This is a genomic window from Alcaligenes endophyticus (assembly GCF_026344035.1).
GTDB classification, from domain to species: domain Bacteria; phylum Pseudomonadota; class Gammaproteobacteria; order Burkholderiales; family Burkholderiaceae_B; genus Alcaligenes; species Alcaligenes endophyticus.
The window spans coordinates 1-115,343 of record NZ_JAPKND010000001.1 but is presented as its reverse complement, the minus strand read 5'-3'; the positions used below and the strand labels follow the sequence as shown (position 1 = coordinate 115,343).

General features: G+C 50.1%; 100 protein-coding genes and 6 tRNA genes (1 of these 106 running past the window's edge). 48 read left to right on the top strand and 58 right to left on the bottom strand.

Going from position 1 to position 115,343, the window contains the following annotated elements; translation table 11 throughout:
• From minD to OSH01_RS00520, 3 genes are all read right to left on the bottom strand, one after another.
• A protein-coding gene (minD, locus tag OSH01_RS00530; protein WP_266122103.1) for a septum site-determining protein MinD crosses the window boundary here: on the bottom strand, positions 1 to 483 show its 5' portion. 333 nt of this gene lie to the left of the window's left edge; only the first 483 of its 816 coding nucleotides appear in the window; it begins with the start codon at positions 481 to 483; its stop codon lies off the left edge, out of view.
• A gap of 168 nt (positions 484 to 651) precedes the next feature.
• On the bottom strand, positions 652 to 1,446 hold the full coding sequence (minC, locus tag OSH01_RS00525; protein WP_266122102.1) for a septum site-determining protein MinC: 795 nt from the start codon (positions 1,444 to 1,446) through the stop codon (positions 652 to 654).
• A gap of 31 nt (positions 1,447 to 1,477) precedes the next feature.
• Complete coding sequence (locus OSH01_RS00520) at positions 1,478 to 3,235, bottom strand: glutamine--tRNA ligase/YqeY domain fusion protein (protein ID WP_266122101.1); 1,758 nt, start codon at positions 3,233 to 3,235, stop codon at positions 1,478 to 1,480.
• A gap of 111 nt (positions 3,236 to 3,346) precedes the next feature.
• Here OSH01_RS00520 and OSH01_RS00515 point away from each other — a divergent pair, with 111 nt between their 5' ends.
• The 5 genes from OSH01_RS00515 to recQ all read left to right on the top strand — a co-directional run bounded on the left by OSH01_RS00515 (position 3,347) and on the right by recQ (position 10,466).
• Positions 3,347 to 4,642: a cytochrome ubiquinol oxidase subunit I gene (locus OSH01_RS00515; protein ID WP_266122100.1), complete on the top strand. Its 1,296-nt coding sequence runs from the start codon at positions 3,347 to 3,349 to the stop codon at positions 4,640 to 4,642.
• Complete coding sequence (locus OSH01_RS00510; protein WP_266122099.1) at positions 4,639 to 5,688, top strand: cytochrome d ubiquinol oxidase subunit II; 1,050 nt, start codon at positions 4,639 to 4,641, stop codon at positions 5,686 to 5,688. Before OSH01_RS00515 ends, OSH01_RS00510 begins: the two co-directional genes overlap by 4 nt.
• Positions 5,689 to 5,720: 32 nt before the next feature.
• The gene (locus tag OSH01_RS00505; RefSeq protein WP_376918103.1) at positions 5,721 to 7,472 is read left to right on the top strand and encodes a ClcB-like voltage-gated chloride channel protein; all 1,752 of its coding nucleotides are present in this window, start codon (positions 5,721 to 5,723) and stop codon (positions 7,470 to 7,472) included.
• Between the two features lie 79 nt (positions 7,473 to 7,551).
• Positions 7,552 to 8,598: a hypothetical protein gene (locus tag OSH01_RS00500; protein WP_266122097.1), complete on the top strand. Its 1,047-nt coding sequence runs from the start codon at positions 7,552 to 7,554 to the stop codon at positions 8,596 to 8,598.
• An 8-nt stretch (positions 8,599 to 8,606) separates the two neighbouring features.
• A complete protein-coding gene (recQ, locus tag OSH01_RS00495) occupies positions 8,607 to 10,466 on the top strand; it encodes a DNA helicase RecQ (RefSeq protein WP_266122096.1) in 1,860 nt (619 codons plus the stop codon).
• Here recQ and ruvB read toward each other — a convergent pair.
• A complete protein-coding gene (gene ruvB, locus OSH01_RS00490) occupies positions 10,458 to 11,522 on the bottom strand; it encodes a Holliday junction branch migration DNA helicase RuvB (RefSeq protein WP_266122095.1) in 1,065 nt (354 codons plus the stop codon). The two genes, recQ and ruvB, sit on opposite strands and share 9 nt — an antisense overlap.
• A gap of 243 nt (positions 11,523 to 11,765) precedes the next feature.
• On the opposite strand from ruvB, the gene OSH01_RS00485 reads away from it, so the two are divergent.
• Positions 11,766 to 12,746 (top strand): threo-3-hydroxy-L-aspartate ammonia-lyase, encoded by a 981-nt coding sequence (locus OSH01_RS00485; protein WP_266122094.1) that lies wholly within the window; start codon positions 11,766 to 11,768, stop codon positions 12,744 to 12,746.
• Here OSH01_RS00485 and ruvA read toward each other — a convergent pair.
• From ruvA to OSH01_RS00455, 6 genes are read right to left on the bottom strand one after another with little or no spacing between them, the layout of a single operon-like run.
• Entirely contained in the window at positions 12,732 to 13,310 is a 579-nt protein-coding gene (gene ruvA / locus OSH01_RS00480) for a Holliday junction branch migration protein RuvA (RefSeq protein ID WP_266122093.1), read from the bottom strand. The genes OSH01_RS00485 and ruvA overlap by 15 nt on opposite strands.
• 18 nt (positions 13,311 to 13,328) lie before the next feature.
• A complete protein-coding gene (gene ruvC, locus OSH01_RS00475) occupies positions 13,329 to 13,868 on the bottom strand; it encodes a crossover junction endodeoxyribonuclease RuvC (RefSeq protein WP_266122092.1) in 540 nt (179 codons plus the stop codon).
• A gap of 1 nt (position 13,869) precedes the next feature.
• On the bottom strand, positions 13,870 to 15,462 hold the full coding sequence (purH, locus tag OSH01_RS00470; protein ID WP_266122091.1) for a bifunctional phosphoribosylaminoimidazolecarboxamide formyltransferase/IMP cyclohydrolase: 1,593 nt from the start codon (positions 15,460 to 15,462) through the stop codon (positions 13,870 to 13,872).
• Between the two features lie 22 nt (positions 15,463 to 15,484).
• Entirely contained in the window at positions 15,485 to 15,724 is a 240-nt protein-coding gene (locus OSH01_RS00465; RefSeq protein ID WP_266122090.1) for a helix-turn-helix domain-containing protein, read from the bottom strand.
• Between the two features lie 39 nt (positions 15,725 to 15,763).
• Positions 15,764 to 16,768, bottom strand: coding sequence for a tRNA dihydrouridine synthase DusB (gene dusB / locus OSH01_RS00460; protein ID WP_266122089.1), 1,005 nt, complete (start codon positions 16,766 to 16,768; stop codon positions 15,764 to 15,766).
• A gap of 54 nt (positions 16,769 to 16,822) precedes the next feature.
• Positions 16,823 to 17,977 (bottom strand): FAD-dependent monooxygenase, encoded by a 1,155-nt coding sequence (locus OSH01_RS00455; RefSeq protein ID WP_266122088.1) that lies wholly within the window; start codon positions 17,975 to 17,977, stop codon positions 16,823 to 16,825.
• Positions 17,978 to 18,847: 870 nt separating this feature from the next.
• Here OSH01_RS00455 and OSH01_RS00450 point away from each other — a divergent pair.
• From OSH01_RS00450 to OSH01_RS00440, 3 genes are read left to right on the top strand one after another with little or no spacing between them, the layout of a single operon-like run.
• Entirely contained in the window at positions 18,848 to 19,189 is a 342-nt protein-coding gene (locus tag OSH01_RS00450) for a hypothetical protein (RefSeq protein ID WP_266122087.1), read from the top strand.
• 31 nt (positions 19,190 to 19,220) lie between these two features.
• A complete protein-coding gene (locus OSH01_RS00445; protein ID WP_266122086.1) occupies positions 19,221 to 20,087 on the top strand; it encodes a cytochrome c oxidase assembly protein in 867 nt (288 codons plus the stop codon).
• Between the two features lie 10 nt (positions 20,088 to 20,097).
• Complete coding sequence (locus tag OSH01_RS00440) at positions 20,098 to 21,600, top strand: M48 family metalloprotease (protein ID WP_266122085.1); 1,503 nt, start codon at positions 20,098 to 20,100, stop codon at positions 21,598 to 21,600.
• On the opposite strand, the gene OSH01_RS00435 is transcribed toward OSH01_RS00440, so the two are convergent.
• Both OSH01_RS00435 and OSH01_RS00430 read right to left on the bottom strand, forming a co-directional pair.
• Positions 21,597 to 22,691, bottom strand: a complete 1,095-nt coding sequence (locus tag OSH01_RS00435) for a YheT family hydrolase (protein WP_266122084.1) — start codon at positions 22,689 to 22,691, stop codon at positions 21,597 to 21,599. The two genes, OSH01_RS00440 and OSH01_RS00435, sit on opposite strands and share 4 nt — an antisense overlap.
• A gap of 103 nt (positions 22,692 to 22,794) precedes the next feature.
• On the bottom strand, positions 22,795 to 23,007 hold the full coding sequence (locus tag OSH01_RS00430; RefSeq protein ID WP_266122083.1) for a zinc-finger domain-containing protein: 213 nt from the start codon (positions 23,005 to 23,007) through the stop codon (positions 22,795 to 22,797).
• A gap of 387 nt (positions 23,008 to 23,394) precedes the next feature.
• Between OSH01_RS00430 and OSH01_RS00425 the strand changes: the two genes are divergently transcribed.
• The 3 genes from OSH01_RS00425 (at position 23,395) to OSH01_RS00415 (ending at position 25,859) form a co-directional block, all read left to right on the top strand.
• Positions 23,395 to 24,054, top strand: a complete 660-nt coding sequence (locus OSH01_RS00425) for an AzlC family ABC transporter permease (protein WP_266122830.1) — start codon at positions 23,395 to 23,397, stop codon at positions 24,052 to 24,054.
• Entirely contained in the window at positions 24,051 to 24,383 is a 333-nt protein-coding gene (locus OSH01_RS00420) for an AzlD domain-containing protein (RefSeq protein WP_266122082.1), read from the top strand. The genes OSH01_RS00425 and OSH01_RS00420 overlap by 4 nt, the downstream gene beginning before the upstream one ends.
• 117 nt (positions 24,384 to 24,500) lie before the next feature.
• Positions 24,501 to 25,859 (top strand): DEAD/DEAH box helicase, encoded by a 1,359-nt coding sequence (locus tag OSH01_RS00415; protein ID WP_266122081.1) that lies wholly within the window; start codon positions 24,501 to 24,503, stop codon positions 25,857 to 25,859.
• Here the strand turns inward: OSH01_RS00415 and OSH01_RS00410 are convergent.
• The gene (locus OSH01_RS00410; protein ID WP_266122080.1) at positions 25,839 to 26,231 is read right to left on the bottom strand and encodes a thioredoxin family protein; all 393 of its coding nucleotides are present in this window, start codon (positions 26,229 to 26,231) and stop codon (positions 25,839 to 25,841) included. The genes OSH01_RS00415 and OSH01_RS00410 overlap by 21 nt on opposite strands.
• A 67-nt stretch (positions 26,232 to 26,298) precedes the next feature.
• Between OSH01_RS00410 and OSH01_RS00405 the strand changes: the two genes are divergently transcribed.
• From OSH01_RS00405 to OSH01_RS00390, 4 genes are all read left to right on the top strand, one after another.
• Positions 26,299 to 27,123: an EI24 domain-containing protein gene (locus OSH01_RS00405; protein WP_266122079.1), complete on the top strand. Its 825-nt coding sequence runs from the start codon at positions 26,299 to 26,301 to the stop codon at positions 27,121 to 27,123.
• A 112-nt stretch (positions 27,124 to 27,235) separates the two neighbouring features.
• On the top strand, positions 27,236 to 28,054 hold the full coding sequence (locus OSH01_RS00400) for a competence/damage-inducible protein A (protein WP_266122829.1): 819 nt from the start codon (positions 27,236 to 27,238) through the stop codon (positions 28,052 to 28,054).
• 66 nt (positions 28,055 to 28,120) lie between these two features.
• Positions 28,121 to 28,927, top strand: a complete 807-nt coding sequence (locus OSH01_RS00395) for an IclR family transcriptional regulator (protein WP_266122078.1) — start codon at positions 28,121 to 28,123, stop codon at positions 28,925 to 28,927.
• Between the two features lie 250 nt (positions 28,928 to 29,177).
• Positions 29,178 to 29,795 carry a phasin family protein gene (locus OSH01_RS00390; protein ID WP_266122077.1) on the top strand — a complete coding sequence of 206 codons (618 nt, stop codon included), beginning with the start codon at positions 29,178 to 29,180 and terminating at the stop codon, positions 29,793 to 29,795.
• Positions 29,796 to 29,847: 52 nt separating this feature from the next.
• Here the strand turns inward: OSH01_RS00390 and OSH01_RS00385 are convergent, their stop codons facing one another.
• The 5 genes from OSH01_RS00385 to OSH01_RS00365 are packed head-to-tail and all read right to left on the bottom strand — an operon-like array spanning position 29,848 to position 33,641.
• Complete coding sequence (locus OSH01_RS00385) at positions 29,848 to 30,882, bottom strand: quinone-dependent dihydroorotate dehydrogenase (protein WP_266122076.1); 1,035 nt, start codon at positions 30,880 to 30,882, stop codon at positions 29,848 to 29,850.
• 21 nt (positions 30,883 to 30,903) lie between these two features.
• Positions 30,904 to 31,626, bottom strand: coding sequence for an arginyltransferase (locus tag OSH01_RS00380; RefSeq protein ID WP_266122075.1), 723 nt, complete (start codon positions 31,624 to 31,626; stop codon positions 30,904 to 30,906).
• Between the two features lie 44 nt (positions 31,627 to 31,670).
• A complete protein-coding gene (gene aat / locus OSH01_RS00375; RefSeq protein ID WP_266122074.1) occupies positions 31,671 to 32,417 on the bottom strand; it encodes a leucyl/phenylalanyl-tRNA--protein transferase in 747 nt (248 codons plus the stop codon).
• A gap of 2 nt (positions 32,418 to 32,419) precedes the next feature.
• Positions 32,420 to 33,016 (bottom strand): NUDIX hydrolase, encoded by a 597-nt coding sequence (locus OSH01_RS00370; RefSeq protein ID WP_266122073.1) that lies wholly within the window; start codon positions 33,014 to 33,016, stop codon positions 32,420 to 32,422.
• Between the two features lie 19 nt (positions 33,017 to 33,035).
• Entirely contained in the window at positions 33,036 to 33,641 is a 606-nt protein-coding gene (locus OSH01_RS00365; RefSeq protein WP_266122072.1) for a DUF2946 family protein, read from the bottom strand.
• 627 nt (positions 33,642 to 34,268) lie between these two features.
• On the opposite strand from OSH01_RS00365, the gene aspA reads away from it, so the two are divergent.
• Complete coding sequence (gene aspA / locus OSH01_RS00360) at positions 34,269 to 35,684, top strand: aspartate ammonia-lyase (RefSeq protein ID WP_266122071.1); 1,416 nt, start codon at positions 34,269 to 34,271, stop codon at positions 35,682 to 35,684.
• 78 nt (positions 35,685 to 35,762) lie between these two features.
• On the opposite strand, the gene OSH01_RS00355 is transcribed toward aspA, so the two are convergent.
• Both OSH01_RS00355 and murI read right to left on the bottom strand, forming a co-directional pair.
• Positions 35,763 to 36,908: an HPP family protein gene (locus OSH01_RS00355; protein ID WP_266122070.1), complete on the bottom strand. Its 1,146-nt coding sequence runs from the start codon at positions 36,906 to 36,908 to the stop codon at positions 35,763 to 35,765.
• 5 nt (positions 36,909 to 36,913) lie between these two features.
• Positions 36,914 to 37,771 (bottom strand): glutamate racemase, encoded by an 858-nt coding sequence (gene murI / locus OSH01_RS00350; protein WP_266122069.1) that lies wholly within the window; start codon positions 37,769 to 37,771, stop codon positions 36,914 to 36,916.
• A 194-nt stretch (positions 37,772 to 37,965) separates the two neighbouring features.
• Here murI and OSH01_RS00345 point away from each other — a divergent pair, with 194 nt between their 5' ends.
• Complete coding sequence (locus OSH01_RS00345) at positions 37,966 to 38,862, top strand: GntR family transcriptional regulator (protein ID WP_266122068.1); 897 nt, start codon at positions 37,966 to 37,968, stop codon at positions 38,860 to 38,862.
• A 23-nt stretch (positions 38,863 to 38,885) separates the two neighbouring features.
• On the opposite strand, the gene OSH01_RS00340 is transcribed toward OSH01_RS00345, so the two are convergent.
• Together OSH01_RS00340 and acnA are read right to left on the bottom strand one after the other, a co-directional pair.
• Positions 38,886 to 39,623, bottom strand: coding sequence for an ABC transporter substrate-binding protein (locus OSH01_RS00340; RefSeq protein WP_266122067.1), 738 nt, complete (start codon positions 39,621 to 39,623; stop codon positions 38,886 to 38,888).
• A gap of 21 nt (positions 39,624 to 39,644) precedes the next feature.
• Positions 39,645 to 42,299: an aconitate hydratase AcnA gene (gene acnA / locus OSH01_RS00335; protein WP_266122066.1), complete on the bottom strand. Its 2,655-nt coding sequence runs from the start codon at positions 42,297 to 42,299 to the stop codon at positions 39,645 to 39,647.
• Positions 42,300 to 42,342: 43 nt separating this feature from the next.
• Here acnA and OSH01_RS00330 point away from each other — a divergent pair, with 43 nt between their 5' ends.
• Positions 42,343 to 43,326 carry a Bug family tripartite tricarboxylate transporter substrate binding protein gene (locus tag OSH01_RS00330; protein WP_266122065.1) on the top strand — a complete coding sequence of 328 codons (984 nt, stop codon included), beginning with the start codon at positions 42,343 to 42,345 and terminating at the stop codon, positions 43,324 to 43,326.
• Between the two features lie 11 nt (positions 43,327 to 43,337).
• On the top strand, positions 43,338 to 44,387 hold the full coding sequence (locus tag OSH01_RS00325) for a lactonase family protein (protein WP_266122064.1): 1,050 nt from the start codon (positions 43,338 to 43,340) through the stop codon (positions 44,385 to 44,387).
• A gap of 76 nt (positions 44,388 to 44,463) precedes the next feature.
• Here the strand turns inward: OSH01_RS00325 and OSH01_RS00320 are convergent, their stop codons facing one another.
• From OSH01_RS00320 to OSH01_RS00285, 8 genes are all read right to left on the bottom strand, one after another.
• Positions 44,464 to 45,309 carry a DUF7281 domain-containing protein gene (locus tag OSH01_RS00320; RefSeq protein WP_266122063.1) on the bottom strand — a complete coding sequence of 282 codons (846 nt, stop codon included), beginning with the start codon at positions 45,307 to 45,309 and terminating at the stop codon, positions 44,464 to 44,466.
• 15 nt (positions 45,310 to 45,324) lie between these two features.
• Entirely contained in the window at positions 45,325 to 46,614 is a 1,290-nt protein-coding gene (locus OSH01_RS00315) for a hypothetical protein (RefSeq protein WP_266122062.1), read from the bottom strand.
• Positions 46,611 to 47,270, bottom strand: coding sequence for a hypothetical protein (locus OSH01_RS00310; protein ID WP_266122061.1), 660 nt, complete (start codon positions 47,268 to 47,270; stop codon positions 46,611 to 46,613). Before OSH01_RS00310 ends, OSH01_RS00315 begins: the two co-directional genes overlap by 4 nt.
• A complete protein-coding gene (locus tag OSH01_RS00305; protein WP_266122060.1) occupies positions 47,267 to 50,989 on the bottom strand; it encodes an ATP-binding protein in 3,723 nt (1,240 codons plus the stop codon). Before OSH01_RS00305 ends, OSH01_RS00310 begins: the two co-directional genes overlap by 4 nt.
• A 168-nt stretch (positions 50,990 to 51,157) precedes the next feature.
• Positions 51,158 to 52,177 carry an ArsA family ATPase gene (locus OSH01_RS00300; RefSeq protein WP_266122059.1) on the bottom strand — a complete coding sequence of 340 codons (1,020 nt, stop codon included), beginning with the start codon at positions 52,175 to 52,177 and terminating at the stop codon, positions 51,158 to 51,160.
• 1 nt (position 52,178) lies between these two features.
• Positions 52,179 to 52,457, bottom strand: coding sequence for a cory-CC-star protein (locus tag OSH01_RS00295; protein WP_266122058.1), 279 nt, complete (start codon positions 52,455 to 52,457; stop codon positions 52,179 to 52,181).
• A gap of 56 nt (positions 52,458 to 52,513) precedes the next feature.
• Positions 52,514 to 54,190 (bottom strand): carbon starvation CstA family protein, encoded by a 1,677-nt coding sequence (locus OSH01_RS00290; RefSeq protein ID WP_266122057.1) that lies wholly within the window; start codon positions 54,188 to 54,190, stop codon positions 52,514 to 52,516.
• Between the two features lie 256 nt (positions 54,191 to 54,446).
• Positions 54,447 to 54,520 (bottom strand) — tRNA-Cys (locus OSH01_RS00285).
• Between the two features lie 153 nt (positions 54,521 to 54,673).
• Between OSH01_RS00285 and ptsJ the strand changes: the two genes are divergently transcribed.
• Entirely contained in the window at positions 54,674 to 55,984 is a 1,311-nt protein-coding gene (gene ptsJ / locus OSH01_RS00280) for a MocR-like B6 salvage transcription factor PtsJ (protein ID WP_266122056.1), read from the top strand.
• Positions 55,985 to 55,990: 6 nt separating this feature from the next.
• Here the strand turns inward: ptsJ and pdxK are convergent, their stop codons facing one another.
• From pdxK to OSH01_RS00260, 4 genes are all read right to left on the bottom strand, one after another.
• On the bottom strand, positions 55,991 to 56,818 hold the full coding sequence (pdxK, locus tag OSH01_RS00275) for a pyridoxine/pyridoxal/pyridoxamine kinase (RefSeq protein WP_266122055.1): 828 nt from the start codon (positions 56,816 to 56,818) through the stop codon (positions 55,991 to 55,993).
• A 9-nt stretch (positions 56,819 to 56,827) separates the two neighbouring features.
• Positions 56,828 to 57,628 carry a YggS family pyridoxal phosphate-dependent enzyme gene (locus OSH01_RS00270; protein WP_266122054.1) on the bottom strand — a complete coding sequence of 267 codons (801 nt, stop codon included), beginning with the start codon at positions 57,626 to 57,628 and terminating at the stop codon, positions 56,828 to 56,830.
• 207 nt (positions 57,629 to 57,835) lie between these two features.
• Positions 57,836 to 59,500 carry an acetolactate synthase large subunit gene (locus tag OSH01_RS00265; protein WP_266122053.1) on the bottom strand — a complete coding sequence of 555 codons (1,665 nt, stop codon included), beginning with the start codon at positions 59,498 to 59,500 and terminating at the stop codon, positions 57,836 to 57,838.
• A gap of 122 nt (positions 59,501 to 59,622) precedes the next feature.
• Positions 59,623 to 61,017 (bottom strand): hypothetical protein, encoded by a 1,395-nt coding sequence (locus OSH01_RS00260; RefSeq protein WP_266122052.1) that lies wholly within the window; start codon positions 61,015 to 61,017, stop codon positions 59,623 to 59,625.
• A gap of 208 nt (positions 61,018 to 61,225) precedes the next feature.
• Here OSH01_RS00260 and OSH01_RS00255 point away from each other — a divergent pair, with 208 nt between their 5' ends.
• Complete coding sequence (locus OSH01_RS00255; RefSeq protein WP_266122051.1) at positions 61,226 to 63,247, top strand: FAD-dependent oxidoreductase; 2,022 nt, start codon at positions 61,226 to 61,228, stop codon at positions 63,245 to 63,247.
• 83 nt (positions 63,248 to 63,330) lie between these two features.
• Here the strand turns inward: OSH01_RS00255 and OSH01_RS00250 are convergent, their stop codons facing one another.
• The 9 genes from OSH01_RS00250 to OSH01_RS00210 form a co-directional block, all read right to left on the bottom strand.
• Positions 63,331 to 63,657, bottom strand: a complete 327-nt coding sequence (locus tag OSH01_RS00250) for a heavy-metal-associated domain-containing protein (RefSeq protein ID WP_266122050.1) — start codon at positions 63,655 to 63,657, stop codon at positions 63,331 to 63,333.
• 28 nt (positions 63,658 to 63,685) lie between these two features.
• The gene (locus OSH01_RS00245; protein WP_266122049.1) at positions 63,686 to 64,057 is read right to left on the bottom strand and encodes a hypothetical protein; all 372 of its coding nucleotides are present in this window, start codon (positions 64,055 to 64,057) and stop codon (positions 63,686 to 63,688) included.
• On the bottom strand, positions 64,029 to 65,168 hold the full coding sequence (locus tag OSH01_RS00240; protein WP_266122048.1) for a transglutaminase domain-containing protein: 1,140 nt from the start codon (positions 65,166 to 65,168) through the stop codon (positions 64,029 to 64,031). Before OSH01_RS00240 ends, OSH01_RS00245 begins: the two co-directional genes overlap by 29 nt.
• Before the next feature lie 274 nt (positions 65,169 to 65,442).
• Positions 65,443 to 66,045, bottom strand: coding sequence for a hypothetical protein (locus tag OSH01_RS00235; RefSeq protein WP_266122828.1), 603 nt, complete (start codon positions 66,043 to 66,045; stop codon positions 65,443 to 65,445).
• A gap of 172 nt (positions 66,046 to 66,217) precedes the next feature.
• The gene (dbpA, locus tag OSH01_RS00230; protein ID WP_266122827.1) at positions 66,218 to 67,606 is read right to left on the bottom strand and encodes an ATP-dependent RNA helicase DbpA; all 1,389 of its coding nucleotides are present in this window, start codon (positions 67,604 to 67,606) and stop codon (positions 66,218 to 66,220) included.
• Between the two features lie 74 nt (positions 67,607 to 67,680).
• Entirely contained in the window at positions 67,681 to 68,013 is a 333-nt protein-coding gene (fdxA, locus tag OSH01_RS00225; RefSeq protein ID WP_266122047.1) for a ferredoxin FdxA, read from the bottom strand.
• Between the two features lie 153 nt (positions 68,014 to 68,166).
• A tRNA-Gly gene (locus OSH01_RS00220) sits at positions 68,167 to 68,242 on the bottom strand.
• Between the two features lie 40 nt (positions 68,243 to 68,282).
• Positions 68,283 to 68,356, bottom strand: a tRNA-Cys gene (locus OSH01_RS00215).
• 42 nt (positions 68,357 to 68,398) lie between these two features.
• Positions 68,399 to 68,474, bottom strand: a tRNA-Gly gene (locus tag OSH01_RS00210).
• A 278-nt stretch (positions 68,475 to 68,752) separates the two neighbouring features.
• Here OSH01_RS00210 and murB point away from each other — a divergent pair.
• Positions 68,753 to 69,757 carry a UDP-N-acetylmuramate dehydrogenase gene (murB, locus tag OSH01_RS00205; RefSeq protein WP_266122046.1) on the top strand — a complete coding sequence of 335 codons (1,005 nt, stop codon included), beginning with the start codon at positions 68,753 to 68,755 and terminating at the stop codon, positions 69,755 to 69,757.
• Between the two features lie 77 nt (positions 69,758 to 69,834).
• On the opposite strand, the gene dapB is transcribed toward murB, so the two are convergent.
• On the bottom strand, positions 69,835 to 70,626 hold the full coding sequence (gene dapB / locus OSH01_RS00200; protein ID WP_266122045.1) for a 4-hydroxy-tetrahydrodipicolinate reductase: 792 nt from the start codon (positions 70,624 to 70,626) through the stop codon (positions 69,835 to 69,837).
• A gap of 13 nt (positions 70,627 to 70,639) precedes the next feature.
• A complete protein-coding gene (locus OSH01_RS00195) occupies positions 70,640 to 71,104 on the bottom strand; it encodes an outer membrane protein assembly factor BamE (RefSeq protein ID WP_266122826.1) in 465 nt (154 codons plus the stop codon).
• Between the two features lie 178 nt (positions 71,105 to 71,282).
• Here OSH01_RS00195 and fur point away from each other — a divergent pair, with 178 nt between their 5' ends.
• Positions 71,283 to 71,738, top strand: a complete 456-nt coding sequence (gene fur / locus OSH01_RS00190; protein ID WP_266122044.1) for a ferric iron uptake transcriptional regulator — start codon at positions 71,283 to 71,285, stop codon at positions 71,736 to 71,738.
• 82 nt (positions 71,739 to 71,820) lie between these two features.
• On the opposite strand, the gene recN is transcribed toward fur, so the two are convergent.
• A complete protein-coding gene (gene recN, locus OSH01_RS00185) occupies positions 71,821 to 73,473 on the bottom strand; it encodes a DNA repair protein RecN (protein WP_266122043.1) in 1,653 nt (550 codons plus the stop codon).
• Between the two features lie 11 nt (positions 73,474 to 73,484).
• Positions 73,485 to 74,384, bottom strand: a complete 900-nt coding sequence (locus tag OSH01_RS00180; RefSeq protein ID WP_266122042.1) for an NAD kinase — start codon at positions 74,382 to 74,384, stop codon at positions 73,485 to 73,487.
• A gap of 133 nt (positions 74,385 to 74,517) precedes the next feature.
• Between OSH01_RS00180 and hrcA the strand changes: the two genes are divergently transcribed.
• The 5 genes from hrcA (at position 74,518) to dnaJ (ending at position 80,613) form a co-directional block, all read left to right on the top strand.
• A complete protein-coding gene (gene hrcA, locus OSH01_RS00175) occupies positions 74,518 to 75,525 on the top strand; it encodes a heat-inducible transcriptional repressor HrcA (protein ID WP_266122825.1) in 1,008 nt (335 codons plus the stop codon).
• 53 nt (positions 75,526 to 75,578) lie between these two features.
• A complete protein-coding gene (gene hemH, locus OSH01_RS00170) occupies positions 75,579 to 76,670 on the top strand; it encodes a ferrochelatase (RefSeq protein ID WP_266122041.1) in 1,092 nt (363 codons plus the stop codon).
• Between the two features lie 83 nt (positions 76,671 to 76,753).
• On the top strand, positions 76,754 to 77,326 hold the full coding sequence (gene grpE, locus OSH01_RS00165; protein WP_266122040.1) for a nucleotide exchange factor GrpE: 573 nt from the start codon (positions 76,754 to 76,756) through the stop codon (positions 77,324 to 77,326).
• Positions 77,327 to 77,460: 134 nt separating this feature from the next.
• Positions 77,461 to 79,386, top strand: a complete 1,926-nt coding sequence (dnaK, locus tag OSH01_RS00160; RefSeq protein WP_266122039.1) for a molecular chaperone DnaK — start codon at positions 77,461 to 77,463, stop codon at positions 79,384 to 79,386.
• Positions 79,387 to 79,485: 99 nt separating this feature from the next.
• Positions 79,486 to 80,613 (top strand): molecular chaperone DnaJ, encoded by a 1,128-nt coding sequence (dnaJ, locus tag OSH01_RS00155; protein WP_266122038.1) that lies wholly within the window; start codon positions 79,486 to 79,488, stop codon positions 80,611 to 80,613.
• Positions 80,614 to 80,904: 291 nt separating this feature from the next.
• Here dnaJ and OSH01_RS00150 read toward each other — a convergent pair.
• Positions 80,905 to 80,980: transfer RNA gene (locus OSH01_RS00150), tRNA-His, on the bottom strand.
• 182 nt (positions 80,981 to 81,162) lie between these two features.
• Here OSH01_RS00150 and OSH01_RS00145 point away from each other — a divergent pair.
• The 4 genes from OSH01_RS00145 to bamC all read left to right on the top strand — a co-directional run bounded on the left by OSH01_RS00145 (position 81,163) and on the right by bamC (position 84,672).
• Complete coding sequence (locus OSH01_RS00145) at positions 81,163 to 81,786, top strand: L-threonylcarbamoyladenylate synthase (RefSeq protein ID WP_266122037.1); 624 nt, start codon at positions 81,163 to 81,165, stop codon at positions 81,784 to 81,786.
• 123 nt (positions 81,787 to 81,909) lie between these two features.
• Entirely contained in the window at positions 81,910 to 82,560 is a 651-nt protein-coding gene (locus tag OSH01_RS00140) for a site-2 protease family protein (protein ID WP_266122036.1), read from the top strand.
• 79 nt (positions 82,561 to 82,639) lie between these two features.
• Positions 82,640 to 83,545 (top strand): 4-hydroxy-tetrahydrodipicolinate synthase, encoded by a 906-nt coding sequence (dapA, locus tag OSH01_RS00135; protein WP_266122035.1) that lies wholly within the window; start codon positions 82,640 to 82,642, stop codon positions 83,543 to 83,545.
• On the top strand, positions 83,542 to 84,672 hold the full coding sequence (gene bamC, locus OSH01_RS00130) for an outer membrane protein assembly factor BamC (protein WP_266122034.1): 1,131 nt from the start codon (positions 83,542 to 83,544) through the stop codon (positions 84,670 to 84,672). Before dapA ends, bamC begins: the two co-directional genes overlap by 4 nt.
• 58 nt (positions 84,673 to 84,730) lie before the next feature.
• Here the strand turns inward: bamC and OSH01_RS00125 are convergent, their stop codons facing one another.
• The gene (locus tag OSH01_RS00125; protein WP_266122033.1) at positions 84,731 to 85,189 is read right to left on the bottom strand and encodes an Lrp/AsnC family transcriptional regulator; all 459 of its coding nucleotides are present in this window, start codon (positions 85,187 to 85,189) and stop codon (positions 84,731 to 84,733) included.
• 143 nt (positions 85,190 to 85,332) lie between these two features.
• Here OSH01_RS00125 and metC point away from each other — a divergent pair, with 143 nt between their 5' ends.
• The 3 genes from metC (at position 85,333) to OSH01_RS00110 (ending at position 87,463) form a co-directional block, all read left to right on the top strand.
• On the top strand, positions 85,333 to 86,541 hold the full coding sequence (metC, locus tag OSH01_RS00120) for a cystathionine beta-lyase (RefSeq protein WP_266122032.1): 1,209 nt from the start codon (positions 85,333 to 85,335) through the stop codon (positions 86,539 to 86,541).
• Positions 86,542 to 86,649: 108 nt separating this feature from the next.
• On the top strand, positions 86,650 to 86,982 hold the full coding sequence (locus OSH01_RS00115) for an RNA polymerase sigma factor (RefSeq protein WP_266122031.1): 333 nt from the start codon (positions 86,650 to 86,652) through the stop codon (positions 86,980 to 86,982).
• Positions 86,972 to 87,463: a FecR/PupR family sigma factor regulator gene (locus OSH01_RS00110; RefSeq protein WP_266122030.1), complete on the top strand. Its 492-nt coding sequence runs from the start codon at positions 86,972 to 86,974 to the stop codon at positions 87,461 to 87,463. Before OSH01_RS00115 ends, OSH01_RS00110 begins: the two co-directional genes overlap by 11 nt.
• Positions 87,464 to 87,537: 74 nt before the next feature.
• On the opposite strand, the gene OSH01_RS00105 is transcribed toward OSH01_RS00110, so the two are convergent.
• On the bottom strand, positions 87,538 to 91,101 hold the full coding sequence (locus OSH01_RS00105) for an indolepyruvate ferredoxin oxidoreductase family protein (RefSeq protein ID WP_266122029.1): 3,564 nt from the start codon (positions 91,099 to 91,101) through the stop codon (positions 87,538 to 87,540).
• 126 nt (positions 91,102 to 91,227) lie between these two features.
• Between OSH01_RS00105 and OSH01_RS00100 the strand changes: the two genes are divergently transcribed.
• On the top strand, positions 91,228 to 92,175 hold the full coding sequence (locus tag OSH01_RS00100; RefSeq protein ID WP_266122028.1) for a LysR family transcriptional regulator: 948 nt from the start codon (positions 91,228 to 91,230) through the stop codon (positions 92,173 to 92,175).
• Here the strand turns inward: OSH01_RS00100 and OSH01_RS00095 are convergent.
• Complete coding sequence (locus OSH01_RS00095; protein ID WP_266122027.1) at positions 92,172 to 93,473, bottom strand: phospholipase A; 1,302 nt, start codon at positions 93,471 to 93,473, stop codon at positions 92,172 to 92,174. The two genes, OSH01_RS00100 and OSH01_RS00095, sit on opposite strands and share 4 nt — an antisense overlap.
• A gap of 184 nt (positions 93,474 to 93,657) precedes the next feature.
• Between OSH01_RS00095 and OSH01_RS00090 the strand changes: the two genes are divergently transcribed.
• The 10 genes from OSH01_RS00090 to OSH01_RS00045 all read left to right on the top strand — a co-directional run bounded on the left by OSH01_RS00090 (position 93,658) and on the right by OSH01_RS00045 (position 103,676).
• Positions 93,658 to 93,734 (top strand) — tRNA-Arg (locus OSH01_RS00090).
• Between the two features lie 478 nt (positions 93,735 to 94,212).
• Positions 94,213 to 94,707, top strand: coding sequence for a tripartite tricarboxylate transporter TctB family protein (locus tag OSH01_RS00085; RefSeq protein ID WP_266122026.1), 495 nt, complete (start codon positions 94,213 to 94,215; stop codon positions 94,705 to 94,707).
• Positions 94,708 to 94,710: 3 nt separating this feature from the next.
• Positions 94,711 to 96,216 carry a tripartite tricarboxylate transporter permease gene (locus OSH01_RS00080; protein ID WP_266122025.1) on the top strand — a complete coding sequence of 502 codons (1,506 nt, stop codon included), beginning with the start codon at positions 94,711 to 94,713 and terminating at the stop codon, positions 96,214 to 96,216.
• 172 nt (positions 96,217 to 96,388) lie between these two features.
• A complete protein-coding gene (locus OSH01_RS00075; protein WP_266122024.1) occupies positions 96,389 to 97,066 on the top strand; it encodes a GntR family transcriptional regulator in 678 nt (225 codons plus the stop codon).
• The gene (locus OSH01_RS00070) at positions 97,056 to 98,369 is read left to right on the top strand and encodes a malonyl-CoA decarboxylase domain-containing protein (protein ID WP_266122023.1); all 1,314 of its coding nucleotides are present in this window, start codon (positions 97,056 to 97,058) and stop codon (positions 98,367 to 98,369) included. Before OSH01_RS00075 ends, OSH01_RS00070 begins: the two co-directional genes overlap by 11 nt.
• Complete coding sequence (locus tag OSH01_RS00065; protein WP_266122022.1) at positions 98,366 to 99,160, top strand: enoyl-CoA hydratase/isomerase family protein; 795 nt, start codon at positions 98,366 to 98,368, stop codon at positions 99,158 to 99,160. The genes OSH01_RS00070 and OSH01_RS00065 overlap by 4 nt, the downstream gene beginning before the upstream one ends.
• 2 nt (positions 99,161 to 99,162) lie before the next feature.
• Positions 99,163 to 100,695, top strand: a complete 1,533-nt coding sequence (locus OSH01_RS00060) for a malonate--CoA ligase (RefSeq protein WP_266122021.1) — start codon at positions 99,163 to 99,165, stop codon at positions 100,693 to 100,695.
• A gap of 126 nt (positions 100,696 to 100,821) precedes the next feature.
• Positions 100,822 to 101,820: a TRAP transporter substrate-binding protein gene (locus tag OSH01_RS00055; RefSeq protein WP_266122020.1), complete on the top strand. Its 999-nt coding sequence runs from the start codon at positions 100,822 to 100,824 to the stop codon at positions 101,818 to 101,820.
• Between the two features lie 48 nt (positions 101,821 to 101,868).
• Positions 101,869 to 102,363, top strand: coding sequence for a TRAP transporter small permease subunit (locus OSH01_RS00050; protein ID WP_266122019.1), 495 nt, complete (start codon positions 101,869 to 101,871; stop codon positions 102,361 to 102,363).
• Positions 102,360 to 103,676, top strand: a complete 1,317-nt coding sequence (locus tag OSH01_RS00045) for a TRAP transporter large permease (protein WP_266122018.1) — start codon at positions 102,360 to 102,362, stop codon at positions 103,674 to 103,676. Before OSH01_RS00050 ends, OSH01_RS00045 begins: the two co-directional genes overlap by 4 nt.
• A 38-nt stretch (positions 103,677 to 103,714) precedes the next feature.
• On the opposite strand, the gene OSH01_RS00040 is transcribed toward OSH01_RS00045, so the two are convergent.
• Both OSH01_RS00040 and OSH01_RS00035 read right to left on the bottom strand, forming a co-directional pair.
• Positions 103,715 to 105,181, bottom strand: a complete 1,467-nt coding sequence (locus tag OSH01_RS00040) for a phospholipase D-like domain-containing protein (RefSeq protein ID WP_266122017.1) — start codon at positions 105,179 to 105,181, stop codon at positions 103,715 to 103,717.
• A gap of 22 nt (positions 105,182 to 105,203) precedes the next feature.
• The gene (locus OSH01_RS00035; protein WP_266122016.1) at positions 105,204 to 105,422 is read right to left on the bottom strand and encodes a hypothetical protein; all 219 of its coding nucleotides are present in this window, start codon (positions 105,420 to 105,422) and stop codon (positions 105,204 to 105,206) included.
• A gap of 155 nt (positions 105,423 to 105,577) precedes the next feature.
• On the opposite strand from OSH01_RS00035, the gene OSH01_RS00030 reads away from it, so the two are divergent.
• Complete coding sequence (locus OSH01_RS00030) at positions 105,578 to 106,675, top strand: filamentous haemagglutinin family protein (protein WP_266122015.1); 1,098 nt, start codon at positions 105,578 to 105,580, stop codon at positions 106,673 to 106,675.
• Between the two features lie 78 nt (positions 106,676 to 106,753).
• Here OSH01_RS00030 and OSH01_RS00025 read toward each other — a convergent pair whose 3' ends face one another.
• The 5 genes from OSH01_RS00025 to OSH01_RS00005 all read right to left on the bottom strand — a co-directional run bounded on the left by OSH01_RS00025 (position 106,754) and on the right by OSH01_RS00005 (position 114,942).
• A complete protein-coding gene (locus tag OSH01_RS00025) occupies positions 106,754 to 109,507 on the bottom strand; it encodes a M16 family metallopeptidase (protein WP_266122014.1) in 2,754 nt (917 codons plus the stop codon).
• 170 nt (positions 109,508 to 109,677) lie between these two features.
• A complete protein-coding gene (locus OSH01_RS00020) occupies positions 109,678 to 110,205 on the bottom strand; it encodes a MarR family winged helix-turn-helix transcriptional regulator (RefSeq protein ID WP_266122013.1) in 528 nt (175 codons plus the stop codon).
• A gap of 14 nt (positions 110,206 to 110,219) precedes the next feature.
• Positions 110,220 to 111,935: a collagen-like triple helix repeat-containing protein gene (locus OSH01_RS00015; RefSeq protein ID WP_266122012.1), complete on the bottom strand. Its 1,716-nt coding sequence runs from the start codon at positions 111,933 to 111,935 to the stop codon at positions 110,220 to 110,222.
• 327 nt (positions 111,936 to 112,262) lie between these two features.
• Positions 112,263 to 112,829 (bottom strand): MarR family transcriptional regulator, encoded by a 567-nt coding sequence (locus OSH01_RS00010; protein WP_266122011.1) that lies wholly within the window; start codon positions 112,827 to 112,829, stop codon positions 112,263 to 112,265.
• A gap of 340 nt (positions 112,830 to 113,169) precedes the next feature.
• Complete coding sequence (locus OSH01_RS00005) at positions 113,170 to 114,942, bottom strand: ShlB/FhaC/HecB family hemolysin secretion/activation protein (RefSeq protein WP_266122010.1); 1,773 nt, start codon at positions 114,940 to 114,942, stop codon at positions 113,170 to 113,172.
• Positions 114,943 to 115,343 lie beyond the last annotated feature (401 nt).

Here is a 115,343-nt window from a genome sequence, read left to right as displayed (position 1 = left end):
CGATAGTATGCCTAAAATGCGATCGGAGTCGCGTACCGAGGACACTTCGGGGTTAGTGACAATTAATGCGTCATCGGCAAAGTAGGCTGCCATTAACGCGCCTGTTTCAATCCCCGCAGGGGAGTCGCACACAATGTACTCAAAGCCCATGGTTTTCAGCTCTTCCAGTACTTTTTCTACGCCTTCTTTGGTGAGGGCGTCTTTATCGCGTGTCTGCGAAGCAGGCAGGATGAATAAGTTTTCTAGCTGTTTATCTCGGATCAGGGCTTGATTTAGCGAGGCCTCACCTTGTATGACGTTTACAAAGTCATACACAACTCGGCGCTCGCAACCCATGATCAAGTCTAGGTTACGTAGACCGACGTCAAAGTCAATAACGGCGGTCTTGTGACCGCGCATTGCCAAGCCCGAGGCAAAGCTCGCACTGGTGGTGGTTTTACCCACTCCGCCTTTTCCTGATGTCACCACAACAATACGCGCCATGACGATCAATTTCCTTTTATTTTCAAGTCACATTATCGTAAAGCATAACCGAGCTTATTTTTGTACTGCCTAGGTATTGAAACTATATGCTTAGCAACAAAAATTATCAAAAAGGTTTTTTTGTATCGGTTATGCCAATCTTGTTCACTACATCAAGCAATTTTCTGCTTAGCTGGTTAAGGGTTGAATTTCTAGCTTTTCATCATTCAGAGAAATGACCGCTGACTTATTACGTAAGCTAGGATCAAGTCGCGTTTCCATAATACGGTATACCCCAGCAATGGCAATTAGCTCGGGGTCAAGCTCGGTGGTGTAAATACGGGCATTCGCGTCCCCGCGCGCGCCGGCCATGGCTTTGCCGCGTAAAGGACCATAAACGTGGATATTACCATCAGCGATGACTTCGGCTCCTTGGCTTACAGCACCGACAATTATTAAGTCGGTGTTGCGCGCGTAGATGCGTTGGCCAGAGCGCAGTTGACGTGTAATGGTCATGGCGGCAGGCGCCGGCACTTCGACGGTGCGCGTCGTCGCCGCGCTGTCTTCAGTGCTCGGGTTTTCTAGACTGACAGCCGCCGTAATAACTGGCACCTCTTGCTCGGGAGCAGGTTCAGATAAGGGGCGGCTGGGAGGGTTAGAGAGCTCTACATTGGGTAAGCCGCTGGCTATAGCTTGGTCTAGGTGTTCCGCTTGTATACATACACCCACGGGATGCAACTGATGACTGCGTAACGCCGCAATTAAGCTTTCCCAGTCAATGCTTTGCTGTGTAGCGTCAAGTTGTGTTGCGTCGATGACGACGGGCTCGTCTTGAAAAAATGAGCCGGCGTCATGCATGCGTTGATGCAAAGCCTCGAGTAAGGCTTGTGTGTCAGACGTGCGCAGTACTACACGTACGGCATAGAGCGTTGCGCTTTTGAAGTCTAGGGCGATGGGCCCTTTAGGATGAGAGTTTGCGTTCACTTTATTGCGTTGTGATCGTAAGGTTAAGCCATTACACCCAGGTGTCCCTGAGTGTGGTGCTGCGGTTAATGACTGGGTTTTCTGGAGTGGAGTCTTCACGATCGGCGACAAAATAGCCTAACCGCTCAAACTGCCAATGTGTATCGGGGTGTGCCTCAATGCCAGGTTCCAACCAAGCTTGAATAGTCTTTAGCGAGTCTGGGTTGATTTGTTCTAAGAAATCCAAGTCGCCTGAGTCTGGCTGAGCGGTGCAAAATAGTCTGTCATAGAGGCGTACCTGGGCAGCAATGGCATGTTTAGCACTAACCCACGTAATGTTGCCTTTGACTTTGACCGTATCGGCACCGGGTGTGCCACTTTTGGTGTCGGGCAGATACTCGGCATGGACTTCGGTCACTTGGCCGTTCTCATCTTTGACAAAGCCCGTGCAGGTGACAACATACGCGTATTTTAGCCGTACGGTATTACCCGGGAAGAGACGGAAGTATTTTTTGGGCGCCACTTCCATGAAGTCATCGCGCTCGATGTAAAGTTCGCGCGTAAAGGGGAACTGACGGCGTGCCCCATCGGGCTGGTGGGGATTGCATGGCGCTGAGCAGGGCTCTTCGTGATCCTCGGGGAAGTTGGTAATAACCAGCTTAATGGGATCCAATACGGCCACTGCGCGGTTGGCAACGGGGTCTAGGTCGTCACGTAATGCTTGTTCAAGTACGCTGTACTCAATGTGTTGAGCTGCCTTTGACACTCCTAGACGTTCACAGAAAAGACGTATCGCCCCAGGGGTGTAACCACGGCGACGTAGCCCTGCTAACGTGGGCATGCGGGGGTCATCCCAGCCATGCACATGGTTCTCCTGTACCAATTGACGCAGTTTACGTTTACTGGTGACGACATACGAAAGGTTTAAACGAGAGAATTCGTACTGCTGTGGCAACGGCTCGCTAAGCTGGCCCAGCTCTACCAGACGCTCTAGTATCCAATTATAAAAAGGGCGTTGGTCTTCGAACTCTAGGGTACAAAAGCTGTGGCTGATGCGCTCTAGGGCATCTTCCACTGGGTGCGCCCAACTGTACATGGGGTAAATGCACCATTTGTTGCCGGTGCGGTGATGCTCGGCATGGCGGATACGGTACAGCACGGGGTCGCGCATGTTGATATTAGGTGAACCCATATCAACTTTGGCACGTAAGGCTAAGCTGCCATCGGGGTGTTTGCCGTCACGCATTTCGCGCAATAACTGTAAGGACTCTGCCGCTGGGCGATCGCGCCAGGGTGAGTTGGTGCCTTTTTCAGTTAGGGTGCCACGGGTGGCACGCATTTGCTCAGCGCTTTGCTCATCAACATAGGCATAACCCCCTTCTATCAGTGCTTCTGCAAACTGATACATATAATCGAAGTAGTCGCTGGCAAAATACAGGTTGTCTTCGTTCTGGTATTTCCAGTCAAAGCCTAACCATTTCACCATGTCTATGATGGCATCCACATATTCCTGTTCTTCTTTTTCAGGGTTGGTGTCGTCAAAACGTAGATGACAGGCTCCCTGGTAATCTTGAGCAATGCTAAAGTTGAGGAATATGCTTTTGGCGTGACCAATATGCAGATAGCCATTGGGTTCGGGGGGAAAGCGAGTGCGTACGCGTGCTGCATCAAGAGGGGCAGCAGCTTGCACCGACGCAGGTCCAGGTTGACCAGCCCAGGTTTTCTGGGAGTAACGGCCGGACGCTAAGTCCTGGTCAATGACTGTACGCAAAAAATTAGAGACAGGTGCGGGAGTGGAGGCTGATGTCATACACGTTTAAAAATAGAAGCAACAGGCGAATAGACCATTTTGCCACGTTCTTATTTTGTCTGCTTCTTTGTTAAGCATAAATAAGCAAGTGGCTCTAAACTACCCCACATTATGACGCATTACGCCCTTTATCTATCACAGACGCAGTTTTTCATCAGCCTAGCTTTTATGCTGTTGTTTATGGCATTGGAGCTAGGCCTGTCGTGGGTATTGTTTTATTTCCGGCTTAGAACCTTTGGTAAGGCCCACAATGCCTGGATGGGGGCCTATCGGTTTTGGGTAAGGATTTTTGCCCTCGCCTTCATTGTAAGCTTTGCGGCAGCCATGCCGGTACTGATACAGTTTGGTAGCTTATGGCCAGGGCTCATGGAAGTCATGGGAGAGGTGGCTGGGCCCTTATTAGCCGCCGCTATGCTCAGCCTGTTCATTTTTAAGTCTTGCTTTTTAGGCTTGATGTTATTCGGGCAACGCCGCTTATCTAGCTTCATGCACACTGTTGTAGTCTTAATGGTGGCTTTAGGAGTCAGCCTGACGGTATTGTGTTTGGTGACGTTATTAGCGTGGATGCATGTGCCTACAGGCGTAGAGTTGCTAGACGGGCGTTACCTGTTACTGGATTGGCATGAGGTGTTAGGTAATCCAGCCTTGCCTTGGTATGCAGGCTTATTCTTCACCAGTAGTTTTACGGTGGTGGCAGGATTTTTAGTGGGCGTGGTCACGATTCAAACCTTTCGCCGTCCTGTTACAGAAAGCGAGCGTTTAGCCCTCAAAACAGGGTGCGTGGTGGCTGTGCTAGCGCTTTGTGCGCAGTTGGCGCTAGTGCTCAATAGCCCCTATTTTCCGGTAGATATACCGCAGCCAAGTCAATTGCTAGAAAAAAAAACAGTGCCGACTAACCAGCAGGCTATCGAGTTTGTTGAAGACGATTTGGATGCGCTGACTGAGGCTGGCGACTTACCCGCCGAACCGCTAAGCTTGGACGAGGCCCTAGATGAGGCGGTTCCTGTCTTGATAGTGGCTACCTGGTCTTATCGCTTTGCGATGGTGTGTGGTGCGCTGCTGTTAGCATTGTGTGTCTGGTCCTTGTTCCGATTGGCTCGTTTTGGGTTCGACCCTCACTCCCTTTCGCATCGTACTCGGCAAGCGTTGGCTTTAGCCCCTGGCGCCGCGTGGGTGCTACTGCTGTCTGGCTCGGCTTTCGTATTGCTGGGCACCACACCTTATGTAATCGGAGACCAGATATTATTTGCCGAGGTCATGGGCAAACATGGGGTGTGGGCACTAAGCGTAGGAGCTTTATTGTTGTCGGCGGTCTATGTACTGTGTTTTTACGGTTTTTACCGTATGGTGCGTCACGTTGTGCGCTTTGGGGTAGTACCCGTTGCCCGTCATAGAGGTCGAGCATGATAGATTCCTTTGCTAACCTAGTTGGATTGGGGGCCACTGATCCGGCTTTTTGGATGCCCCTAGCATTCTTGCTTTTGTTTTTTTTGGTTATTTTAGCGGGTACCGTATTAGATGGTTTTGATATTGGAGTCGGGGTGCTGAGCCTGTTTGCCCCCGAGTACCTGCGGCCGCGCATGATGTCTTTATTAAGTCCTTGGCGCGATGCGAACGAGTTTTGGCTTTTTCTCGGGCTAGGTTTGTTTGTCTCCGCCTTTCCTAAAGCGTGGGGTAGCATCATGGGGGCGCTCTACCTGCCCCTGTGTGTATTGGCGGCAGGTGTTTTTTTACGGTCGGTCGCTTTTGAGTTTCGGTTGCGTGCGCCCAAAGAATATCAATTACATTGGCAGCGCTGTTTTGGCTTGGGTTCGGTGCTGACCGCTTTCTCCCACGGTTTTTTATTGGCACAAGTGGCTGTAGGTTTTCAAAGTGATGCAGGGTATGCCTGGTTTAGCTTTTTTATTGGTTTTTGTGCCGTAGCAGCGTATGTTTTATTGGGCTCAAGTTGGCTGATTATGCGTGAGGCCGGAGAGCTACGAGCACGTGCCGTGATTTGGGGGCGTCGATCTGTACGTTGGTTTGCCGCGGGAGCTGTGGCGGTCTCGGTGGTCTTGGCTTTTGTGAACGCAGGGGTGTTGCTCAAATGGAGCGATGGCCCCTACTGGGGCGCTGTATTATTTTTGTGGGCCGTCATACTGCTGGGTTTTGTGTCCATAGAAATGTGTTTGCAACGCATGATTAACAGTAGCTATCGCACCACGGCCTTGCCATTTTTACTCACGCTCCTGATTATGGTGGCTGTGCTATCTGGTTTAGCGTTTAGCTTTTTCCCTTTTTTGATTTTGGATGAACTGACCATCTGGGATGCCGCCGCCTCAGTCACGACGCTAAGCTTTATCCTTACAGCAAGTCTGATAGCATTACCCATTATTTTAATCTTCAATATTTGGGTTTATTGGCGCATGTTTGGCTTATCTAGGCCGCCCTTGCCGCCCAGTTTTAAGGGCTGAACGCCTTGAATGTGACACTCTCTGTTTTATCGATGCGCAAGCGGTTACAAGGCTTGCAGTGGTTGTCCGATACTCCGGCCATGCTTTGCTGGGCGGTGTTAGTAGGGGTTTTAGGCGCTCTTAGTACCATTGCTTTTCACGAAGGTATGGGGATAGTGCAGCGCTTGGTGGCAGGGCAGGACGGCGGCATAGTGCATGTCACCAAAAGCTTGCCATGGTACATGCGAATTGCTTTCCCCGTGCTGGGCGGCTTAGTGGCGGGTTGTTTATTAAGCTTTGCCGCGCGTTACTCTACCGGGGCCAAGTCAGACTACATGGAAGCCGTGGCGATTGGCGATGGGCGTTTATCGGTGCGTGAGGGTTTGCTGCGATCGCTTTCCTCCCTCTTTACCGTGGCCTCTGGAGGGTCAATAGGGCGAGAAGGGGCGATGGTGCATCTGTCCTCTCTATCAGCGTCTGCCATTGGCCGTTTTACTTTGTTTAGCCAAGAGCGTTTGCGCTTGTTAGTGGCTTGTGGCGCCGCTGCAGGCGTGGCCTCGGCGTATGGCGCGCCTATTGCTGCAGCAGTTTTTGTGGCTGAAATTGTGCTTGGTGTGATGAATATTGCCGTGTTGGGGCCATTGTTTATTGCAGCGGCCAGTGCTAATTTCACCATGCGCGCCTTAGGGCAGTATAAAGCGCCGTATCAAATGCTCTTACCTGAGCAAAGCTGGGGATGGAGTATTTTGCTGTTTGCGTTGCTAGGTGTAGTGATAGGTTTGGCGGCACCGGGTTTTTTGAAACTAATGAATTGGTTTCGCAGCCTGTTTAAAAAAACGGGCCTGTCTTTGCCTATACGTCTCAGTTTAGGCGGTTTAATGGTAGGTATAGTGTTAGTGTTTGTGCCCGATGCCGCTGGCAATGGATACAGCGTAGTGTCGTCTATGCTGCACCAGCATTGGACCTTATGGGCGGTGCTGGGCATGTTGTTTTTCAAATTATTAGCCACCGGTCTAACGGTGGGCTCTGGTGCAGTAGGGGGGGTGTTTACTCCCGCCATTTTTGTTGGGGCTGCGTTTGGCACGTTATTTGGTAAGGTGCTATATCTGATTTTGCCTGATATGCAGGTGCCTTTGTATTTCTTTACCCTGGCGGGCATGGGGGCGTTTTTAGGAGCAGCAGCAAATGCGCCCTTTATGGCGATACTGATGTTGTTTGAAATGACGCTTAGCTATCAGTTAGTGCTGCCGCTCATTGTGGCATGTGTCATGGCCTATTTTGTGGCCCATGCTGTGGCTGAAGTAGCCATGTACGAGGTCACGTTAGTGCGCGAGCGCGATGCACAGCTTAGGCATAGGCTGCGCCATACCAGCCTGAATGATTTAGTCCGCCCAGCGGACACTACCGTAACCACCGATGCATTAGTACAAGATGCGTTACAGATGTTTTTGGAGTATCCAGTAAAATATTTGTATGTGCTGGATGAACAGCATCAGTATCAAGGCGTTATTGCACAGCAAGATATTACGCGTTTACTGCTTAACGATGTCGATGCCCAGCAGCGTCAAGTGGGCGATATCCTTCGCATGGACTTTGTGAAGCCCTTGCATCCTGGTATGAGTCTGGACGAGGCTCAAGAGCAATTTGTACACTTCAGTGGCGAACGCCTACCCGTTATTTCTGCCGAGGGGGGCCGTCTGCTGGGGGTGGTATATAAATCTGCTGTGCTAGAGAAATACTCCGCCATAAAGCGCTCGTTGGATACCAGCGGTGAGGTGATGCTAGATTTGAAGGCTCGTCGTTAACTCTTGCTTTGGCAGGTAGGTTGCTATGTGTATGGGCTGTTATAAAACCGTGTTTTTTTGTTCGCTGCTGGTTTTCTGCTTGACCTCTGGCACGGGTGCAGCGGGTGGTCTGGAGCAATTGTCGGCGGTGCAATTGTACAAAGTAGAGAACAGTGAGGCGGCGATTGCCCAACCTTTGCCCGAGCCTAGTCCTTTTTTTGATAATTGGGATTCAACTCATAGTTCTGCGCCTTTGTCGCCAGCGTGGGCTCCTCCTGCAGAATTAGCCTGGAGCAGCCCTAGCAAGGGGAAATATCCCATGGGGCGTGCACGGCACAGGCAAGTGCAATGGCAGACTCGTAGCATGGAGGTTCCTCGCTATAGCGACTGGGAGCTAGGAACCAATAATTGGCGCTATCAGGATCCAGAAGGATTCAGTTTGACATTAGGTGGGAGCACGGCTAGCTCACCCAGTTGGGCCCGCGATGTACGCTTAAGTGGTGTAAGTGTGGCTCAGGACTATACCGAGCAAGAGAATTTGCCAGCGTGGTCGTATTCTGTGTCTGTGGGTGCCATGGCCTTGAACTCTGACATAGAACAAGGTGATTTACAGTATGGCGCTACGGCTGCCAGTATGTCGGCCAGTGTCAGCCCTCTTAGCAATGTAAGTGTTGATAGCTTGTTGCAAAGTAGTTCGGGTTTAGCGGTGATGGGCCTAGGAGGGCGCTACCATTCCGATTATTTTGGTGAATGGCAAGCCAGTGTGGCGCGGGCGAGTCATACTTATGGCCAAGGGTGGCGTTATCAAGCGGCATACGACCTTGAGGTCTGGGAGCAAACGCGGGTACGTTGGAATGTAGAGCAGTATGAATCTCGTTTTGCTGATTTAAGCCGTTATCAAAGCTTAGCGAGTCAGCGTGGAGGCGCCCGCCAAACGTGGGAGTTACGTACTGCACTACCACATGTGGGGCAGCTAGGTACGGCCTATGAGGTAGCGCGTAATGAGCTGGGTGTGAAAGATAGATATGTAGGCTTGTCACAACAGTTCTGGTACAGTCCCAACCTTAGGGTGCGTTTGCAGGCACGCAAACACCTAGATGGCGACAAATCGAATGTAGGCCTGTATTTTTCTTTACCTATTTTTTAAGCTTAGGCATGTCTCACACTGCGCTTGATGTATTACAGGACGTTTTTGGTTACGACAGCTTTCGTGGTAAGCAATACGACGTAATTCAAACTTTGCAGCAAGGCGGCGATGCCTTAGTTCTTATGCCCACCGGCGGTGGTAAATCCCTGTGTTACCAAATACCTGCTTTGCTACGACCAGGTACAGGCATTGTGGTGTCGCCGTTAATTGCCTTGATGCAAGATCAGGTAGATGCACTCACTGAACTAGGTGTGCAGGCCGCTTATTTAAACTCTACCCAAGATTGGCAGACCGTCCGTGAGGTAGAGCGTGAGTTTCTCACTGGGCAGCTTGATTTACTTTATGTGGCGCCAGAACGACTCTTAACCGACCGTTGCTTGAACATGTTGGCACGTGGTCAGATATCGCTGTTTGCCATTGATGAGGCGCATTGCGTATCACAGTGGGGGCATGACTTTCGTCCGGAATACTTAGGCCTGTCTTTGTTGGCGCAGCGCTGGCCTGAGGTGCCACGAGTAGCCTTGACAGCCACTGCCACGGCCCAAACACGGGCTGAAATAGCTCAGCGTTTACAACTTGAGCAGGCCGAGCACTATGTCTCCAGTTTTGATCGGCCAAATATTTTTTATCGCATCGTCGAGAAAAAAGAAGTAAGACGTCAGCTACTTGCCTTTATACAACAAGAACACGCGGGTGATGCTGGCATCGTGTATTGCTTGTCACGTAATCGTGTCGACGAAACCGCTGCATTTTTAGCTGAACAAGGAATTCACGCCCTACCGTACCACGCAGGCTTAGATGCCGCACAGCGGGCTCGGAATCAGACTAGATTTTTGCGCGAAGAGGGCGTGGTGATGGTGGCAACCATTGCGTTTGGAATGGGAGTCAACAAGCCAGACGTGCGTTTTGTCGCGCATATCGATCTACCAAAGTCGGTGGAGGGATACTATCAGGAAACAGGGCGAGCGGGGCGTGATGGAGAGCCTGCGAACGCTTGGTTGGCTTATGGCTTACAAGACGTGGTGCAATTACATCGCATGATCAGTGAGTCAGCAGGCGATGAGATGCATCGCAGAAATTTAGCTCAACAAGTCGATGCCATGCTGGCGCTGTGCGAAACCACCAGTTGCCGCCGTCAGGGGCTGCTGGCGTACTTTGGTCAGCAGATCGACGCTTGTGGTCACTGTGACACCTGTGTAGAGCCGCCCGAGTCGTGGGACGGTACGATCGCTGCACAAAAGTTATTGTCGGCGATATTTCGTTTATGGCGTGAACGTGGGCAACGTTTTGGAGCCGGGCATTTAATCGATATTTTGCAAGGCAAACGTACTGAACGAGTGCTGAGTAACCAGCACGAAACCTTAAGCGTATTTGGCGTAGGCTCAGACCTTAGCGATCAAATGTGGCGCAGTGTATTGCGCCAATTATTGGCACAAAACTTGATTGAAGTAGATAGCGAAGGCCACCGTACCCTAGTGCTTACCGAGACCAGTCGTGCTGTGCTAAAAGGGGAGCGCCGTTTATTGCTGCGGCGCGAAAGCAGTAGTGGCCCTGCTGCGCATAAAGTAAAAAGTCAACGTGCCCAAGAGCCCGCATTGGAAGGTGAAGATCTGCGTTGTTTTGAGGTATTGCGCAGTTGGCGTGCTCAGGTGGCGCGTGAGCAAGGGGTGGCAGCGTTTGTGATTTTTCAAAATGCAACCTTGCGTGCTATTGCTCAACAGCGTCCCGCTCAACTCAGTGATCTAGACGGCATCACTGGAATAGGAGCCCATAAGCGGGAAACCTATGGGCAGGCCTTATTAGACTGTGTAGCCGCTTTTCAGAAGCAAAATCAGGATCAGCTCATGCCCAGTGCAGCATTAGAATAAAGGGTCATTATTCCCTAGTTTGGGGGCCTCTAAGCCTAGATGTCGCCAGGTGTTTAAGGTTGCGCAGCGGCCTCTAGGGGTGCGTTGCAAAAAGCCATGCTGGATTAGGTAGGGCTCTATCACATCCTCAATGGTGTCGCGTTCCTCGCCAATGGCAGCGGCTAAGCTGTCTACGCCCACCGGGCCACCGTCGAACTTATGCACAATAGCCTCAAGCAGCTTTCTATCCATCAAGTCTAAGCCCTGAGGGTCGACCTCTAGCATGGAAAGAGCAGCGTGGGCCGATTCAGGGCTGATGATGCCTCCTGATTTGACCTCTGCGTAATCACGTACGCGACGCAAGAGGCGATTGGCTATACGAGGCGTGCCCCGTGAGCGACGAGCTATTTCAAAACAGCCTTCAGGGGTACTTTGTACTTTGAGTAATTGCGCGCTGCGTTGAACGATATGATGAAGGTCTTGGACGGAGTAAAACTCTAGCCGTGACACAATCCCAAAACGGTCACGTAAGGGGTTGGTTAACATACCAGCGCGTGTTGTGGCCCCTACTAAGGTAAAGGGCTGTAAGTCTAGTTTGACGCTACGGGCCGCGGGGCCTTCGCCGATCAGGATATCGATTTGAAAATCTTCCAGTGCGGGGTAGAGGATTTCTTCGACGACAGGCGATAAACGATGTATTTCGTCAATAAACAGTACATCGTTGGCTTCTAAGTTGGTGAGTAACGCAGCCAGATCACCGGGCCGTTCTAAAACAGGCCCCGAGGTTTGCCGCATATTAACCCCCATTTCATACGCAATAATATGAGCTAGGGTAGTTTTTCCTAGTCCGGGGGGGCCAAACAGTAGTACGTGATCTAAGGCCTCTTGGCGTTGGCGAGCGGCCGCAATGAAGATTTCAAGTTGTTCACGAGCGCGGGGCTGTCCGACATAATCGGGCAGGTTTTTCGGCCGCAGAGCCCTTTCTATGGATTCCTCTGTCGGTGATAGCGACGCGGGATTGACGACACGTGTGTCAGGGGCGGGTATGCTAGAGAGGGAATCTGAGTGTATAGCCATGGCTGTTGAGCTGATTGAATATACAGTATGGTACACCAAGCGCCTTTGTTTCAGCTACGTCTCTGGGGAAGGTGGTTTAACGGTGTTGCCCGCAGTCAGGCTGGGGCAATTTACGCTAGCCTGCGATAAGTCTGCACTTTACTTGTTTTGTCTCATGGACGCTTTGTCTGAGCTCTGCCATGATTTCAAGCACACTCCAGGTTTTTTTATTAAGTCTCTATTTTAGTTATTGCAAGGACAACTATGTCTACTTCAGATCAGGCTAGCTACGAAGATGTTTTGATGGCAGCGCACACTTTACGTAATGTGGTATTACGCACCCCAGTACTGAGTTCGCGCAGTTTGAACGAGCAGTATGACGCGCAGTTTTTTTTCAAATGCGAAAACTTCCAGCGTATTGGTGCTTTCAAGTTCCGGGGTGGCTTCAACGCCTTAGCGCAATTAAGCGATGAGCAACGTAAAGCTGGGGTACTGGCCTACTCCTCGGGTAATCATGCCCAAGCGGTGGCCTTGGCTGCTCGTTTATTGGGCGTGCAAGCCACCATAGTGATGAACAGTGATGCACCCGCGGCAAAGAAGCAGGCGACCTTAGCCTATGGGGCCGAGGTGGTGGAGTACGATCGTCTGCGGCAAGATCGAATGCAGATTGCCAATCAATTAGTTGCTGAGCGCGGCTTGACCTTAATACCGCCGTTTGGACACAAGCATGTGTTGGCAGGGCAGGGTACGGCAGCCAAAGAGCTCTTCGAAGAGGTGCCCGACTTAGATGAACTGTACGTGCCTTTGGGTGGCGGAGGCTTATTGTCGGGTTGTTTATTAGCGGCCAGTAGCTTACAGCCTGCGTGCAAGGTGTACGGGGTCGAGCCCGAAGCCGCTAACGATGCACAGCAGTCTTTACGTCAAGGGCATATTGTGCAAATTGCCCCGCCCAGTTCAATTGCTGATGGGGCGTTAACGGTCTCTTTGGCGCCCATAACGTTTGACATCATTCGTCAATATGTACACGCTATTTTGACCGTCAGTGATGAGCAACTATTAGAGCGGCAACGTTTTTTTCTTGAGCGCATGAAAATGTTGGTAGAGCCAACAGGTTGTCTAGGGGCGGCTGCCGCTATTGCCCAGCCCGAACGTAAAGGTAAACGTATTGGTGTGCTGATTAGTGGGGGTAATATAGATCTGCACACCTTAGCGTCTTACATAAGTGGTCCGTTAGGGGCGCGATAATAACTTAAGTGCCTGCCTGATGCCTTCGGATACATCCATGTCTTCAGGCAGGTCTTTCGTGGCGGCGCTGGCTTCTTTGCTGGAGTAGCCTAAGGCTTCCAGGGCATGCAGAATATCGTGTCGATTGGAATTTTTTGCGTGGGCGGCATGAGTGCCTAGGTCAGCCCCTAACTTGCCTTTGAGTTCCAGTAGTAAGCGCTCAGCCGTTTTTTTCCCTATGCCGGGCACTTTCATCAGTAATTGGCTTTCTTGGCGGGTGACGGCATCGGCCAGTTCCTCTACGCTCATGCCCGACAGTAACGATAGCGCAGTCCGAGCCCCAACGCCCGTCACTTTAATTAGGGTGCGAAAGCAACTGCGTTCGGCTGCACGAGCAAAGCCAAACAGAACATGGGCATCATCACGTATCGCAAGGTGGGTGTAAAGCTGTACTTCTGCACCTAGCTCAGGCATGTCATATAGGGTACTCATGGGCACATCAATTTCATAGCCCACGCCGTTTACGTCTATGCAAACGGTAGGAGGAAGCTTCTCGATGAGCTTGCCACGTATACGTCCAATCATAATTTTCCTCGAGTTGCTTTAACGAATAAGTCGGCCGCCACGGATGCGGCGCGCACCGGTTAGCTCGGCGTGTTGTTCTAATTGACGCAAGACCGGGGCAAATTGTGCATGGCTGATCGCACAGGCTAATGCATCGGCCGCGTCTGGAGCGGGCGTTCCATTCAGTTGCAGTAAGTGTTTTACCATTAACTGAATCTGTTCCTTGGCAGCATGCCCTTGACCGGTAACGGTTTTTTTTATTTGTAGCGCCGTGTACTCGTGCACAGGCAGGTCAGCCAGCGCGAGGGCGCATAAGGCGGCTCCGCGCGCTTGACCGAGCAGCAAGGTAGAGTGAGGATTAGCATTGACAAATACTTTCTCGATCGCTGCCACCTGAGGAGCGGTCGCTTGGATAACTTCACCTATGTTTTCCAAAATGACACGTAGGCGCTGTTCCAGGCCAAGCTCGGTGGGCACCTTGATGGTGCCACTACTAACATACTGTAAACGGGAACCCTGTACATCAATCACACCAAAGCCGGTGAGACGCAGGCCAGGGTCTATCCCGAGTATGCGCATATTAGTGACGGAAGTGGCGCGTGCCAGTAAGAACCATCACGACACCGCGTTCGTTGGCGGCTGCAATGACTTCGTCGTCACGCATGCTACCACCGGGCTGAATAACGCAAGTTGCTCCTGCTTCGGCAACGACATCCAGCCCGTCGCGGAAGGGGAAAAATGCGTCTGAGGCCACGGCTGAGCCATTTAGACTTAAGCCAGCGTTAGCCGCTTTAATCGAGGCAATGCGAGCGGAGTCGACACGACTCATTTGGCCGGCACCTACTCCTAGAGTTTTGCCCTCGCCGCAGAATACGATAGCGTTAGACTTCACATACTTGGCCACATTCCAGGCAAACAACATATCTTGCATCTGTTGTGCACTGGGCTGAGCTTGGCTGACGATCTTGAAATGGCTGCTGTCGTCGCGGAAGGTGTCGGGGGTTTGCACCAGCCAGCCACCGCCCACACGTTTGACATCAAAGGGGTTATGCGCATTGCCAGCTTCAACCTGAAGTACACGCACGTTCTTTTTTGCCGCAAATAAGGCTAAGGCAGCGTCAGTGTAAGAGGGGGCCAGCAAGACCTCGACAAACTGTTGACTGATGGCTTGTGCCGCTGCCTCATCCACTTCGCGGTTAAAAGCAATAATTCCACCAAAGGCGGAAGTGGGGTCCGTTGAGAAAGCTTTCTGATAGGCGATTGCAGCACTTTCGTCTAAGGCTACGCCACAAGGGTTAGCGTGCTTGACGATGACACAGGCACCCGCGTCAAAGCTGCGTACGCATTCCCATGCGGCATCGGCATCCGCGATGTTGTTGTAGGACAGCTCTTTGCCCTGCAACTGCTTATAGCGCCCTAGTAGGCCAGTACCTAGTTGCGCATCGGTGTAGAAGGCGGCAGATTGATGCGGATTCTCACCGTAGCGTAAGGCTTGATTTTGTGAGAATTGCACCGTTAGTACTTGCGGCCATTCTTGGCGTTCAGGTACGGCATCTAGAGCTGGCTCAGCCTGCGCTAGACTACTCAGGTAGGCAGCAATAGCGCCGTCGTAAGCAGCAGTGTGGGCATAAACTTTGGCAGCCAGTTCCAGACGCAAGGCATAAGAAGCTTGTTTGGTAGGGCCGTCTAAGTCAGCCAGTACACGCTGGTAGTCGGCTGGGTCAATCACCACACATACCCCTCCGTTGGGGCCACCATGGTTTTTGGCAGCGGCTCGCAGCATGGCGGGGCCTCCGATGTCGATATTTTCTACGGCATCGTTAAAGCTGCAGTCAGGGCGCGCAATGGTTTCACGGAAAGGGTAAAGATTAACCACCAGTAGATCAATACGATCAATTCCATGTTCTGCTAAGGTAGCCAGGTGCTCCTCACTGTCACGGCGTGCGAGCAGACCACCATGGATCCTAGGGTGCAGGGTTTTGACTCTGCCATCAAGAATTTCTGGTGAGCCGGTGTGTTCCGCCACTTCGGTAACGGTAAGACCTGCTTGTGCCAATAGTTTGGCTGTGCCGCCTGTAGACAAAATCCGGATGCCGCGTTTGGCCAAAGCTTGGGCAAAGTCGACGATACCTGTTTTGTCAGAGACAGAGAGTAGAGCTGTCTGGATGTTCATGGAAAGATAGTTACGGGTGAGTTCAGGGTTGTAGGTTGTGGGCGTTTAGTTTTTTACGCAAGGTGCTGCGGGTAATACCCAGCATTTCTGCGGCCTTAGATTGATTGCCAGCAGATTTCTCCAGGGCGACCTGTAAAACGGGCCGCTCTACGCAGGAAATCACCATGGACAGCATATCGCGTGGCTCGGAATCGCCGAGGTCAGCAAAGTAGCGTTCCAGGCGCTCGCGCACGGATTGCTCTAGTGGATTGATGGTTGACATTTGGTTTACGTAAAATCGTTACTAAAAAAAGAAATAGGGTCAGGTTTGCCCTTGTATATAGGGGGCGTCCGCGGGGCAAAGATCAAACCATTGCTCCAAGGCTTGTAGTTGTTCACGAGTACTGTTTATCTGGTTAATGTGCTTGAGCCAATGGTTGGCGTTGGGCATATCGGCCAGATACCAGCCTATGTGCTTGCGGGCTGTTCGTACTCCGGTGTATTCACCGTAGAACGAATAGTGATCCTCCAAGTGTTCTAGCATGCAGTGCCGTAGTTCGCCAAAGCTAGGCGGAGCGCGGTGGCTGCCGTGCTCAAGGTAATGCTGTATTTCACGAAAAATCCACGGGCGCCCTTGAGCAGCTCGTCCTACCATAATCGCATCCGCCTGAGTGTACTCTAGTACGAATTTGGCTTTTTCGGGACTATCGATATCCCCGTTGGCAATAAGCGGAATTGATATATGCTGTTTTACTTCGCGCAACGTGTCGTATTCTGCGTGACCTTGGTAAAAGTCGCAACGCGTGCGCCCATGCAGGGTTAGGGCAGCAATACCGATACTTTCGGCCAATTTGGCAACACGTACTGCATTACGTGACTCGGGGTCCCAGCCTGTGCGGGTTTTAAGTGTAACCGGAACCTGGTGCGGCGTACATGCCTTGACAACGCTTTCTAAGAGTCGAGCAATAAGATCTTCGTCTTTTAATAAAGCAGAGCCCGATAGTACATTACAAACTTTTTTTGCTGGGCAGCCCATATTGATATCAATGATGCGTGCCCCCTTTTGTATATTAAAGACTGCCGCTTCGGCCATCATGTCGGGGTCAGAACCGGCGATTTGCACCGCGATAGGATCGATTTCCCCTTCGTGGTTGAGCCGTCTGGACGTTTTGACACTGTCCCATAGACGTGGGTTGCTGGCGGCCATTTCGGACACGGCATAACCCGCACCCAGTGACTTGCACAGGCGACGATAAGGTCTGTCGGTGACTCCGGCCATGGGAGCAATGAAGACGGTGTTGGGGAGAGTCCAGGAACCGAGGCGCATTCGTATGATTTTACCCGCCGTAGCGGGCTTGTGGAAGAAGAGTTAGTATGTCGTTTACGCGCGCAAACCTAATAATAATTGGCGTGCGAAAGGCAGTCGGGCCAAGGGTAAGGTATCCATGGCCAGCAAGCCTAGGCCGCAGGCGTGCTGTATGAGTGGGTTGCGCGTGGCAAACAGACGCGGCAAAGTATCAGTGATGGCGGCAGTAAGCCAACGATCTGGACGCCGTGCTTTGGCAAAGTTTTGTAGGTAAGGCATGGGCGGCTGCTGTGTATCCGCTTGCCAAGGGGATAAGGCTTGTGCCAGTTGAGCAACATCTCGCAAGCCTAAGTTAAGCCCCTGCCCGGCCACAGGATGTAAGGTTTGTGCCGCGTTGCCGGCCGCGGCAATGCGTGCGGCCAACAACGAGGGCCCTGCATGTAAAGCAAGGGGAAACACATGGCGCCTCGAGTGCAACTGTAGTGTGCCTAAACGATGACCAAAGCTACTTTGTAAATGTTGTTCGAACTCTTGGGTGCTGGCCTGCTGCAAAAATTGGGTGCGAGCGGGAGGGTTACACCACACTAAAGCGTAGAGGTCATGACCGTCAGGATGAGGCAAGAGGGCTAAAGGGCCGTGCTCGGTGAAACGTTCATAGGCCCATTCCGCCTGCGGTTTACTGGCCCTTAGCGTGGCTAATAGAGCGTGCTGCTGGTAGTGACGGGTGGTGCCTTGAGGTTTTGTACCGTCGCATTGCACCGCCATGCGTGCGTGCACGTGAGCGTTTTGGTGCTGCACTAATACCGACTCTGCTTGACTCACTGCTTGGGCATGTTCAGTAGTGATGAAAGTGACGCCACTTTGCAGTAAGGCTTGATGCAGACTGCTGAGTAGATCGTCGTAATTGACCACAGCCCCCAGGTGGGGGACCTGCATTTCTTTGGCGCTGATTAGGCAGCGTCCTAGCCGACCTTGTTGTGACACATGAACCCATTGCATGGGGGCTTGTTTGGTGGGCCAGGCATGTAATTGCTGCAGCAATTGCTGACTGCCAAAGTTTAGGGCTAATGTTCTAGGGTCGCCGCGTTGTGCCGCGCTGCTGGTCTGATGAGCACGGCCTAACAGGGCGATACGCTCAGGGGCTTTGCTTTGTTTGGCTAGCAATAAGGCTAAGCTGGCGCCGACAGGGCCAGCACCACAAATAGCAATATCAAAACTAGGCTCGCTCATGACCGATCCTTACAGGCTGAAAATAACGGCGTAAATGAGTATTGTAAGGGATGCGGATAGTCCTTACACTGGAATCGTCACTGACTTGATTATAGGCAGGGCGCAGTGCGGCGCAAACCTCGACAGCAACTTGTGGCGGCTTTGTTGGCCTTATCCCTGGGCATTTTTGGTGCGCATGCATGGTATCTTCGGCGCCCCAGGGCATGGCTGTGGACAGCAATAAGTCTATGCTTGTTGTGTGCAGCTAGCACTGCACAAGTATGGTGGGACTCATTGTGGTTCTATTTGCTATGGGTGCCGGCAACAGCGGCGTGGCTTGAATGCCTGTTCCTTGCCTTGCAAGACCCTATAACATTTCATGCTCGATATAACCCGGGGCTGGCCAATGATTCAGCGCGGGGGTGGGCCAATGTTATGTTGGCGGTTATAGCTACCTTGTTAGGTGGTACGGTATTGCTTTATGGCTTGACGCATATCCTAATTGTTTGGAGCGATTATATGGGTTGGCTGGATACGAGCCATTATTAGTGGCCCACCTAGTGTGTTGTAAAGCAATGTTATTTTCATATTTTTAATGCGTAAGACATGGTCTTGTATAGTCTTTTAGGCTACAATGAATTCTCTTTTATTACATAGGAGCTGAGTGGTGGCGACAGACCCCGGCGATAGTCCCAGTCGAAGTTACTTCGACTCTATTTTGCTCAGGCCTCAGTCCAGCTGATTTCCATTCAGCCTCTGCGCGCCTGATTACTTTCTAATTGGGCGCGGCAGTTATGCAGCTTTCTGGCTGTTTTACTACCCGCATATTTCTCTTGTTTATTCCGGTATTTCGATGCTGCCTTATCGGCATGCATCAATATGGAGGGAATCATGCGTCTATTCGATCTCTTCTTACGCCGTGCTGGCGTATCCGCAGCCAAAGCTCGTTTGGTTGCCCCCCTTTCAGTGTCACGCCTTACTGTTATCTGCCCTCGTCATGAGCTCCCCCATGTGCGCAGACAAATTTACTCGGGCTTGAACGGTTCGGGCATACGCGTGGCAAACCTCGAAATTGACCACTCCGATTCTCATCACACTGCCCAGGCGTGCGTCACCATTACCTGCCCACCTGAGTTACGCAGTGAGCTGATGCAGCGAGCACGTCTAATTAGTGATGTTCCTGGGGTATTACAGGTAAAGTGGGCCGAACGCCAGCGGATTGCATTAAACTGATTGGTATTGCTGTTTTTGAACCAGCTCTACCATGATATTGCTTGACTGGCTTACGCCCTGGGAGTTTTCTCCCACACTAATAATAAGTTTTATCGCCGCCATTGTGTTGTATGTGCGGGGATGCAGGGTGCACAAACCTAATTACTTTAGGCAGTTTCTTTTTTGGTTTGGCATAGTGCTGCTCTACTTATCATTGCATACGCGGGTAGATTACTACGCCGAGCGTATGTTTTTTATCCATCGTCTACAGCACTTGGTGTTGCATCACCTAGGGCCGCTGCTCATTATGGGGGCGTACCCCGGACAGACTTTACGTGCAGGCATGCCTTTGTCATGGCGTCGGGCCTTAATGTTTGTGTTGCGCAGCCCATTTGGGCGAGCCCTAGAAAGCGTCTGCACCCATCGAATCTTCGTTCCTTTTCTGTTCGTCTTTCTGGTTCTCGTTTGGATGCTGCCGGTAGTTCAGTTTTACTCTATGCTGGACTGGCGTTTATACCGTGTCATGAACTGGTCGGTGGTTATTAGTGGTTTCATGTATTGGAACCTAATTCTAGATCGACGTCCTTCACCACCGGCGGCCTTGTCTGCCGGTGGACGGATTATTTCACCTATTATTACCACCGTACCGCAAATGATCGTTGGCGCTATTATTACTTTTAGTGACTACGATTTGTACCCTATATTTGATTTGTGCGGACGCGCCTTGCCTGGCTGGGATGCTGTGCAGGATCAAGTCGCTGGAGGCCTAATTATGTGGGTACTAGCAGGATTTATTGAGGTTTTTGGGGTGCTGTATGCGCTTGGCACGATGATGCGTTTATCGGCCAAAAATCGCCTGCCCGAGAAAAAGCGACGTGCTCCTGTGGCGACGACCGCTTCAGCCTCACTTCGACAGTAGTGGAGTAAGTATGCCGTTTCTGATGAAACCTACGCGACTAAAAAAATGTGCTTGGACGGTCATGTTAAGCCTGGCGGTATGTGCATCAAGTTTGCAAGCACAGCCAGTGGGCTTGCCTAGTATGGGTGCTGCTTCTGGGGTTGAGTTATCACCCACTTTGGAGCGCACCTTAGGCAATGCCATTATGGAACAGGGAAGACGTTCGCCCGAGTATATTTCCGATGCGGATGTTAATCAGTACCTCACTAATATGGGGCGCAAGCTGGCCCAGAACGCGCCTAACTTAGGGCAGCCTATTACTGTTTTTGCCATGCGGGATAGCAGCATTAATGCTTTTGCTTTGCCGGGCGGTTATATCGGTATTAATAGTGGCTTATTTACTTCATCAGGATCAGAGTCTGAGCTGGCATCGGTGATAGCGCACGAGATAGCTCACGTAGCCCAACGCCACGTGGCTCGTGGTATTACGCAAAGCGAACAAAGTTCTCACTTAATGATAGCGGCATTGGCAGGGGCTCTTTTGGGTGCCTTGGCAGGTAGTGCTGATTTGGCGATGGGGGCGGCAGCCTTTGGGCAAGCGGCTGCGGTCGACAAGCAGTTAGGTTTTTCCCGCCAAGCCGAACAAGAGGCCGACCGTGTGGGCTATGAAATGTTGCGCAAAGCTGGGTTTGATACGCGTGGCATGGTGCAGATGTTTCAGCGCCTAATGGCACACTCTCGCCTCAACGAGAGCGGTGCTAGTAATGAATACTCCAGTACTCACCCTTTAACCACACAGCGGCTTTCGGACGTGGAAAATAGGGTACAGTCACAAGGCACCCATAGTCACCAAAACAGCTTGTCTTATGTGTACTTGCGAACTAAGTTGTTGATCATGCAAGCTAATACTATGCAGGCTTTGCGTACGGTAGAACAGGGCTTGCACAGTCAAGCCAATAGTGCCACTACTGAACTAGAACGCTCTGCGGCTGATTACGGCCTAGCGTATCTGGCTTGGCAGCGTCAGGATTATCCGCAAGCAGCCAAGTATCTAAAGCAGGCCTATCAAGATAAGCGTTTTGATGCGGCTGAGCTTGATGTGTTGGCAATACAAATTAGTTTGCGTGAACAAAATTTAACCCAAGCTTTGCATTTGTCTGAACAGGCCTTACAGCGCTGGCCTGAGAGTCAAGCTGTAGCGTTGGCGTATGTGCAAGTCTTGCAGCAAAACAAACAAGATACCCAAGCGGTGCGCTATTTAGGTCAAGCCATTGAGCATTGGCCTGAGTTGCCACGCTTGTATCAGTTACAAGCCCAAAGTTACGATCGACTGGGCGATGGCGTCAAAGCACGCTTGGCTATGGCTGAGTATTATCAACTGATTGGTGCTTTGCCTACAGCCGTCGAGCAGTTGCAGCAAGCAAGAAATTTAACGTCAGACTTTTATGCGCAATCTGAGATTGATACTCAAATTACTCAGTTACGTCATAGGCTAGAAAGTGAGCGTGCTTTGTTGGAGCGTTTTAAGTCTTAGCTATTCGTATCGAAAAAACGCGCTAGGCGTGCTGGTAGCCAGCTAAAGTTGCCGGGGAAGCTACCTGTGGTAAAGCCCACGTGGCCTCCTTTGGCGGGTTGGTGCAGTAAAACTTGGTCCGATACATCGTCGCACGTAGGCAAAGATGCTAAGGGTACGAAAGGATCGTTCAGTGCATTTAAGATCAAGGTGCGCACGCGTATGTGGCGCAGTACGGGCTTGCTTGAGCAACGAGTCCAGTAGTCTAAGGCATTAGTAAAGCCATGCATGGGGGCGGTGTACATATCGTCGAAGTCGTAGATGGTACGTACCCTAGATAGCCTATGGGTGTCAATTAAGCCAGGAAACCGACTCGCCTTATCGTGTAGTTTTTGACGCATGGAACGTAAAAAATACGGTGAGTATAGGTACCGGCCAGCTTTGGACTCGGACAGATAACGTCCTCCTGCTTGCAAGTCGGTAGGGACGGAAATAGCGGCTGCCGCATGTAGGAAACCGCTTTGTTCTACGTGCTCGCCTAAGTGCTTAAGCAATGCGTTACCGCCCATAGAGGCACCTACAGCATGCCAACGGGCATGTGGCAGGCGCATGCGTACGGTGTTTAAGACAAAGTTGACCTCGTCGGAGTCACCTGAGAAGTAAGCCCTAGCCATCCGATTAGGGAAGCCGGAGCAGCCGCGAAAATGGGCAACCACCACTACCCAGCCTCGAGCCCTGAAATACTGGGCAATGGCTTGGATATAATGGCTGCAACTGCTGCCTTCTAAACCATGAAAGAGCACTAAGGCTTGAGTGTCGGCTGTTTGTGGCAAGGCGTGCCAGTCTTCTTCTTGTAACCAGCGCCTGGCCGAGGTGTTTTTTAGGTGGGCATCAGGCGGGGCTTGATGGCCGCTTTGTAGTTTATCGGCGAATAGGCCTGGTGCGGTCCAGTCAAAGTCGACAAAATCCCCGTCCGCAGTATCGGCGCGGTGGCGCACAAAAGCGATGCGGTGATGCCGTGTGAATAAGGCAGTATAAATGGTTTGCAGATGACCGCCAGGTAGCCAAAAGGGTACTGGGCAGGGGCTGTTATCAAGCTGTCTGCTTGCCATGCTGTCTTCCCGGGAACAATAATACGGCCTGAGGCCCGTGCCAAAACACGGCCAGACAGGTGGGGATAGGTGACCTATGTACCATCAGGAGGACAGTTGTGGCTTAGTGTTGGTGAGCATGCTCGCCATCTTTAAGGCTATAAATAGCGCCACAATAGGGGCAAGCGGCTGTGCCTGTTTTTGAAATGTCGATATAGACACGGGGATGCATGCTCCAGAGGGGAGCGTTGGGACCCGGACAGTACACGGGCAGATCTTGGGCGCTGACATCAATGGTTTCGTGCTCTGCCTTTTTTGGTACGATGGGGCTGCTCATAGGGATCCTGATCAATAAGTAATAAATAAGGGACTGGCTGACTAGCCTATATAACATTGCTAATTAGAAAATAGTAAAAAGCCATACATGCTCAGCCAACATTTATAGGGCTAATTGTAGCAAGTCAGCACGGATTTTACCCCCTTATGTAGCATGAATTGCGTGTCGAGTAATCGGCGTATACCATTAAGGCTTGTGCAAAAAACAAACCTACATAGAACTAACTAATAGCTAGCGGCTTAATTGGGGCTGGGGTGCCCCGGCAAGCTCGCGAACTCATTACCTCAAGGGGAAAATGTGTCATTCTTGAGTGCCAGCAAATCTTACTGGCCTGTTAAACAAGATCGGATTTATTTTAAATCCGGATTCGTCGATCTGTTGCCTGCCATGGTGGCAACGGCCGTCTGGGGGTTTGTGACTGGCGTGGCCATGATCAAATCTGGCTTAACAGCATTCGAAGCTAGCGCGATGACCTTGTTGGTCTACGCAGGCTCGGCCCAACTGACCGCTTTACCTTTAATTGAATCGCATGCACCTTTATGGTTGATATTCGTGGCAGGCTTTGTCGTGAATATTCGGTTTATTATATTTGGCGCTGCCTTGCAGCCTTTCTTTCGTTACTTAAGCTTGCCTAAGCGTTTTCTGTTAGGTTTTATGACGACAGACATGGCTTTTGTGCTGTTTATGTCTCGTTACGGAGATAGCTCTGAGCGTAACTCGCGTGAGCATCTGTGGTACACACTAGGGGTGGTGATCCCCGGCTGGATAAGTTGGCAATTTGCCTCGTTGTTGGGGGTGTACATGGGCGCTTATGTACCTACTTCGTGGTCCTTGGATTTTGCTGCTATTTTGGCATTAATGGCAGTGCTAATTCCTTTGGTCAGCACAGCTCCTATGTGGGCATGTTTATGCACCGCTGGGGCGATTGCATGGGTGGGGCAACTGTTGCCCTTGCGCCTAGGTTTAGTAGCTGCGGTCATAGGGGGAGTGGTGGCTGGCGTGGCAGCAGAACAACTGAAAGCGAAAAGAGCAAGGCGTCTATCATGAATTGGCAGTATGATGCGTATGTTCTTGGGGCTATTGCACTGTTAATTGTTTGTAGCGTTATTACTCGTACAGGTTATTTCGTACTGGGTGACTATCTACCCCTACCAGAATCCGTCAGACGGGCGTTACGTTATGCACCAGTCGCAGCCCTGATAGCGATTATCCTGCCTGAGCTTTTGCCTTGGGGGCCAGAAACTTCCCCTGTAATCAGTGCTAAGGCATTGGCGGCATTAGTAGCAGTACTTGCCTTCGTACGCACACGTAATCCTGTGTTGGTGATTGTCGTCGGTATGTTGGCCTTATGGCTATTCCGCGCTCTACTTGCTTGATGCGCTCATAGTTTCTATGTTTACGCCCTTAGTAGCCCAATGGCTTGCATTCTATGCGTTAAAATATGGGTTGTTACAAACGCTTGCGCTTGAGTCGCAGGTCTATATTCATCTTAAATGAACGATACTTCAAATCTGAACCCAGACACAGTAACCTTTTCGGAAATCGGTTTGCATCCTAGCATTTTGGCCTCAGTTACCGCGGCCGGCTATGATAAGCCTACTCCTATTCAGGCAGCCGCTATCCCCGTGGTGCTGGCCGGTAAAGACGTTATGGGTGCTGCACAAACCGGTACGGGTAAAACGGCTGCTTTTTCTTTGCCCATATTGCATCGCCTTATGGCGTCTGCCAACACCAGTGCATCGCCTGCACGGCATCCTGTTCGAGCGTTAATATTAACTCCAACGCGTGAGTTGGCTGATCAGGTCGCAGAGAGTGTGGCGTTGTACTGTAAAGGCACCCCCTTGCGTTCAACCGTGGTTTTTGGCGGCGTCGATATCGGCCCTCAGCGTGACGCTCTGCGTCGTGGCTGTGAAATATTAATCGCTACTCCAGGTCGTTTGCTGGATCACATCGAGCAGCGAAATGTTAGCTTAGCTCAAGTGTCCATGTTGGTGCTCGATGAAGCCGATCGCATGTTGGATATGGGTTTTTTACCTGATCTTGATCGCATTGTGAGTTTGTTGCCTAAGCAACGCCAAGGTTTATTATTCTCGGCGACCTTCAGCAAAGAAATTCGCAAGCTGGCACGTACCTACTTGCATGACCCTGTCGAAATCGAAGTTGCTGCACGTAACGCCACAGCGTCCACGGTGACGCAAATTGCTTATCCGGCAGCGGGTGATGAAAAACGCGTTGCAGTCGTGCATTTCTTGAAAACCAAGCAGTTAAAACAGGTCATCATTTTCACCAATACCAAAATCGGCGCTGGCCGTTTGGCCCGAGCCTTAGAGCGGGATGGCATCCGTGCCGAGTCTATTCATGGCAATAAAAGCCAGCTCGAGCGCATGAAAGTGTTAGAGGCTTTTAAAGCGGCTGAGGTGGATGTGCTAGTAGCCACTGATGTTGCTGCTCGAGGGCTGGATGTGGTGGGTTTGCCATGCGTTATCAACTATGACTTACCCTTTAACGCAGAAGACTACGTGCATCGTATCGGTCGTACAGGACGAGCTGGAGCAAGCGGTGAAGCCATAGCTTTGTACGCTCCAGAAGAAGAGCACTTGTTGCGCGATATTGAAAAACTTATTGGTAATCCCATACCAAGGGGGCAGTTAAATGTGCCACCCCCTGTGCGCCCAGCACGTAGTGAGCGTCGCCCTTATCGTGCTAACCCACCTATTGATGACTTTTTCTTGAAACCATATGAGCCCTCTGTACCTCTAGACGATACAGCAGCGGTTAAAAAAGCGGTTTCTACGAATGGCCACCAACGTAAACGTGACGTAGGCGTATTACTAGGTGGCGGTCGTTATTAATTGACGTAAATCTCCAGGGCCTGTACTGACGGGGGGTAGGTCCTGGTGTTGGAAATCACGCAGTAATCGGTCTAGGTGTTCACTGTGCGGTAACATAGCGCCAAAAAATACGGTGCCCTTGGTGGTTTGGATCTGTAAAGTAGGAAAGTCTTCTACATCCTCATCACCTAGCAGCTCTGGCAACTCCTCTACGTCTATCCAAATAAAAAAATGATCAGGCCATTGCTTGGCTAAGGCTTTGAAGTCTTTTTGGTATTGTTGGCAGGTTCGACACCACTGTGCACAAAAACAAATAATTAAGTGTGCTTCAGGTTCGTTTTCTAGGGCCTGCTTGAGTTCGTCAAGTTGCGTGTGGGCGGTAAAGTAAGTCATTTATACTATCAGTTAAAATCAAACGAATTGCGCTTATCATAACCGTGTCCCTTTGCCGAGTCTTGTTATGTCGCTACCTCACTCCTATTCTACGCCTATCAATACCACTCCTTGGTTTAGTGTATCGTCCGCCTTTGCAAGGGCAGTAGTCTCGCAGCTTCAGCCGCGTATGATTTTTGCCTTGCTCATGCCTTTTTTCTTTATGTTAGTAGGTTTTATTTTATTGAGCTGGTTGTTGTGGACACCGGTTCAAGGGTGGCTCACGCAAGTGCTAACGGAATGGAACCTCTTTGATAATGTTGACCAGTGGTTGGTGAGTATTGGGCTGTTCTCGCTGAAATTGTATTTGGCCCCCTTATTAGCCTTAGGCGTATTACTGCCGTTGGCGGGTGTCATAGGTTTGGTATTAGCGGCAGTATTGGTGATGCCTATGGTGTTGCGTCACGTCAGCAAAAAAGATTATCCCGAATTGCAGTTGCGAGGACGTCATGCCACGGCGATGAGCGTATGGAACGCTATCTGGGTGGGCACCATTTTTGTAGTGGGGTGGTTGGTGACGCTACCGTTGTGGTTGTTTCCACCTTTCGCTCTCATTTTGCCTGTATTTTGGTGGACCTTTGCATTTACGTTGTTGTTGCGTGTCGATGCCTTGGTAGAGCATGCCGATGCCTCGGAGCGTAAGTACCTGTGGCGTAGACTTAAGCTGTCCTATTGGACGATTGGTTTGGTGATTGCTTTATTAAATTTATTCCCACCCGCATGGCTTATTCTGCCGGTGTTTTCAGCCTTGGTATTCGCGCATTTTTCCTTGGAAAACCTACGCCGATTACGTGCAGTTGGATCATCTGTCCTGGGGAATGAGGATACGGTGATGGCGCTCAGGCATTCGTAATCGCGTACAAATTCGCCTCCTTGGCATGGCCAACTTGAGTGAGCTGCGCTATATTTCATCCATCAGTATCCACCACGCTGCCATGGCGCCGCGTATCTTTGGAAAGTCTATTATGTCGCATGCAGGTCATCAGGCTATACAAAAGATTCGTTTGATCATTGTCGGAGATGAAATTCTTTCAGGCCGACGGCAGGATAAGCACTTAAGCAAACTGATCGCCTTGCTTGGGGCGCGAGGCATGAGCTTGCAAGGGGCAGAAATTGTATCGGATCAGCGCGATGACATCGCTCAGGTGCTCAAGCGTAGCTTTGCTACACCAGACATTGTTTTTTGTTGTGGCGGTATTGGGGCAACGCCTGATGATCAAACGCGCCAAGCCGCAGCCGCGGCGCTAGGCATAGAGCTGGCTTTGCATCCCGAGGCTGAGCAACTTATTATTGAGCGTTGTCGCGATAATGAACGCAAAGGGCAGGGCAGTAGCGATATGAGTTTGCCCGAAAATCAGCAACGTTTGCAAATGGGTATGTTTCCCGTGGGTGCACAGATAGTGCCTAATCCCTACAATAAGATTCCTGGCTTTTTTATTAATAACCATACCTTTATGCCCGGTTTCCCCGTTATGGCTTGGCCCATGATGGAGTGGACCTTAGATACACGCTATAAAGCTCTGCAGCATCAATGCCCTTATATTGAGCATTCTTTTCTAGTGTTCAACTTACCAGAGTCACGCTTGGTGCCTACTTTGTTAGAGGTTGAGCGTCGCTGGCCTGACATTAAGGCCTTTAGTTTGCCTAGTGTAGGCGATCCTACAGGTCAGCCGCATATTGAGTTAGGCGTTAAAGGCAATCCCGAGCAAGCCGCTGCGGCCCTTGAGTATTTACGTACCGAGGTACAGACTTTAGGTGCAAGTTTGCAGCCTTTGGAGAAATAATGCTTGCTCCAGCGTGTATAATTCCATAATATGGGAATTGTTGCGGCGCATCAATAAAAGCATAAAATGAAAGTAATCAGCACGGTAAATAACGTTACTACTCCAACTAAATCCTTGAACGGACAGCAAATATCCATACAGGTTTTAGAGCGAGCGATGATTCTGCTTGATGAACTGGCTCGTCAGTCTGAGCCAGTAGCACTCAAAAACCTGGCCAAAGCCACAGGCTTACATACTTCTACCACTCATCGCATATTGAATGATTTAGTGGTGGGTCGCTACGTTGAGCGCGTCGATAGTGGTTTATACAGGTTGGGTATGCGGCTGCTGGAATTAGGCTCTTTGGTCAAAGGTCGATTAAACGTCCGTGCCGCCGCGATAGAGCCTATGCATGATCTGCATAAGTTAACCGGTCAAACGGTTAATCTGTCTTTGCAGCAAGGCGATGAAATTGTCTACGTAGAACGCTCATGGAGTGAAAGCTCTGGCATGCAAGTGGTTCGGGCTATTGGTGGCCATGCGCCATTGCATTTGACCTCTACAGGCAAACTATTTTTATCTGTCTGGGAGCCTCGTCAAGTAAGGGCATATGTTATGCGCACTGGTTTAGCCGGTGCAACGCGCAATAGCATTACGCAAATTGACGCTCTCGAGCGAGAACTGGCCTTGGTACGCCGCCATGGTTATGCCCGTGACAACGAAGAGCTAGAGCTAGGGGTACGCTGTTTGGCAGCAGGGATTTACGACGACACCGGAAAACTGTTAGCAGGTTTGTCTTTATCGGCGCCAGCTGAACGCATGCACGATGAATGGATTCCATTGCTCTTGAAAACAGCCGGAGAAATTTCCGCCACGCTAGGATACGGCGGCTAAATAGTTTGGCTTTGAAATAATAAAGTCATACGCCGCCCGTATACTGAAAGCGACAAATCATTGTTCTAATTTTACTTATATTGCTGCAATGCAATATTGACTTGACACGGCAAGTCAAAATGGTCTACATTGGAATTGTTGCGGTGCAACATAGAAGGTTTGCCTTGTTGTAGTCTGAAGCCTAGCCTTCTCTGACCGAAAGCCTATTAAAACCTAGCCCTATCCGGGCTCTTCTAGGAAAGGAAATACCATGAGTGCAATCCCCCAAAATATCTTAGATAACCAAAAAGCAGCGTTGAATAATCTTTTGGCCATACAAGGTCAGCTGTTTCAGGGTTTCGAAAAACTAGTGGACTTAAACGTCACAACGTTACGTAACTCTTTTCAACACGCAGCAGAGCGCTCGCAGCAAGTTGCCAGCGTGAAAGACGCTCGTGATGTGGTGGAGTTATCGCAAAATGTGGTGCAGCCTAGTGCCGAGCAAGCTCTGCAGTACGGTAAAAACGTGTACGACATTGTTTCTGAACTGCACGTTAATCTGTCTCGCATGGCAGAGTCACAGATTGCGCAAGGCCAGCAGCAAATCTCTGAAGCCATTGATCAATTAGCCAAAAATGCACCTACAGGTAGCGAAAGTGCTGTGGCACTGTTAAAGTCTTCTTTTGCTAGCGCTAGTAATGCAGCTGAAACTGTAGTGAAAGCAGCACGTCAAGCCGCTGACGTAGCAGAAAGCAATATGCAAGCCGCCGCTAACGCCGGTTTGAAAGCAGCCGCTCAGGCTACCGAGGCTCACAATCAAGTAGTTGAAGCAGCAACGGCACCCGTCGTTGAGGCAGCTGCTAAAGTTAGTCCTCGTCGTCCGGCCTAAGCCAGCACAACGTCTTGACAGTAAAAAGCCCAGCATATGCTGGGCTTTTTGCTTACAGTGCTTGAACGCACTCTTGCACTAAGGCGGGGCCTTTATAAATAAGGCCCGTGTAAAGTTGTATGGCGTTAGCACCTGCGGCAATTTTTTCTCGTGCCTGTTGTCCCGACTCTATACCCCCTACACCAATAATAGCGAAGTCGTGGCCTAGCTTAGCGCGTAGACGGCGAATGACGTGCAAAGATAGCTGATGTACCGGGGGGCCAGATAAGCCACCCTGTTCTTGGCTATGTTCAAGCCCTTGTACTGCTTCGCGTGACAAAGTGGTATTGGTCGCTATCACGCCATCTAGGCCGAAAGTGGGTAGGGTATCGGCGACAGCATCAATTTGTGCTTCAGTTAGATCAGGGGCAATTTTCAATACGATGGGTACGTGTTTGCCATGTTTGTCAGCAAGTGCTTGACGCTCTTTTTGGACAGCAGCCAACAACAGGCTTAGTTCATCTTGACCTTGTAAGCTGCGTAAGTTCTCCGTGTTTGGAGACGAAATATTTATAGTGACGTAATCAGCATGTGGGTACACTGCACGTAGACCAATTAAGTAGTCTTGGCTGGCGTGCTCTATAGGAGTAGCAGCATTTTTACCTATGTTAAGCCCCAATATTCCACCTTGCTGACGGAACTGACTTTGCTGCACATTTTGAATGAAAATGTCTAAACCGTCGTTATTAAAACCAAAGCGGTTAATCAGGCTATTGGCTTGTGGGAGACGAAACAAGCGCGGCTTGGGATTGCCGGGTTGCGCTTTGGGCGTGACGGTGCCAACCTCTACAAAGCCAAAGCCTAATGCTCCTAGGGCATCAATGTGGGCGCCGTTTTTATCTAAGCCAGCCGCTAACCCTACGGGGTTGCGTAGTGACATGCCCATCAGCTCTATTGGTTTTGATAAATTATTTTTTAGCAAAGAACCTAGTATGGGTATACCTTGGCTGCAGCCTAGGCTTTTGAGTGTAAGGTTATGAGCCTTTTCAGCATCGATGCTGAACAACAACTGACGCGCCAAGGGATACAAGCTAAATAAAGCGGACATGGGTAGATAAAGATGAGAGGGTTAAGCAGGCCACTCCCAGTGTCCGTTTCGGAGCAACTGGTAAGGACGATAGCCAATTTTATAAGCCATTTTACGACTTTCTGCGATCCAATACCCTAAATACAGCCAGGGCAGTTCATGCTGGCGACAGTAGTCGAGCTGCCATAGTATGGCATACACACCATAGCTGGCTTTGGGGTCTGTATCGAAAAACGTATAAACAGCTGAAAGGCCGTCTTCCAGAATATCGATAATAGAGACAATTTTCAGCACTCCCGTTGAGTCGCGAAACTCAAGCAAACGGGAATCGATATGGCTATGCAAAAGAAATTGAGCATATTGGGTTTGGTTGTCTTCATCCATACCAGCGCCCGCGTGCCTAGCCTTTTGATAGCGGTGATAAAGCTCGTAGTGTTCGGGGTTCCACTGTAGGGGCAGGATATTGGTTTGTAAGTGCTGGTGCTGTTTCCATACTTTACGTTGCGTGCGATTGGGCTCGTGTTGCGGAGCATGGCAACGGATGGGAATACAAGCTTGGCATTGATCACAATAAGGGCGGTAAGTGAAGGTGCCACTGCGCCGGAACCCTTTATGTACCAAGCCAGTATACAGAGACGGAGTAATGAGGTGGGCAGGGGTTGCCACCAATGAGCGCGCCTGCTTATTGGTCAAGTAACTGCAGGGGTAACTTGCCGTGCTGTAGAATTGCAGGTCCTGCAAAGGCGTTGGTTTGGTTAAGCTCATACTGACATACACAAAAATCAGGCCACATTTCAGTGTATCACCTGCTACAAGCTGGTTGCATTTCCTAAGCGGGTTTGTCCATAGCGTAAATACCCAGTAGGCCATTGCCGTTGGGGTTGATCGCGTAGCAGATAGAGCTGCTCAATAAACTGAGCGCGTGCAATGGGTTCTGCGCCTAAGCTGGCTAAGTGAGCAGTTTCTTGTTGGCAATCAATGATGGGTAGGCCAGCACGTTGCAAGATATCGACTAAATAAACAAGGCTGATTTTGCTAGCATCGGTTTTATAGGCAAACATAGACTCACCAAAAAATACTCCTCCGATGTTCATGCCGTAAAGTCCACCCGCCAGCTCGCCGTCTACCCAGGTTTCTATGCTGTGTGCAAAGCCTTGTTGGTGCATGGCGTGATAGACGTTGATGATGTCCTCACTAATCCACGTGCCTCCTGTTTCAGCTCGGCTACTGGCACAAGCTTCAATGACAGCTCGAAAGGCAAGGTTGCAACTGACTTGTATGACGGCGTTTTCCGTATGTTCTGCACGCTGTATTTGGCGGATTTTTTTTTGTAATGAGCGCGAAAGGTGCAATTTGTGAGTGTAGAGCACCATGCGTGGATCGGTAGACCACCATAAGACGGGGTCGCCGCTGTTATACCAAGGAAACAAGCCCTCTCTGTAGGCATCGTAAAGGCGCTGTGGGCTAAGATCTAACCCAGCAGCGACTAAGCCATACTCATTGGCCGATTGCGCCAATGGCAGTGATTCTTCAGGCTGTACCCATACCACACTCATGCTTACACGCTAGTTTGCGGGGCCATGTCGAACTCATGGATGCCAAATTGCCCATTTTTTTGGTCAGTTAGGTAGCGCTCTAAGGTGGCGCTGACGGTACGAAAGGCAAGCTGGTCCCAAGGGATTTCATCCAGCTCAAAGAAGCGTGCCTCTAGGGTTTCAGGACCAGGGTCGAGTGCAGGACTCAGCACTTTTGCAAGATAATAAACATGTACTTGCTCGGCGTAGGGGACGCTGATGACGGTAAATAGCTGCCCTAGTTCGACCAATGCGCCCGCCTCTTCATTCATTTCGCGCAAAGCCCCCTCGGATAGGGTTTCGTTGAGCTCCATAAAGCCGGCTGGTAAGGTCCACGTATTAAAGCGAGGCTCTATAGCGCGTCGGCAGAGCAATATCTTGTTTTCCCAAATAGGGACTATGCCCACCACGTTGCGAGGATTTTGATAGTGAACTGCGCCACAATGCGTACACACATCACGCATCCGATTGTCATCGTCGGGGATGAGGCGGCTTAACTTGCTGCCGCATTGGCTGCAATATGTTTGGCTGCGGGGCGCGGGAAAGTAAAAGGACGGGACGGGTGGCTGTGGTTGAGTCATGCAAATGATTCTACTGAATTTACGAGGCTTGTGGGCAAGCAATATACGCGAGCTTTTCTAGTAATACCGAATCATCAGTATAGAAAAAAAGAGGGGCGGCGTGAGTATAGTGCTGGGTAAAGATAGTTGGCCCTGCCTCAGGGTAGGGGGGGCCATTGAGCAAGTAGTCTTCTAACAGGCCGGTAGGAGTATGGAGTTGCGCCAGTAAGGCGGCAACGTCACGGCCTTGCACCAAGCCTGCACCTAGGTTGGTACTGGCATAGAGCCTACCCTTGGAGTCAACGTACCAAGCATGAATTTGCTCCACTAGTAACTGGTTATGGGTATATATGAGATGGGGCTCGGTGCCTGTACGTAAAATATAGGGTGCAGCATCAAGGCGCACATAGACCCGCTGAGGTCCATTCTGTATAAACCATTGCCCTTGTTCGTCAGCCATGTAGTGACGATTAAAAAAATGAACAATAGTGCTTTTTTCTATGGCTAAGCCAGCTTGATGAGGTAAGGACATGGCTTGGCCGTCAGGATGTAGCCGCCAGCAACCTTGCTCGCATAACGACACGTAGCCATAAACATGCGGTACGTTGGGCCATTTTTGTAAAGCTTGGGCAACACGATCATCCATAGCATGGGGCAGTAAAACGTAACTAATGTCTCATAGTATACGTGTTTAGTGGCTTGCTTAGCGTCTTCGCATCGAGCTCTATGCCGTAACATACCAAGATATGTTTTGCTTGTGGCCGGCATTTGCACGTGGGACAGCAGATGGTTTTTTGCTTTTTGCAAAGGTGAAATGATGCGTCTCAGCAACAATTTCTTAAGTTTATCTTATCGCTCTTGAACTACTGTAAAAAAGCGGGATGTGGCGGTTTTCGCCTTTTCCAGACTACTATAGAGGTGAGCGCTAAAAGAGTAGGTTCAGATCTGCAGCGGTTTTTACCGCTCATACGCAATAAACATGCGGGGCTTGGGGCTCGAGGTCGTACAATATGCGTACAGCTATGTATATGAACATGCGTCATTGCAAAAGGTATGCAAGCTCAGGTTTGCTTGCTAGAGGTTTTAGAAATGCTACCAGCACCCCATGGTATGCGCACAATACAGAAGCACCGATGCTATCCGCATTTGGGTTGGGCTTCTGCAGTGTAAAGCCCTGCATTGCTATTGAAGCGGCAGGGCTTTTATGCGTTAGAACCTGTACAGGAAAGTAGTCCCACAGAGATATTTTGCTATTTAAGGAAATTTTGGAATTATGAGTCAGTTCCGTACCGAACATGATTTGTTGGGTGACCGCGAGGTACCTAACGAGGCTTATTATGGTGTGCACACGCTACGTGCGAAAGAAAACTTCCACATCACAGGTACCCCAATTTCTACCTATCCGGAACTGATTAAAGCCTTGGCAATGGTGAAACAGGCAGCTGCCGAGGCGAATTATCAACTGGGTCATTTAAACGAAGCCAAGCGCAATGCTATCGTGACAGCATGTAAAGCAATTACCGATGGTGCTTTACATGAGCAATTCGTGGTTGACATGATTCAGGGCGGTGCAGGTACATCGACAAACATGAATGCTAACGAGGTGATTTGTAATTTAGCCTTGGAAAGCATGGGTCATAAGCGTGGTGAGTATCAGTACTTACACCCTAACGATGACATTAATATGGCGCAGAGCACGAATGACGTGTATCCCACTGCTTTGCATTTAGCTGTATATCGTTCTTTAGACCCCGTCTTTGATGCGATGACGATTTTGCGTGATGCGTTTTTAAACAAGGCGCAGGAATTTAACGACCACTTGAAACTGGGTCGTACGCAGCTACAAGACGCCGTTCCTATGACTTTAGGTCAAGAGTTCAAAGCTTTCGCTGTGAGCATTAACGAGGATATCGTGCGTTTGAAGCAATCGCGCGAGTTAATGTGTGATGTCAACTTAGGTGGTACAGCGATTGGTACAGGTATTTGTACTCATCCCGCTTACGCAGCCATAGCGGTACAAGAGTTGGCGAAAGTATCCGGTGTGCCGTTTGTGTCGGCCGAGGACCTGATCGAAGCGACACAAGACTGCGGTGGCTTTTTGCATGTTTCGGGTGTTTTGAAACGAGCCGCCGTGAAACTGTCGAAAATTTGTAATGACCTGCGTTTGTTGTCTAGCGGCCCACGCTCTGGCTTTTGCGAAATTAATCTACCTGCCGTACAAGCGGGCTCGTCTATTATGCCGGGCAAGGTCAACCCGGTAATCCCCGAGGTGGTGAACCAAGTTGCCTTTGAAATTGTTGGTGCAGATGCCACGGTAACCATGGCTGTCGAGGCGGGTCAATTGCAGTTGAACGCTTTTGAGCCTGTTATTGCACACTCCTTGTTACGCAGTATGAAGTTATTGGAAAATGCTTGCCATACTCTTACTGAGTTCTGTGTTACAGGAATTACGGCTAACCGTGATTGCTTGGAGCAGAACATTGAGCGTTCTATTGCATTGGTAGCGGCATTGAATCCTTATATTGGCTACAAGGCAGCAACAGCTGTGGCAACGGAGGCATTTAGCACTGATCGTAATATTCGTGACGTGGTGCTGCAGCGTGGCTTGATGAGCGAAGAGGAATTGAATGAGGCTTTGCGTGCTGATCAATTGATTCAGCCACGTGAGCTGTGCACAAAAACGCGCTAAGCATTTCTTGCGCGAGTGAAACCAACAGGCCGCTATAAGCGGCCTGTTGGTTTTTAGGTCGTATGGGCTCTGAATACTTTAGCCCTGGTCCTTATTTTCATCATAGGGAGCAGGGCGTAAAATACGATAGAGTTCTAGCATCAAGTCGGCCTGTGTGATCATGCCCTGCCAGCGTCCTTGTTCGTCGATGACGGGTAAATGGCGATGTTTATCGTGACTAAATAAAGGAATCAGCTCAGTGATAGACTGTTCACTGTAGGCGCATATTGCAGGGGTACTCATAATATCACCGACTATCGGTACGTTGCTTTGACCCCGCTTGCTTTGAATGAACTCGCGTAGACGTTGGCGTAGGCCTTGTTGGTCTTGTAGAGTTACGCGACGCAGGAAGTCAGCTTGAGTCAAGATTCCAATAACGCGTTGTTCTTGGTCTACTACCGCTAAAGCCTTGGTTTTATGCTCAGTGAGTAGAGCCCAAGCTTGCTCCAAAGATGTGTCCGCAGTGATGCAGGGGGCATTAGTCTGCATCAAGGCAGCGCAATGCCTAGTGCCTAAATTGCGTTGAAAAGCAATAGTGTGTACATAGGCTAAGAGCTTTTGCAGGTCTTCGCGGCTCACGTTAAGCGTTTGGTTATAGTGCTCAAGTGCCGCGTCGTAGTCTGCGTCTGTAAAGCGAGAAGCTTGTTGCGTTGGTTCGATGGCTTTTTCAGGCTTGTGCCAAGCAGGGTAACGAGTGCCTGTTAGGTTGTTATATAGCACTGCTATGAGCACTAAAATGCTAGAGTTAGTAAGCACAGGGAACAGCGCAAAGTGAAACTCATGGATACCGTTAAGTGCAGGAAAGACGGAGATGGCGACGCTGGGAGGGTGTACGCTACGACTAATCAGCATCATGCCAGTGCTGAGTCCTCCCGCTAAGGTTAAGGCTAGCACCGTATTCGGTATCCATCGAGCACAGCATATGCCTATTAGTACTGACACGCTATTGCCGACCAGAATATTCCATGGTTGTGTTAGTGGGCTGGTAGGAACTAAAAATAGTAATAAGGCACTGGCACCAAAAGATGCGACGAGCCAATGATGAGTACTAGCATAGTTAGCCAAGTGTAAGCTTACAAAAGCGGTACACAACAGCGCTAGCGATGCTCCCATAGTAGCGCGCAGCATCTCCTGTCGCGCAATGGGAAGGGAGTGAGGGCGCAGGCTGCGAGCCACTAGCTTCATTAGGGCTAGCATGGGCTGGGGGCGTGGACAGGAATAGCGGGAGGCAACAGGTGTGCCGGTAAGGTGTAAATGTGAGCCGTGGGCGTTTGTAGGTAGCGTTTGAGTATGGCTTTATTATCGGGGGCGCTCGTCCATACTTGTAACTGCGCAGCGGCTTGTGCGTGCGTATTGGTAGGCAGCAGCAAAAGTTTGCGCTGTACTTGTGCAGCAACGGCTTCAGAAGGCTCGATAATGTGCATGCTCGAACCTACTATGGCTTGGATTTGGGGGAGCAAAAAAGGATAGTGAGTACAACCCAATACCAATGTGTCAGCCCCCTGTTCAAGGGCGGGGCGTAACTTCACGCTTAAGTATTGCGGTAATTCATCATGATCCAGCTCGCCACTCTCTACTTGTTCAGCTAAGCCAGGGCAAGGGATAAGTATGACTTGTTTATCGGCAGCGTGTAGCTGGCAAAGCCTATGTATTTGGGGGCTGCTTATGGTGCGAGTGGTCGCCATTAGCGCAATCACTCCATTCTTGCTTTGTTGAGCAGCGGGTTTAATGGCTGGCTCAATGGCAATAATCGGCAGACTATAACGAGCACGTAAAAGCTTTGCCGCCACGACGCTAGCCGTATTGCAGGCAATCACGATGGCCTTACATTGTTGTGCAATGAGGAAATCAAGAATCTGCGTGCTGCGATCTTGAATCCATTCCGGCGACTTATCGCCATAGGGTGCAAAACCCGAGTCAGCCACGTAGATAAGAGGTTCGCGCGGTAGCGCAGTACGTATAGAGCGTAGCACTGACAGACCACCCACCCCAGAGTCGAACACACCAATAGCCCCAGGTAAATGGGGCAACGTGTTAGCGTCAAACATAAAGCAAGTAAATTCCCACAATCAACACATAGGCAGGTTGCTATTATCTGCTTTTTTAGACGCAGGTTCTAGACTCAGCATGATAGATAAACACTTATCAGTGGATTTGACGATTAAGCGGTGAGCAATAGCTCATTTTGGAGTTACCGTAAATAGCAGGTAGACTGCTATTTTTCTAGATAAACTTCTCCTGTATGAGTGCTGCTCATTTTCTCCTTCCTAAACTGGTGTCGTGGTTGAAAGCTCAAGGTTTGCCCCAGGGCAGCCATTTGGCGGCACAAACCATAGCGGATGCTTTCCAGATGTCACGCTCGCCAGTGAATGAGGCGTTGCAGCAGTTGGCCGAGCAAGGCGTGCTCGAGAGGCGTCCGCGTCGTGGTTATTTTTTATTGTTGAATGCCGATCAGCTTAGTGTGGAGTCTTTTGTCGCTGGCTCCTCGGTTGCGGATCCTGTGCAGCATGCTTATTTTGCGTTGGCTGATGACTTATTAACTCAGCAATTGCCGTTGCATTGCTCGGAGCAAGAACTGCGTCGTCGCTATCAGTTAAGTCAGACACAGTGTCAATTACTCATGCAGCGTATTGCCACGGAAGGGTGGGCAGAGCGCAGACCTGGCTATGGCTGGGTATTTTCCGATATGCTGCTTACGCCTAATAGTTTGCTGCAATCGTATCGCTTGCGGCTTGCCTTAGAGCCAGCGGCTTTGCTAGAGCCTAACTATACGATAACAGCAGCAACCATTGCCCAGTGCCGTGCCGCTGAGTTAGAGTTGCTCAATGGAGGCATAGAAACCGCCACGGCCGATCAACTCCATGCGCGTGGCGTTCGCTTTCACGAAGCCCTTGTGGAGGCGTCGGGAAATCCGTTTTTTATTGATGCGATTAAACGGGTCAATCAAGTACGCCGCTTGTTATCTTATCGTTCCATGCGTGATAGACAGCGTTATCGCGACCATTGTGCCCAGCATTTAACTATATTGAGTCTTTTAGAGCAGGGGCAGCAGGAACAAGCCGCACAGGCTTTGCGCGAACATTTACAGCATACGGTACACAATATGAGCCGGCTTAGCGAACTACTAAGTCAAGCGTAGTCAGCTAAGCGTACTGTGCCAGCCTAAACCTGTGCTGGTGCTACGGAAGCACCTTGTATGCCGTGCCTTGCCAGTGCCTCGGCGACAAAACCCGAACTTTTCATTTCTTCAATAAAAGTGCTTAGGTATTCACTAGCGGTAGCGCCACGCTCTTTGTGCATGCCCATGGCCTGTTGAATCACCATAAAGCGTCCTGGCAATAAGCGTAAGTTGCCATAGCGCTCGGCATCGGCTTGGAGTTGTTGTTTAACGCCAGCAGCAACTTCGTGGCCATGTTCTAAAAAGTGGCTGACTACCGCAGGCGAAGTGGGAGCACGCATTAATGTAGCATGTTGAATTTCACGGCTGAGATAAAGGTCATAGGCGCTACCTTTGCCGACAGTAATGCGATGCTCAGTTTGATCGACGTCGCTATTGTGGTGCACAGGAGAGTCCTCTTTGACCAAATAGGCGCCTTCAATAAGCACATATGCAGCGGTAAAATTAATGACTTGTCCGCGTTTGGGGTCAATGGCAAAGAAGCCTATATCGGCAAGGTGGTTTTCAACCGCCTCTACCGATTTGCCGGCAGACTCCCAGACGACGAGCTCTAAGGGAAGCGCCAAACGACGTGCAAGCTCCTGGGCTAAATCGACTGAAACACCAAAGACTTCGCCTGTTTCAGGATGTCGTCCAGCAAGGATGGGGTTACCGACATTTATGGAGGCGCGTAAGGTGCCCTGTGGGGCAAAAGCTTGTTGGAGGCTAGAATGCATAGTCATAGAGTAGGGGAGTAAACGGGGTTAATCGGTTGCGGCCTGTGCTTGTCGTAAAATGGCAGGTATAACACCACCACACTTTAACAGTTCTATTTCCATTTGCGTTTCGACCGCCGCGGTAGCGGTAAAAGTCATACGTTGTTCGTGGCCCTCGTACACGCTGACCGGAATAGCACCGCGCTGGCTGAGGTGGCGGGCGTCGATGTCAAACATCAGCCCTTCATGGAAGGCCGTGACATCCACATCAGCAGGTAAAACAAGCGGCAATATGCCCATGCCAATAAGGTTAGAGCGATGAATGCGCTCGACACTTTTCAGTAGCACGGCGCGTACCCCTAGCAGCCGTTGGCCTTTTGCTGCCCAGTCTCGCGAAGAGCCTGTGCCGTAGCGCTCACCTGCCACAATCACTAAGGGCTGCTGCTGATCTTGATAGGCTTGTGCGGCTTGCCATATGGGCATTACTGTTTGACTAGGGATATGTAAAGTGTGTGCTACCGGGGCTTTCGGAGCTAGATAGTTATGCAATGTTTTGCTATGAAAGGCAGCGCGTAACATGACCTCCCAATTGCCTCGTCGTGAGGCGAAAACATTGAGCTCTTCAGGCGCTACGCCTTGCTCATAAAGAAACTGCGCAACTTGGCTGCTGGGGGGAATAGCACTGGCGGGGGAAATATGATCTGTCGTAATGTCATCGCCCAGAATTAGCAAGGGGTAGGCTCGGTAATGCCCTAAAGGACTTGCTTGCGTAAAAGAGGCAAACGGTGGCCGCCGTAAAATAGTTGAGTCTGGGTTCCAAGGGAATTGATCCCCTATCGGTGCTTGTAATGCTTCCCAGTAGGGGTTGTGGTGAGCTTGTGTGAAACACTCTAAAAAGTCGGCGCTGTGTAGAGCAAGTTGCTGAGTCTGTGCAATCTCTTCTTGGCTCGGCCAGACATCGCTTAGGTAAACGGGTTGACCGTCGGGCGTAAAGCCTAAGGGGTCATGGCTCAAGTCGCACATGGCATCCCCTTTTAGGGCATAGGCGATGACCAATGCAGGGGATAGTAAAAAGGCCAGCTCTAAATCAGGATGGATACGGCCGGGAAAATTACGATTGCCTGATAAAATCGCCACGGGTTTGATGTGGCCTGCCTCGCTGGCGGCTTGTATGCGAGCAGGCAGAGGTCCAGAGTTTCCTATGCAGGTGGTACAGCCAAACCCCACAATATCAAAGCCCAATGCGGATAGGTCAGTGAGCAAGTCGGCTCTCTCTAGATAGGCTTGCGCTGCTGGGGACCCTGGCCCCAAGGACGTTTTTACCCACGGTGCAGCACGCAAGCCTAACCGGCGTGCTTTGCGGGCGAGCAAGCCAGCCGCAATCAGTTGGGCCGGATCGGAGGTATTGGTGCAACTGGTAATGGCTGCAATGGCCACCGGGAAAGCAGGCAATGTGCCCACTGAGGGGGGAGTGAAGTTGATTTTCCGCAGAGCCGCGGGAATATCGCCAAGATGCAGGTAGTCTTGTGGCCTGCGCGGGCCTGCTGCCGAGGCTTGCAAGGCATTGATGTCTAGGCTTAGCACTTGACTGTAGCGGGGGCGAGCGTGAGGGTCGAACCAAAGGCCGGTTGCTTGGCAATAGGCTCGTATGATCGCAAGATGTTCTAGGCTGCGCCCTGTTTGTGCCAAGTACTCTAGTGTGCGCTCATCCACGGGGAAAAAGGCAGTAGTTACACCATACTCGGGAGCCATATTTGCGATGACACAACGTTCCCCCGCGGTAAGTGTGCTGACCCCCGGGCCAAAAAACTCGACAAATTCACCCGCGACATTTAGCTTACGCAATTGCTGGGTAAGCAGTAGTGCCAGGTCGGTAGCGGTTGCCCCTGCTGGTAGGCTGCCTTTTAGCTCTACGCCTATTACATCAGGAAGGCGCAACATAACGGGTAGCTTAAACATCGCTGTTTGTGCCTCTAAGCCACCCACTCCCCAGGCCAAGACTCCGATGCCGTTAATCATGGGTGTGTGACTGTCTGTGCCAAGCATCATGTCTGGCGTGAGACTGTCGTATTGGTCTGTTCCTTCAGCAGGTAATCGGGCGACCACAGTGGCCAACTGTTCCAGGTTAATGGTGTGCATAATGCCCGTGCCGGGAGGATGTATGCGTACTCCTTCTAAGGCCTGCGCAGACCATTTTAAAAAGCGATAGCGTTCTTGATTAAGCTGTATTTCCAGTTCGATGTTTTGGGCTGATGCGTCTGGATTGGCATAGTGCTGTACAGCGAGAGAATGGTCTATCGAAACGTCAATAGGCAAGCTGGGGTTCAGTTGCGCCGGGTTTAGTCCCTTTTCATAAAGCTCATCGCGCATGGCAGCAATATCGACCAACGCCGGTGTGCTGGTGGTGTCATGCATTAAGAGTCGGCCAGCTTGAAAAGCGATTTCCGCGTTGCTATGCCCCTCTTGTAGCCAGTCCAAAATCGCTTGCCGTGATGTCTCCCGCTCTTCGTCTTGTTGGTGGCGCATACAGTTTTCTAACAGTAAACGTAAGACCACCGGCAGACGTTCAAAATCCTCTCCCGCAATCCCCGCTAGATCCGTAATGTGGAAAAGTTCATTGTTGATACATAGTTGTTTTGGTGCGTAGCGATCTTTAACCATCGTTGTTTTATATTGCATTTTTGGTGTATAAAATGCAATCATAATGAATGTTTACGACTTTGTGTTTTTTTCTTAGGAGTTGGGAGTGAGTAAGAGTATTAAAAAATGGCTAGTAGCGGCGTCGGTAGTAGGTGCCTTGCCCTGGCAACTGCATGCAGAAACGGGGTCCTATCCGAAGCAAGCTATCACTCTAGTGGTGCCGTTTTCTCCTGGGGGAGGCGTGGATGTGATGGGGCGCTTGTTGGCCGAGCGTCTGAGACAGACCTTAAATCAAAATATCATCGTAGAAAATCGTCCGGGAGCCAGCGGCATGTTGGGGGCAAGTCACGTGGTACGTGCCAAACCGGATGGGTATACCGTGTTATTGGGTTCAGCAGGCGAGACGGCGATTAATCCCTATGTGTATGGGGATCGCATGAGTTATCAGCTAGATAACTTACAACCAGTGGCCTTATTGTCGCGAGTGCCGAATGTGCTATTGGCAGGGCCGGCTATGGAGGCAGCGGATATGGCGTCGATGCTCGATTATGTACGAGCCAATCCAGGTCGTGTTAACTATGCGACAAGCGGTTTAGGCAATCCGCAGCATTTAAATGGGGCATTGCTTGAGCATCAAGCTCAGGTCTCTATGGTGCACATTCCCTATCGTGGTGCGGCAGGCCAATTAGCAGACGTAGCAGGAGGGAGTGTTGAGCTTACCTTTGTGAGTTATGCGGCCGCGGTGCCTTTTTTGCAGTCGGGTAAAGTACGTGCGTTAGCGGTAACCTCGGCTAATCGCACCGGTTTTGCACCGGACATTCCTGCTTTGTCTGAAACCCCCGGGTTAGAAAATTATGATTTGTCTAATTGGTTCGGTTTGTTTGTGCCAGCTGCTACCCCTGCCGAAATAGTACAAGCGTTAAACCAAGCGACCAACGAAGCGTTAGCGGACCCAGAATTAGCGGAAAAGCTGCAGGCTCAGGGAGCCGAACTGACGCCGCTGAGTGTGGCGGATTTTACGTCGTTTATTGCACAGGAAAGCAGTAAATACGAGCAGATAGTGCGCGAGGCCGGCATTGTGGCGGAATAAGGTAAAAGAGCATGTATGCATTGGTTGGTAGTCGTACTACGCGTGAACGTCATGCACGAGGACAGGGCATTAGCGTATATGCGGTATGCCCGCGGTCGGGGGCATTGGAGCTGGTGACAATTGAAACGGGATTAGTGAATCCCTCTTATCTACTCCTGTCCAAAAATGGACAACGGGTTTATACCGTGCACGGCGATCGTCAAGAGATTTCTGCTTTTTCGTTGAATCAGCAGACCGGCAGATTGAGCTTGTTGAATCAACAGTCTACTCAAGGCCTAAACCCGGTTCATTTATGCTTTACACCTGATCAGCGAGCGATCATGGTAGTGAATCATTTGGGGGCATCTATGGTTGTGTTGCCTATCGATGCGGACGGCGCATTGCTGCCTGTGACGCAACAGCACAGCTTTAGCGGTGACATAGGCCCGCATCGTGTGGAGCAGTCGCAAGCCAAGCCGCACGCTGTTGTCTATGACCCGTCGGGACGCTTTTTAGTGGTTCCAGACAAAGGCTTAGATGCGGTCTTTGGCTTTGTATGGGAGGACGGGCGTTTTTTACCTACAGCGCAAATAAAAGTTAGTAGTCGTGAAGGGGCTGGTCCTCGTCATGCTTGTTTTCACCCCCATATGCCTGTGATGTATTGTGTTAATGAGCTGGACTCTACCGTGGCTGTGTATGCATGGGATCAGCAACACGCAAGCTTGCATGCAGTACAAGTCTTGAGTACGTTAGCGCATAGCTTTACGGGTAATAGTCGCGCGGCAGCGATTGTGTTGTCTGCCTCGGCACGCCATTTGTATGTCTCCAACAGAGGGCAGGACAGCATTAGTATTTATGCTGTTGATAAGGAAACAGGATGCTTGTCGTGGCAAAGCAATGTCAGTTCTCAGGGGCGTACCCCTCGTTTTATGGACTTTAATCAGTCCGGCGATTACTTATATGTATTAAACGAGGATTCGGACAGCATTGTGCAGTTTGCCGTGGATGCTGACACAGGGGCGCTGAGTTATCTAGCTTCTTGGCCCTGTGGTAGCCCAGTATGTATGGTATTTAGCAAATAGACGGGACAATGCTCTGGTTAAACTCTTCTGCAAAGGGAGAGTTTAACCACATCGCAGCGTGAACCAGCACTAGCCTTCAAATGTCACGTAACGCTTCTTGGTTTAGGCCCCGCCATAGTGAGTGCATGAGTTGCCACGCGCGTTGTATATCTACGTGGCTGGAGTGTGTCAGGTGTTGTTCCCATTGGGCTACGCTGGCGTGGTAAAGATCGGTACGGTTATGGCGTAACAGCCGCTCTCTCATACCCTCCCACGGAAATAATAGCCCTGCAAAGCGGGGCATAGAAAGCGTCCAGCCTAAGCCAGCTGGATCAAAGTCGGGGAAGGCCCAGACAGGCTCACGTCGGAGGTGTAAAAATGCCAGTGCATGATTGGCTTTAAATAAATTGTCACCCCTAAACACAGCAAGACTCGCTTGTTGAACAGCGGGGTGATTCAGCAGCCAGTGATAGCGACGTAGTTGGACAAAGGTCTCAAAGTTTTCTACGACCACGATGTTTTTTGTTTGGATAGCATGACCGTCTTGTTCAGTTATCACCATGTACCCGGGTAAATGACTGGGCAAAGGCTGGCCTTGATATAGGCAACCCGAGCTGAGGGGCAAGATGGCGATCTCACCATGATGCGGGGCTAAGCTGGTGTGCTTTTCCGATCGGCCTGGAATGAAGGATGCCTGAGCGCGATCAAGTGGCGTTGAACTGGCTTGTAGAGGTAAGGCATGTGAACGTATCAAGGCTTGGGCTCGCGCTAAGTCATCCGCTCGATACTCAAAGCGCTTACCTATTTGTAGCCCTATACGATGATGTTGGCTAAAGGCTTCTGCCGTGCGTGACAACTGGCGTGTGAGGGGGAAGGCAGCCTTTGGATCTGCTTGAGCTTCTAGCAAGAGCTTTTGTAAAAAGGCTAATTCTTGTGTTTGCATAGCGAGTAGTAGGCGTTAGGCAGCGCTAGTCAAGCGTACGGTAACATCTTCTAGCCTGTCATTGTAATGTCCGCTTAAGGCTGGGCCAATGTGATATTCCAACTCTATGCGAGGATATAACAATAATTGAGAGGAGGCATACAATATCCAAATCTCATCCGCAATGGCCTCGGTGTGGCGTTGCTCGATTTGCCATTGAAGTAGGGATAAAGCACTGCTTTGGTGTTTTTGCAGGTGCTGCACGAGCTGAGCAATAAGTTGATCTGCCGGCAAGAGGGCCTCTTGCGCCACTTCATTGCTCACCGCATGTACGCGTTGAATGCCGTGGTCTTTTTCGACGCTTGTGCTAGCGGGTGCCGGTAGCCGACGTAAGGCGCGCTCTAGTGCTTCTTCTATATGGTAAGTGCGATCAGTAAAATCGATCTGTGGTCGTACCCGAATGCTCGTTGGCCGACATAAAGCATCCAGTGTGATAGCGGGGGTTTGGGCACTGGGCGCAAGATCAATGCCATCGGTGGTGGGGTTGCGCGACAACCAGAGTGCCGCTTGTGAGAGGGCGTATAGTTGTTGTTCTAGCTTACGGGCTAAAAACAGTTTGCGGCTAATTACCGCTTGTATGTCATTGAGTCGACTGACCCAGCCAGCGCGCCGTCCTGTTAGGCGGGCATTCACCATTTGTCGCGCGCGTAAAATGACTTCCCCTTTTTCATAGGGGTTTTCATTTATTCTGCCCAGTAGCGCTTCAACGGAAATCAGCTCTTTGAGTAGTTGTACAACTTGACGCCGGTAATGTTCATTTTGTCGAATTTTAGCGCGTAATGACGCTACGTTGCCGTACTCTGAGCTGACCATTGCAGTGAGCAACATTAAGTTGCGTTCGTTGCTATGAATTAAATTGGTAATGGTGTGGTCTAACGAGTCCTCCACTTGCTCAGCGTCTTCGTGTTCACCATGTTGCTGTAGATCGCAAAGCTCATGCCAGTGCAGTCTGGCCTGGGTGATCATGGGCGAAATGCGAGTTAAGCTTTCAAAGGCCTGATATAGGTTGAGATGATCCTTAAGGTAATGCCGTAAGTGCGGGTTTAAGTGGTAGCTTTCTTCGCCGTAGGGAAGTAAAGCATTAATAGATGCGAGCTCTTGAATCGCTGTGGTTCGTGCTTTGTCGTGGTTCTCTAGTGCGCCGTCTAGCGCATCGGCCAAAACATCAAAGTGTTTTTGTAGATATTGAAAAACTTGCCGAATCTGCCCTCGATTGTCGATGATCTTTTTGCGCCCGCGCGGGTCAGAGAAAACCATGTCGTTCATATGGATTCTGCCTCATCGTCTACATATAAAGCATCAAGCAGTTCACTTTGCTCGTGGGTTTCGTGCTCGTGGGTGCTATTGATAAGGCCTTGGCGCTCGGCCATATATTCCAGTGCTAGGGATAGTTGCTGAAGCTTTCCGGTACAGCGGTAGACATGTCGCTCTGGGTTGCTCAGAATTAAATAACCTTCTTTGCTTAAGTTGTCGAGCATACGCTTGAGTAGTTCGTGGTTCGAGTAGCGTTTGTGGGTGCCGCTGATCTCAAACGAGCGTAATTGACCCTCTAGGGTGGCACTGCCATTGACGCTTAGCACCAAGTCAGCCAGTTGCAGGTACTCACCAGGTTGAAACGAAAACTCTTCTTGGGCATTGCGTAACATATCCAACATATGCACCAATGGGCCGTAGACATCACGAAAACGAGCAAATTCATCACGGATACGGGCCAAATCGTGGGCTTGTATTTGCTGAGGAGCCATGAAAAAAGCGCCATCATCACCTAAGCGCGCCAGACGCATCTCAATTTCATTGAGCCATTGGTTCACCGCTGTGCGCTCAGACTCTTGCTCAGCCAAGCAAGCATATTCGTCAGGGTAACGGTAGGGGCAGAGGTATTTGCCATCTAATAAGGCAAGCCGAATACGAGCTTTCATCATACTAGGGCTCCCGGTGTCGTGATGGGACCAGTGGTGGAAATTGGCTCACTTGCAGCCTGGAAAACGGACACTCTACTGCCTGGTCGGAATATATAACGGTTCCGGAAATGGGGATACATTGCAGGGGTCAAGGCGGGGGAGGCCGTGACCACATCGATATGGTTGTCTCGTAGCGAAGCCATCAGGCTTTTGAAGTTTTTGGCATCAAAGCGACCCACCTCATCGGTTACCCAAGGGATATAGATTTTTTCTTCGCGCCGCACCACATTCAGCATACCCGAGAGTAAAGTGATCAAAGCAATAGCGGTAATACCCGTGGAGCTAAGTCGTTGCAGTTCACTTTCACGGTTAAAGGGCTTGATATTGCCGCCATCGTTAGCACTGCCTTTGAGCGTAATGTGCTGAGCTAGGTTGATCTCTAAGGAGTTATTGCTGAGCAAGGCTAAGATGTCGCGTAGTGCTTGCGCGGTAGAGGCGGGGGGCACAGTGTCTACGATGGTGTCGCTCATGCGCAAACGATGATCTAGGGTAATTGAGTGCAGTTGATCTAGTTTCTTTAAATAATCGAGCTTTTCGAAATCACACACAATGTGAATTTCGAGGTCGCGTAAACGCTCAGTGCGCAAAGAAACTTGGCTCAACCCGATTTGCAGGTCTTTATTAAAGTCATGCACACGGCTTTCAAAGCGTGCAATAGTCTTACGAAACTCACCAATGTTTTCTAATAACGGGCCTAGGCTGCTATTAATGGAGGCTATCACTAAATGACCCAGGTTACGGTAGATGTTTTGTAGCTCTTGGGCTTGCTCAATCACACTGCTATCAGTGTGCGTATGCGTTTCCATATGTTGCACAATGAGCTCTTTTACATCGCTGTCTTTATTGGTTAGCTCGTTATAAATTCTATCTTTGCTTTGTTGTAGCTGGCGCAATAGTTCCACGCCTTGTTGCCTGCATGTGTTTATCTGACCCTTTATAAAGGGTAACTCATGACCTTGCTCGATAGGGGGGACTGCTGGAGTTGCAACGTCAGCTAATTCGCTCATTAACTGCTGTGCTTGGTGTTGTTCGTACTCTATACGATGCTGTTCTTCTAGCCGCTCATTACGTGCTTTTGCATAAGCTTGGGCATCGGCTTGCGCTTGTTTGTTCTGTTGTTGAGTTTGTATGCTCAACTGCGTTTGAGCCTGTTTCAATTGAACTAATTCTTCTTGGAGCGCAGCCAGTTTTGCGGGCCCATCGTTTTGCACCCATTGTTGCCACTGCTGCACGACCGATTGCTTATTTTCCAGGGTTTGGATGTTCTGCCTTATCTCGGCAATATGTTGCCTTAGCTGATTAACGGCGGCCGGGTCGACCTCATCCTCAGTCAATCTGCGATCACGCTCTTTTTGTAATGCATCCAATAAGTTTTCGGCTTGCTCTTGTACGCTGTTTATCTGTTTCGCTAACGCAGATAACGCAGCATCTCGGCGATGTTTGTGCTTCTGAATTAAGTCAGCATGATGCGCCTTCACTTGACGGCTGCGCTCGCTATGCTGCTGTTGTAGTTGTTCGCGCTCTTGCTGCACCTGGCGTAATACACGCTGCGCGTCTTGCAAAGCCATCTGCGCCTGCTCTTTTGCTTGTTCTCGAGCTTGATCTCGGTATTGTTTTCGCACAGCTAATTCAGATTTTTTTTGTTCTGCGCGTTGTTCAGCCACCTGCCGCTGAGCCGTTTTTTCTACCCAGGCATCTTGAGTGCTCTGCCAGTGTCTGGCAGCGTTTTCCAGTGCCTGCAAACTATCTTTTACTCGAGTAACGGCTGCTTCTTTATGCTGTTGGCATTGGGTGAGCTCTTGCTGCAGCGCTTGGTCATCGCTCCAACTGGGTGAGGCGATAGCCTCTGTGTTTAAGGCCCAGCCATATAAACTTAGATCATGCGGCAGCTCGGTGGGCGGCTTAGGTGCTAAGTCTGTACGTTGTAATAAGGCGGGGTCTAGGACGCGCGCTAAGTGATGACTCCATTCATAGGCAGGGGTTTGCCTTAGGGTGGCTAATAGAGTCCCATCTTCGGGGTGTAGTGCTTGTTGTGCGAGCAGTAGCTTTTGCTCTGCCTGACTCAGGATAATCTTGGCATCCGTTACGTTGCGCTCGGCCTGTTGTTGCAGGTGGCTTGCTTGATCCTTTTGTGCCAAGGCATCCGCTTGAGCGTTAATAGCCTGTGCTAAATCAGTTTGCGCTTGGCTAAGGCTGGCCGCACTGGCGTCGAGATCATCCTGATAGTGTTCAGCAATGACGGGACGCTCAATCGCTGAGCTACAAAGTCCAACCTGATGATGGGCCTGGGCAATACGCTGTTCTTGCTCAAGTAAGCGTTCCTCAAGAACGGCTTGTAGCTCCTGCAGTTGCTCCTCTTGGCTTGCCAGAGTGTGATCTTTTGCCTGTTCATAGTCTTGGTGGGGGCGTGCTTTTTGGCTCTCTATTAAAGCCTTTTGTTGCGCAACTTCGGTACGTATTTCCGCACTGCGTTGATCTATTTTGCCCGTAATATGACGTACTTTTTCTTCTATCAACTCAAGTTGATCGGTGTTCTGTTTACGTTGTAAACGTAGCGTTTCTAACTCGGGCATGCGTTGTGCCCAATCTGATGCGGACTCGTTTTGATAGTGTCTGGCTTGAGTTTCTAGACTTAGCAAGGCTTCTTGCCGTGCGTTCAGTTGCAGGTGTATGGCTTCTTGTTGCTCTTGCGCCATGCGCCGCTGTGTATGTTCAGTTTGCTCTTGTTCTGCACGCGCTATGGCGGCATCGTCTAGCGCTTGCTTGATCTGCACATGTGCTTGTTCCAGACGAGCAGTGCAGTACAGCAACTCATGCTTAAGCAGCATTAATTGTTGACGGTTTTCACGGCTTTGCGTGATCGTGTGATGAAGCTGTTCAAGCTGTGGCTTGAGTTTGAGAGCACGTTCAGCTGCGTCACGATTATTGAGCCAAATTTGGATTTGATCTTGAGTTTGACGTAATCGTATGGGTTGCGGGCTAGGTGAGTTCGCTCCCCCTAAACCTCCCATAGACTCATAGACCATAGACAGCGCTAAAGTAATGAAGTCTTTGAAGTCGACATGCTCTTTGACAACGTTAGCAACGAGACGATCTAAGTGCTGTAAAGAGCGACGAGCAAAGCTGTAGTGTTGTGCGAGGCGCCGCAATTCGCTTTGGTCTCGCGCTTGCGTACGAATACGTAAAATAACAGCTCGATATTGTGAACCATCTAGTTTGCGTACGCGTGCGATGCCTAAGCGGTCCGCGGCACTTACTGTACCGGCATCGTTGTAAAAAGCCTGCCCACTGCCATCGGGCAGATCGTACACAAAAAGTTCGGGCCTGAAGGGCCCCTGAAAAAAACGGTATTCAGGAGCGTCTTGCCCTTCTTGGCGACGTATGGTTACTAGGCACGTGTCATCAGGGTTACCGCGTTGATACTCAAATACAATGGCGCTTTCAGGAGTGGGTAACACAAAGCGCAACATGGGTTGCATGCCACCGCCAGCCGTGACAATACGGCTGGGTGGGCAGCCGAAAAATAGCGGAAAAAGCTGTAGAGTGGTGGTTTTACCAACGCCATTTTCACCGGTAATGGCGGCGCCGTCGCGTGGATCAATTTCTGTGATCGTACCTGAAGGGTGTATGCCCGAGGTTTTAGCATTGACAAGCAGCATGCGGGTTAAACGGGATGACACTATGAAATAACCTTGCTTAAAAAGAGTAACGTAATACAAGCGCCTAAGCGAAGCACTATTGTAGTGGCAGTGCTCGCAAGCTAGGCTTCGCGCAGGAACTATCATGCCAGAAGCCGTAGGCCCTTAGTACTCTTTTGAAGTCACAGAATGTATAGGTGTAACGTAGTTTTAACCGCTTTGTTCCCGCAGGTGTTGCCCCATTTTGGTTAAGGCTTCTAAGCCGCTTACATCATCTGCTTGTAGGGTGACATGGCAATATGCTTGATGAGGAAGGCGATGCTGTAAGTCAAGCAGGTGCTTGTCTTGCTGTAGACGGCGGTTATGCCAAAAGGGATTGTCCTCAAGCGTGGGTAGGAGCCGATTCACAATCAGTCCTGCAATGGGGATCTTTTGCTCTTGTAGCGTTTTTACTGCCCGTTCGGTTTCAAGTATAGGTAAGCGTTCTGGCGTTAATACAAAAATAAAAGCGGTAGTGTTCGCGTCGCTCAAGCGCCGGCGAGTACGGTGGAAAAGGCTCTGACGGCGCGTCAAGGTATTTACAAGCTCTTTATCTTTATCGCTCAGTTCGGCAGTGTGATGCTCGGTAGGGTCACCCGTGAGGCTGTCTATACTCCGTGCGGGGGTTAAATGCTTAAGTACCGAGCCCAGGTGTTGCGAGCGTTTGTTGTGCCGCAGTAATCCGTCCGTCCAGGCAGCCATAACCTCAGGCAGGCTGAGTAAACGTAGCGTGTGGCCTGTGGGCGCGGTATCTATTATGACGAGATCGTAATTTTCTAAGCCAGACTCAATCACGTTGGATAAGCGCTCAAGCAATGCAGCCTCTTGGGCACCAGGCGATTGACGCGTCAGTTGTAGCTGGCGCTGTAACTCATTGATTTGATCCGGGCCTGCGTAGCGTCGCATTTGGGCTAGAACGCGCTCTAAATAGGCCTCAGCTTCGGCATCAGGATCTATTTCTAAACCCCATAAATTAGGGGCTAGCATGGTGGTATGCGCACCTATCTGGCGCGCAAAGGCATCGCTGAGGCTATGTGCCGGATCTGTAGAAACCAGCAACACTCGACGTCCTAGCGACGCGGCCAACACTGCTAATGACGAGGACATTGTCGTTTTGCCTACGCCGCCTTTACCACCGAGTAATAGTAGCTGCCGTTGTTGAAGAAGCTCAGTGATGGATAAAGAATTCATATTAACAACAGCGGAAATGGTCGAGAGGGGAGCGCTCCATACCCATACGAATGTGCCAATCGTGAAAGCGTTGGATAAGTAAGGGTTGTAGCTCTAAGGTATACCATGAGGCTGGATTAGGTACGCCCATCATTTCTGAAAACACCAAGAGCATGAACAGGTCGTCTTCTTCACGTTTGGCTCTAGCAATTGCAGCACGATAGGGTGAGTTGTAGTAGGTTTCGCCAGCGATACTGGCTTTTTTGCACCAATGACTAAAACGTGAGAAAGTGCCTTTCATGAGAGCGTCCAATAAAAAGTCCCCGTCGAACAGCAGACGGGGACTGTAGCAGCAGGTTACGAACTGACTAAGGCAGCCGCTCGTTTTTCTCGACGTAAGGCGGAGATGCACTCTAGTGTCACCAGAATGGCAGCGATGAGTACGATGATATCTAAGCCTAACAAGAACCAGTTCTGTTTAAGGTAAAACTCTTTTAGTTGGAGCAACAGAGCCGCCAGTGTCATGACCAACACAAAGGTCAGGGGAGCCGTGATGTAGATAGTGGGCGACTTCTGACGCACGAGCATGACAGCGATCACGAGCAGGGTTAAGCCGGCCAATAATTGATTCGTGGTACCAAAGAGTGGCCAGATGATCAGCCCACCTGAACCGCTTGCACCGCCGGCGCCAAAGGCTAAGATTAAACACGTGATAACGGATAGGGCAGTCGCTGGGAAGGCCTTGCCTAGCCATTTAACATCATAAATTTCACCCCACTCTTGGAAAATATACCGTTGTAGACGTAGACCTGTATCCATGGTGGTACCGGCAAAGAGGGCCGCCATCACGGTGAGCATAGTGGCCGAAATTTCAGTGCTAATACCTGTACCTGCATGCAAAATAGCGCCACCACCCTGAATGAACGCGTTCACGCCACCTTGTCCAAAAGAGTGATAAACCGTTTTCCATTCCGCTAAGCTTGCAAAACCGGCTGATGCCGCAATGATGGTGGCTAAGGCGAGTGCGCCTTCACCTATAGCGCCAAAGTATCCGACGAATCGTCCGTCGCGCTCTGTGTTGAGTTGTTTAGAGGTAGTGCCGGAAGATACTAAGCCATGGAAACCGGAAATGGCCCCGCAAGCAATGGTGACAAAGAGTAGGGGGATTAAAGAGGGGGTGCCGGCGGGAACATCGGTGTTATACATGGGGGCCACAATGGTGGGATTGCTGATCAACACCGAGACGTAAAGTAAAATCAGTCCAACGAATAGTTGTAAGCCGTTAATGTAATCCCGTGGTTGTAATAACATCCATACCGGAAGTAACGAGGCAATCGCAGCATAAGCGAATAGCAACAATATCCATACGGCATTAGGGGCTAGCCCTAAAACATCTGGGGGTAAGGATACCGGCACACTGGGGCCAATATAAATTAGGTAATACAGCGCCACAACACCCAGTAAAGAAACTAGGCCCAAATTTAGTTTAAAGCGGTAAATAGCCTGACCAATAATAAAGGCTACTACTATGGCACCCCAGACTGGCACGACAGAGCTTGGATTGTTGATGAGCAGTCCGGCAATCACCACGCCAAATACGGCGTTGACCATCAGTAGCACAAGAAAAATAACAATCATGAAAATAGCTCGGGCACGCTTACCCACCACGTCCCCTGTCAGTGCTCCCACCGATTTGGCGCGATTGCGTACACTGGCCCAGATGGCGCCGAAATCGTGTACGCCGGCGAAAAAAACGGTGCCTAAGGTGACCCATAAAAAGGCCGGGAGCCACCCCCAAATGACGGCAATCGCAGGGCCTACAATGGGAGCTGCCCCCGCGACGGAGGTGAAGTGGTGACCCCATAACACAAACTTATTCGTGGGGACAAAGTCGATGCCATCTTCCATGGTATGCGCAGGCGTGGGCCTGCTGTCATCGACTCTGTATATTTTTTCGGCAATAAAGCGTGAATAAAAATAATAGCCTAGAAACATAGTTCCTAGACCTAGCACTAGCAATATGATTGCACTCATTTGCTCCCCCTCCTAGGTTAGTACGTATATCTTTCTTATGCTGCTTCTTACTGACGTAATGAATGGCTTTAAATGTAATGCTTACATTTATGCGTTAATTGTTATAACTGTATTTGCTTGACTCATTAATACACAGAGAGGGGAACGATAATATCGGTATTTACCCTTTCTAAAAGACAAGGGTGAGTTGCGATAAATATAAAACAGGAGCTTAGGGCGCATAGGTAGAGGGCCTTAGAAAGCAATAGGAGCCGAGTGGAGGCGCGGGCTGGAATTGAACCAACCTTGACGGATTTGCAGTCCGTCGCATAACCGATCTGCCACCGCGCCATCTTTGTCCTATGTCAAAATTGTAATGGCTTGGGTATGGTAAATCAAGCGCTCTTTATATGAGAATGGTAGGCTTGCGTTTGTCCTATGGCAAAATAGACACTGATTACTGCTAGGCGCGTAGTGTCTTATCCAACTCGATACAGGTAGAAGATGAAGATACAGGGAAAAACAGCGGCTGAAATTGTCGAAAGTGTGCGTAGTCAAGTGCACAGACAGCAACTACCTGCAGACACCTTGTTGCCTCCTGTACGCGATCTGGCAGCCCAGTTAGGAGTTAATCGCAATACGGTAGCAGCGGCTTATAGGCGTTTGGTCACCATGGGAGTCGCGGTTGCGCAAGGGCGTTTGGGTACCCGCATTCGCTCGCAGCAACAACAGTTGGCACAAGAGGGGGCAGTGCCTAATACGCCGTTGACTGATTTGGCAAGTGGCAACCCCGCCGCCGCTTGCTTACCCGACATACAGTCCGTATTTTCCGCTCTTGCTTATACCCCACGTTTGTATGGTGAGCCTGTCTTGAATGCTGGATTGCAGCACTACTTGCAACACTGGTTCGCCTCCGACTGTTTGTCCGACTTTGAACTTAACCTTAGCCACGGGGCGGTCGATGCTTGCGAGCGCTTACTGAGTGCGTACCTAGTGGCTGGCGACAAAGTGGCTGTAGAGGACCCCTGTTTTTTAAGCAGTATCAATGCTTTACATTCTTTAGGCCTAGAGGCTTTAGGGCTGGCGATGGACGACGCGGGAGTTGTACCGAGTAGCCTACAAGAGGCTTTAGAACAAGGGGTGCAGGCGGTGATTTTAACTCCCCGAGCGCATAACCCTACAGGCAGTAGCTTTACGGCTGAACGAGCCGCTCAGCTAGAGCAGTTACTCGCTAAGTATCCGCATGTGTTACTTATACTAGATGACCATTTTGCCCTGTTAGCTCGCCATACGTATTATTCGGTCTTGGGACAGCGCCAAGGGCCCTGGGCTTTAGTACGTTCGTTTAGTAAAGCTTTTGGGCCTGATGTAAGGGTGGCAGCCGTGGCCAGCGATACCGAAACGTCTCAGCGCTTACGTTTACGTTTAACGGCTGGTACTAATTGGGTCAGCCATATTTTGCAGGATATTGTTCAGCATTTACTGTTGTCGCCGGACACGCAACGCTTATTAAGCCGTACCAAGCAACACTACCACGCGCAGCGCGAGCGGCTCGAACACGCTTTACGACAAACAGGGATAGAGGCGTATTGGGGGGGAGACGGGCTAAATATGTGGATCCCCTTGCATTGTGATGACCAAGTCATCGCTCAGTCTTTAGCGCATAAAGGTTGGCTAGTTCGTCCGGGTAGCGTGTTTTTATTAGCGCGCCAGCAAGCGGGTATACGCGTAACCTTTACGGCCATGAGCGTAGAACAAATGGATCGCTTTGCCCACGACTTACAACTAAGCCTGCTCGATTACGCGCAGGCTTAGCCCCAATTAAGTGCCCAGTAACATTTCACCGCTGCCAGCTTCATGGGTACGGCGTATCACCTTAACGACGGCGGCGCTTGCCAGCTCGGTGGCTTGCCTAAGCGTGTGGCCGGCCAGCAAATAAGCACTGAGTTCAGCCCCGAACATATCGCCCGTACCCTTAGGGTAGGAAGGGATACGAGGATGGCGAACGATATGGGCATCGTGGCGCGTTACCACGGCCAGTTGCAATTGGTCGTTGGGGCAGGACTGGGGAGCGGCACTGGTGGCAATGATCCACTCTAACTGATGTTTTAGTAAGCTGCGGGCGGCCTGAATCGCGTCATCAAGGGTGTAGATAGGCATGGTAGCCAATTGGGTGAGCTCAAAGTCATTGGGTATCAGGCCATGGGCTAAAGGGAGTAGATGCTCGTGATAAGCCTGTAGCATCCCTGGGGCTACGTATACGCCTACATCGTGATCGCCTATCACGGGGTCAATAATAATGCGTAGCTCGGGACGTAGCTCCTGTACTTGTCGCAGCCATTGCGCCAAAACTTGAATTTGCTCGGGGTTACCTAGGTAGCCCACTAACACCGTGCGTAGGTGATCTAAGGCCTGTCGCTCAAGTAAGTCTTGCAAATAGCCTTGAAACCAATCGGTAGCAATAGCACCGCCATGTATGCTGGGGTAATGAGGAGTATTGCTGAATAATACCGTGGGTACGCCTACGGCTTGTAAACCATGAGCACGTAAGCAAGGTAAGGCAACACTATTGCCCACATAGCCATACACCACTTGAGACTGCACGGACACGATGTCTATGGCTAGAGGAGATAGTTCGGTATAAGACATGGATAGGCGCTAGGGTAAGGGAGAGGTTTTTGTTGCCGCGGTGCCGTTCTGAGAGGGCCAATAGAAACTATCTGGGGTGGCACGAGCGCCAAAGATGGCTTGGCCCACTCGTACAAGCGTGGCGCCTTCTTCAATAGCTATTTCAAAGTCACCTGACATACCCATAGACAGCTCATCTAGCTGAATGCCTGCCGGGGCTGACTGCCTGAGTTGATCGCGCAAGTTACGCAGTAAAATAAAACATCGGCGCACTTGTTCCGCTTCAGCGGAAAACACGGCTAAGGTCATAAGGCCACGCACTCGCAGGGCAGAAAAGTTGGGTAGGGCCTGTAGAAAGTCGGCCACTTGTTCGGGGGGCAAACCATATTTGCTTTCCTCTCCCGAGGTGTTTACCTGTATATATACATCTAGCGAGCGGCCGTACTCTTGCAGGCGGCGCTCTAAGGCTTCGGCCACACGTAAGCTATCTAAAGCCTGAAATTCCGTGGCAAAGCGAGCCACCAGCTTGGCTTTATTTGTTTGTAAGTGCCCAATGACAGACCACTGTATATCCTCCAGGTCTTGCATGGACTCCCACTTTTGATAAGCTTCTTGCACTTTGTTTTCACCTAACTGGCGACACCCGGCGGCATAGGCTAGTCGCAGGCTTTGCTCTGGCTTGGTTTTACTAACGGGGAGTAGTTGCACGGTGGATGGGTCGCGCCCCACTCGTTGGCAAGCTGCCTGAATGCGCGCATGGACAGCCGCTAAATTATGACGAAAATCGTCTACCGAAGAGGCTTGGGGCCAGCGATCATGCATATCGTGCATGGGTTCAGTGCTAGTAGGAGAGGCAGTAGAGTAGGGGTTCAAGGCAGTGCTCGCAAGGCTGAAACGTAATAAAGTAGTGCTATTGTCCTATGACAAACTTTAGCACGAAATGCATCGACTGTGTACAGCAGTTTCTGGGCTGATGGGAATAACTGGGCCGTCTAGGGAGGCCGTACAGAATAGGATTTTCTGCACGGCTAGACAGGCTTAAAGACTAATGGTTAAGTCGCCTAACTTGCGCACCAATTGCATGTTATGGCGGTAGTCTACCGGGCAGGCAATAATCGATACCCCAGGTTCTGCCAAAGCCGTTTTTAAGGTAGGTAACAGTTCAGCGCTAGAGTTTACGTGATAGCCCTTTGCGCCAAAGCTTTCCGCATATTTGATAAAGTCAGGATTGCCGAAATCAACCGAATCATGCGCACCTTCTTCGATGTCCATTTTCCACTTAATCAGACCATAACTACCGTCTACCCAAACCAGTACTTTTAGGTCTATTTGTTCACGCACTGCGGTTTCGATTTCTTGCGAGTTCATCAAAAAACTACCATCACCCATTACCGCCAAGACCTTACGCTCTGGCTCGGCAAGGGCGGCACCAATGGCGCCAGGCAATGCAAATGACATGGTTGATAAGCCATTGGAAACCAGACAGGTGAGTGGGGCATAGCTTGGGTAGAGGCGCGCCATCCACATTTTGATGGCGCCTGTGTCGGCCAAGACGATGTCTTTTTCTGCCATGACTTCGCGAATGGCCGTTACCAAGCGTTGTGGGCTGGGCGGAAAACCGTTGTCTTGACGACCCTGGGCCAGCTCCTCTTGCAACAAAGCGCGAATTTTGCTTCGATTTTTAAGGCCAGAGAGTGCTTGCGAACCTAGCTCGTTGCGTAGAGCGTCTAGCGAGTAAGTGATATCCGCGACGACGTTTAGGGTGACGTTATAGTGTGCATCCACATCGGTATCGAAGGTGTTGATGTGGATAATTTTTTTATCGCCGTGCGGGTTAATACGTGCAGGCGCGAATTCCTGTAGCTCGTAGCCTACCGATAAAATAAGGTCAGCTTCGTCAAAGGCAAAGTTTTCATAATCGTGGCGCATGAAACCAATGACGCCCATAGCTAAGGGGCTGTCATCACTGATGCACCCCTTGGCCATAAAGCTCGTTGCTACTGGAATTTGATGCTGTTCGGCAAAGCGACGCAAGGCTTCTGAATGGCCACCGCGTACCACTCCGTGTCCAGCGAGCAGCACCGGTCGCTGTGCCGCACGGAGCAACTTCGCCGCTTGCTCTATGCTAGTGTGGTCAGGTACGGAGCGCCCTTTTGTCGACGTAGTCAAAGGCTGTAGATCCGCTGGCATCGTCGCCCCTTCGAGATCTTGAGGTATGGCTAAGTAGGTAGCCCCTGGTCGTTCAGTTTGCGCAAGGTGGAAGGCTTTGCGTACCATTTCGGGCACTGCTTGAGGAGTTAGTACGGTGTCGGCCCATTTGGTAACGGGGGCAAACATCGAGACCAGATCAACAATTTGATGAGACTCTTTGTAGATACGGTCTAGTCCTACTTGGGCGCTCAGCGCGACAAGCGGGGAGGAGTCGGTTTGGGCATCGGCGGTACCTAACAGCAAGTTAATCGCCCCTGGGCCTAACGTGGCGATGCACACACCAGCCTTACCGGTTAGACGGCCATAAATATCGGCCATAAACGAAGCCCCTTGCTCATGGCGCACCAAAATAAACCGTATTTTGTCCGACGCATGAATGGCACGCACTAGCTTAATATTTTCTTCTCCAGGTATGCCAAAGACATACTCAACGCCTTCGGCCTCTAAGCAAGAGACAATAAACTGAGCAACAGTCGTGGTTGCAGCATTCATGAATAGCTCCTTTTTTAAAAAGGTAAGGGTAAGGTGGTTAATCTTGCTGGTTGGGACAGTTGAACATGCTCCCGTGTGGCACGTTGAGGCCTGATCAATCGGGGGTGCCGCTGAGTGATTCGTTAGCGCGGAAGAAATGATAGCGCTGATAGAGACATAGTTTCTTGGATTGCTTGGGCCAAAGCCGTGGTAGTGACCAGCAGTTCTCCCACTTGTTGTTGATGTGCATATTGGTATAGTACGGCGCGCCACTGGGGGGAGTGGAGTAAGTCTTCCCAAACTGTTGTTAAGTCGTGAGGGTGTACGTCTGCACCTTGTTGGATGCGGTACGCATAGTTTAGTGAAGCGGGGGCGCACAGTAACTGCATGCGGCTAGCAGCGTGTAGGGCAGAACTAGGCCTGTGTAAAGTTTCGGTGGTAGAAGGTGGGCAGCAGTATAGCAATCGTTTTTTTAAGGATGGTTCAAGCGCCAGTGCTAATAAGGAGTTGCTGTTGAGCGCTATATCGCCTTGTTCGCAGGAAAAATAGACACTGGTATGAGCCGGCAGGTCCGTAAGTAGGGCAAGGCCTCGAAGCAAACGTCTTAGGTCTGTACTGGCGGCTTCGGGGTTGGCTTTTGCCTCCACAAGTAAGCACACATCCCATATTGTCTGCTTGTCTACGGTTGTGGCCTTCCTAAGTAGCAGGGCATCCCATTCTGTTTTCGCGTATTGGCTTCCTGCAATGAGATGAGCAGGGAAATGTACGGCACTGACGACACGATAGTCGTGCTGCTCTACCAAACGTAGGGATTGGGCAAGATCCGTTAAGGTCGCTTGCGTTTGCTCCTCGACGTGCGCACCACGAGCTTGCGCTCGCTTACCCTGTGCAATCGCTTCTGGGCTGCCAGTGAGAGGGCCGTCTTGTTGACGGTAATGTAAGTAGCGTTGTACATCGGGGGTGCTGGATAACTGCTCAAAATCAAGCAGTTGTTGTAGCTCTGGTAGTTGGATAATGTCGAGTAAAGCGCCCACTCCTTGGCAGGAGTGCAGTGCTAGCCAGTTTGTTAATGCACGCTGCAAGCCTGACCATTGTTCTGCGTTGGCTAGGAAATACCATGACTCCCAATGTCTTTTTGGTGAGTTTGGGTCCATTGCTTTTAGTTTTTCAGGGTGAGCAATGGCGTTGATGTGACGTTGCACGACTCGCTGATCCTGCTTGTAGGTACTGAGCCTTTCTAGGTAGCGCTGTACGTCTTTAGAATGATGTTTCAGCACCTGACTTAAATAACTATAGTCTGGGCGCTCGGAAGAAACGGCTGTTTTTATCAGTTGGGCTAAGGCGGTGAGGAAATCGTCTCTACGCGCTGAGCTAGGCGTTTGGCCCTTGCTGAGGGTCAAGCGTATTTGCTCAAGGCAATAGGCAAGCTTAGCTTGGGTGCTGTACGGATGACTCAGTTGTGGTTCAGGTAACGGTGCCAACGCGTAAGGCCGAGCCACAAGACGTAAAACCTGATCAAGCATAGGACTTAGCGACATAAGACTGGCGCCGTGGTATGGGCTGAAGAAATATAGCGTGTTGTCTCTCAATTAACCTAACCATGCTACTGCTGAGCCGACATACAGGCAAGCGTTCTAGGTTATGGCGTAGCAGGCAGTTTTTTGTTTAAGGACTATCCCTTATGTTCTTCCCGTTAGGCATCCACTACTTTACCTGTTCGAAGCTAAAATAGAGCCAAGGGAAGGAATGACTGCATATCCTAATTTGCTGAGCCCATTACAGGTGGGCTCACTGACTTTATCTAATCGCATGGTGATGGGTGCCATGCACACCAGACTTGAAACCTTAGATCAGCCCCTAGAGCGCCTTGCCGCTTTTTATACAGAACGCGCAGAAGGTGAAATTGCGTTGATGTTGACGGGCGGGTACGCGCCCGTGCCTGAAGGGGTGATGGAAGCAGGCGGGCCTTTATTTAATCGTCGCGAACAACTGGCGGAGCATCGTTTTTTAGTGCAGGCAGTACAGAAAAAAGGTGGGCGTTTGGTGCTGCAGATATTGCATGCGGGCCGTTATGCAAGGGTACCTGACTGTGTGGCGCCTTCCGCGGGTAAAGCACGTATAAATCCTTATAGCCCCAGGGTTTTGGATACCGATGAAGTGTGGGCGACGATAAAAAGCTACGTCCATACGGCCGCACTGGCTCAAGAGGCGGGTTACACAGGGGTAGAGATCATGGGCTCTGAGGGGTACTTGATCAATGAGTTTACCGCTCCCCTAACGAATCAACGCAGCGATGAGTTTGGCGGCAGTTTACAGGGGCGGATGAAGCTAGCAGTAGAAATAGTGAAGGCGGTGCGCCAACAAGTGGGTGCCGACTTTCTACTCATTTATCGTTTGTCTGCCATTGATCTTATGGAGGGCGGAATGTGTGCTCCAGAGATTCAAGCCTTAGCGCAGGCGATTGAGCAGGCTGGCGCAGATATGATTAATACCGGTATAGGTTGGCATGAGTCCGCGGTTCCTACTATTGCTGCCTCCGTGCCGCGTGCAGCATGGACAACGGCAGTCGCTCAAGTGAAAGCAGCGGTCACCATACCTGTGATGGCCTCTAATCGAATCAATACTCCGGCCATCGCTGAACAGTTACTTGCTTCCGGAGCGGCTGATCTGGTTTCTATGGCTAGGCCTTTACTAGCGGACCCTGACTTTGCGCGTAAAGTGCGCATGGGGCAGGAACAGTCTATCAATACATGCATCGCCTGTAATCAGTCATGCTTAGATCGAATTTTTAGTGAGTCCAGCGCCAGTTGTCTGGTCAATCCGCGTGCTGGGCAGGAGCTAGACTTCCCGTTGATACCAGCCAGTAAGCATAAACGCGTGGCCGTAATAGGAGCTGGGCCAGCGGGCATGGCCTGTGCTTTATACGCTGCACGGCGTGGCCACAAGGTGAGCTTGTTTGAGGCCTCGGGTCATTTAGGCGGACAACTTAATTTGGCTAAACAAGTGCCTGGTAAAAACGAATTTAATGAAACCTTACGTTATTTCTCAGTTGCACTCACGCAGGCGCAAGTCCATATTCACTTGAAAACGCGGGTAAGCAGTGAGTCGTTGCAAGGCCAAGAGTACGATGAAATCGTAGTCGCTACGGGCGTGCGCCCGCGGTGTATTGAGATGGAAGGCGCACAGTTGCCTATGGTGCTGAGCTATGAGCAAGTCTTAAGCCGTCAAGCTCAGGTAGGTAAACGAGTAGCGATTATTGGGGCTGGGGGCATAGGTTTTGATGTGGCAGAATTTTTATCTGGAGATACACGTGAGTCGCAGGATGACACGGTTTTTTTTAAGCACTGGGGGGTAGACCCAACCTCGCAATCATCGGGAGGCATACAGAAACCGGATTATGCACCCAAGGGTCTGCACGAGATTTATCTGTTGCAGCGCAAGTCTGAGGCTCCAGGAAAACGTTTAGGAAAAACGACGGGCTGGGTACTGAAGTCACGCTTACGACGCGCAGGCGTCCAAATGATGGTGGGGGTCAGCTATACAAAGATTAGTCCGCAAGGCTTACATTATGTCGTGGCGGGTGAACCGAAAATTTTGGACGTTGACACGGTTATCGTGTGCGCGGGTCAAGAATCTAATCGTGATTTGTACGCCACGTTACAGCCTCTTGGGCTGCCTGTGCATATTATTGGTGGAGCTGAGCATGCGGTTGAGCTGGATGCGGCTAGAGCGATAGAGCAAGGTATGCGGCTCGCGTACCGCTTATAAGCAAAAAAAGTACATGCTGTGGCATGTTTTAGCGCGCCACAGCATTGTATTGTTAGCTCCCTTAGCAAACAAAGCCTTAAGTTTTAAAGGGAAGAGGGATGCGGTTCTTCGGTTAAGGCTTGCACAGAAAGAATTTTGCCTTGATAGCCGGTTTTTTCTATTTCTGTTAGTAAGATCTGGGTATCGTAATCGTTGGGTACGTGAACCAACACTTCACTATTTTTTAGCGAGGTTTTTGCGTACTGCACCTGTGGTAACGAGCGTAATGCTTTATTGATAGCCGTCACGCATAGTGAGCAGGTCATGCCCTGTATATGGATGGTTATGCCAACCATGCTGGGCGAGGCGCTCAGTACGGCCAGGGGCCAGAGCAGAGTCATCACAAACAGTCGTTTTAGCAAATTCATCATAAGGTGGGTCAAGGGATAAAAGTGCTCATTACAGCTGCTCTAGTAGCAGAGGCAACGTAAAAGGATAGGACAACAACAGCACCACCATACCTAAAACAGCCCAATATAAGAATCGTTGTCCATTCAAGGAGCCAATACGCGTACACACCGGGCGTTTTGATAGGTACAGGCGGTAGTAGCCAATACCCAAAAAACAGAAGGCTAATAGGCTCATTGGTATTTGCAGCCAGCTCAAACGACTTAGGCTAGATAATGCTGCTGCCGAGACACCAAACAATAAGTAAAGCAGCGGCGCAAGACAGCACAGCCCGGCTCCTAGGGCAGCCAGCATAGCGCCGCCCAAGCTCCAGCCTATACCGTTGCCGCTGAGTTTAGCTTTGCTCTTCTGACCAGTACTCATAACTGAAATTAGCAGCGTCGTAATAGTCTAGAGGATCCCCATCCGCTTCTGCATAGGGGTAGCCAAAATTGTTCAGTTCGCCAATTTCTGTGGGAGGGTTAAGTTGGAAGTCACGTCCATAGTTAAATCCTACCCAGTTCATGTCCCAGTTACCGAATAGGTATTCGTTCACGGTCTGTACGTCTGCATCGTGGTGTTTCTTGCCTTCGGCCAAACGCATCTTGGTAACGTCGGCTGGATCGCAGGGCACCCAACCAAATCCGGCCAAGTAAAATTGTGCACGACAGTGTTGTGCACCGGTGATATTAGCTTTGCCGTTGCTGTCGGCCGAGCCAAAGGCGCTGCTGGAATAGGAGTCTAAGGCGTCAGGCCGCCCGAGGCGTATCCCAAACATCTCACGTGCAGGGATACCTGCCGCACGGGCCAGCGCTACAAATACAGAACTCATATCAGTGCACTTGCCGTAAAGCTTACCGCTAGTGAGAATTTCCCCCACATCGCCAACGCCACAACCTATTACGCTGTTGTCGCGCTCCATATTTTCTGTCACCCAGTTATAAATAAGGTGAGCTTGTTTAAGCGGATTCGTTTCTTTCCCCACGATGCGATCCGCATACTCTTTCACGATGCCATCTATTTGTATGTGGCGGCTAGAGCGTAAATACGGCGCTAACTGTGCGGGGTAGTCAATCTGCGCTGGCGCTTGGTAATGGGCCAACAACCCCTCTTTGGCGGGCTCCCAATTTTGGGTTTGAATCAGCATTTCTAGTTCTAAGCTCATGGGCTGCTGGCAGTCATCCCAACGGGCTAGCAGCGCTTTGGCACCGAAGATATTATCACTGCTTAGATAGCTATCCTGAGCATTACTGGTCCAGCGGATACGACGTAACTGCTGGAAAGGGGCAGCATCCTCAGGTACAGGTATCCATAAATTCATTGCTCCTTGAGAGCCAGTGGGCGGTTTAAGTTGGTACTGTTGTCGCACAAGAAAGCGTCGCACCTGCGGCTTGTTTGACGTTGTTGTAGCGTGCGCGATACGCAGCATAGGAATAATCACTGTGCTGCTCGCACTGATCAGCGTGCTACTCAGTAGAAATGACCGTCTATTCATTAAAGGGTGACCTCACCGCCTAATAACTTGAGCGCACAGGATATAGAGGTAGGCGCAAAAAGGCGGCAATGATATTAGGGGAAATCGTCAAGATCCGTAGCAATGCGAACACCTTATGCAAAGAGGATACCTGGTCAGCTTTTACCGTATGGAGTAGGTAAACAGGACGTCTACGAGACGGCGACCACAAGACTGCAATTATTTTATGCTTAATTAGATAGTTTGTCAGTCTGTGTGGAAATAGTGCCCGGTTAGCCATTTACTAAGGGGGCGGTCAAGGGTGATTCTGCAACCATTTAACATAAGCTGACCGAGTCGTCTCAGAAACCGAATCCAGTACTTTTTGGTACTCGACCTGATGACGTAACTGTAAGCGTGCGTTAGCCACCCCCCGTGACTTGCAGAACCAGTGGCAACTATGTTGTAGCAGATATAGCTCTGCAGACAGATGGTAGGCGCGCTGTTTAGGCTCCCAGCCAGGTACATTGTCGACCACATAACGTAAGCCTTCGGCATGAATCTGAAACAGCGCACGAAAATCACGTGTAATACTAGGGGCAAAGTGCTCGGCATATGGGATACACATAGGCCAGGTTACAAGGCTAGCTTGTTGTAAGCTTTCCTGTTGCAAGGCAACGGCAACAGCTTGTGCTTGGCTGGCCACCGCGCGTTCAGTTTGAGCGAATGTTTCTAGTATCTGTAATTGGCGCGATGTGCTGTCAGCTTGAATAGCGCGCGTATAACCTTGCGTTAATGTTTCCATGTGACGTTCTAGCTGATGATTGGCTAAGTGCCGGCCAAGCAATGCAATATGTGCTTTTTGATAGCGCATACTCAGCACGCGCCATACCACCGCTACCGCTAATAAAACAATCATTGCATCCACGTTTGACTCTCCATTGATGCGACCTAAAACAGTACTAAAAAATAATAGGCCCAAACAGATGTTTGAGCCTACGTATGACGCAGCGCTACTATTTTTCAACAGGCATTGTAATGGTAAATAGTGGTGCTGTTGCGTAGCCTTTTGTTGAGCCTACCACCGCGATTTATAGGTCTTCTAAAAAACGCATTCTAAAGCGTCGACCTTTAATATTAATTGCCGCGATACGATCGAAAGCTTGTCTAGCAATAGTGCGATCCAAAGCCACATAAGCACTGTAATCGGTGACATTTATTTTGCCAATTTGCTCGAATGTTAAACCACCGTCAGCCGTTAAGGCACCGACTAAATCACCGGGGCGTAGTTTGTCTTTTTTACCGCCTTGTATCAGCAATGTCATCATGGGGCCTTGTAAGGCGCGTCCCGATTGAGGGCGCAAAGAACTGAGCTTTTCGTAGTGCACAGGGCTACCCTGATACTCTTCGATCAATTTGACCCAGCGTGATTCTTCGCGTGAGCACAAGCTAAGCGCCAACCCTTTTTGTTCGCCACGGCCACTACGACCTACACGGTGTACATGTACTTCGGCATCTTTACTGACGTCGACATTAATGACCGCACTGAGGTTCTGAATGTCTAAACCACGAGAGGCAACATCAGTGGCTACAAGTACGGCGCAGCTTTGATTGGAGAATTGAATCAGAATTTCGTCGCGCTCGCGTTGCTCCATATCGCCATTGAGCGTTTGCGCGTTAATGCCTAAACGGCGCAAGTGCTCGACCACTTCGTGGCAACGCATTTTGGTGTTGCAAAACACTAAGGTGGAGGCAGGGCGGAAATGAGCTAACAGTTTTGCGACGGCATCAATACGCTCATCATCACGTACTGTATAAAAAATTTGCTCGATACGGCTGGCGTCATGAAGGCTAGCGACCTTCACTTGGGCGGGATTACGCAAAAAGCGTGCGCTCAGTTGCTGAATGTTATCGGGGTAGGTAGCCGAAAACAGCAGGGTTTGGCGTTTGCTCGGACAATTTTCCACAATGTAGGTGATCTCATCCTGAAAGCCCATATCCACCATACGATCAGCCTCGTCCAAAACCAGAGTATGGAGTGAGCTTAAGTCTAAGTTCTCGCGCTCCAGATGGTCTTGAACACGTCCCGGTGTGCCAACAATAATATGAGCACCATGTCGCAAAGACTCGGTTTGAGGACGCGTGGGTACGCCACCACATAAGGTCAGCATACGTACATTGGGAATGAATCGTGCCAGTCGTCGCAATTCGTTCGTAACTTGATCGGCTAGTTCTCTTGTAGGGCATAGAACTAAGGCTTGCGGAGCTAAACGACTAGGATTGAGCTTCTGTAATATACCTAAACCAAAAGCGGCAGTTTTACCGCTCCCTGTTTTGGCTTGTGCAATCAAGTCTTGACCTTTAAGTATTAATGGCAGACTTTGCTCTTGGATGGGGGTCATAGTTTCAAAGCTCAGGCTTTGAAGCGCCTCATGCAAAGCGGGTATAAGGGGCAAGGTAGAGAAAGAGGTATTGGGCACAGTAGGAAGGCTCACAGAAATCGCCAAAAATGGGATAAGCATCTATTGTAGCCGTCGCAGCGTTAGCGTGTGCTTTAGCTTTGCTCTAATAAGTGCAGTTTCTCGCTAACTGTGGCCCATTTCTTGTGTTCGGGTAAGGGCGCCTTAGATTGCGTGATTCGTTTCCAGCGCTTATCGGCAGATAAATCACGATTTAATTGTACAAAGTGCGCTTGTTCCGCCGGAACCTCACTGGCTTCAACAATCGCATTCACCGGACACTCACCCGTACAGATAGAACAATCGATACACTCATCTGGATTAATCACCAGAAAGTTCGGCCCTTCATAGAAACAATCCATAGGACAGACGCTGACACAGTCTGTGTACTTACAGGCTATACAGCTTTCTGTTACGACAAAAGGCATGATGGATAAGTCCTAGTGGAGTCATAGAAATTCATAACAAAGCGCATTTTTATAAAGTGGAATGGGGAGTTCCTTTCGTGATGTGTAGCCTTAATGCAGGACTGATCGACAAACGTAAAAAAGCCCAAACATAAGTTTGGGCTTTTTTGAATTTGGAGCGGGAGACGAGTCTCGAACTCGCGACCTCAACCTTGGCAAGGTTGCGCTCTACCAACTGAGCTACTCCCGCATTTGTACTGCTAACTACACCGACTTGTGACCAGATTCACTGGAGGCGCAAGCCGGAATCGAACCGACCTAGACGGATTTGCAATCCGCTGCATAACCACTCTGCCATTGCGCCGTGGTTCTGACAAAACCAAGTTAATACTTGGTTTTTTGAATTTGGAGCGGGAGACGAGTCTCGAACTCGCGACCTCAACCTTGGCAAGGTTGCGCTCTACCAACTGAGCTACTCCCGCGTATTTTTCTATTGGCTAGAAAAGAAAGCTATTCTAGGCTTGTTTATAAAAACTGTCAAGTGTTTTACTGTTTTTAATTTTGCTTCAGTTATGTAAATTTCTAAAGCAAGCGCCAAGCCAACAAAGAAAATAATTATAAGTAGATACTGCAGTGTTTGTCAACCAGCAAAGACGTGGTAGAAATGAGTTGCTGGTGATGCAGACAGAACAAAAGTTTTGCGCCCTGAAAGGCCTACAGGCTATGCTTAGCGTTTCACCGTTTTAGCGAGCATCGTGTTTTGGAATCCCTGCTATCTTTTGACTTAAGCGCACACAATACGTTAGGACTGCACAGTGTTGCTGAGCAGGTGCTGTTGTATCAACATAGGGATGAGCTGCCTACGCTACAGGAGCGGTTGGGGTGTCGAGCTAACTTTTTCGTACTGGGGGGCGGCAGCAACGTGGTGCTAAATAGCACCCTGCGTCAACCTGTAGTGCATGTGCTAAGCAAAGGTATACGCTTGTTAGAAAGCGACACCAACGCGTGGTTGGTGGAAGCTGAAGCGGGTGAAAACTGGCATGAGTTCGTGCAATATTGCTTAACGCAAGGTTGGCCTGGCCTAGAGAACCTAGCACTGATCCCCGGCACCGTGGGTGCTGCACCGGTGCAAAATATCGGGGCTTATGGTCTGGAGCTGGAACAACGAGTGCACAGCGTGTTGGCCTGGCATTTTCCTAGTGGTAGCTTGAAAGAACTCAGTGCTGCCGAGTGCGGTTTTGCGTACCGAGATAGTCGTTTCAAGCGTGATCCTGCCGGCACTTGGCTCATCGTAGCTGTGCGGTTTTTGCTCGCTCACGATTGGCAACCTATGTTGCATTATGCCGACCTGCAACAGCGAGTAACCCCTTCCGCTACACCTCAGGCAGTCTTTGACGCCGTGTGCGACATTCGTCGCAGCAAGCTGCCCGATCCGGCAGTATTGGGTAATGCAGGTAGCTTTTTTAAGAATCCAGTGGTGAGTCGTGCCAAGCGTGATGCCTTATTGGCGCAATGGCCAGCCATGGTGTCTTACGATATAGATGATCAACGATGTAAATTAGCGGCGGCGTGGTTGATTGATCAGTTGGGTTGGAAGGGGCGCCGCATGGGGGCTGTGGGGGTGCATAGGGCGCAGGCATTGGTATTAGTCAATTATGGTGGCGGGCGGGCACAGGATATTCGTCGCCTAGCCAGCACAATATGCACTGAGGTACGCTCGACATATGGAGTGGAGCTTGAGCAAGAGCCTATTAACGTAGATTAAGCTAGCCTGTAGCTGACCCAGTATGTTGAGTCAAAAAAACCACTTCGTTAGGAAGTGGTTAGAGGGTGGGGGTAAGCTTAGTTAGCCAAGACGTCTTGCATAGAAAACAAGCCGTGAGTTTTGTCGGCTAAGTAGCGGGCAGCGCGCAGGCTACCAGTTGCGTAAGTGCCGCGATGACTAGATTTGTGGGTGATCTCAATGCGTTCGCCGTCGCCACAAAACATTACTGTATGGTCACCAATAATATCACCACCACGTACTACGGAAAATCCGATGCGACCGTCCTGGCGTGCTCCGGTAAGGCCATGGCGCGCCCAGTCGGCCACCTGATCTAATGATTCGCCCCATGCACGCGCTACGGTCTCACCCATGGCTAAGGCTGTACCCGACGGGGCATCAACTTTATTGCGATGATGAGCCTCATAGATTTCTGCGTCGTAACCTTGCTGTAAAAGCTTGGCAGCTAACTCAATTAATTGCAGTGAGGCATTAACGCCCACACTCATATTCGGAGCAAAGACAATAGCAATCTCGCGCGCGTAGTCTTGTATTTGTTGTTTCTCTGTGTCGGAGAAACCGGTGGTGCCGATTACGCAGCGAGTGTGATGCTTAACGCAGGCCTCTAGGTGCCGCATAGTGCCTTCAGGGCGAGTGAAATCAATGAGGCAGTCTGCCTTTGACAGTTCGTCGAGATTGTCTGTGATGATGACGCCGCTGTTTTTACCCAAAAAAGCGGCGGCATCGTGGCCTAAAGACGGCGACGATGCGGGCACCAGCGCGGCGCTTAGCGTTAAGTCTGTGCTGTTTAAGACAGCCTCAATCAGCATGCGGCCCATACGGCCATCTGCGCCAGCGATAGCAATACGCATGACAGAATCCTTTTTAAAGCGGGTTATTCACATCGGGAGGGTTGCCAGGAGCGCTGTCACTGGCTTCAAACGGTTGCATAAACTGCTCTGAGGGCTTAGCGTCACTAGGGGGAGTGGAGTAAGTACCCGTATCAGCTCGCTCGAAGGGTTGACGATCGGGTTGTTGGTCACCATCCCAACGTACTAATGAGTCACCTTCAAACCAAACAGTAAAATTACGTTGCTCAGTTTTGCCGTAGCCCGGCTTGTTCATGTAGGGGTAATCCCAGCGGTCAGCATGAAACACGTCTTGCAAAGTGGGTGAGCCAAGTAAAAAGCGCACTTGTTCACGAGTCATGCCAGTACGCAAGCGGTCGACCTGTTCTGATGTGATCCAGTTACCTTGCTGTACATCGGCACGGTAAGGGAAGCCCCACTTGCCAGTACCGCAGGCCGAAAGTATCAGCATAGCCAAACTTGCCGCGACAGCTGCACGCATGGCAGGTTTGAATGTTGTTACCATCTTCTGCACGTTATGCCCCTGTTGGAATAAAATCGTTATCATATAGAGGTTTAGGAAAAAGCGCATGAATTGCGCATATTAACTTTCTGATTTCTTTGTCTTGCTGGCAATGTAAATCGGCCCTTCATCTTCATCCAATGCGATAATTGTAGCCATGAACGATCAAAATGAATTGAAAAACATGGGACTGAAGGCGACGTTTCCGCGCCTGAAGATTTTAGACATCTTTCGCCGCTCCGATTTGGAGGGCATGCGCCACCTTAGCGCTGAAGACGTATATCGTCTGTTAATCGCCGAGGATGTGGATATAGGCCTAGCAACAGTCTATCGCGTGCTAACCCAGTTTGAACAGGCCGGCATTTTAATGCGCAGTCAGTTCGATGGTGGTAAAGCCGTGTTTGAACTGAACGACGGCGATCATCACGACCACTTAATTTGCACAAATTGTGGTGCGGTAGAAGAATTTGCTGATAGCAAAATTGAACAACGTCAGCATGATATTGCCAAAGAGCACGGCTACGCCCTAGAAAGCCACACGATGTTGTTGTACGGTGTGTGCCCTAAGTGCCTCGAGGCTGGTAAGCAGGCAAAGGCAGGTTCGCGTAACTAACTTCAGGGCTGGTTTCACCATAAGGCTTAGCGAGTGGGCAGCTTGAAACGATGCTACCTAACTTGAAATACAACACATCGTTTTAGTTGCTTTGCCGTTGTAGCATCTCACTCGCATGCTCGAGTGTTGTAGCGGTTATTTCTAATCCACCCAGCATGCGTGCAATTTCTTGTGTGCGCTGGGTTTGATTCAGTGCGGCAATGCTAGACAAGGTTTGTCCTTGGTGGCTGTGTTTTTCTACTTTAAATTGGTGTTCGCCGCAGGCAGCAACTTGAGGCAGGTGGGTCACGCAGAGCACCTGGTGGCGCTTACCTAGCTCTAAGAGTAAGCGTCCAACGACTTCGGCGACGGCACCGCCCACACCCGTGTCAACCTCATCAAAAATTAAGGTGGGCACTTGCGCCGCTTGGCTGGCAATAACCGATAAAGCCAACGAAATGCGCGCTAACTCGCCGCCAGAGGCCACCTTGTTCAGCGGTCGTGGGCTGCTACCTTGATGGCCAGCTACTAAAAACTCGACGTGTTCCAAACCTTGCGGCCCCGCCGGGTTGGCATGCAGTTGCACGGCAAAGCTGCCACCCTCCATAGCGAGGGTCTGCATCGCTTCAGTGACTTGGCTAGACAGTTTTTGGCTCACCGTTAAGCGCGCAGCGCTAAGAGACTGAGCCAACGCTAGGTAATTTTGCCACGTAGTGTCGAATTTCCGCTGCAAGTGCTCTAGATCACTGGCCTGTTGTGTCCGCAGCAATTGTTGTTCCAGATCATGCAGTAAGGCAGGGAGCTCCTCCGGAGCGAGCTTGAAGCGTCTGGCTGCATTGAAAACTAGGCTCACGCGCTCGTCGAGCTGGGCTAACCGAGTATTATCCAGTTCCGTGTTGCTAAGATAGCTATTAAGGTCAGAAACCGCTTCGGAGCTAGTAATGTGAGCCGATTCTAGCGCTTCATAAATGCTTTGTAGTTCAGGGTCATGCTTTAGTTGTGCGGCAATTTCTTGTTTGGCTTTATGCAGTAATCGCAAGGCAGAGTGCACCTCACCATCTAAGGCATCTAAAGCGATGGCACCACTATCGAGTAGAGTTTGAGCATGACTTAAGCGCGTATGCTCTTGTTGCAACTGTTCCCATTCACCTTCTTGCAAATTCAACGAGCTGAGTTCTTGTATCTGCCATTCAAGTTGTTGCTGCTGGTGTTGTGCTGTTTCCGCTTGCTGTTGCGCCTGCTCAAGTGCTTTGCGGGCGTATTGATGCTGTTGCCACGCCTGCTCGGTTTTTCGGGCCAAGGAAAGGTGACCACCTTGCGTGTCCAGTAGTATCGTTTGCTTATGACCTTGCATTAGGCTTTGATGGGCATGCTGGCCATGGATGTCCAGCAATAGCTGACCTAGCTCGCGCAACTGCGCGAGCGTGGCCGGGGAGCCATTAATGTAGCTACGGTTACGTCCTTGTTGATCAATGACACGCCGTAAAACTAAATCGTCGTCGATGTCTAAGGCATTCGCTAAAAGCCATGCGCGAGCGCTTTCAGTGCACTCAAAACTGGCGGAGATTTCAGTGCGTGGGCACCCTTCGCGTATGGCTTTTGAGTCGCCACGGCCTCCTAAGGCCAAGGATAGGGCATCAATGAGTATAGATTTACCAGCGCCGGTTTCACCGGTAAAAACGGTAAAGCCAGACTCGAACTCGATAGTGGCTTGATCGACGATGACGAAATCACGGATGTGCAGGGTACGTAGCATAGAAGGCTAAGTTATTCGTTGTCTTCCTGGGGCAGCGGCATGCGGTTCCAGTCCAGTTTACTTCTAAGAGTAGAGAAAAAACTATACCCTTTAGGATGAATAAAACGAACGGAGTTGCTAGAGCGGCGTACTTCAATAACATCGCCGGGTTGGCAATCAGACCACGCTTGCATGTCAAAGTGTACGCTACCCCCTGATTCTACTCGCCCTAAGGTGGTTATGGTCAGTTTTAATGTGCCATTATCGGGTAATACGATGGGACGTTGGGACAGGGTTTGTGGCGCTACCGGTACTAATAAGATAGCGTTCAAACTAGGATGCAGGATGGGGCCGTTTGCCGCCAAAGAGTAAGCCGTGGAGCCCGTGGGGGTAGAGATAATTAAACCGTCGGCGCGTTGACGGTACATAAATATATCGTTTAACTCTACCCGTAGCTCTATCATCCCGCCGCGGCCAGCCCGGTTAATGACCACATCATTGAGCGCACTACCAGCAAAAAGGGTTTCGCCGTTTCGTAATACGCGACCTTCCAGCATTGAGCGCTCTTCGATTTCGTAATGGCCATCCAGTAAACTATAAAGTGCTTGGTTGGCATCATTGATAGGGATATCCGTAATAAAACCTAGGCGGCCGTGGTTAATACCAATTAAGGGAACGTGAGCGTGGGCCAGTTCGCGGGCGGCTCCCAACATGGTGCCGTCGCCGCCCAACACTAAGGCAAGGTCAGCCTGCTGCCCAATCTGCGCATAAGTGCCTACTGGGAACTCGTGGATAGAGGTGTTTTTTGCTGTATCCGATTCGATCAGCACCTTGCAGCCGGCCTGCGTCAACATGCGCGCTAGGGCACGTACTGGTGTGTCCAGTCCGCTGTCTTGGTAACGGCCTATGATGGCGATCGTTTGAAAATGCATACGGTAAAAACCTTCACAGATTGAAGATGGAAAAGTTGCGTTAAATTTATTATAGAGTTGCTGGGTTAGACTTGGCTGTAATATGTGATGCAGGAAGGCGGCGATAAATCATAAAGAGAGTAAAATGTCGGGTATGGATGATAGAGCCAATGAATTACTGAAAGCGTTAATTGAACGTTATATTGCCGACGGCCAGCCAGTGGGCTCTCGAACCTTGTCGGCGGTTTTTGATTTTTCACCGGCGACAATACGCAATGTAATGGCCGAGCTAGAAGGTTTGGGGTTAATACACAGCCCCCATACGTCGGCGGGGCGGGTGCCCACACCGAAAGGGTATCGCTTGTTTGTCGATAGTATGCTCGCTTCAAGGCGTTTTGAAAATCTCGCTAATATGCATTTGGACCAATATATACCGCTTGATGAACCAGGGCGAGCGGTGATGTCGGCCGCCTCTGTTCTGTCCAATTTGTCGCAGTTCGCTGGCGTGGTGTTGGCCCCTAAAAAAGCCCAAGTATTCCGGCAGATCGAATTTATACGTTTATCGGAAAAGCGTGTTTTATTAATTATCGTAACCCCCGATGGGGACGTGCAAAATCGCATTTTGTTTGTGCCCCGTGACTACCTTGAGCAAGAGCTCATCGAGGCCAGTAACTTTTTTAATCATCATTTTTCTGGTTTATCATTCGACCAGGTGAAGCACTCCTTAGCGAGGGAACTTACTAACTTGCAGGCAGATATATCTCGCCTTATGCAACAGGCCGTTGATGCAGGTACGCATCAACCAGACCACAAAGAGGCGGTAGTGATTGCCGGCGAAAACAAGCTGCTTAATGTATCTGAGATGGTGGCAGACATGGACAGGCTAAGGCGTCTGTTTAGCTTGTTCGAGAAAAAAACCGATTTGCTGCATTTACTGGATGTATCTAGTAAAGCCGAGGGGGTGCAGATTTACATCGGTGGAGACTCACACTTAGTTCCCCTAGAAGATGTATCGGTTATTACAGCGCCTTACGGGGTAGACGGGCAGGTAGTAGGTACCTTGGGTGTTATTGGGCCATCGCGTATGGCCTATGATAAGGTCATTCCCATTGTAGACATCACCGCACGTATGTTGTCTAACGCTTTAAGTCACCATGCTTAAAGGGCATGGTCTACATCCTCTCTATTCTTTAGCCACTCGTATTATTCGCCCCCATGTCTAAAATCTTTGCTTCGCCTTATTTGCCTGAAGCGGCTGACCCTACGTTATTGGCGTCCGAACCACAGTCCATCCAGCCGCCTGGGCCTATAGGGATTGTGCTGATAAATCTAGGCACTCCAGCAGCGCCAAATGCTACAGAAATACGGCGCTACTTAAAAGAGTTTCTCTCTGATCCGCGTGTCATAGAAATTCCGCCGTTTTTATGGCAAATCATATTGCGTTTGTTTATTTTGCCACGCAGGCCAGCTAAGTTAGCGCCTCGGTATCAGGACATTTGGCTTCCTGAAGGGGCTCCGCTGCTCGTATGGAGCCAAGCACAGGCCGATGGGTTGCAGTCTAGCTTGCAGGCGCGTGGCTACGAGCAGGTGTTCGTAGAGCTAGGTATGCGGTATGGTCAACCCTCTTTGATCAGTGCGGTAGAGGCCTTGCGCGCTAAAGGTTGCCAGCGTATTTTAGCCTTACCGCTGTACCCCCAGTACGCCGCTAGTACCACGGCAACTGCGTTTGATTACATCGCGGAACATATGGCACGTTTGCGTGATCAGCCCGAGTGGCGCACAGTAAAACGTTATCATGTCGACCCTGGCTACATTGGCGCTTTGGCTAATAAAGTACGCCAATATTGGCACGAGCATGGCAAACCCGAGCGCTTGCTATTAAGCTTTCATGGTCTACCTAGGCGCTGTGCAGAGCAGGGTGATCCGTATTATCGGGATTGCCTGGAAACTAGCTTAGCCCTAAAAGCCGAGCTGGCGGATCAACAAGTACCTATTCACGTTTCTTTTCAAAGCCGCTTCGGTGCGGAGCGCTGGTTAGAGCCCTATACTGAGCCGCTGTTGCGTGAGTGGGCCAAGCAAGGTGTGGCTAGGGTTGATGCGATGTGCCCAGGCTTCTTGGCCGATTGCTTGGAAACTCTTGAAGAAATACAAATAGAATGCCGCGATGCTTTTGTTGAGGACGGCGGCCAGCAGTTGCGTTATATCCCTTGTTTGAATGCCGACTCATCCTGGGTGGAGGCATTAACAGATCTGGCTTTGCGTCATCTGTCAGGATGGGTTAGCCACGACAACACAGCAAATACATAATATTTTTTGCTTACCTTACTTGAATTGGCTTAGATAGCCCCCATTTTGGGGTGATTGACGATTTCTGTTGTGGAGAACTTAGTATGTCGACTCACGCTGACGACAACAAGCCGCTAGACCCCCAAGAGCCAACAATGGCTCAGCATGACGAGCCCACAGAGGCGACTGAAAATCCTGAAGGCCTCGTAGAGGATGCAGGGGCTTTGGCCGTTGAGCTGGCTCAAGCGCAAGAGAAAATTGCGAGCTATCACGATCAGTTGCTTAGAGCCAAGGCCGAGGTTGAAAACATTCGTCGTCGTGCCGAGGACGATGTGTCCAAAGCCCGTAAATTTGGGATTGAGTCGTTTGCCGAGAGCCTAATCCCTGTGCGCGATAGCCTAGAGGCGGCGTTAGCACAAACCGATCAAAGCCTAGACACTTGGAAAGAAGGGGTTGAGACCACTTTGCGCCAGTTGGTAAAGGCGTTTGAGTGGAATCACCTTAAAGAAGTTGCTCCTGAGCCAGGTGAAAAGTTTGATCCACATTTACATCAGGCTATTTCGGCTGTCCCCTCTGATCACCCCGAGGGAACAATTGCACAAGTCTTGCAAAAGGGATACACCATTTCTGAGCGTGTTTTGCGTCCAGCATTGGTCATGGTAAGCGCTGCTAAATAAGGCGTAGGGGCGAAAAAACAGGGCTGACATAAAAAAATATAGTTGGCCCTTGAAATTTCTAGGGTATCCCCCATCTACCATTCATCGAACAATTTGCTTTTAGCATTCAACATTTATAAGCTAGGTAATCAATTATGAGCAAAATCATTGGTATTGACCTGGGTACAACAAATAGCTGCGTATCTATTTTGGATGGTGACCAGGTTCGCATTATTGAAAACGCCGAGGGCGGTCGTACCACCCCATCCATCGTTGCCTACATGCAAGATGGCGAAATTTTAGTCGGTGCTCCAGCAAAACGTCAGGCAGTGACAAATCCTGCCAATACAATTTTTGCTGTGAAGCGCTTGATTGGCCGTAAGTTTAACGAAAAAGTGGTTCAGGCTGATATTAGTCATGTGCCTTACACGATTGCAGCGGCTGAGAACGGTGACGCTTGGGTAGAGGCTCAAGGCAAAAAGCTGGCTCCTCAGCAAGTGTCTGCCGATATTTTGCGGAAAATGAAAAAAACCGCAGAAGACTACTTAGGCGAGGAAGTGACTGAGGCCGTCATTACGGTTCCTGCTTACTTTAACGATAGTCAGCGTCAAGCGACTAAAGATGCCGGTCGTATTGCTGGGCTAGATGTAAAACGTATTATCAACGAGCCTACTGCAGCGGCGTTAGCCTTTGGTTTGGATAAGACCGAAAAAGGCGATCGTAAAATAGCGGTATATGACTTGGGTGGTGGTACGTTTGACGTATCCATTATCGAAATCGCTGACGTAGACGGCGAGAAACAGTTTGAAGTTCTGTCCACGAATGGTGATACCTTCTTGGGCGGTGAAGACTTTGATAAACGTATCATCGATTACATTATTGAAGACTTCAAGAAAGAAAGTGGCGTCGATCTGTCTAAAGACGTATTGGCACTGCAGCGTTTGAAAGAAGCCGCTGAAAAAGCGAAGATCGAATTATCTTCTACTCAGCAAACTGAAATCAACCTGCCTTACATTACAGCTGATGCTTCAGGCCCTAAACACCTTAACTTGAAAATCACGCGTGCAAAACTGGAAGCATTGGTCGAAGACTTGATCGAGCGCTCCATTGAGCCTTGTCGTGTGGCGATTAAAGATGCAGGGGTAAAAACTTCTGATATCGATGATGTAATCTTGGTGGGCGGTATGAGCCGCATGCCTAAAGTACAAGAACGTGTTAAAGAGTTCTTTGGCCGCGATCCACGTAAAGACGTGAACCCTGATGAAGCGGTAGCCGCTGGTGCAGCGATTCAAGGTTCTGTGTTGTCGGGTGACCGTAAAGACGTACTCTTGCTAGACGTTACTCCTTTGTCCTTGGGTATCGAGACCCTGGGCGGTGTAATGACCAAGATGATCCATAAAAACACCACGATACCTACTCGTCATTCACAGGTGTTCTCGACCGCTGATGATAATCAGCCTGCTGTGACCATTAAGGTGTATCAGGGTGAGCGTGAGATTGCTGCCGGTAATAAGGCGTTGGGTGAGTTCAACCTCGAGGGTATTCCACCTGCAGCTCGTGGTTTGCCACAAATTGAAGTGACCTTTGATATTGATGCCAACGGTATCTTGCATGTATCGGCTAAAGATAAAGGTACAGGCAAAGAAAACAAAATTACGATCAAAGCGAACTCTGGCTTGTCCGACGAGGAAATCGAGCGCATGGTGAAAGATGCGGAATTGCACGCCGCGGATGACCATCGTATCGCCGAACTAGCGATCGCCCGTAACCAAGCCGAGTCTCTCGTACACTCTACCCGTAAATCGCTGGAAGAGTACGGTGACAAGCTTGAGGCAGGCGAGAAAGAAGCCATCGAGGCTGCTATCAAAGAGCTGGAAGAAACCCTGAAAGAGGGCGATAAGGAAGCTATTGACGCTAAAGTCGAGGCCTTGTCCACAGCTTCACAAAAGCTAGGCGAAAAGATGTATGCCGATATGCAAGCTGAAGCTGCTGCACAGCAAGGTGCCCCAGGCGCCGATGCTCAGCCCGCTGATGATAACGTGGTTGATGCTGACTTCCGTGAAGTTAAACGCGATCAGTAATCTAGCCTTGATGAGGTAGTTATAGCCCGGTTTCCAGCGCGCAGCAGGAAATCGGGCATTGTTATTCAAACGATAGCGCTTTAGGCGCTGTGAGATAAAATGGCAAAACGCGACTTATACGACATTCTCGGTGTGGCAAAAAATGCGACACAAGATGAGCTCCGTAAGGCTTATCGTAAGCTCGCCATGAAGTATCATCCGGATCGTAATCCGGACAATCATGAGGCAGAAGAGAAGTTCAAAGAGGCTAAAGAAGCCTACGAGATTCTATCGGATGAGCAAAAGCGTGAAGCGTATGATCATTATGGTCATGCCGGTGTAGACCCTAATTCTGGTATGGGTGCCGGAATGGGTGGAGGCGCTGGTTTTGCAGATGCTTTTGGTGATATTTTTGGCGAAATTTTCGGTGGTGGCAGAGGCGGCCGCGGTGGTGGCCCACAGGTATATCGTGGTGCAGACTTACGTTATGCCTTAGATATTAGTCTAGAGCAGGCGGCTAATGGCTTTGACACTGAAATCCGTATTCCTAGCTGGGATAACTGCGAGGTATGCAGTGGTTCAGGGGCAAAACCTGGTACCAAAGCAGAAACCTGCCGCACTTGTAATGGCGCTGGTGCAGTGCGCATGCAACAAGGTATCTTTAGCATGCAGCAAACTTGTCCCACCTGTCATGGCTCGGGTAAGGAAATTCCAGATCCGTGTACAGCATGTAATGGGGAAGGGCGAGTACGTAAAACCAAGACCTTGCAGGTGAAGATTCCCGCCGGTATAGATGATGGTATGCGTATCCGCTCCAGCGGTAATGGTGAGCCTGGCGTCAATGGAGGCCCTCCTGGCGACCTATACGTAGAAATTCGTATCAAGCCACACGGTATTTTTAAGCGCGATGGCGAGGATTTGCATTGCGAGTTAACCATACCGTTCACTACCGCAGCTTTAGGTGGTTTGGTCGAGGTGCCAACCCTAACAGGACGTGGGGAAATCGCCATACCTGAAGGTACGCAGACGGGTAAAACCTTCCGCTTACGGGGTAAAGGTATCAAAGGGGTGCGCTCTAGCTACCCAGGTGATTTGTACTGCCACGTGCAGGTTGAAACACCTGTGCGCTTGTCGGATGAGCAAAAGAAAATTTTGCGTCAGTTCGAAGATGCTTTGCGTGATGGTGGAACCAAGCACTCCCCGAAAAGCGAGTCTTTTACTGATAAGCTCAAGAACTGGTTTTCTTGATGTGTTTCTAAAAATGCCGAGCTTAGTGCTCGGCATTTTTATGTTATTGTCAGAGTGCCGGCTGCGCAATGACATTGGTATTGTTAGCGACTGGTGTAGTAGCTAATGCTTGAGTGTTAACGTGTTTGGGCTATAGCACTACTTATGGTGTCGAGTAATGGCTCACTACCCTATAAGCGGGGGCAGTAAGCGCAAAAAAGCCCGCTTGAGGCGGGCTTTAATTGTTTTATCGCATTTTAGTTTTATTGCTTTTTAGGTAAGCTATATAAAACTTAATAAGCGAATATATTTTGGGGTGACCGATGGGGCTCGAACCCACGACAACCGGAATCACAATCCGGGACTCTACCAACTGAGCTACGGTCACCACTGTTTCGTTTTTTACCAAACAAAGGTGGTTGCTGGGTAAAAAATAAATTATAAGGCATAAAATAAGTTTTTGGCAAGTGTTTTGTGAGAATATTCATCTTGAAGCCTAAAAGTACGTGTTAGGACAGATGTTTATCTGTAGTACGTTACTGTAAATATGTTTACAACAAGGAAATGCTTATGTCCCAACTATTCGTCGTGCACCCCGAGAATCCTCAGCCCCGTGCTATGGCACAGGCTGCAGAGCTACTGGCAAAAGGGGGGCTGGTAGCGGTGCCTACCGACTCTAGTTATGCGGTGGTAGCACGTTTGGATGATAAGTCAGCGGCAGACGCGTTGCGTCGACTACGGGGTTTGGATGAGCGGCATCATCTCACTTTATTGTGCCGCGACCTTGCGGAAATTAGTCATTTTGCGAAAGTAGATAATAAACAGTATCGTCTGCTGAAAATGGCGACGCCAGGCCCTTGGACTTTTATTCTTGAAGCGACCAAAGAGGTGCCGCGACGAGTTTCCCATCCTTCTCGGAAAACCATAGGCATACGCGTGCCGGAACAAAAAGTAGCGCTGGCCTTGATTGAGCAGGCCGGTTCGCCGTTAATGTCGACCACCCTAATTCCGGACGGTTCAGACGAGCCGCTTAATGATGCCGAAGAGATCCTACAGCGTTACGCCCATCAGCTTGCAGCGGTGGTAGATGGTGGCCCTTGCGCCTTAACGGCAACGACAGTGATAGATTTGACGGGTGAAGCCCCCCAAGTCTTGCGTTTAGGTGCCGGAGACCCTGCTACACTTGGCTTATAAGTAATTTTTTTGTGCAGCCTCGTAAAATTAGGCTGCACGGTCAGGCTGTTCGTGGTTCAATCCTGAAGGACGGAATCAACGCCCTGGCAATCATGCCACTGTGGCAGACAGACCTGAAGATCTATGGAATCAGTAATACAAACCATCACCATCTACGCTTTGCCGCTTATCTTTGGTATTACCTTACATGAGGCGGCGCATGCTTATGTGGCACGTTTTTTTGGGGATTCGACCGCGTATCAGGCGGGGCGTATGACGCTTAATCCTATTCCCCACATAGACCCGTTCGGTACTATAGCGCTACCACTTATTTTATTATTAAGTGCCAGCTTACTATCTATGCCAGCAGTATTATTCGGTTGGGCGAAGCCGGTTCCTGTAAACTGGGGGCGCTTACGCAAACCTAAGCGCGATATGGCGTGGGTGGCCTTAGCGGGTCCCGCATCAAATTTGATCATGGCCGTATTTTGGGTTTTGTTTGCTCGTGTTGCCGAGGCCTTGGGTTTGGGTGGTGCTGACTTCTGGTTACGAGTAGCCATGGCTGGTGTACAAGTTAACTTGGTTTTAATGGCGTTAAACTTAGTGCCGCTTTTACCTTTAGATGGCGGGCGTATCTTATTTAGCCTGTTACCTAATAAAGTAGCCGTGCAATATGCTCGTATGGAGCCATACGGCATGCCTATTATTTTAATTTTGATGTTTACCGGAGTGTTGTGGAAGCTTATGATGCCATTTTTGTATTTTGGTCAAAGCTTCGTTACTTGGTTCTTATGATTTTATCTCTTATCCGGTAAACTTCTTCGTTCACGTTAATTTTTGGTCGCTCAGGCGAAAGTTTGAGTTAGTTCCTATCATGGCAATTTCGGACACAGCAATGCCCACATTAGAGGGAAGTATGGTTGCCCTGATCACCCCTATGGATCAGGACGGAAATTTGGATTATGTGGCCTATCGAAAATTGATCGATTGGCATATAGAGCAAGGCACAAAGGCATTGGTCGTAGTGGGAACCTCGGGTGAGTCGCCTACTGTTGATATGGACGAGCATGCGCAGCTAATAAAAGTGGCAGTGGAACATACGGCTGGCCGTATCCCAGTCATTGCTGGGGTAGGCGGCAACTCAACGACTGAAGCTATTGAACTCTCTGCACATGCATTGGAAGTTGGCGCTGACTACGGATTGACGGTGGTGCCCTACTACAATCGTCCCAGTCAAGAAGGCCTGTACCAGCATTTTCGGAAAATAGTCGAAACGGTAGACTTGCCGCAGATTTTGTATAATGTGCCAGGACGTACGGTAGCCGATTTAAGTAACGAGACAGTAGTGCGCCTAGCGCAAGTACCTAATGTGGTTGGCATTAAAGATGCGACGGGTGACATGGGTCGTGGAGCGCGCTTATTGCGTGATCTGCCCGCTAACTTTGTCGTACTAAGCGGTGATGATGCCACGGCGGCAGCTTATATTTTATTGGGCGCAAAAGGGAATATTTCGGTAACCGCTAACGTGGCTCCGCGACTCATGAGTGAGTTGTGCGAAGCGGCCCTAAAAATGGACGTACCCAAAGTGCGTGAGATCAACACACAACTGGCCGCTTTAAATCAGCATTTATTTGTGGAAGCGAATCCGATTCCCGTAAAATGGGCTGCCGCTGAGATGGGCTTAACGCAGTTGGGTTATCGTTTACCGTTGTGCACGCTTAGTGAACAGCATCATATGTTGATGCGTCAAACATTGAAAGAAGCGAATTTGATTCCATGATTATGAAACCAGTCAGTAAATCCTTGCTCGGTTTATCGCTTAGCCTACTTGTTCTTTCCGGTTGCTCCTCTATTAATCAAGCACTGGGGGGTGAAGAGTCGGTAGATTATAAAAGTACCGTTTCGGGCGATCCCTTAAGCATCCCTCCTGATTTAACTCAGGCAAATCGCGATGCACATTTCCGTGCACCCGAAGGGGCGACCAGTTACTCACAGTACCAGCAGGGGCAGCAGGCTCAAGTGGGTAGCGGTGTGCAACAGGTGTTACCCGAGCAGACAGGTGTCAGAGTCGTGCGCGATGGCGACTTGCGCTGGCTGGTCGTGGAACAAACTCCCGAACAAGTGTTCCCACGCGTGGCTGAATTTTGGATTGAGCAAGGATTCACCATCAATTCGCAAGATGCCGCTGCTGGTCTTATTCAAACCGACTGGGCCGAAAACCGCGCTAAAATTCCTGAAAGTTGGATTCGTAGCGCTTTAGGCTCCATTATCGATCAGGTGTTTGACAGTGGTGAGAGAGATCGATTCCGTACACGCATTGAACGTGTTGACGGTCGTACAGAAGTCTTTATTTCGCATCAGCGTATGGAAGAGACCCCTACGATCGATGGCTCTGCCTTTAAATGGGTGTATGCCAAAGAAGATCCAGGTCTAAATGCCACCATGCTGGCACGTTTAATGGTGTACTTAGGTACAGATATTGATACCGCTCGCAGCCGCATACAAAACGCCGAGAAAGATCCTACGGGAGCCCAGGTACAAACGCTGGACGGTACTGATCAAGCCGAGCTAATACTGAATGAGCCGTTTGATCGCGCATGGCGCCGTGTTGGTGTTGCCATAGACTCGGCTGGTTTTACCGTTGAAGACCGTGATCGTACTGCTGGTGATTTCTATATCCGTTATTTGGATTCTGATACAGGTGAAAAAATCGAACAACAGAACATCATAGGTAGGTTGTTTGGTAGCAGAAACACTGCTGAAGCCGTACCGTATCGCATCAATGTGCGAGAGCAAGGTGGACGCACTCGGGTTATTGTGCAAGACCAAAGTGGTCAAGAACAAACCACAGCGACAGCTAAGCGTATTATTAATGTGTTGTCCAGTAATATGCGCGCAACGAAGTAATAGCTTTACTGTTGGTGTAGTGCTATATCAAGCCCTGACTTTGGTCAGGGCTTTTTTATTAACAATAAGTCAAGGGCAGGGCGGTTGTGCACTTAAGCTCTTCCATAGAAAAACTAGATGAAACATCATACATATGCGCTGTACGGATAAGTCGCTTATAAATCTGATCGAAACCCTCGATGTCTGGTGCTACTACTTTGAGCAAATAATCAATATCGCCACTCATGCGATACACCTCCACCACTTCGGGGATATCAATGACTCCGGAAGCAAATTGCTCTAACCATTCGGGAGTATGGCTTTGTGTGCGTATGGCGACAAAAACGGTTACGGGTACGCCCAACTTTTTTCGATCGAGTACGCATACTTGTTTACTGATCACGCCTTCTTGCTGCAGTTTTTGAATTCGTTTCCAACATGCAGTAGGAGATAAGCTAGCTTTATCAGCGAGTTCTTGCACCGACAAAGTGGCATTCTCTTGTAGTGCATGTAGTATGATTTTGTCTTTTTTATCCATAATAAAATTATTTCTCTCTTGTTGTCGTAATGGGTAAATTTATTTCTCTTTTTTGTCGATTATGAGCTAATTTTGGCATAATTTTCATCGGCTTGCTCGCTATACTACTTTCAGTGTTATTGATTCGTAATAAGTGAGTAAACATGAAAACACGTACTAAGCTAGTTAATCTAGGTCGTAACCCGCAGCGTTTCGAAGGTGTCGTAAATACGCCGATAGTGCGTGGCTCTACATTGCTCAGCCCTACCCTAGCGCACTGGCAGGAAAAAAACCGTCGCCAAGCGGAGGATGACTTTGGCGTTAGTATTTATGGCCGTTTTGGTACCGCTACGCATCATGCTCTGCAAGAAGCTCTAACGGAACTGAGTGGTGGCTATAGAACCATGCTGTATCCATCAGGCTTGGCCGCCTTAGCTAGTGTGTTGACGGGTCTGGTGGGGGCAGGGGATCATATCTTACTCACCGATAGCGCTTACGCAGCAACCTCACAGTTTTTGCAAACCACCTTAGCGCGTTTCAACGTCAGTTTCACACGCTATGCACCGGGTATAGGAGCCCAGATACGTGATTTGATTCAACCCAATACCAAGGTGGTGCTGGTAGAGTCTCCGGGTTCAGAAACTTTTGAGTTGCAAGATATTCCGGCTATTGCCAAAGAGGCTCATGCGGCAGGGGCCTTTGTTGTAATGGATAATACCTGGGGCACACCCTTATTTTTCGATGCCTTCAAACATGGCGTCGATGTAGCGATTCAGGCTGCTACTAAGTATATTGTGGGCCACTCCGATGCGATGTTAGGGGTAGCAACGTGCAACCAGCGAGCTTGGCCAGCGGTGCGTGATAGCGCGCACAATTTTGGCCAAACTTGCAGCCCTGACGATGCTTACTTAGCTTTGCGAGGTTTGCGTACCATGGAATTACGCTTACGTCAGCATTGGGCATCTGGAGTGCAAATAGCACAGTGGCTCGAGGAGCGTCCAGAGGTTGAGCGCGTATTGCATCCAGCTTTACCAAGCCACCCCGATCATGAGTTATGGAAGCGAGACTTCACCGGTGCGCCAGGTCTATTTGCCATAGCCTTGAAGCCGATACCCGAGGCGGCATTACACGCTTTTATTGATGCACTGCAATTGTTTGGATTGGGAGTTTCTTGGGGCGGTTATGAAAGTCTTGCCTTGCCTTTTGCGCCAGTGGGCCGAGAATATACGGCATGGCCTTATGCGGGCCCAGGAGTGCGCTTGCATATAGGCTTAGAGGATCCTCAGGACTTAATGGCAGACTTGGAAAACGGTTTTGCAGCGTTACAAGAATGCGTGGCGCTCTCGGCTCCAAAGGAAGTAGCACTCGTATAAATAGTAGGTTGCACTAGACAGCGGTGAGAGGGGGTATAACACTAGACTTTATTCGTCAAAATAAAGATAATAAGAACTATTATCATTTATGTTCTGGCGGATACAGTTATGTTAGAGCGTTATTATCGAGAAGTGGCGAACTTTTTGCTGCGCAGGCGGCTCCGCCCTTCACCCTCTCCGGCCCCCCAAAGCAAGGTTGAGCTCTCGGCACAGACTGAGTATCTTTTACATCGTCTGCAGCAGCTACCTAGGCGGCGTCGCGAGGCCTTTGTATTGCATCGATTCTACGGCTTGGCGTATACGGAAATAGCGCAACATATGCGCATCCCCTCTAATCAGGTAGAGCAGCATATTCGTATCGCGATGCAAGCGTGCCGCCAAGAGCTAAAGGCTTACCACAGCACTAAGCCATCGTTAAGACGAGCCGGCAGTGCCAGTTAATAAGTTACCGGATCGTATCGATGAGCAAGCCTTAGTCTGGTTTTTGAAAAATAATCATCATCTGGATGCTCGTAGCCAGATGGCCTTCAAAGCTTGGTTGGCTATAGACCCTTTACACGAACAAGCTTATCAGGGGTGGCAGCGTGATTGGGACAGTCTTGATACCTTGAGTAAGGCGCACTTATGCAGCTTGGGTTCGACTCATATACCGGAGCCATTCCGCGTATTGGCGACTAAGGTTTCTTGGTGGCAGGCGGGGAAAGATGCTTGGGCTGATTTTTTGTTAACGCCCTCGACTCGTCTTTTGGCTTTGCTAGGGGCTGTATGTTTAGCGCTAGGAGTAGTGGGCTTAAGTGTTTATGGACGTTGGTTAGATCAGCCCGAGCCAGTTGAGCACCGAGAGGGGAAACCTGTCGATCAAAAAAACCACGTCTCGCCCGACAAATCTTTACGCCCTATGGATACGGCTTCAGACAAGTAGATTTGTCTAGGCGCTTCCTTCGGCTTGCTTAAGGGTAGGGGGAGAGCGGGGCTATAGTAAGCCCCGAGTTTAGCTTAGGCGATACGAGTTTGTTTGGAGCTGGCTTGGCGAAATGCCTGTAAAGCCTGTTCTCGTACCTGATACGCCTTAAGACGATTATTCTCCTTAATATGGCCATAGCCGCGGATAAGGTCTGGGTAACTCAGTAAAGCCTCAGCTTGCGTTAGGTTGTGTGGCGACAACTGGGCGCTGACTTCATCTAGCACTTGCATGTAGTCGTCAATGAACTGGCGTTCATGGCGACGTTCAGCGGTTCGTCCAAACGGGTCGAAAGCTGTACCTCGCAGTCCTCTTACAGCAGCGAGTAAGGTAAAAACATGCTTCATGTAAGAGCCATACAGACGTTTTTTTGGTGCTCCGTCGCTACCCGTGTGCTTGAGCGTAGGGGGGGCCAGGTGGTATTGAATCTGATAGTCTTTATCGGGTTCGCCAGCGAATTGCTCGCGTAATTTAGCTAAAAACTGAGGCTCAGTATAAAGACGTGCCACCTCATATTCATCCTTGTAGCTCATTAGCTTAGCTAGGTAAGTGGCGGCTAAACGAGTAACAGGCAGATTCTTGTCTAATTCTAGTGCGGTTTCTTTACGCTGTAGATCTTTGATTTTATCGCTATAGCGCTGGGCCCAAGCCGCATTTTGGTAGGCACTTAAATGAGTCTGCATGCGTTTGATCAGCGCAGGCACACTTTCAGGAAAAGGCAGTGGTTCCGAACCCTGCTTACTTTCTCCCATAATGGCAGACATGCCTTTCACCGCGGCAAGGCGGCCCCATTGGAACGCATCTTGGTTTTCTTGGACCTTGACGCCATTGAGCTGCATCGCTTTGAGTAAGCTAGCTGCTTGCAAGGGCACCCAGCCATTTTGCCAAGCGTAACCCAGTAAAATAGGGTTAGCGTAAATACTATCGCCCAGTACATGAACCGCTAGAGCATTCGCGTCTAGGAAATGTATATGCTTACCAATACTGGCCTGTAGATCTTCGCTAGCTGCTTTAAGGGGGAATTTCCAGTGAGCATTGCCAATGAGTTCCGAAGTGGGGCTAGCCGCGGTATTAATAATAGCGCAGGTGTGGTCAAGCCCTACACGGCTCAGCACCTCTGGAGAGTTAGCCACGATGGCATCAGCGCCAATCAGTAGCTTGGCTTCACCTGTGGCCACTCGTGTAGCATGCAGCAAGTCTTGGCGTTGAGCGATTTGCACATGACTGAGTACTGAGCCCCCTTTCTGTGCGAGGCCGGCCATATCTAGTACCGTGACACCTTTGCCTTCAATATGCGCAGCCATACCCATTAGGGCGCCAATGGTTACTATACCGGTGCCACCTATGCCAGCAATCATTGCGCCGTAAGTATCCTCAAGGCTAACTGCTACCGGTTCGGGGAGGGCGTTGACAGCGAAGTGATCCAAGGATTTTCCCTGAATTTCAGGTTGTCGTAATTGCGCCCCTTTTAAGGTTACGAAACTGGGGCAAAAGCCTTTGACACAAGAGAAGTCTTTATTGCATGAGGATTGGTTGATGCGGCGCTTACTTCCCATATCGGTGGCCAAGGGCTCCACAGATAAGCAATTCGACTGCACGGAGCAATCACCACAGCCTTCACAGACAGCGTCATTAATGTAGGCACGTAAAGCAGGATCAGGGTAAGTGCCGCGTTTGCGTCGGCGACGTTTTTCCGTAGCACAGGTTTGGTCATACACTAAGACAGTGGTACCGGGGATGTCGCGCAGCTCTTTTTGTACCTTATCTAAGTCGTCGCGATGATAAACAGGTGGGTTGCCCACCAAGCTTATATTGTTGAATTTTTCGAGCTCATCGGTAACGACCACGACCTTGCGAGCGCCCTCGGCGTGTACCTGGGCAATGACATCCGTCACCTTCAGAACACCGTCTACCGGCTGGCCGCCTGTCATAGCCACGGCATCGTTATAGAGAATTTTATAGGTAATGTTAGAGTTAGCCGCGATGGAGGCGCGTATGGCGAGTATGCCCGAGTGGAAATAGGTGCCATCGCCCAAATTGGCAAAGACGTGTTTGTCGGAGCTAAAGGGTTGTTGGCCTATCCACGCTACGCCTTCGCCGCCCATGTGGCTGAAGGTTGAGGTGTTCCTATCCATCCAGATAGTCATGTAATGGCAGCCTATCCCAGCAATTGCACGTGAACCCTCGGGCACGCGCGTAGAGGTATTATGGGGGCAGCCAGAGCAGAACCACGGTTTGCGCTCGGCCTTATCGGTTGTTCGCACACTAGGAATTTTTTGTTGACGCTCTTTGGCATCGAGTATGGTTAAACGCGAGGTGATACGAGCATGTAAGTCAGCGGATAAGTCTTGTTTTAATAGGCGTTTGGCGATCGCGCGAGCGATCATGGCAGGCGATAGCTCGCCTTCAGCGGGTAAGAGCCAAGGGGCCCGGGGTACCGACCATTCGCCACCATTTTGTTCGCTTTCGTCAAACTTTCCGTAGACTTTTGGACGCACGTCATCACGCCAGTTATATAGTTCCTCTTTAAGTGCATATTCGAGAATTTGACGTTTTTCTTCGACTACTAAAATGTCTTTCAGGCCCGTAGCAAATTCGCGCGCATCCTGAGCATCTAGGGGCCAGATACAGCCTACCTTCAAGAGCCGTAAGCCCACTTGACGACAGGCTTGCTCATCTAACCCGAGATCGGCTAAGGCTTGCCGCGTGTCAAGATAAGCCTTGCCTGCCGTCATGATGCCAAAGCGGGCATCGGGCGCGTCTATGACGATGCGATTAAGCTTATTAGCGCGCACATAGGCAAGGGCCGCATACCACTTGTGGTTCATCATCCGCGCCTCTTGTATTAAGGGCGGGTCGGGCCAGCGTATATTTAAACCGTCGGCAGGTAAGACAAAATCTTCGGGTATAACGATTTGCAGTTGCTCGGGATCTAGGTTGACGGAGGCATTGGACTCCACCACCTCCGTCACGCATTTCATCGCTACCCACAAGCCGCTATAGCGGCTTAATGCCCAGCCGTGTAGCCCAAAGTCTAGATATTCTTGTACATCAGCCGGATACAAGACAGGAATACCGGCAGCGGCGAAAACGTGCTCGGACTGATGGGCGACCGTGGAGGACTTAGCTCCGTGATCATCACCCGCCAGCACGAGCACCCCACCATGAGCAGAGGTGCCGGCTGAGTTCGCATGCTTGAGTACATCCATAGAGCGATCTACGCCGGGGCCTTTGCCGTACCACATCCCAAATACGCCATCGCGCAAGGCCCCCTCATAGAGGTTGACTTGTTGCGTGCCCCAAATAGAGGTGGCGGCTAAATCTTCGTTTAAGCCGGGGCGAAACACGATATCGTTTTTTTCTAGGTGTTTTTTAGCCTGCCACAAGGCTAAGTCTACGCCCCCGAGCGGCGAGCCGCGATAACCAGAAATAAAGCCAGCGGTATTCAGGCCAGCTCGACGATCACGCTCTTTTTGTAATAGAGCTAAGCGTATCAATGCCTGCGTGCCGCTCATATAGGCGCGGCCTTGTTCTAACGTGTACTTGTCGTCCAAGGTAACGGTATCAAGCAAAGATTCGTGGCGTATTGGTGCATTCATAGTGAAATGTCTCCTGCAAGAATTTTGTTCAGGCAAGTAGGAATAGTTGTGCTTTAAGTGTATGAGGTGTTTGTGTTATCGTAAAATCAAATTTTTAGCTAACTGGTATCCGTTTAAGAGATATCTATGTCCAAAAACGAAGTCACTCTGCGGCAATTCAGGTATTTTGTGGCTGCGGCAGTCAGTGGGCAGTTTTCCGCCGCGGCAGAATCCGAAAACGTGTCCCAATCGGCCATTAGTAACGCGGTCAATACGCTAGAGCAAAAGCTCAATACACAATTATTTCAGCGCTTGCCTCATGGTGTTGCCTTGACGGCACACGGACAGATATTTCTGCACCATGCCCAGCACGTTCTTGACTCAGTGCACGATGCAATGAACCATTCAGGTCTGCAACGCCATACGGTGGCGGGCAGCATTCGTGTGGCGGCGGGTTATACGGTATTGGGTTATTTTTTGCCCGATCTGATTAGCCGGTTCAAGCACAGCTATCCGAATATTGATATTGAGCTCCAAGACATGGAGCGCCCCGCCATGGAGGAAGCGCTGCGCGAGCAAAAAATAGACTTAGGTATTGCGTTGCTTTCTAATATTGTTGATTTGCAGCAGTATGGTTTTTATAGCTTGGCCCGCTCCAGACGGCGCTTGTGGGTTGCCGATCAACATGAGTTGGCGTCGGAGTCCTCCGTGTCCTTAGAGCAGGTGGCTGCGTACCCTTATATTTTATTGACCGTCGACGATGCAGATACCGCGGCGGCTAGACATGGTAAAGAGCGTGAGTTGTCGCTGCGCATTGCCATGCGCACGCGCTCATTAGAGGCGGTACGAGGTTTGATAGCCTATGGCTTTGGCGTATCGATATTATCTGATATGGTCTACCGGCCTTGGTCGCTGGAGGGGCGACGCATCCATGCCTTGCCCATTAGTGATCCGGTCGATGCGTTGGAAATTGGTTTGTTATGGCCCAAGCCGCGTGCTCCTGTCGGCTTGGTGGCCTTGTTTCAACGCTTTCTTATTCAGGCGTGCGAACAACAAATGCGTCCCGGCATGGCAGGCAGGCGGGGGCTTAGTTAAGGCACCAGAGCTAGACCAACACGAAATTGCGAGGCGGCTTTGCTGCGGTAGTGCAACATGGTTTCGCCGTAGCCCGAATAGTATTGCCCGTACAAATAACCATTCATATTTAGCGGCGTGCGCTTTAAGGGCCAGGCAACGGCAACTTGTTTGCTCTTGCGGCCATCAGAACCTTGCGTATAGCGGCCACTTAACACCAAGCCGTTATGGCGAGCGTACCGTAGGTTCCAGTCTATACGACCCATATAATCCCGATAGTCAGCATTTTCATTCATGAATACATAGGCTTTCAGACGAGGCCTAAAACTAAGGACGGCGCCATCATCGAAACGGTAGTTCAGCTCGGGCTGGATGAAGAAGTCATTCATGGAGCGCGAGTCGTCCCCCGCTTTCCCGTTCGAGGCGTGCTCGTAGCCGGCGGCTAGACCTGCAAACACACTTTTACCGGCTGACTCCCACATAGAGTCTTTGTGCCAGAATAAGCTTGGGCTATAAGTGGTGTCCACAAAAGGCTTAGAGTCTGCATGCAGATCCCACAAAGCCGTTTGAGTGTAGCCCATGTAAAAATGATCGAAAAATTTTGGATTAAGCGGATCTGCAGGTGAGTGTAAACGGTAGCGGAAACTAATCTGAAAGCGTGCGTTGCTTCCGCCGCGGCTACCAACAATAAAATAGGTGGGGTCGTGCGCGCCAATAGCATCCCTAAAACTACGGAATCCTTGATCTGTAGTTTGAAGTGCTTCTGTTCTAATCCCAGGGCCACTTTCTGGATTGACACCGATAGCTGCTACTTGTGCGGCGGGAAGTTCTGGGTCACGCCCGTTGGTATTATTGGCGGCACCAGCGTCAATGACAGCGGTGTGAGCCACCGTAGCGGTAAGGGGGCTAGCAGATTGAGGGTTAGTGTCTAAGGCCAGAATGACTGGCTCGCCCTCGATGTTCAGGGCCTGTAAACCACGCACCCCACTAGGTACGACAGCACGCCAAGAAAACTTGCTAAATGTGTTCACGGGCAGGCTAGCTGAGGCTTGAGACGAATCCCGCTCAGCGAGGCTACGTATTATTTGCCCCTGATTATCGCGCCACTGTAAGACTAAATGAGCCGGAGCACTCCAGTTCATGACGCTATCGGTATCGTTAAATACAATAGCGTCGATATTGATCGTTTCGCCTGAGCCAGCCTGTACTTGACGCAACTGGTAGGTCACTCCAGCATAAGCCTGTTGGCAGAGTGGTAGCCCTAATAACGTCATACTGAGCAATAGCTTATGCATACTGGGTTTATTAGAAATTTTCATAAAGTTAATACAGAGTATGTGGCGTGGACGTAACAGGCAATTTACCATTTTATGGCGTGCATTTTGTAAGGCGAAAGTAAAAAATTACTGGTTTTTATAGCGAACGGTTGAGAGCTCTTACCTTCATCACGTTTTCGGGGTAGAATGGGCAGCTTTTCTGGCTCTTGTCTGTTAGCCAACTTAACTGCCCTTAGCTCAGATGGATAGAGCAACTGCCTTCTAAGCAGTAGGCCACAGGTTCGAATCCTGTAGGGCAGGCCATACTTCTGTAAAGCAAAGCCAATTAATAACCTCTAAACCCGCGCCAATACGGTTAGCGGGTTTTTTGTTGTCTATCAAAAACCTTCAAAAGTGAGAGACAAACCACCTTGATGTTTATGTTTGAGAAGCAAACGTCTTTGTATCTCAAGTTTGCCCTATTTTGAGAAGCTAACTTGTTACCCTTGTACTACTCTGCTGTTGTTCTGATGGCAGTGCCTGACTACCGACTTTGAATCTCTTGGCCAAGTAAAGGGGTCGTTTTCGTGTCTTTTACAGCCTTAGGTGTAAACCCGCTGTCGTCTGCTAAGGCGCATGAAATAAGGTGTTTGCGGGTGTGGGTGGACATTATTGCTGTTTTGTAATGATGCCTGTGTTTTTTATTGTTTAGACTCCGCCCCTAGATAGTCATTAACTATCGACAGGGGTTCTTCACCGGTTATCGGTGACGACATGGGTCGTGCTTTTTTAAAGTATGGATATGAATAAACAATTATTAAAACGCAGGAAGCTGGCTTCATCGGGCTTGCTGATCGTATTGGGTTTAGGGACAGTGATGCAGAGCCTGGAGTACACCATCGGCACGGCATCCAGAATGGGACCGGGATATTTTCCTTTATCCTTAGGGGTGTTATTACTGGTTTTTGGCGTGCTCATTTTTGTGCTGCCCGATGATAGTCAAGAGTTGGCTTTATTAGGTGAGCCTTCCGACGACACCGAGGAAAAGAGTATGAGCTGGGGCGAGCGTGTGAGGCCCTGGATTGCGATTGTGGCTTCTATGCTGCTGTTTATCTTGGTAGGGAAATACGGTGGTTTAGTGCCCGCGACGTTCATTTTGATTTTAGTAGCCGCGTTGGGTGACAAAGCTAATAGCCTTAAAAGTTCCATCTTCTTGGCTATAGGGGTGACCTTGGCCGCAGTGGGCCTGTTCCATTATGGTCTGCAATTGCAGTTTCCGCTCTTTACTTGGGGTTAAGTCATGTTAGATAACCTAATACTGGGCTTTCAGACGGCCTTTTCTTGGAACTACCTAATCTATGCGTTTGTCGGGGTTTTTCTCGGTAACTTGATTGGCGTACTCCCAGGTATCGGTGCTTTAGCCGCTATTTCCATGTTGCTGCCCGTCACCTACGGACTTGATCCAGTAGGGGGGCTACTCATGTTGGCTGGGCTGTATTACGGCACTAGCTTTGGTGGTGCTACGACCTCCATTTTGCTCAATTTGCCAGGAACTGCGTCGCACGCTGTGGTGTGTGTGGATGGACACCCAATGGCCCGTCAAGGGCGCGGTGGCCCTGCTATTTTTATGGCCATGTTCGCCTCTTTCATCGGCGTGATGGTCGGTATCATATTGATGATGTTCTTCAGTCCTTTGCTGACTGACGTGGCATTTTTGTTTGGGCCAGCGGAGTATTTTGCGCTGATGGTGATGGGCTTATTGGCCGCCTCGGTGCTGACCACAGGCTCACCTTTGAAAGGCGTGGCCTCGGTAGTCATAGGCTTGCTGTTTGGCGTAGTCGGTACTGACGTTAATAGCGGGGTGGCTCGTTTTGACTTTGGTATTGTAGAACTGCAAGATGGCCTGGCTTTGGTGGCGTTGGCGATGGGCTTGTTCGGGATATCGGATGTATTGGCTAATGCTGGTCGTATCGGTGAAGGTACACTGATTGCCAAGGCGGTCAGTAGTACCTCTATTCGTCCCGCTAAAGGTGAAATGAAGCAATCCATGGGGGCTATTGCTCGTGGTTCGGGTATAGGCTCAGTGCTGGGTATCTTACCTGGTGCAGGGGGTACCATGGCCTCGTTCATGTCTTATGCGATTGAGAAAAAAGTCGCTAAAGATCCTAGCCGTTTTGGTAAAGGGGCGATTGAAGGGGTTGCAGGCCCTGAGTCGGCAAACAGCTCAGCGGCAATCACTGCGTTTATCCCTACCTTAACCTTAGGGATTCCTGGTGATGCGGTAATGGCCTTAATGCTGGGCGCCATGATGATTCACAATATTACGCCCGGCCCTCAGTTGATGACTGAGCATCCCGAGTTGTTTTGGGGGCTGTTAGTTAGCTTCTGGATCGGTAACGTGATGTTGATGATTCTGAACATTCCACTTATTGGCATGTGGGTAAAACTATTGTCGGTGCCGTATCGACTCATCTTCCCGGTGGTTTTGTTCCTCGTGGCCATTGGAGTTTACAGTTCCAACAATAATCTGTTCGATGTGTATGTCGTCCTAGGCCTAGGGGTATTTGGCTACATTGCCGCAGTGTTGGGTTTCCAGCCCGCCCCCTTACTACTGGGTTATGTGCTTGGGCCTATGCTAGAGGAGTACTTCCGTCGCGCTTTATTGTTATCGCGTGGTGACTTCAGCACTTTCTTTACACGTCCTTTATCCGGTACGTTTATGGCGATTGTGATAATGATGCTGCTCTTTGTCTTGTATAAGCAGTTACGCTCGCGCGCATTACGGGCTCGTAGACATATAGTTTAACGACGTTGCAGTAGACAAAAACGCTCCTTAGGGGGCGTTTTTTTATGCGTTTTATACGTGTCATAAGGGTTTTTAGGGATAAGTTTTTAGGCAAGAGCTTGGTAGTCTATCTCTGTAATTATGAATTACTAATTAATCATTGCACAATTAACACGCTTCCAAGAGGACAAAAATGAGTCAGCGTATCGTCCAGCAAGTGTTGTACCTAGAGGTGGCAGCCCGTTTGCGGGACATGATCGCCAAGGGCACATTAGCGCCGGGCTCATGGGTGGATGAGCTAAGTCTGACTGAGGAGCTAGGTATTTCGCGTACGCCCCTGCGAGAAGCTCTGAAAGTGCTGGTGTCGGAAGGTTTAATGCGCTTGGAGCCACGGCGCGGGTGTTTTGTGAATGAATTAAATCTTGCCGACCTAGACCAGATTTTTCCCTTGATGGCCATGCTTGAGGGGCGTTGTGCTTATGAAGCCGCTTTACTGATTCAAGATGAGGACTTAGAGCGTTTAGAGCCTGTGCACCAGCAGTTGCAAGAGTATGCCCAAGCGGGTAACACAAGTCAGTACTACTTAACCAACGAAGTTATTCACAAGGCCATTCAGGATTTAGCGAATAACCCGTGGTTATCTGGTTTGGTGGATAGTTTACGCAATCGCTTATGTCTTTATCGACATAAGACTTTATCGTTTCCAGGGCGTATTGAGCAGTCCTGTGCAGAACATTTAGCTATTTTTGCCGCCTTAAAGCAGCGTGATGCTGCCTTAGCGCAATCCATTACTCAGGACCACTTATTGAAGCAAATTGCAGTGCTGCATCAGTTGGCCCACTTAGCTCAAGGAGCAAGCAATGATGACTGAGGAAAAGAGCAAAGAAAGAGCCGTAGCGGTAGTCTCGGAACCATTACCTGATACCGAGGAGCTCCCTCAAGGTGGAGCCATGAAAGTGGTGCGTGGCTGGCGAGATCGCTTAGGTCGTTTGCTAGAAAAAAATCGTAACGATAGCCAAGAGCGTTTACAAGCCTTACTGACGGCAGCGCTGACGGATAACGCTGCGAATCAAGAAATGGATAAGTGGCTGCTCAGTTATGAGCAAGGCGATCAAAATAAACGCTTAACGATGCTCAGCGAGTTAGCCTTAGCTAGGCGCGAACAGGTATTGTCTGGGCAACAAGGCGCGTTGTTTTTCCGGCGCTTGTATGCGCGTGCAGACAGCTTGCACCCACTGGTGCGCTTGCGCGCTGATATTCTCGCCGCCATGAAAGAGCGGCCTGAGTTGCAAGAGTTAGACAAAGAGCTAAAACCTTTATTGATTAGCTGGTTTGATGTGGGCATGTTGCAATTACGTCCCATTACGTGGGATTCTCCGGCATCTTTATTGGAAAAGCTAATCGAGTACGAGGCAGTGCATGAAATTAACTCTTGGTCTGAGTTGAAACACAGACTGACGGGCACGCGCCGCTGCTACGCCTATTTTCATCCGCGCATGGCTGATATTCCTTTGATTTTTGTGGAAATCGCCTTAACACAAAACATGGCCGATAGTGTTCAGCACTTGCTTGACCCCGAGGGCTCAGACACCGATTTGAGTAAAGCGCGCTGTGCTAACTTCTATTCTATTTCCAATACGCAAGCCGGTTTACGGGGTATTAGCTTCGGAAACTTCTTATTAAAGCGCGTGATCGACGCCTTAATGAAAGATTATCCCCAGCTAAAAACCTTTGTAACGCTGTCGCCAATTCCAGGTTTTACTCGCTGGCTAGAAAAACAAGATGGCGATAGTTTGCAAGAATATCTCACGGATAAAACAGAAAAACGCTTGGCGGCAGGCGATCCCGATTCTGGACGCAAGTGGCTTATTCGTATTAGCACGGCGGTGCAAGAGCGTAACGAAGCCATTGAGCGGATTGCATTGCGTTTTGCGAGTGCGTATTTGATGAGCATGCGCAACGATCAGTTAGTCGATTCGGTAGCACGTTTCCATTTGGGTAATGGGGCTCGAATTGAGCGTCTGAACTGGGCCGCTGATTGCTCACCTAAGGGTATGCAGCAGTCTTGTGGAATGATGGTGAACTACCTGTATGAGCTTGATCAGTTGGATGCCAACATGCAAGCACTGGCGGCAGGTAAACCTAAGTCGCGTTTAACGAGTAGATGGTTATGAGTACAGCAGAAAAAGGTCAGATTCTTCGGCATGATGCCGACAATGTAGTGACCTTAAGCTTATCGCATCCGGGTAAGCTGAACGCCTTGTCAATCAATATGTGGCATAGCTTGTGCGGCCACATGCAGCAGATCAATCAAGACATGAGCATTCGCGCTGTGATTGTGCAGGGCATGGACGGGAACTTCGCGGCTGGGGCAGATATCAGCGAGTTTCCCGCCCAACGGCATGATCTGGAAAGCGTTATGCATTATCACCGCCGTATTCTGGCACCTGCCTTGCACGCCTTAGCGGCGTGTCCTCATCCGCTGATTGCCAAAATTGAAGGCGTATGTGTGGGCGGAGGCTTGGAGATCGCTGCGCAATGCGATATGCGAATCGCCAGTCGTAACGCCCGGTTTGGGGCACCCATTAATAAGTTGGGTTTTCCCATGGCGCCCGAAGAAATGATTGGTCTATTACGTTTGGCCGGTTTAGCGGTGGCCAGTGAGATTCTACTAGAGGGGCGTATTTTGACTGCCCAGCAGGCATGGGAAAAGGGCTTGTTGACGCGCTTAGTGGATGTTGAACAGTTAGCGGCTGAGGTAAACCAAAGCGTACAACGCATCAAGCAAGGTAGTGCTCGAGCTGCGCGCTTAAATAAGCGCATGCTACGTCGCCTAAGCCCTGTTCCTGTCGCTCTAAGCCAAGCTGAATACCGAGATTTTTTTGCTTACGCCCCCACGCACGACCATCAGGAAGGGGTGCGTGCCTTTTTGGCGGGTGAAGAACCTGTTTTTATTGGAGACTGATCTTGAGCTTACAGAACGCTAATTTATACGCTATCTTGTCACAAGGCTTTGCTGCCGATAGGGGGGCGGTAGCGATACATACGCCCACGCGGGATTACAGTTGGGACGACTTAGAGCACACCAGTGCGCGTATCGCTCACTTGCTAACAGATTTAGCCCTGCAACCGGGTGCGCGGGTAGCAGTGCAAGTCGAGAAAAGCCCCGAAGCCTTAATGTTGTATTTGGCCTGCTTGCGTGCTGGGTACGTATATCTGCCTTTGAACACGGCCTATACCGCGGCTGAGTTAGCGTATTTTTTAAAGGATGCAGAGCCTGAGCTAGTGGTGTTGGATCCTGCACGCGTTGAGGCAATGCAAGCGACCTTGAAAGAGGCACAGATTGCTCATGTGTTAACACTGGATGCGCAAGGCCAAGGCTCGGTGATGGAGCAGTCAGCCAGCAAAAGCCAGCAATTTACGACAGTACAAAGTCAGGCGGATGACTTGGCGGCTATTCTGTACACCTCGGGTACAACGGGGCGTAGCAAAGGGGCCATGCTATCGCATGAGAATCTGTCGTCCAATGCCATCGTGCTTAAAGAGTTCTGGGGCTGGCAGTCAGACGATGTGCTGTTGCACATGTTGCCTATTTTTCATGTGCATGGCTTATTTGTCGCCTCGCATGGTGCCTTATTAGCCGGGGCACGCATGATTTGGTTACCGCGTCTGGATATTGAGCAAGCCTTGAAGTATTTGCCTCAGTCCACCGTTATGATGGGCGTTCCCACCTACTACGTGCGTCTGTTAAACGAGCCTAGATTCACTCGCGAGACGTGCGCCTCAATGCGCTTATTTATTTCTGGCTCGGCGCCGCTTTTACTGGATACGTTCCAACAATTTACCGAGCGCACCGGACACACCATTCTAGAGCGTTACGGCATGAGTGAAACCGTTATGCTGACCTCTAATCCCTATCTGTCCGATCAGGGGCCGCGTGTCGGTGGCACGGTCGGCGTCCCACTTCCTGATGTCGAAGTGCGTATTATGAATGACGAGGGTGAAATATTGTCCCAGTTGGAGCAAATAGGTCATGTGCAAGTGCGCGGCCCCAACGTGTTTGCCGAATATTGGCGCATGCCAGAAAAAACCCGCGAAGAGTTTACCGGCGATGGCTGGTTTCGCACTGGTGATATGGGTAAGTGGACAGACGTTGGCGCAACACAGCCATACCTCAGCATAGTAGGCCGTGGTAAAGACTTAATTATTAGCGGTGGTTTTAACGTTTACCCCAAAGAGCTTGAGCTATTGATTGATACCTTCGAAGGGGTTAACGAGTCGGCTGTAATCGGTGTGCCCCATAAAGATTTTGGCGAAGCAGTGGTCGCGGTAGTGGTGCCTCACGAGGGTGTCACGTTGGACGTAGCGGCGCTACAGGCTTTACTGAAAAGTAATATGGCCAACTACAAGCAGCCCAAGCAAATTCATATTGTAGAAAGCTTACCGCGTAACACAATGGGTAAGGTGCAAAAAAACGTATTGCGCGAGCAGTACGCGTAACGGGCACTGGTATTTCGGTGTAAGTAAGGTGCCAGCGCTAGGGAGCCTAGAGCTCCCAGTAGTATCTAGTAGTACCGTGGTAGTAAACAGCAGGCAAAACATAGAAATCACTATCAGGAGACAACGATGAAAAAAACGTATTTTGCGGCAGGTTTGGGTCTGTCCTTGCTGATGTTGGCAGGCGGCGCGCAAGCAGCCGATCGCGTCTTGCGGGTATCGCATCAGTTCCCCGGAGGGCAAGGAGATCCCAGAGATGAGATGGTGCAAATACTCGCTAAGGAAGTAGCCGCTGCGGATGTAGGCTTAAAGATGCAAGTATTTCCTGCTTCATCATTATATAAACCGGCAGAACAGTGGGGGGCAATGACGCGTGGGCAGTTGGATATGTCCGCCTTTCCGCTAGATTATGCCTCGGGCCGCGTGCCACAGTTTTCCATCACCTTAATGCCAGGTTTGGTGCGTAACTATGATCATGCTAAGCGGTTAAACGAATCGCCGTTTATGGAGGATGTGAAAGCCTTGATCGAGCGTAACGGTGCAGTGGTGATTGCCGATGCTTGGCTGGCAGGCGGTTTTGCTAGTAAGAAAGAATGTATTAAGCATCCTGACAGTATTAAGGGCCAAGTTATTCGTGCAGCAGGCCCTGCGTTTGAGCAAATGCTAGCAGCAGCAGGTGCTTCGATTTCTTCTATGCCATCGTCAGAAGTATATACAGCGATGCAGACAGGGGTACTAGATGCTGCGAATACGTCCAACGACAGCTTTGTCTCGTACCGATTGCAAGAGCAGGTGAAATGCTTGACGGCTCCAGGCGAACATGCGGTGTGGTTTATGTATGAACCTATCCTGATGTCTAAAAAAGTGTATGACAGCCTGAATGATGCACAACGTGCCGCGATTAAGGCTGGGGCAGAAAAAGCTGAGGCATACTTTGATGACGAGTCACGTAAAGGTGAGCAGCGCATGAGAGACATCTTTACCAAGGCGGGAGTAGAAGTCGTCTCGTTGAGCCAAGATGATTTTGATGCTTGGATGGATGTGGCTAAAGAGTCCTCGTATAAAAATTATGCTGAAAAAGTGCCGGGTGGCAAAGAGCTGCTTGAAAAAGCGCTAGCAGTCGAGTAAGTCCCGCAGCGGGCGAGGAGCCCGCTGTTTTCCTCACAAGGAGTAGGAATGATTGATCGTTATATACGCTCAGTCCAGGCACTGTCACGTTTAGGCGCTGGGGTAGCAGTTCTGTTGCTGTTCTTGGCCATGGTAGTGGTGTGTCAGATGATACTAATGCGTTATTTTTTTAAAGCGGCCACGATTTGGCAGACCGAGGCGGTCGTGTTTTCAGCCACTGCAGCCATTTTTATTGGTGCGCCTTACGTGTTAATGACTAAAGGTCATGTGGGTGTGGATGTGGTGCAGATGTTGGTCTCTGGTACCAAACGGAAGGTGTTGGATGCTCTGGGTAGTATCGCTGGACTCGCATTTTGTATCGTCATGCTGATCGCTTTCGGCTTGCACTGGTGGGAAGCGTTCGAAGGTGGGTGGACCACGCCCAGTGTGGCAGCCTTACCTTTGTGGTGGCCCCTGACACCTATTGTCGTGGGATTTTTACTGCTGGTGTTGCAGTATATTGCTGAACTATTGAAGTTGTGCTGCGCCAAGGAGGAAGTATGACGCCTGCGACAAGTGGTTTTATTTTAATTGCGGGTTTATGCCTGTTGCTGATCACAGGCATGCCGATTGCCTTCGCCTTGGGACTGGCGGCTGTGTTGGGGCTATTTCTCAGTATGGGCCTAGATTCTATCTATGTCCTAGCCGAAACTATGTTTGCAGGGATAGGTAACTTGGCTTATGTAGCCATTCCTATGTTTGTGCTGATGGGGGCGTTAGTAGCGGGTACGCCGGCGGGCAGTGAGTTGTATCGCTCTTTAGATCGTTGGCTGTATAAGGTGCCCGGTGGTTTGGTGTTATCCAATATAGGTGCCTGCGCGATCTTTTCAGGCATGACGGGTTCTAGTCCAGCGACTTGCGCGGCCATTGGCAAGCTAGGCATTCCCGAGATGACCCAGCGTGGTTATCCTTCCTCGGTGGCGGCGGGCTCTATTGCAGCAGGTGGCACACTCGGTATTTTGATTCCGCCTTCGGTCACCATGATTGTGTATGGTATCGCGACCCAAACCTCAATCGGACGTTTGTTTTTAGCTGGTGTGCTGCCCGGCCTTATGTTGACCGTCATGTTTATGACGTGGGCAATTATTGATGCCAAACGTAAAGGGTTCCGTTTTCAGCCTGTACAGATGAGCCACGGTTGGCGCGCCAGGTTGGAGGCCTTACCGCGTATCTTGCCGTTGCTGTTAATTATTGCAGGCATGATGTATGTGCTGTACGGTGGGGTGGCCACTCCTTCAGAGGCTGCCGGTGCAGGAGCGATGCTGACCCTATTAGTCGTGCTGATCGCCTACCGTAGCATCCGTTTGCGCAATTATGGCCCGGTTTTTGCCTCAGCCATGCGTGAAAGCGTGATGATTATGATGATCATGGCAGCAGCGGAGCTCTTTGCTTTTGCCTTGTCATCCCTATATATCACCCAGTCTTTAGCTGAAGTGATTGCCACTTTAGAAATCAACCGTTGGGCACTGATGGGCCTGATCAATGTGTTCTTATTGTTCGCAGGTATGTTCTTGCCGCCGGTTGCAGTGATTGTGATGTCTGCGCCGTTATTGTTCCCCATTGTGGTGAACGCTGGGTTTGATCCATATTGGTTTGCCGTGGTGCTAACTATTAATATGGAGATTGGTTTAATTACTCCACCTGTAGGTTTGAACCTCTTTGTTATCAACTCTATTGCGCCTGACATTCCCACTAAAGAAATTCTTTGGGGATCTTTGCCTTACGTCTTGGTCATGATGCTGGCGATTGTAATCTTATGTGTTTTCCCAGGTATCGTGACCTTCTTGCCCGATCTGGTGATGGGGCCAGCGCTCTAAGGTAGTTCGCTGCTGGTACCAATACCATGCCCCTACCTTTACAGGTAGGGGCTAAACAACCAAATAATACGATTCCGTAAACGTTTACGAAACGGCTGGGCAGCCAAATCTTCACGGCTAATCGCAGTGGCTTCTTCAATTTGAGCATCAATCAGATTTTCGATTTGACGGGCAGTGGAGCGGCAATATACCTCTATATCTAGCTCAAAATTTAAGCGCAGGCTGCGGGGATCCATATTAGAAGAGCCCACATACGACCAGGCCCCATCGATAGTGATCAGTTTAGAGTGATCGAACGCACCACTAGAGAGCCACACCCGACAACCGGCCTGCAGTACTTGATCCAATTGGGCCATCATGGCGTAGTTCACTAGTTTTAAATTGTTCTGACCGGGAATCAGAATATCCACTTGAATCCCTCGCCGCGCTGCTGTGTTCAGCGCACCCATTAAGGTTTGGTCAGGCAGAAAGTAGGGCGATTGAATTCGTATATGACGTTGCGCGACGGCGAAAGCCCCTTGAAGCATATGATGGGTACTAGCAATAAAGCGGTCTGGGCCGGAACGTATACAGCGCAATGGCACCCAAGGCTTGGGTGGATTCCAGGAGTCGGCACACCATTGTTGATACGATAGCATTTCGCCCGTAGTGAACTGCCAGTCGTAAGCAAACGAGGACACCAGTTGTACTACCGCAGGGCCTTCCACCATAAAATGCGTGTCATGGGCGGGCTTACCTTGGCTAAACTCTGAACTAAATCCTGCCCGTATATTCATGCCGCCTGTAAAGGCACGGTAACCATCGATAATCAGTATTTTACGGTGGCTGCGTAAATTGGCATAAGGCATGCGCATACCCAAGGGGTTGGTCATGAAAAGTGCACAACGTATGCCTTTACGCCGTAATAGCCCATGAATAGGTGGGTGTGAATACTTGACCCCAATAGCATCAATCAGTACGCGTATCTCTACCCCTCTGTCGTGCGCCTCTGCCAGGGCATGCACAAACTTTTTACCCATGGGGTCATTGTCAAAAATATAGCTTTGCAAAGCGATAGTATGTTGGGCTTGGTTAATGGCCTCCAGCATAGCGGGGTAGGCCATGTCGCCACCGGCTAATACTTGAATATGGTTCCCATTACGTAGTTGAAAGCGGCTGACCCTATCGCCCAATATGTGCAAAGACCGAAATTGAGGGCCGACTAGTTCACTGACATCGGACACAGGTGCCTCAGGATAGTGGGTGTGATCCTTAAAGTTTTGGTCCCGGCTTTCCAGTAGATGTTTTCGCCTTACGCGGTTGATACCAGCAATCAGATACAGAACCGGCCCCAGTAATGGGGACATAATAATGACGCCCACCCAGCTAATGGCTGCCCTTACATCATTTTTAGTCATGGCAGCGTGGATGGCAGCACTAGCGCCCACTACTAAACTTAAAACAAGAATAATAATGTGCCAATAGTCACGTACGAGTAAATGCAAGGCAAGGGTTAGATCATTCATGCGATGTAAAGCTTCTGTCTTGTTATAGGGGGGGCAATGGACGGGTCTGTAGGCTTAAGATCCAGTCTGGGTTAGCAATTCCGCTACTTGCATATTGTTGTTTGCTAGAGTGGGCACGCCACACCCCTCCACCGTAACTAGGCTCGGGGCGCTGACTATACCAATACCATGTGCCGTCTTCGTCCTGAGCCAGCCAGTCCCAGCCGCGAGGCATGCTATTCCAATCAGGGAAATTACTCATGCACAAATAATAGGCGAAAACTCTGCAGTCGGCATGATTATGCCGCTTTTATTACTAGAAATAACTCCTTTGTTTTGCTTTTGTCATGCGCTGGTCATGTGATGTCGCTACCCTCCTTGCATTCATGTAGCTGTTATTGATTGTTTTAGGGGGCCTTGTCTTTGTGCATAAGCGTGACTCAAGGTGGCGCTGGCAAGTGTGGGAACACCTTGCTCAAGGTATGGTTAATAGCACTAGCTTCCTGTGTGTGCTCTAGCGCTTGGGCGCAAACAAACACCGAGCAACAGTATCTGTTTGATTTGCAAGCGGCGCCCATGCACGAAAGCTTGGTGCAATACAGCAAGATCACGCGGCGCTCGGTACTTTATGAAAGCCGCTTGCTCAGGAATAAGTACAGCCCAGCTTTGCAAGGTAGGTACACCGCGAGTGCTGCCTTAGCGCATTTGCTGCAAGGCTCTGGCTTACGCGTCAAGCTAAAGGCCAATGGCTTTGCCTTGCAACCGTTGGCTCCAGCAGCCACTGCCCATGCGCAGAGTGATCAGGTAATCAATATACAGCTTTACTCTTTAGACAGTATTTTACTTGGGCAAAGCCGCATCATGACCACCTTCGGTGGGGATATTTTGGCCTGGTCTGCCCAAGGTGACATCAACGCCGGCCGCGGCGCCAAAACCACTCAAATCTTCACCCCACCCCGCCGCGTCTACGACAACATCAGTAACGTCACCATCAACCCCGACGTCCCCAGCACCGGCGCCGGCATCGCCACCCTCGCCCCCATCGCCGAAGTCCCACCCGGCGACATGGACCTCATCGCCCCCCTAGGCACCATCGACGCAGGCGAAGCCGGCATCCGCGTCTCCGGCAACGTCAACCTCGCCGCCCTACACGTCGTCAACGCCGAAAACATCCAAGTCCAAGGCGAATCCAAAGGCATCCCCATCGCCGTCACCGTCAACGTCGGCGCCCTCACCAGCGCCAGCAGTTCCGCCACCGCCGCCCAAGAAACCCTAGCCCGCACCCGCGACGCCGCCCGCAGCACTCAGCCGTCGCAGATTCAGGTGCAGGTGTTAGGGTTTGGGGCAGGGGGGCAAAGCAGTAGGCAAATGCCGGACGCGTCCTCGGCTGCGAGTGTGGCCGCAGCAACTGGGGCATACGACCTACAGGCCTTGCAGGTGGTGGGCTGGGGCGATTTATCCGGTGGCCAACAGGCGCAGTTAACGGCTGCCGAGCGTGAGCGCTTTGGTTTGTAGGGTGTTAGAGGCTAAGTGGCAATAAAAAACAGGGCCTACGTAAATAGGCCCTGTTTTTACTATAAAGGTGTTAGCGGTTTACTGTTTACTTTCGTCGGCAGCGATACTAATCACCATGTCTTCAGGTTTCAAGTATTTACGTAAAGCATCGTTGACAGTTTTAGCATCCAGTTTTAACAGTTGGTCGTCAATATCTTGTGACCACTGGAAGGTACGCCCTTGCTCAAGGTAGTTGATCCATACGCGGCTCAGTACGCGGTCTTGGCTACGTGACAATTTGCGATAATTGATCAGGGCCTTAGCACCTTCTTTGACTTCTTGATCAGAGAATCCTTCTTTCAGGGTGGTGGCCAATATGGATTGAATAGTGGTTTCCAGTTTGGCGCTATTATCCGGTGCATGAATCGCGTAGATGTCCCAACTGGCATCAGGCTCATAACTGGAGGCATCGAGGGTGCTGCGTACGTTGTAGGAAAGGCCGTCTTCCACGCGTACTTTATTCCATAAGCGCGAGGTCTCGGACAGGCCCAGTAGGTAGTTAGCCAGGTACAAGGGCGCAAAGTCGGGGTTGGTGTCTTGTAAGGGAAATTGTAGGTTGGCTAAGTAAAAAGCATTCGCCTTGTCGGGCGTGTTGGTGATGATTTGTTTAGCCGGCATCGCGTGATAGGGCGTTTCAATGCGCTGGTAAGCGGGTGCTGGCTTCCAGTTATCCAAGCCTTGTTTGAGAACAGTACGTACTTGCTCTGGGTCGAAATCTCCCACGGCGCTGAAGGCTATGTTGCCGGTACCGTAGAACTCTTGTTGAAAGGCTTGTAGCTGTGGGCGTTCTAGGGCCTGAATGGCAGCAATGCTTTCTTCAAAGGTGGGGGTGTAGCGTATATCCCCTTTAGGCCAAGGGTTACGGTAGCGTTCTAGGGCATAGTAGGCCAAAGTAGAAGGGTCAGTGCTAGATTGCGTGATAGCAGCAATCGCCGCCTGTTTATATTTAGCCAGTTCATCTTCAGGAAAGTTGGCTTCACGTAGTACTTGTAAGCTTAAGGCTAGTGCTTGAGGTAAGTGCTCGTGCGTGGAGGATAAACTGATATTCAAGGTGCCTCCTTCACCGCTAAAGCTGTACTGTGTTTGCAAGGCAGTGAACTTGTCATCAATTTCTTGACGACTTAGGGTGTTGGTTCCGTGTTCCAGCAAGGATGCTGTAGCGCTAGCAATGGCTGCTTTGTCCTTAAATTGTGCCGCTTGGCCAAAATTAATCTGTAATCGGGCCTCGACTCGCTGGCCACGAGTCGCTTTGGGCAGTAAAGCCAAATCAACCTTACCCGCATCTCCCGATAAGGTGAGGGGGGTGCGATCGGTGCGCGCATCAATATTGGCTGGGCTGGGGTCAAAGGCTTCTATCGCAGCGGTGTTTCCTTTACCTTGATAGTCTGCTAACAGTGTGGCGATGTCAGGCGTAACAGCGACGGGGGCGCGTACTGGTTTTTCCGTGGGTAAGTAAACACCCGTACTACGGTTACTGGCAACGAGCCAGGTTTCCAGCGCTTGCTGTACTTGAGGCAAAGTGGTGGCCTCAACGCGGTCACGATGCAAGAAGAAAAGCCGCCAATCGCCGTTTGCAGCAGCGTCAGATAAGGCGTTAGCAAGGCTCGCCGAATTGGCATAAGCTTTATTCCATGCGACTAACCATTTGCTGCGGATGCGATCTAGGTCGGCTTCACTTAATGGGTGCTCTGATAAAGTTTCTAGGGTCCGGTTCAGAGCTTCCTCTGCCGCCTTGACGTCCATGTCTGCATTTAACTGGGCACCGAATAGTGCGTAACCCGGAGCGTAGTTATCGGAGTCGTAGGCAAAAACACCCGTGGCTAGTTTGGTATCGACCAGATTTTTGTATAAAGGGCCTGATGGGGTATCACCCAGTATGCCCACACCTAAGCTAAGGGGGATGTAATCGGGGCTGGCGCTACTTGGAATGTGGTAGCTGGACATGATTAGTGGCGTGCCACCTTGGCGTCGTAGCTCTACCGTGCGTGTACCATCTTGCACTGGCTCTACAGTGTATTCAGGCGGCAATGTGCGGTTGGGTTTGGGAATGGCCCCAAAGGCTTTATCAATGACAGCAAGAGTTTGGTCAGTGTCAAACTCACCCGTTACGAATAAAACGGCGTTATCTGGCTGGTAATACTCGTGGTAAAAATTGCGCAGCTGTTCGACATCTACGTTTTCTACATCGCTACGAGCACCGATGGTGCTTTTGCCATAGTTGTGCCACTGATAAGAAATAGCGGTGAGCCTTTGCATTAAAATTCGAAATGGATTGTTTTCGCCTTCCTCCATTTCATTACGTACTACGGGCATTTCGGCTTGCAAGTCTTGTTTGTCAATCAGTGCATTGGCCATAATATCGGCTTGCCAGCCCAAATACCATTCTAGTTCGCTAGGGTTGCTGGCAAAGCTAGCATAGTAATTCGTGCGGTCACTAGAGGTTGTGCCATTGGCCTGTAAACCACGCTTAGAAAATTCGCCTAAGGCATTTCGCAAGGTAGGCGTGCCGCGGAACATCATGTGTTCTAGCAAGTGCGCCATACCCGTTTGTCCATAGTTCTCATGACGTGATCCTACTAAGTAGGTCATATTGACCGTGGTGGTAGGTTTAGAGTCATCCGGTGCCAACACAATGCGCAAGCCGTTTTTCATGGTGTATTGCGTTACGCCCTCTACGCTGGGGCCTTTACTCATCCCAGCAGGCAGGGCGTAAGCCGTCAAGCTTGCGCTTAATAGTCCGGCACCAAAAAGCAGGCGCGTGCAGCGGCGTAAATTAAAAACGGGAAAACTCATGAATCACTTTCCTTACAGTACGTACCGTCGGTGTATGGATAAAAAAGGCCATTTGCCTTGGTGCTTTTTGTTTTTAGCATGGCTTCGCACGGCTGGGTAGCTTTAGGGGGCAGGGCATTATAAAAAAGCCCCTATTTAGGGGCGTGAGTATGAGGAGAGGAGTTGTTGGCTTAGCGCCCCTTGTCTACTAGCCACTGCTGGCTGGTATGACGCATTTGTATGATTTGATTCAGTAAAAAATCATACACTGCTAGCATTCTGACTGGGTCTTCTTGAATTAAATGCTGCAGGTGTTCTAGCTTGACAGAGCGTTTATACAGGTCTGCGCATCGAGCAGGGTTAGGGTGCAACGCGACGATGCGTTTATCAGTAGGATGGGGTGACTTCCATATGTAGTTGGCTGATTCTAAACGCTTTAATAAGGCGTGCATGCCGCCGTTACTGATGTCTAGAAGTTGTGCCAACTGACGAGCTGATATTCCTTGGAATTCTTGTATGAACTCCAAAGCCCGGTATTCATTAAGGCTTAGCCCAACTTGTTGGGCTAAGCGTGACCTGCCGGCCTCTTGGCGTACCGTGAAGTGTTGGTTTAGCAACTGCGTTAATTCAAGCAAGATATCAGGCGCTATATCCTGCTCCACGGTTTCCATGTCAGCTGACTTTGAGCGTGCTAGGTGAGGCCTTGTAGGTGCTGACATATTACTCCTGGAAATTAAGGTCTTTTACCTACCAGTCCACCTAGCAAGCCGGTGACGGGTGATAACAACCCACCTTGTTGATTGGAATTGCTGTCAGCGCTAGGTGCGTTAGCTCCTAAGCTCCCGGTGACACCACCTAATAGATTCGTGACCGGGGCCAGCAGACCAGGATTACTAGCCTCTCCACCTCCTAGTCCACCGGTGACCCCACCTAACAGGTTTGTGACAGGAGCCAGCAAGCCAGCATTCATCGCTTCACCACCCCCTAGTCCGCCGGTGACCCCGCCTAACAGGTTTGTGACAGGAGCCAGCAAGCCAGCATTCATCGCTTCACTACCCCCTAGTCCGCCGGTGACCCCGCCTAATAGGTTCGTGACGGGGGCCAGCAAGCCTGCATTCATAGCCTCACCACCCCCTAGTCCGCCGGTGACTCCTGCCAATAGATTGGTGACGGGAGCTAGCAGTCCATTGTTACTGGCATCGCCTCCTAGAAGGCCCCCCGTTAGTCCTCCTAACAAACCGTCAGATCCTCCTAATGGAGCCGTGAGTGCAGCTACCGACTGCGTAGCGTGATCTAAGGTCAGGCCTAAAGGATTAGGGTTATCTGTAGTGGGTTGTAGTAAGCCACCAGCACTACTTATTGCCTGGCCAAGGTGCTGCACAGTTCCTCCTAGGCCAATAGGAGCAGTGTGGTCCAGTTGTCCACCTGCTTGGGCTAACGCGGAACCTAGGCCGCCAAGCAGGGCATTAATCGGTTGGCCTAAGCCGGTAGAGTCACCCAGATGTTGAGTGACGACCGTCACCGCAGCTCCGACGGGTGACACGACTCCATCCAATACGGCTCCTGTATCACCCAGAGTGTTGTTGAGGCCTAGGGGAAGCAAGTTATCGACCGCTGTACCGGTATTAGCCAAGGCGGGCTCTAAAATTGCTTGGCGCTCTCCGTTAAGTAATCCATCTAGGCCTAAGTTGTTCGTTAAGTCATGGCCAATCGAACCGGGCCCTAGTAAAGAGGATGTTAAGTCGTTAATGCCGCCGGTGAGATGCCCAAGAGTGTTGCCCACGGGATTGTCCGCAGTACCATTTAGTAAGCCTCCTGTGCTCCCTAAGGCGAGCCCGACCCCCTCCACTAAACCGCCGACCCCGGTGCCCACGTTCAGGGGCAGGGCGGTTTGGCCTAGCTGCTGCCCCAGATCGACGATAAGGTTACCTGTTTGCCCGACCAAACCATCTACCGTTTTCCCTAGGCCGGTTGCATCACCTATACCTTGCGTCAAGGTCGTGACTTGATTAACAAGCGGTTCTATTACTGTGTCTAGGGAACCGCCTAATTGCCCAGCGGTATTGGCCAAATCCAGTGGAAGGACATTATCAAGCGCTTCGCCCGTATTTTGTAAGGTAGGAGCTAGGACACCCTTGTAGCCCGAGTCGTTGCCTGGGTTGGTGCCTGGGTCGGTTCCACCATCACCCCCCCCACCATTATTACCGCCCCCATTATTACCGCCACCATCGCCACCGCCTCCATTACCGTCACCATTGCCACCCGCGCCACTGTTTCCCCCATCCCCATTACCTTCATCGCCTGGATTGGGCTGGATTGTTCCTGTATCTGTACCGCCTTTGACAGTCAGTCCGCCTGAGCAAGCGGTGAGTGCCAGACTGCTGCCGATTAGCAGAGCAAGAGCGGTTTTTCTTACTAGGTCTGATTGCTTGGGTTGTATTGCTTTCATATACGCCTCCGTGGGTGCTTAATTAGTACTGAATAGCTACAAGCAATTTTCATGCCAATTTTAAGTGCGGTTAGTGTTACAGGGAAAGATTAATAAGCGCTTGTTTTTTATTGCTTTATTTGTGTGCTTTGGTGTTTTTTTGGTAGCATAAAAACTTTTGTTTCTTTTGCTTACGTTTGTTCTGTTCCGTGTGGGGAACATCGCTCTTGGGGCGAGGGGAAAAAAACCGCTGCCAGCGATGCTGCAGCGGTAAGTGTGCTCTGGTCTCTATTTTATAAACTGTGGAGCTTGTGCGCCGGTCTGCGTAGACTTGCTAGGGTATGAGTTTCAGTAGCGCGATACGAGCGAGTTAAGATCTAACCATCGATTTGTGCTGTAGCGCATGTTGTTGGCATTGTTCAATAAAAAATCGTACACAGCCATAAGTTGGTTGGGGTTGTGCCGGGCCACCTCACGTAAATTCAATTCCAGCGCTTGCTCTTTGCGCCGCATTAACGGTGCGCAAGTGCTTTCTACGGGGTATAAGGCCGTTATGCGTTTGTCTAGAGGATGTCGCCCCTTTTTTATGTACCCTGCTTCAGTGAGGCGTTTGATTAAAGCGCTGACACCGCTCGCGCTGAGATCTAAAAGTTGAGCTAGTTGGCCTGTAGGTAAAGCGTCGAACTCCATGATGTATTCCAACGCTTTGTAGTCATTTAAGGGTATACCCACCTCTGCTGCAATGGCGGCTTTCATGGCTTCAGCGTATACGGTGTATTGTCGAGTGAGCATGTGGTTCAAATCATTCAGCACATGCTCGGAAAACATGTCTCTAGCAGGCAGTGTTTTGGGTGCTGAGCTTGGGCGGCCAATAAGAGGGGCGGCATGTACAGGAAGCATGACTGGATTCATCATATCGTGGTCTCCGCTGTGTTCACTCCCGGGAATGGTGCCTTTTCAGAGGGGTGAAATACTGCTTTTTTTATGTCATTCATGCCGTTCTCCTTAGAGATAAGATGCTTTTGTGTAACTGAAAAGCACTAAGCAAGAATTGTGCCAGTTTTAATTTGTGTTTTTTATTCTTTGTTATCAGTGGCTTAGGTTTTTTTGGTAATGCGAGGAAATTATATATTAAGCATTTACGCTTATTTTTTAGTGCTGTTACGTAACGTTTGTACGCTTGTTACGTAACATCGTTGCAGGTAATAAAGCGTTTTATAACCTTATAAAACGCTTTTCTTGCAGGGGGGCTAGGTTAGAGGGCGTTATGATAGAACAGTAGGTTGGTGTTGTAGCGCAGGTGGCGTTTACGCTCATTAGTGGGTAATGGCCCCAGCGGTTTGGCAACATTGACATCAATTAAATAGTGTTTGTTATTGCTAAAGCGTAGGCCTACAGCAGCCGAGCGGAGGCGTCGGCTAGTGGGCTCTATGCTTAGTTCAGCTTGCTGTTGCCATGTGCGAGCCCAGTCATGAGCAATATAAGCTTGTATGCTATTGAGCCAGTTATTATTTAACTGAAAGCGGCGGTTTAATTCAAGAGTCACTCCCAGGCCTTTGTCTCCAGCAATCTCTCCCTGAGGATAGCCGTAGCCGTGACGCCATGCACCAAATGAAATTTGCTCACTACTGGGTAGGGCATTGTTACTTAATTGCCCCGCGCCAGATACGCTTAGCCCGAATTGTTGCGGTAGCACTAGGGTTTGTTTAAAGTTGGCCGTCCAGCGGGTGAAGTTCAGATCCACTGCGCTTTGCCCTGTGGGCCGTATGTAGGTGCTTAAGTCTTTGCGTGCGCCCATGCCATCTATGCCTCTATATACACCTAAGCGTAGTTCCCGGGATTGTTGTAACGAGGCATCGCGATACTCCAATTCGGCTTTTAGCACGCGTAAATCAGTAGTTTGTGCAATCCATGCTTGGTCTGCATCGCGTGCATAGTTATCGCTGGACCGACTGACATAAAAACCTGCATGGCCTTTTAAGTTCTGTCGGTTGTTGAGCAAAAATGGATAGCTAATGGCCGCCCCTACGCGCTCGTTAATGACAGTGCGGCTCCAGCCTAAGCGCTCTAACTGATTATCTTTCGGGTGCGAATGGTAGTGATAACCATCAATATCCAAGGTAAGGCCATTGCCACCAAGCGGAATGCTCAGATTTCCCGCAATGTACTTAACGTCTTCTGAGGTAGTGGGCAAAGCTCCAGTAATAGTTAGTTTTTCACCTAAAGGTGTGAGGCTATTAGCGCTAAGTTGCAGCATGGCTTGCGTACTGGATCCTATTTCAGCAAGGCTGGCATTGACGCTCACGTTTTGGTGTTGCAGATCAAGTATTAGCTCGCTCTTACCGTCGGTGCGAGTGGCCAGTTTTAAGTCAGGCTTGAACTGCAGGCCAGGAATAGTACGCAATAAATTCATCGTGCGTTCTAGGGTTCTTTGCGTTAACGGCTTTTCCTCTAGCATGGCTTGGGCAATACGGCGTATACGAGGTTCGGTGGCACCCGCGTCACCTTGCAAGGTGAGTGTTCCGATGTAGCCCTCGACCACAGTAATTTTTACCTTCCCTTGAGCAAAATCTTGTTCTTGTAGCACAGCAAACGAGAGCGGATAACCGGCCTGTTGATACAGAACGGTGATCTGGTTCACCTCTTGGATCAACTGAGCAACGCTTAAGGTGCGTCCGCTAAGAGGGGTTAATAGCCCACTAATGTCACTAAATGGAATGCTGCGGCTGCCGCTGACGTCAAAGCTTTGAACCTTAACTTGTTGTTCTAGCCGTGCTTGTAAGGCGGACTGTACAGCAGGTTGGGGAAGAGTGAGTGGTTGGCGAATAGGACTGGTGCTAGGAGGGCTTTGCACGGACGGTAACGCATCTACTGGGTTACCTCGCAAAGGGGCGTCGGCGAATACCTGAGTGCAAACAAAGCTTAAAGAGGTGAGGCATAAAGCGGTAGTCAGTCCCCTGATGGTAGCCACTTTTTTTTGAGTAGTGGGACGAGAGACTATGCTGCGCTGTTTTTTAGGAATGGCCATTAGTAAAACACACACAGAAAACAAAGCTTATTACTGTGCCGTAAGGCGGTGATTTTGTCTGCTAAGTTCAACTTAATGTGGTTTTTATTTAAATTTTTTAAAGCTCTATTTTTTACATTTTCCTAGGGTTAACGCTAGTGAATTTTCCTGGGATGGGTAAGGGTTTTTTCTATTGCGTTTTTTTGTGTTTTTTTTACATAAAAAAATGTTTTTACGGATTTTTTTTAAGTATTTGAAATGTAAAGCAGTTCTTCTTGCTTTGGTGGTGGTATGCCTGCGCATTGCCCTTTAAAGAGCGGCTATTCGAGAATCCCTCATTGAAAAAATTTGTTTCTATTTGATGTTTATAACGATTTTTAAGTAACGTTTAGTCACTATTTTTTTGCTGTGAATGTTAGTGA

Bases quoted from the DNA above. Each gene is read 5' to 3' on its own strand.
- OSH01_RS00125 (WP_266122033.1), bottom strand. From the start codon at position 85,189: ATGGATAAAAAAGACAAAATCATACTACATGCACTACAAGAGAATGCC.
- OSH01_RS00040 (WP_266122017.1), bottom strand. From the start codon at position 105,181: ATGAATGATCTAACCCTTGCCTTGCATTTACTCGTACGTGACTATTGG.
- OSH01_RS00080 (WP_266122025.1), top strand. From the start codon at position 94,711: ATGTTAGATAACCTAATACTGGGCTTTCAGACGGCCTTTTCTTGGAAC.
- OSH01_RS00240 (WP_266122048.1), bottom strand. From the start codon at position 65,168: ATGAATAGACGGTCATTTCTACTGAGTAGCACGCTGATCAGTGCGAGC.
- aat (WP_266122074.1), bottom strand. From the start codon at position 32,417: ATGAGTGTGGTATGGGTACAGCCTGAAGAATCACTGCCATTGGCGCAA.
- bamC (WP_266122034.1), top strand. From the start codon at position 83,542: ATGATTATGAAACCAGTCAGTAAATCCTTGCTCGGTTTATCGCTTAGC.
- OSH01_RS00070 (WP_266122023.1), top strand. From the start codon at position 97,056: ATGATGACTGAGGAAAAGAGCAAAGAAAGAGCCGTAGCGGTAGTCTCG.
- pdxK (WP_266122055.1), bottom strand. From the start codon at position 56,818: ATGTCTTATACCGAACTATCTCCTCTAGCCATAGACATCGTGTCCGTG.
- OSH01_RS00105 (WP_266122029.1), bottom strand. From the start codon at position 91,101: ATGAATGCACCAATACGCCACGAATCTTTGCTTGATACCGTTACCTTG.
- dapA (WP_266122035.1), top strand. From the start codon at position 82,640: ATGGCAATTTCGGACACAGCAATGCCCACATTAGAGGGAAGTATGGTT.
- OSH01_RS00395 (WP_266122078.1), top strand. From the start codon at position 28,121: ATGAAAGTAATCAGCACGGTAAATAACGTTACTACTCCAACTAAATCC.
- OSH01_RS00320 (WP_266122063.1), bottom strand. From the start codon at position 45,309: ATGCAAACACAAGAATTAGCCTTTTTACAAAAGCTCTTGCTAGAAGCT.
- OSH01_RS00010 (WP_266122011.1), bottom strand. From the start codon at position 112,829: ATGATGAATCCAGTCATGCTTCCTGTACATGCCGCCCCTCTTATTGGC.
- OSH01_RS00405 (WP_266122079.1), top strand. From the start codon at position 26,299: ATGTCGCTACCTCACTCCTATTCTACGCCTATCAATACCACTCCTTGG.
- OSH01_RS00420 (WP_266122082.1), top strand. From the start codon at position 24,051: ATGAATTGGCAGTATGATGCGTATGTTCTTGGGGCTATTGCACTGTTA.
- OSH01_RS00385 (WP_266122076.1), bottom strand. From the start codon at position 30,882: ATGTCCGCTTTATTTAGCTTGTATCCCTTGGCGCGTCAGTTGTTGTTC.
- fdxA (WP_266122047.1), bottom strand. From the start codon at position 68,013: ATGCCTTTTGTCGTAACAGAAAGCTGTATAGCCTGTAAGTACACAGAC.
- OSH01_RS00025 (WP_266122014.1), bottom strand. From the start codon at position 109,507: ATGAGTTTTCCCGTTTTTAATTTACGCCGCTGCACGCGCCTGCTTTTT.
- OSH01_RS00390 (WP_266122077.1), top strand. From the start codon at position 29,178: ATGAGTGCAATCCCCCAAAATATCTTAGATAACCAAAAAGCAGCGTTG.
- OSH01_RS00425 (WP_266122830.1), top strand. From the start codon at position 23,395: ATGGTGGCAACGGCCGTCTGGGGGTTTGTGACTGGCGTGGCCATGATC.
- OSH01_RS00300 (WP_266122059.1), bottom strand. From the start codon at position 52,177: ATGAATTCTTTATCCATCACTGAGCTTCTTCAACAACGGCAGCTACTA.
- OSH01_RS00260 (WP_266122052.1), bottom strand. From the start codon at position 61,017: ATGTCGCTAAGTCCTATGCTTGATCAGGTTTTACGTCTTGTGGCTCGG.
- recQ (WP_266122096.1), top strand. From the start codon at position 8,607: ATGTCTCACACTGCGCTTGATGTATTACAGGACGTTTTTGGTTACGAC.
- OSH01_RS00195 (WP_266122826.1), bottom strand. From the start codon at position 71,104: ATGCGTGCAGCTGTCGCGGCAAGTTTGGCTATGCTGATACTTTCGGCC.
- OSH01_RS00410 (WP_266122080.1), bottom strand. From the start codon at position 26,231: ATGACTTACTTTACCGCCCACACGCAACTTGACGAACTCAAGCAGGCC.
- OSH01_RS00100 (WP_266122028.1), top strand. From the start codon at position 91,228: ATGTCCAAAAACGAAGTCACTCTGCGGCAATTCAGGTATTTTGTGGCT.
- ruvB (WP_266122095.1), bottom strand. From the start codon at position 11,522: ATGGCTATACACTCAGATTCCCTCTCTAGCATACCCGCCCCTGACACA.
- OSH01_RS00015 (WP_266122012.1), bottom strand. From the start codon at position 111,935: ATGAAAGCAATACAACCCAAGCAATCAGACCTAGTAAGAAAAACCGCT.
- OSH01_RS00510 (WP_266122099.1), top strand. From the start codon at position 4,639: ATGATAGATTCCTTTGCTAACCTAGTTGGATTGGGGGCCACTGATCCG.
- OSH01_RS00140 (WP_266122036.1), top strand. From the start codon at position 81,910: ATGGAATCAGTAATACAAACCATCACCATCTACGCTTTGCCGCTTATC.
- OSH01_RS00365 (WP_266122072.1), bottom strand. From the start codon at position 33,641: ATGGATGATCGTGTTGCCCAAGCTTTACAAAAATGGCCCAACGTACCG.
- OSH01_RS00065 (WP_266122022.1), top strand. From the start codon at position 98,366: ATGAGTACAGCAGAAAAAGGTCAGATTCTTCGGCATGATGCCGACAAT.
- OSH01_RS00515 (WP_266122100.1), top strand. From the start codon at position 3,347: ATGACGCATTACGCCCTTTATCTATCACAGACGCAGTTTTTCATCAGC.
- OSH01_RS00050 (WP_266122019.1), top strand. From the start codon at position 101,869: ATGATTGATCGTTATATACGCTCAGTCCAGGCACTGTCACGTTTAGGC.
- OSH01_RS00450 (WP_266122087.1), top strand. From the start codon at position 18,848: ATGCGTCTATTCGATCTCTTCTTACGCCGTGCTGGCGTATCCGCAGCC.
- recN (WP_266122043.1), bottom strand. From the start codon at position 73,473: ATGCTACGTACCCTGCACATCCGTGATTTCGTCATCGTCGATCAAGCC.
- OSH01_RS00445 (WP_266122086.1), top strand. From the start codon at position 19,221: ATGATATTGCTTGACTGGCTTACGCCCTGGGAGTTTTCTCCCACACTA.
- OSH01_RS00455 (WP_266122088.1), bottom strand. From the start codon at position 17,977: ATGAGCGAGCCTAGTTTTGATATTGCTATTTGTGGTGCTGGCCCTGTC.
- OSH01_RS00270 (WP_266122054.1), bottom strand. From the start codon at position 57,628: ATGCACGATATGCATGATCGCTGGCCCCAAGCCTCTTCGGTAGACGAT.
- aspA (WP_266122071.1), top strand. From the start codon at position 34,269: ATGAGTCAGTTCCGTACCGAACATGATTTGTTGGGTGACCGCGAGGTA.
- OSH01_RS00505 (WP_376918103.1), top strand. From the start codon at position 5,721: ATGCGCAAGCGGTTACAAGGCTTGCAGTGGTTGTCCGATACTCCGGCC.
- OSH01_RS00520 (WP_266122101.1), bottom strand. From the start codon at position 3,235: ATGACATCAGCCTCCACTCCCGCACCTGTCTCTAATTTTTTGCGTACA.
- OSH01_RS00345 (WP_266122068.1), top strand. From the start codon at position 37,966: ATGAGTGCTGCTCATTTTCTCCTTCCTAAACTGGTGTCGTGGTTGAAA.
- OSH01_RS00370 (WP_266122073.1), bottom strand. From the start codon at position 33,016: ATGACTCAACCACAGCCACCCGTCCCGTCCTTTTACTTTCCCGCGCCC.
- murI (WP_266122069.1), bottom strand. From the start codon at position 37,771: ATGTTTGACGCTAACACGTTGCCCCATTTACCTGGGGCTATTGGTGTG.
- OSH01_RS00415 (WP_266122081.1), top strand. From the start codon at position 24,501: ATGAACGATACTTCAAATCTGAACCCAGACACAGTAACCTTTTCGGAA.
- OSH01_RS00075 (WP_266122024.1), top strand. From the start codon at position 96,389: ATGAGTCAGCGTATCGTCCAGCAAGTGTTGTACCTAGAGGTGGCAGCC.
- OSH01_RS00045 (WP_266122018.1), top strand. From the start codon at position 102,360: ATGACGCCTGCGACAAGTGGTTTTATTTTAATTGCGGGTTTATGCCTG.
- dnaK (WP_266122039.1), top strand. From the start codon at position 77,461: ATGAGCAAAATCATTGGTATTGACCTGGGTACAACAAATAGCTGCGTA.
- OSH01_RS00485 (WP_266122094.1), top strand. From the start codon at position 11,766: ATGTCTACTTCAGATCAGGCTAGCTACGAAGATGTTTTGATGGCAGCG.
- purH (WP_266122091.1), bottom strand. From the start codon at position 15,462: ATGAACATCCAGACAGCTCTACTCTCTGTCTCTGACAAAACAGGTATC.
- hrcA (WP_266122825.1), top strand. From the start codon at position 74,518: ATGGATGATAGAGCCAATGAATTACTGAAAGCGTTAATTGAACGTTAT.
- OSH01_RS00020 (WP_266122013.1), bottom strand. From the start codon at position 110,205: ATGTCAGCACCTACAAGGCCTCACCTAGCACGCTCAAAGTCAGCTGAC.
- OSH01_RS00095 (WP_266122027.1), bottom strand. From the start codon at position 93,473: ATGAAAATTTCTAATAAACCCAGTATGCATAAGCTATTGCTCAGTATG.
- OSH01_RS00435 (WP_266122084.1), bottom strand. From the start codon at position 22,691: ATGGCAAGCAGACAGCTTGATAACAGCCCCTGCCCAGTACCCTTTTGG.
- OSH01_RS00380 (WP_266122075.1), bottom strand. From the start codon at position 31,626: ATGAGCTTAACCAAACCAACGCCTTTGCAGGACCTGCAATTCTACAGC.
- OSH01_RS00250 (WP_266122050.1), bottom strand. From the start codon at position 63,657: ATGATGAATTTGCTAAAACGACTGTTTGTGATGACTCTGCTCTGGCCC.
- OSH01_RS00295 (WP_266122058.1), bottom strand. From the start codon at position 52,457: ATGAAAGGCACTTTCTCACGTTTTAGTCATTGGTGCAAAAAAGCCAGT.
- ruvC (WP_266122092.1), bottom strand. From the start codon at position 13,868: ATGCGCATACTCGGGATAGACCCTGGCCTGCGTCTCACCGGCTTTGGT.
- OSH01_RS00355 (WP_266122070.1), bottom strand. From the start codon at position 36,908: ATGAAGCTAGTGGCTCGCAGCCTGCGCCCTCACTCCCTTCCCATTGCG.
- acnA (WP_266122066.1), bottom strand. From the start codon at position 42,299: ATGATTGCATTTTATACACCAAAAATGCAATATAAAACAACGATGGTT.
- OSH01_RS00145 (WP_266122037.1), top strand. From the start codon at position 81,163: ATGTCCCAACTATTCGTCGTGCACCCCGAGAATCCTCAGCCCCGTGCT.
- OSH01_RS00055 (WP_266122020.1), top strand. From the start codon at position 100,822: ATGAAAAAAACGTATTTTGCGGCAGGTTTGGGTCTGTCCTTGCTGATG.
- ruvA (WP_266122093.1), bottom strand. From the start codon at position 13,310: ATGATTGGACGTATACGTGGCAAGCTCATCGAGAAGCTTCCTCCTACC.
- OSH01_RS00245 (WP_266122049.1), bottom strand. From the start codon at position 64,057: ATGAGTACTGGTCAGAAGAGCAAAGCTAAACTCAGCGGCAACGGTATA.
- OSH01_RS00290 (WP_266122057.1), bottom strand. From the start codon at position 54,190: ATGAGTGCAATCATATTGCTAGTGCTAGGTCTAGGAACTATGTTTCTA.
- OSH01_RS00035 (WP_266122016.1), bottom strand. From the start codon at position 105,422: ATGAGTAATTTCCCTGATTGGAATAGCATGCCTCGCGGCTGGGACTGG.
- metC (WP_266122032.1), top strand. From the start codon at position 85,333: ATGAAAACACGTACTAAGCTAGTTAATCTAGGTCGTAACCCGCAGCGT.
- OSH01_RS00315 (WP_266122062.1), bottom strand. From the start codon at position 46,614: ATGAACGACATGGTTTTCTCTGACCCGCGCGGGCGCAAAAAGATCATC.
- dapB (WP_266122045.1), bottom strand. From the start codon at position 70,626: ATGCGTATTGCTATCGCTGGCGCAGATGGCCGTATGGGCCGCATGCTG.
- dusB (WP_266122089.1), bottom strand. From the start codon at position 16,768: ATGCGCCTCGGTTCCTGGACTCTCCCCAACACCGTCTTCATTGCTCCC.
- OSH01_RS00085 (WP_266122026.1), top strand. From the start codon at position 94,213: ATGAATAAACAATTATTAAAACGCAGGAAGCTGGCTTCATCGGGCTTG.
- OSH01_RS00430 (WP_266122083.1), bottom strand. From the start codon at position 23,007: ATGAGCAGCCCCATCGTACCAAAAAAGGCAGAGCACGAAACCATTGAT.
- OSH01_RS00005 (WP_266122010.1), bottom strand. From the start codon at position 114,942: ATGGCCATTCCTAAAAAACAGCGCAGCATAGTCTCTCGTCCCACTACT.
- OSH01_RS00340 (WP_266122067.1), bottom strand. From the start codon at position 39,623: ATGACTATGCATTCTAGCCTCCAACAAGCTTTTGCCCCACAGGGCACC.
- OSH01_RS00310 (WP_266122061.1), bottom strand. From the start codon at position 47,270: ATGATGAAAGCTCGTATTCGGCTTGCCTTATTAGATGGCAAATACCTC.
- OSH01_RS00115 (WP_266122031.1), top strand. From the start codon at position 86,650: ATGTTAGAGCGTTATTATCGAGAAGTGGCGAACTTTTTGCTGCGCAGG.
- OSH01_RS00440 (WP_266122085.1), top strand. From the start codon at position 20,098: ATGCCGTTTCTGATGAAACCTACGCGACTAAAAAAATGTGCTTGGACG.
- dnaJ (WP_266122038.1), top strand. From the start codon at position 79,486: ATGGCAAAACGCGACTTATACGACATTCTCGGTGTGGCAAAAAATGCG.
- fur (WP_266122044.1), top strand. From the start codon at position 71,283: ATGAACGATCAAAATGAATTGAAAAACATGGGACTGAAGGCGACGTTT.
- hemH (WP_266122041.1), top strand. From the start codon at position 75,579: ATGTCTAAAATCTTTGCTTCGCCTTATTTGCCTGAAGCGGCTGACCCT.
- OSH01_RS00325 (WP_266122064.1), top strand. From the start codon at position 43,338: ATGTATGCATTGGTTGGTAGTCGTACTACGCGTGAACGTCATGCACGA.
- OSH01_RS00465 (WP_266122090.1), bottom strand. From the start codon at position 15,724: ATGTCAACCATCAATCCACTAGAGCAATCCGTGCGCGAGCGCCTGGAA.
- OSH01_RS00255 (WP_266122051.1), top strand. From the start codon at position 61,226: ATGACTGCATATCCTAATTTGCTGAGCCCATTACAGGTGGGCTCACTG.
- OSH01_RS00265 (WP_266122053.1), bottom strand. From the start codon at position 59,500: ATGAATGCTGCAACCACGACTGTTGCTCAGTTTATTGTCTCTTGCTTA.
- grpE (WP_266122040.1), top strand. From the start codon at position 76,754: ATGTCGACTCACGCTGACGACAACAAGCCGCTAGACCCCCAAGAGCCA.
- OSH01_RS00400 (WP_266122829.1), top strand. From the start codon at position 27,236: ATGTCGCATGCAGGTCATCAGGCTATACAAAAGATTCGTTTGATCATT.
- ptsJ (WP_266122056.1), top strand. From the start codon at position 54,674: ATGAAGATACAGGGAAAAACAGCGGCTGAAATTGTCGAAAGTGTGCGT.
- OSH01_RS00180 (WP_266122042.1), bottom strand. From the start codon at position 74,384: ATGCATTTTCAAACGATCGCCATCATAGGCCGTTACCAAGACAGCGGA.
- OSH01_RS00235 (WP_266122828.1), bottom strand. From the start codon at position 66,045: ATGATTGTTTTATTAGCGGTAGCGGTGGTATGGCGCGTGCTGAGTATG.